The sequence below is a fragment of the Kribbella sp. NBC_01510 genome (genome assembly GCF_045040325.1).
Classification (GTDB): Bacteria; Actinomycetota; Actinomycetes; order Propionibacteriales; family Kribbellaceae; genus Kribbella.
Genome location: NZ_CP109418.1, coordinates 2,096,491 through 2,208,966, shown reverse-complemented (window position 1 = coordinate 2,208,966; position 112,476 = coordinate 2,096,491). Strand labels below are relative to the sequence as shown.

116 protein-coding genes (2 of these 116 cut by a window edge) are annotated in these 112,476 nt (G+C 68.4%); 62 read left to right on the top strand and 54 right to left on the bottom strand.

Features of this window, described 5'->3' with window-relative positions:
- Positions 1-86, bottom strand: partial view of a TetR/AcrR family transcriptional regulator gene (locus OG558_RS11010; protein ID WP_329483106.1) — the 5' portion only. It extends 502 nt beyond the left edge of the window; 86 of the gene's 588 nt are visible here — the first part of the coding sequence; it begins with the start codon at positions 84-86; its stop codon lies beyond the left edge, outside the window.
- Positions 87-142: 56 nt separating this feature from the next.
- Between OG558_RS11010 and OG558_RS11005 the strand changes: the two genes are divergently transcribed.
- The 8 genes from OG558_RS11005 to OG558_RS10970 are packed head-to-tail and all read left to right on the top strand — an operon-like array spanning position 143 to position 6,534.
- Positions 143-1,378: an acyl-CoA dehydrogenase family protein gene (locus OG558_RS11005; protein WP_405070122.1), complete on the top strand. Its 1,236-nt coding sequence runs from the start codon at positions 143-145 to the stop codon at positions 1,376-1,378.
- Positions 1,375-2,160 (top strand): SDR family oxidoreductase, encoded by a 786-nt coding sequence (locus OG558_RS11000; protein WP_405070120.1) that lies wholly within the window; start codon positions 1,375-1,377, stop codon positions 2,158-2,160. Before OG558_RS11005 ends, OG558_RS11000 begins: the two co-directional genes overlap by 4 nt.
- Positions 2,153-3,202: a phosphotransferase family protein gene (locus tag OG558_RS10995; protein ID WP_405070119.1), complete on the top strand. Its 1,050-nt coding sequence runs from the start codon at positions 2,153-2,155 to the stop codon at positions 3,200-3,202. Before OG558_RS11000 ends, OG558_RS10995 begins: the two co-directional genes overlap by 8 nt.
- Positions 3,203-3,237: 35 nt before the next feature.
- Positions 3,238-3,918 (top strand): histidine phosphatase family protein, encoded by a 681-nt coding sequence (locus OG558_RS10990; RefSeq protein WP_405070118.1) that lies wholly within the window; start codon positions 3,238-3,240, stop codon positions 3,916-3,918.
- A 7-nt stretch (positions 3,919-3,925) separates the two neighbouring features.
- On the top strand, positions 3,926-4,672 hold the full coding sequence (locus OG558_RS10985) for an SDR family oxidoreductase (protein ID WP_405070117.1): 747 nt from the start codon (positions 3,926-3,928) through the stop codon (positions 4,670-4,672).
- A 1-nt stretch (position 4,673) separates the two neighbouring features.
- Entirely contained in the window at positions 4,674-5,624 is a 951-nt protein-coding gene (locus OG558_RS10980) for an LLM class F420-dependent oxidoreductase (RefSeq protein WP_405070116.1), read from the top strand.
- 59 nt (positions 5,625-5,683) lie between these two features.
- Positions 5,684-6,094, top strand: coding sequence for a type II toxin-antitoxin system prevent-host-death family antitoxin (locus OG558_RS10975; protein WP_329483098.1), 411 nt, complete (start codon positions 5,684-5,686; stop codon positions 6,092-6,094).
- 8 nt (positions 6,095-6,102) lie between these two features.
- Positions 6,103-6,534 carry a hypothetical protein gene (locus OG558_RS10970; protein WP_405070115.1) on the top strand — a complete coding sequence of 144 codons (432 nt, stop codon included), beginning with the start codon at positions 6,103-6,105 and terminating at the stop codon, positions 6,532-6,534.
- A 45-nt stretch (positions 6,535-6,579) separates the two neighbouring features.
- On the opposite strand, the gene OG558_RS10965 is transcribed toward OG558_RS10970, so the two are convergent.
- From OG558_RS10965 to OG558_RS10955, 3 genes are read right to left on the bottom strand one after another with little or no spacing between them, the layout of a single operon-like run.
- Positions 6,580-7,002 (bottom strand): MmcQ/YjbR family DNA-binding protein, encoded by a 423-nt coding sequence (locus tag OG558_RS10965; protein ID WP_405070114.1) that lies wholly within the window; start codon positions 7,000-7,002, stop codon positions 6,580-6,582.
- 9 nt (positions 7,003-7,011) lie between these two features.
- Positions 7,012-8,865, bottom strand: a complete 1,854-nt coding sequence (locus tag OG558_RS10960) for a sensor histidine kinase (protein ID WP_405070112.1) — start codon at positions 8,863-8,865, stop codon at positions 7,012-7,014.
- Positions 8,855-9,553 (bottom strand): response regulator transcription factor, encoded by a 699-nt coding sequence (locus OG558_RS10955; RefSeq protein WP_405070111.1) that lies wholly within the window; start codon positions 9,551-9,553, stop codon positions 8,855-8,857. Before OG558_RS10955 ends, OG558_RS10960 begins: the two co-directional genes overlap by 11 nt.
- A gap of 113 nt (positions 9,554-9,666) precedes the next feature.
- On the opposite strand from OG558_RS10955, the gene OG558_RS10950 reads away from it, so the two are divergent.
- Genes OG558_RS10950 through OG558_RS10935 form a run of 4 tightly spaced genes read left to right on the top strand, consistent with a single transcriptional unit; the run spans position 9,667 to position 14,055 of the window.
- The gene (locus OG558_RS10950) at positions 9,667-10,722 is read left to right on the top strand and encodes a hypothetical protein (RefSeq protein WP_405070110.1); all 1,056 of its coding nucleotides are present in this window, start codon (positions 9,667-9,669) and stop codon (positions 10,720-10,722) included.
- The gene (locus tag OG558_RS10945; RefSeq protein ID WP_405070109.1) at positions 10,719-12,026 is read left to right on the top strand and encodes a peptidoglycan-binding protein; all 1,308 of its coding nucleotides are present in this window, start codon (positions 10,719-10,721) and stop codon (positions 12,024-12,026) included. Before OG558_RS10950 ends, OG558_RS10945 begins: the two co-directional genes overlap by 4 nt.
- On the top strand, positions 12,023-12,715 hold the full coding sequence (locus tag OG558_RS10940) for an ABC transporter ATP-binding protein (protein WP_405070108.1): 693 nt from the start codon (positions 12,023-12,025) through the stop codon (positions 12,713-12,715). The genes OG558_RS10945 and OG558_RS10940 overlap by 4 nt, the downstream gene beginning before the upstream one ends.
- A complete protein-coding gene (locus OG558_RS10935; RefSeq protein WP_405070107.1) occupies positions 12,709-14,055 on the top strand; it encodes an ABC transporter permease in 1,347 nt (448 codons plus the stop codon). Before OG558_RS10940 ends, OG558_RS10935 begins: the two co-directional genes overlap by 7 nt.
- Here the strand turns inward: OG558_RS10935 and OG558_RS10930 are convergent.
- From OG558_RS10930 to OG558_RS10920, 3 genes are read right to left on the bottom strand one after another with little or no spacing between them, the layout of a single operon-like run.
- On the bottom strand, positions 13,957-15,315 hold the full coding sequence (locus OG558_RS10930) for an MFS transporter (protein ID WP_405070106.1): 1,359 nt from the start codon (positions 15,313-15,315) through the stop codon (positions 13,957-13,959). The genes OG558_RS10935 and OG558_RS10930 overlap by 99 nt on opposite strands.
- A gap of 43 nt (positions 15,316-15,358) precedes the next feature.
- On the bottom strand, positions 15,359-15,835 hold the full coding sequence (locus tag OG558_RS10925) for a DUF4188 domain-containing protein (RefSeq protein ID WP_329483082.1): 477 nt from the start codon (positions 15,833-15,835) through the stop codon (positions 15,359-15,361).
- 50 nt (positions 15,836-15,885) lie between these two features.
- Entirely contained in the window at positions 15,886-16,839 is a 954-nt protein-coding gene (locus OG558_RS10920) for an acyl-ACP desaturase (protein ID WP_329483081.1), read from the bottom strand.
- Positions 16,840-16,944: 105 nt separating this feature from the next.
- On the opposite strand from OG558_RS10920, the gene OG558_RS10915 reads away from it, so the two are divergent.
- Together OG558_RS10915 and OG558_RS10910 are read left to right on the top strand one after the other, a co-directional pair.
- Positions 16,945-17,361 (top strand): thioesterase family protein, encoded by a 417-nt coding sequence (locus tag OG558_RS10915; protein WP_329483080.1) that lies wholly within the window; start codon positions 16,945-16,947, stop codon positions 17,359-17,361.
- A complete protein-coding gene (locus OG558_RS10910; protein ID WP_405070105.1) occupies positions 17,358-18,464 on the top strand; it encodes a zinc-dependent alcohol dehydrogenase family protein in 1,107 nt (368 codons plus the stop codon). Before OG558_RS10915 ends, OG558_RS10910 begins: the two co-directional genes overlap by 4 nt.
- Here the strand turns inward: OG558_RS10910 and OG558_RS10905 are convergent.
- Entirely contained in the window at positions 18,446-18,904 is a 459-nt protein-coding gene (locus OG558_RS10905) for a YciI family protein (protein ID WP_405070103.1), read from the bottom strand. The genes OG558_RS10910 and OG558_RS10905 overlap by 19 nt on opposite strands.
- A gap of 158 nt (positions 18,905-19,062) precedes the next feature.
- Between OG558_RS10905 and OG558_RS10900 the strand changes: the two genes are divergently transcribed.
- Both OG558_RS10900 and OG558_RS10895 read left to right on the top strand, forming a co-directional pair.
- Entirely contained in the window at positions 19,063-20,508 is a 1,446-nt protein-coding gene (locus OG558_RS10900) for a M12 family metallo-peptidase (RefSeq protein ID WP_405070102.1), read from the top strand.
- 102 nt (positions 20,509-20,610) lie between these two features.
- Positions 20,611-22,068: a pre-peptidase C-terminal domain-containing protein gene (locus tag OG558_RS10895; RefSeq protein ID WP_405070101.1), complete on the top strand. Its 1,458-nt coding sequence runs from the start codon at positions 20,611-20,613 to the stop codon at positions 22,066-22,068.
- Between the two features lie 74 nt (positions 22,069-22,142).
- Here the strand turns inward: OG558_RS10895 and OG558_RS10890 are convergent, their stop codons facing one another.
- From OG558_RS10890 to OG558_RS10855, 8 genes are all read right to left on the bottom strand, one after another.
- The gene (locus tag OG558_RS10890) at positions 22,143-23,411 is read right to left on the bottom strand and encodes a M20 family metallopeptidase (RefSeq protein ID WP_405070100.1); all 1,269 of its coding nucleotides are present in this window, start codon (positions 23,409-23,411) and stop codon (positions 22,143-22,145) included.
- Positions 23,412-23,688: 277 nt separating this feature from the next.
- The gene (locus tag OG558_RS10885; RefSeq protein ID WP_405070099.1) at positions 23,689-24,654 is read right to left on the bottom strand and encodes a hypothetical protein; all 966 of its coding nucleotides are present in this window, start codon (positions 24,652-24,654) and stop codon (positions 23,689-23,691) included.
- A gap of 41 nt (positions 24,655-24,695) precedes the next feature.
- Positions 24,696-25,124 carry a hypothetical protein gene (locus OG558_RS10880; protein ID WP_405070098.1) on the bottom strand — a complete coding sequence of 143 codons (429 nt, stop codon included), beginning with the start codon at positions 25,122-25,124 and terminating at the stop codon, positions 24,696-24,698.
- Positions 25,125-25,162: 38 nt separating this feature from the next.
- Positions 25,163-26,317, bottom strand: coding sequence for a hypothetical protein (locus OG558_RS10875; protein WP_405070097.1), 1,155 nt, complete (start codon positions 26,315-26,317; stop codon positions 25,163-25,165).
- Entirely contained in the window at positions 26,314-26,523 is a 210-nt protein-coding gene (locus OG558_RS10870) for a hypothetical protein (protein WP_405070096.1), read from the bottom strand. Before OG558_RS10870 ends, OG558_RS10875 begins: the two co-directional genes overlap by 4 nt.
- Positions 26,524-26,608: 85 nt before the next feature.
- On the bottom strand, positions 26,609-27,439 hold the full coding sequence (locus OG558_RS10865) for a DUF72 domain-containing protein (RefSeq protein WP_405070095.1): 831 nt from the start codon (positions 27,437-27,439) through the stop codon (positions 26,609-26,611).
- Between the two features lie 89 nt (positions 27,440-27,528).
- Positions 27,529-28,608, bottom strand: a complete 1,080-nt coding sequence (locus tag OG558_RS10860; protein WP_328524797.1) for an inositol-3-phosphate synthase — start codon at positions 28,606-28,608, stop codon at positions 27,529-27,531.
- Positions 28,605-29,189 (bottom strand): PadR family transcriptional regulator, encoded by a 585-nt coding sequence (locus OG558_RS10855; protein ID WP_329483069.1) that lies wholly within the window; start codon positions 29,187-29,189, stop codon positions 28,605-28,607. Before OG558_RS10855 ends, OG558_RS10860 begins: the two co-directional genes overlap by 4 nt.
- A gap of 487 nt (positions 29,190-29,676) precedes the next feature.
- Between OG558_RS10855 and OG558_RS10850 the strand changes: the two genes are divergently transcribed.
- From OG558_RS10850 to OG558_RS10835, 4 genes are all read left to right on the top strand, one after another.
- Positions 29,677-31,902: a transglycosylase domain-containing protein gene (locus OG558_RS10850; RefSeq protein WP_405070094.1), complete on the top strand. Its 2,226-nt coding sequence runs from the start codon at positions 29,677-29,679 to the stop codon at positions 31,900-31,902.
- A gap of 81 nt (positions 31,903-31,983) precedes the next feature.
- Positions 31,984-33,177 carry a mannosyltransferase family protein gene (locus tag OG558_RS10845; protein ID WP_405070093.1) on the top strand — a complete coding sequence of 398 codons (1,194 nt, stop codon included), beginning with the start codon at positions 31,984-31,986 and terminating at the stop codon, positions 33,175-33,177.
- A gap of 539 nt (positions 33,178-33,716) precedes the next feature.
- Positions 33,717-34,067, top strand: a complete 351-nt coding sequence (locus OG558_RS10840) for a sigma-70 family RNA polymerase sigma factor (protein ID WP_405070092.1) — start codon at positions 33,717-33,719, stop codon at positions 34,065-34,067.
- Positions 34,064-34,807 (top strand): hypothetical protein, encoded by a 744-nt coding sequence (locus tag OG558_RS10835; RefSeq protein WP_405070091.1) that lies wholly within the window; start codon positions 34,064-34,066, stop codon positions 34,805-34,807. The genes OG558_RS10840 and OG558_RS10835 overlap by 4 nt, the downstream gene beginning before the upstream one ends.
- Before the next feature lie 51 nt (positions 34,808-34,858).
- Here the strand turns inward: OG558_RS10835 and OG558_RS10830 are convergent, their stop codons facing one another.
- Positions 34,859-38,761: a GH92 family glycosyl hydrolase gene (locus OG558_RS10830; RefSeq protein ID WP_405072145.1), complete on the bottom strand. Its 3,903-nt coding sequence runs from the start codon at positions 38,759-38,761 to the stop codon at positions 34,859-34,861.
- A 310-nt stretch (positions 38,762-39,071) separates the two neighbouring features.
- Between OG558_RS10830 and OG558_RS10825 the strand changes: the two genes are divergently transcribed.
- Together OG558_RS10825 and OG558_RS10820 are read left to right on the top strand one after the other, a co-directional pair.
- Positions 39,072-39,971 carry an NAD-dependent epimerase/dehydratase family protein gene (locus OG558_RS10825; protein ID WP_405070089.1) on the top strand — a complete coding sequence of 300 codons (900 nt, stop codon included), beginning with the start codon at positions 39,072-39,074 and terminating at the stop codon, positions 39,969-39,971.
- Positions 39,947-42,181, top strand: a complete 2,235-nt coding sequence (locus OG558_RS10820) for a glycosyltransferase family 2 protein (RefSeq protein WP_405070088.1) — start codon at positions 39,947-39,949, stop codon at positions 42,179-42,181. Before OG558_RS10825 ends, OG558_RS10820 begins: the two co-directional genes overlap by 25 nt.
- Here OG558_RS10820 and OG558_RS10815 read toward each other — a convergent pair.
- Positions 42,087-42,566: a GtrA family protein gene (locus tag OG558_RS10815; protein WP_329483054.1), complete on the bottom strand. Its 480-nt coding sequence runs from the start codon at positions 42,564-42,566 to the stop codon at positions 42,087-42,089. The genes OG558_RS10820 and OG558_RS10815 overlap by 95 nt on opposite strands.
- 159 nt (positions 42,567-42,725) lie before the next feature.
- On the opposite strand from OG558_RS10815, the gene OG558_RS10810 reads away from it, so the two are divergent.
- On the top strand, positions 42,726-43,883 hold the full coding sequence (locus OG558_RS10810) for an NAD-dependent epimerase/dehydratase family protein (RefSeq protein WP_405070087.1): 1,158 nt from the start codon (positions 42,726-42,728) through the stop codon (positions 43,881-43,883).
- Positions 43,884-43,946: 63 nt separating this feature from the next.
- Here the strand turns inward: OG558_RS10810 and OG558_RS10805 are convergent, their stop codons facing one another.
- From OG558_RS10805 to OG558_RS10785, 5 genes are all read right to left on the bottom strand, one after another.
- Positions 43,947-44,315, bottom strand: a complete 369-nt coding sequence (locus OG558_RS10805; RefSeq protein WP_405070085.1) for a VOC family protein — start codon at positions 44,313-44,315, stop codon at positions 43,947-43,949.
- A gap of 10 nt (positions 44,316-44,325) precedes the next feature.
- On the bottom strand, positions 44,326-45,048 hold the full coding sequence (locus OG558_RS10800; protein ID WP_405070084.1) for a methyltransferase domain-containing protein: 723 nt from the start codon (positions 45,046-45,048) through the stop codon (positions 44,326-44,328).
- Positions 45,049-45,090: 42 nt separating this feature from the next.
- Entirely contained in the window at positions 45,091-46,092 is a 1,002-nt protein-coding gene (locus tag OG558_RS10795; RefSeq protein WP_329483050.1) for an alanine racemase, read from the bottom strand.
- Positions 46,093-46,096: 4 nt separating this feature from the next.
- The gene (locus OG558_RS10790) at positions 46,097-47,227 is read right to left on the bottom strand and encodes a lipid II:glycine glycyltransferase FemX (RefSeq protein ID WP_405070083.1); all 1,131 of its coding nucleotides are present in this window, start codon (positions 47,225-47,227) and stop codon (positions 46,097-46,099) included.
- Positions 47,228-47,354: 127 nt separating this feature from the next.
- Positions 47,355-48,275: an SDR family NAD(P)-dependent oxidoreductase gene (locus OG558_RS10785; protein WP_405070082.1), complete on the bottom strand. Its 921-nt coding sequence runs from the start codon at positions 48,273-48,275 to the stop codon at positions 47,355-47,357.
- Positions 48,276-48,397: 122 nt separating this feature from the next.
- Here OG558_RS10785 and OG558_RS10780 point away from each other — a divergent pair, with 122 nt between their 5' ends.
- From OG558_RS10780 to OG558_RS10770, 3 genes are read left to right on the top strand one after another with little or no spacing between them, the layout of a single operon-like run.
- Positions 48,398-48,964, top strand: coding sequence for a TetR/AcrR family transcriptional regulator (locus tag OG558_RS10780; RefSeq protein ID WP_405070081.1), 567 nt, complete (start codon positions 48,398-48,400; stop codon positions 48,962-48,964).
- A 31-nt stretch (positions 48,965-48,995) separates the two neighbouring features.
- On the top strand, positions 48,996-49,712 hold the full coding sequence (locus OG558_RS10775; RefSeq protein WP_405070080.1) for an SDR family NAD(P)-dependent oxidoreductase: 717 nt from the start codon (positions 48,996-48,998) through the stop codon (positions 49,710-49,712).
- A 31-nt stretch (positions 49,713-49,743) separates the two neighbouring features.
- Positions 49,744-50,949, top strand: coding sequence for an MFS transporter (locus OG558_RS10770; RefSeq protein WP_405070079.1), 1,206 nt, complete (start codon positions 49,744-49,746; stop codon positions 50,947-50,949).
- Here the strand turns inward: OG558_RS10770 and OG558_RS10765 are convergent.
- The gene (locus tag OG558_RS10765; RefSeq protein ID WP_405070078.1) at positions 50,918-51,454 is read right to left on the bottom strand and encodes an NUDIX hydrolase; all 537 of its coding nucleotides are present in this window, start codon (positions 51,452-51,454) and stop codon (positions 50,918-50,920) included. The genes OG558_RS10770 and OG558_RS10765 overlap by 32 nt on opposite strands.
- A 35-nt stretch (positions 51,455-51,489) precedes the next feature.
- Between OG558_RS10765 and OG558_RS10760 the strand changes: the two genes are divergently transcribed.
- Positions 51,490-51,903, top strand: coding sequence for a hypothetical protein (locus OG558_RS10760; protein ID WP_405070077.1), 414 nt, complete (start codon positions 51,490-51,492; stop codon positions 51,901-51,903).
- Here OG558_RS10760 and OG558_RS10755 read toward each other — a convergent pair.
- The gene (locus OG558_RS10755; RefSeq protein ID WP_328524777.1) at positions 51,884-52,687 is read right to left on the bottom strand and encodes a deoxyribonuclease IV; all 804 of its coding nucleotides are present in this window, start codon (positions 52,685-52,687) and stop codon (positions 51,884-51,886) included. The two genes, OG558_RS10760 and OG558_RS10755, sit on opposite strands and share 20 nt — an antisense overlap.
- A gap of 30 nt (positions 52,688-52,717) precedes the next feature.
- Complete coding sequence (locus OG558_RS10750) at positions 52,718-53,218, bottom strand: Lrp/AsnC family transcriptional regulator (RefSeq protein ID WP_405070076.1); 501 nt, start codon at positions 53,216-53,218, stop codon at positions 52,718-52,720.
- Positions 53,219-53,312: 94 nt separating this feature from the next.
- On the opposite strand from OG558_RS10750, the gene OG558_RS10745 reads away from it, so the two are divergent.
- The 5 genes from OG558_RS10745 to rplI all read left to right on the top strand — a co-directional run bounded on the left by OG558_RS10745 (position 53,313) and on the right by rplI (position 56,372).
- Positions 53,313-54,446 (top strand): MFS transporter, encoded by a 1,134-nt coding sequence (locus OG558_RS10745; RefSeq protein WP_405070075.1) that lies wholly within the window; start codon positions 53,313-53,315, stop codon positions 54,444-54,446.
- 197 nt (positions 54,447-54,643) lie between these two features.
- On the top strand, positions 54,644-54,934 hold the full coding sequence (rpsF, locus tag OG558_RS10740) for a 30S ribosomal protein S6 (protein ID WP_132211461.1): 291 nt from the start codon (positions 54,644-54,646) through the stop codon (positions 54,932-54,934).
- A gap of 92 nt (positions 54,935-55,026) precedes the next feature.
- A complete protein-coding gene (locus OG558_RS10735; protein ID WP_405070074.1) occupies positions 55,027-55,602 on the top strand; it encodes a single-stranded DNA-binding protein in 576 nt (191 codons plus the stop codon).
- 75 nt (positions 55,603-55,677) lie between these two features.
- Positions 55,678-55,911 carry a 30S ribosomal protein S18 gene (rpsR, locus tag OG558_RS10730; RefSeq protein ID WP_012924539.1) on the top strand — a complete coding sequence of 78 codons (234 nt, stop codon included), beginning with the start codon at positions 55,678-55,680 and terminating at the stop codon, positions 55,909-55,911.
- Between the two features lie 14 nt (positions 55,912-55,925).
- Positions 55,926-56,372 carry a 50S ribosomal protein L9 gene (rplI, locus tag OG558_RS10725; RefSeq protein WP_328524773.1) on the top strand — a complete coding sequence of 149 codons (447 nt, stop codon included), beginning with the start codon at positions 55,926-55,928 and terminating at the stop codon, positions 56,370-56,372.
- Positions 56,373-56,427: 55 nt separating this feature from the next.
- Here rplI and OG558_RS10720 read toward each other — a convergent pair whose 3' ends face one another.
- Together OG558_RS10720 and OG558_RS10715 are read right to left on the bottom strand one after the other, a co-directional pair.
- Positions 56,428-56,613, bottom strand: a complete 186-nt coding sequence (locus OG558_RS10720; protein WP_329483037.1) for a hypothetical protein — start codon at positions 56,611-56,613, stop codon at positions 56,428-56,430.
- Entirely contained in the window at positions 56,610-58,019 is a 1,410-nt protein-coding gene (locus OG558_RS10715) for a hypothetical protein (protein ID WP_405070073.1), read from the bottom strand. Before OG558_RS10715 ends, OG558_RS10720 begins: the two co-directional genes overlap by 4 nt.
- Positions 58,020-58,267: 248 nt before the next feature.
- Between OG558_RS10715 and OG558_RS10710 the strand changes: the two genes are divergently transcribed.
- Genes OG558_RS10710 through OG558_RS10665 form a run of 10 tightly spaced genes read left to right on the top strand, consistent with a single transcriptional unit; the run spans position 58,268 to position 68,256 of the window.
- Positions 58,268-58,894 (top strand): DUF6668 family protein, encoded by a 627-nt coding sequence (locus tag OG558_RS10710; protein WP_405070072.1) that lies wholly within the window; start codon positions 58,268-58,270, stop codon positions 58,892-58,894.
- 30 nt (positions 58,895-58,924) lie between these two features.
- Positions 58,925-59,197, top strand: a complete 273-nt coding sequence (locus tag OG558_RS10705) for a TrbC/VirB2 family protein (RefSeq protein ID WP_329483034.1) — start codon at positions 58,925-58,927, stop codon at positions 59,195-59,197.
- Between the two features lie 41 nt (positions 59,198-59,238).
- Positions 59,239-60,096, top strand: coding sequence for a hypothetical protein (locus OG558_RS10700; protein WP_405070071.1), 858 nt, complete (start codon positions 59,239-59,241; stop codon positions 60,094-60,096).
- Positions 60,093-61,001: a type IV secretion system protein gene (locus OG558_RS10695; protein WP_329483032.1), complete on the top strand. Its 909-nt coding sequence runs from the start codon at positions 60,093-60,095 to the stop codon at positions 60,999-61,001. The genes OG558_RS10700 and OG558_RS10695 overlap by 4 nt, the downstream gene beginning before the upstream one ends.
- 1 nt (position 61,002) lies before the next feature.
- Positions 61,003-62,571, top strand: a complete 1,569-nt coding sequence (locus OG558_RS10690) for a hypothetical protein (RefSeq protein ID WP_405070070.1) — start codon at positions 61,003-61,005, stop codon at positions 62,569-62,571.
- A complete protein-coding gene (locus OG558_RS10685; RefSeq protein ID WP_405072144.1) occupies positions 62,462-64,066 on the top strand; it encodes an SCO6880 family protein in 1,605 nt (534 codons plus the stop codon). The genes OG558_RS10690 and OG558_RS10685 overlap by 110 nt, the downstream gene beginning before the upstream one ends.
- A gap of 34 nt (positions 64,067-64,100) precedes the next feature.
- A complete protein-coding gene (locus tag OG558_RS10680) occupies positions 64,101-65,714 on the top strand; it encodes an ATP/GTP-binding protein (RefSeq protein ID WP_329483029.1) in 1,614 nt (537 codons plus the stop codon).
- A complete protein-coding gene (locus OG558_RS10675) occupies positions 65,714-67,555 on the top strand; it encodes a TraM recognition domain-containing protein (RefSeq protein WP_329483028.1) in 1,842 nt (613 codons plus the stop codon). Before OG558_RS10680 ends, OG558_RS10675 begins: the two co-directional genes overlap by 1 nt.
- Entirely contained in the window at positions 67,545-67,919 is a 375-nt protein-coding gene (locus OG558_RS10670; protein ID WP_329483027.1) for a DUF4913 domain-containing protein, read from the top strand. Before OG558_RS10675 ends, OG558_RS10670 begins: the two co-directional genes overlap by 11 nt.
- Position 67,920: 1 nt before the next feature.
- Positions 67,921-68,256: a YrdB family protein gene (locus tag OG558_RS10665; RefSeq protein WP_328524762.1), complete on the top strand. Its 336-nt coding sequence runs from the start codon at positions 67,921-67,923 to the stop codon at positions 68,254-68,256.
- Here OG558_RS10665 and OG558_RS10660 read toward each other — a convergent pair.
- Both OG558_RS10660 and OG558_RS10655 read right to left on the bottom strand, forming a co-directional pair.
- Entirely contained in the window at positions 68,253-68,948 is a 696-nt protein-coding gene (locus OG558_RS10660) for a hypothetical protein (RefSeq protein ID WP_405070069.1), read from the bottom strand. The genes OG558_RS10665 and OG558_RS10660 overlap by 4 nt on opposite strands.
- Before the next feature lie 41 nt (positions 68,949-68,989).
- Complete coding sequence (locus tag OG558_RS10655) at positions 68,990-70,327, bottom strand: MATE family efflux transporter (protein WP_405070068.1); 1,338 nt, start codon at positions 70,325-70,327, stop codon at positions 68,990-68,992.
- Between the two features lie 529 nt (positions 70,328-70,856).
- Here OG558_RS10655 and OG558_RS10650 point away from each other — a divergent pair.
- Positions 70,857-73,931 carry a replicative DNA helicase gene (locus OG558_RS10650; RefSeq protein WP_405072143.1) on the top strand — a complete coding sequence of 1,025 codons (3,075 nt, stop codon included), beginning with the start codon at positions 70,857-70,859 and terminating at the stop codon, positions 73,929-73,931.
- Between the two features lie 528 nt (positions 73,932-74,459).
- Here OG558_RS10650 and OG558_RS10645 read toward each other — a convergent pair.
- Positions 74,460-75,092: a MerR family transcriptional regulator gene (locus tag OG558_RS10645; RefSeq protein ID WP_329483024.1), complete on the bottom strand. Its 633-nt coding sequence runs from the start codon at positions 75,090-75,092 to the stop codon at positions 74,460-74,462.
- A gap of 84 nt (positions 75,093-75,176) precedes the next feature.
- Between OG558_RS10645 and OG558_RS10640 the strand changes: the two genes are divergently transcribed.
- Both OG558_RS10640 and OG558_RS10635 read left to right on the top strand, forming a co-directional pair.
- Complete coding sequence (locus OG558_RS10640; protein ID WP_405070067.1) at positions 75,177-75,689, top strand: hypothetical protein; 513 nt, start codon at positions 75,177-75,179, stop codon at positions 75,687-75,689.
- Entirely contained in the window at positions 75,686-76,087 is a 402-nt protein-coding gene (locus OG558_RS10635; RefSeq protein WP_405070066.1) for a hypothetical protein, read from the top strand. The genes OG558_RS10640 and OG558_RS10635 overlap by 4 nt, the downstream gene beginning before the upstream one ends.
- 7 nt (positions 76,088-76,094) lie before the next feature.
- Here the strand turns inward: OG558_RS10635 and OG558_RS10630 are convergent, their stop codons facing one another.
- Positions 76,095-77,249, bottom strand: coding sequence for a TetR/AcrR family transcriptional regulator (locus tag OG558_RS10630; protein ID WP_405070065.1), 1,155 nt, complete (start codon positions 77,247-77,249; stop codon positions 76,095-76,097).
- A gap of 67 nt (positions 77,250-77,316) precedes the next feature.
- Between OG558_RS10630 and clpX the strand changes: the two genes are divergently transcribed.
- On the top strand, positions 77,317-78,537 hold the full coding sequence (gene clpX, locus OG558_RS10625) for an ATP-dependent Clp protease ATP-binding subunit ClpX (protein ID WP_405072141.1): 1,221 nt from the start codon (positions 77,317-77,319) through the stop codon (positions 78,535-78,537).
- A 516-nt stretch (positions 78,538-79,053) separates the two neighbouring features.
- On the opposite strand, the gene OG558_RS10620 is transcribed toward clpX, so the two are convergent.
- The 3 genes from OG558_RS10620 to OG558_RS10610 all read right to left on the bottom strand — a co-directional run bounded on the left by OG558_RS10620 (position 79,054) and on the right by OG558_RS10610 (position 81,143).
- Entirely contained in the window at positions 79,054-79,596 is a 543-nt protein-coding gene (locus OG558_RS10620; protein WP_405070064.1) for a GrpB family protein, read from the bottom strand.
- Positions 79,593-79,988, bottom strand: coding sequence for a RidA family protein (locus tag OG558_RS10615; RefSeq protein WP_405070063.1), 396 nt, complete (start codon positions 79,986-79,988; stop codon positions 79,593-79,595). Before OG558_RS10615 ends, OG558_RS10620 begins: the two co-directional genes overlap by 4 nt.
- A 75-nt stretch (positions 79,989-80,063) precedes the next feature.
- Positions 80,064-81,143 (bottom strand): sn-glycerol-3-phosphate ABC transporter ATP-binding protein UgpC, encoded by a 1,080-nt coding sequence (locus tag OG558_RS10610; RefSeq protein WP_329483017.1) that lies wholly within the window; start codon positions 81,141-81,143, stop codon positions 80,064-80,066.
- Between the two features lie 195 nt (positions 81,144-81,338).
- On the opposite strand from OG558_RS10610, the gene OG558_RS10605 reads away from it, so the two are divergent.
- Together OG558_RS10605 and OG558_RS10600 are read left to right on the top strand one after the other, a co-directional pair.
- Complete coding sequence (locus tag OG558_RS10605; RefSeq protein ID WP_328524749.1) at positions 81,339-81,902, top strand: helix-turn-helix domain-containing protein; 564 nt, start codon at positions 81,339-81,341, stop codon at positions 81,900-81,902.
- Positions 81,895-82,728 (top strand): SRPBCC family protein, encoded by an 834-nt coding sequence (locus OG558_RS10600; protein WP_329483016.1) that lies wholly within the window; start codon positions 81,895-81,897, stop codon positions 82,726-82,728. Before OG558_RS10605 ends, OG558_RS10600 begins: the two co-directional genes overlap by 8 nt.
- On the opposite strand, the gene OG558_RS10595 is transcribed toward OG558_RS10600, so the two are convergent.
- Entirely contained in the window at positions 82,725-83,627 is a 903-nt protein-coding gene (locus OG558_RS10595; protein ID WP_405070062.1) for a LysR family transcriptional regulator, read from the bottom strand. The genes OG558_RS10600 and OG558_RS10595 overlap by 4 nt on opposite strands.
- Positions 83,628-83,708: 81 nt before the next feature.
- Here OG558_RS10595 and OG558_RS10590 point away from each other — a divergent pair, with 81 nt between their 5' ends.
- A complete protein-coding gene (locus OG558_RS10590) occupies positions 83,709-84,938 on the top strand; it encodes an MFS transporter (RefSeq protein ID WP_405070061.1) in 1,230 nt (409 codons plus the stop codon).
- A gap of 25 nt (positions 84,939-84,963) precedes the next feature.
- Here OG558_RS10590 and OG558_RS10585 read toward each other — a convergent pair whose 3' ends face one another.
- The 3 genes from OG558_RS10585 to OG558_RS10575 are packed head-to-tail and all read right to left on the bottom strand — an operon-like array spanning position 84,964 to position 88,759.
- Positions 84,964-85,374, bottom strand: coding sequence for a VOC family protein (locus OG558_RS10585; protein ID WP_329483013.1), 411 nt, complete (start codon positions 85,372-85,374; stop codon positions 84,964-84,966).
- A gap of 18 nt (positions 85,375-85,392) precedes the next feature.
- Positions 85,393-87,558, bottom strand: a complete 2,166-nt coding sequence (gene helR, locus OG558_RS10580; protein ID WP_405070060.1) for an RNA polymerase recycling motor ATPase HelR — start codon at positions 87,556-87,558, stop codon at positions 85,393-85,395.
- Position 87,559: 1 nt separating this feature from the next.
- Positions 87,560-88,759 carry a glycosyltransferase gene (locus OG558_RS10575; protein WP_405070059.1) on the bottom strand — a complete coding sequence of 400 codons (1,200 nt, stop codon included), beginning with the start codon at positions 88,757-88,759 and terminating at the stop codon, positions 87,560-87,562.
- A gap of 152 nt (positions 88,760-88,911) precedes the next feature.
- Here OG558_RS10575 and OG558_RS10570 point away from each other — a divergent pair, with 152 nt between their 5' ends.
- Both OG558_RS10570 and OG558_RS10565 read left to right on the top strand, forming a co-directional pair.
- Positions 88,912-89,769, top strand: a complete 858-nt coding sequence (locus OG558_RS10570) for a phosphotransferase enzyme family protein (RefSeq protein WP_405070058.1) — start codon at positions 88,912-88,914, stop codon at positions 89,767-89,769.
- A gap of 20 nt (positions 89,770-89,789) precedes the next feature.
- Positions 89,790-90,479 (top strand): dienelactone hydrolase family protein, encoded by a 690-nt coding sequence (locus OG558_RS10565; protein ID WP_405070057.1) that lies wholly within the window; start codon positions 89,790-89,792, stop codon positions 90,477-90,479.
- 21 nt (positions 90,480-90,500) lie between these two features.
- Here OG558_RS10565 and OG558_RS10560 read toward each other — a convergent pair whose 3' ends face one another.
- A complete protein-coding gene (locus tag OG558_RS10560; protein WP_405070056.1) occupies positions 90,501-91,433 on the bottom strand; it encodes an AraC family transcriptional regulator in 933 nt (310 codons plus the stop codon).
- A 90-nt stretch (positions 91,434-91,523) separates the two neighbouring features.
- Here OG558_RS10560 and OG558_RS10555 point away from each other — a divergent pair, with 90 nt between their 5' ends.
- On the top strand, positions 91,524-92,369 hold the full coding sequence (locus OG558_RS10555; RefSeq protein ID WP_405070054.1) for an NAD(P)H-binding protein: 846 nt from the start codon (positions 91,524-91,526) through the stop codon (positions 92,367-92,369).
- A gap of 689 nt (positions 92,370-93,058) precedes the next feature.
- Here the strand turns inward: OG558_RS10555 and OG558_RS10550 are convergent.
- Positions 93,059-93,871: an ABC transporter permease gene (locus OG558_RS10550; protein WP_405070053.1), complete on the bottom strand. Its 813-nt coding sequence runs from the start codon at positions 93,869-93,871 to the stop codon at positions 93,059-93,061.
- Positions 93,871-94,839, bottom strand: coding sequence for an ATP-binding cassette domain-containing protein (locus OG558_RS10545; RefSeq protein WP_405070052.1), 969 nt, complete (start codon positions 94,837-94,839; stop codon positions 93,871-93,873). Before OG558_RS10545 ends, OG558_RS10550 begins: the two co-directional genes overlap by 1 nt.
- 88 nt (positions 94,840-94,927) lie before the next feature.
- Between OG558_RS10545 and OG558_RS10540 the strand changes: the two genes are divergently transcribed.
- The 4 genes from OG558_RS10540 to OG558_RS10525 all read left to right on the top strand — a co-directional run bounded on the left by OG558_RS10540 (position 94,928) and on the right by OG558_RS10525 (position 97,710).
- Complete coding sequence (locus tag OG558_RS10540) at positions 94,928-95,893, top strand: WYL domain-containing protein (protein ID WP_329483002.1); 966 nt, start codon at positions 94,928-94,930, stop codon at positions 95,891-95,893.
- A complete protein-coding gene (locus OG558_RS10535) occupies positions 95,890-96,474 on the top strand; it encodes a YdeI family protein (protein WP_405070051.1) in 585 nt (194 codons plus the stop codon). Before OG558_RS10540 ends, OG558_RS10535 begins: the two co-directional genes overlap by 4 nt.
- A gap of 106 nt (positions 96,475-96,580) precedes the next feature.
- A complete protein-coding gene (locus tag OG558_RS10530; RefSeq protein WP_405064857.1) occupies positions 96,581-97,039 on the top strand; it encodes a helix-turn-helix domain-containing protein in 459 nt (152 codons plus the stop codon).
- Positions 96,928-97,710: an IS630 family transposase gene (locus tag OG558_RS10525; RefSeq protein WP_405065121.1), complete on the top strand. Its 783-nt coding sequence runs from the start codon at positions 96,928-96,930 to the stop codon at positions 97,708-97,710. The genes OG558_RS10530 and OG558_RS10525 overlap by 112 nt, the downstream gene beginning before the upstream one ends.
- A gap of 51 nt (positions 97,711-97,761) precedes the next feature.
- Here OG558_RS10525 and OG558_RS10520 read toward each other — a convergent pair whose 3' ends face one another.
- The 5 genes from OG558_RS10520 to OG558_RS10500 form a co-directional block, all read right to left on the bottom strand.
- A complete protein-coding gene (locus tag OG558_RS10520) occupies positions 97,762-98,571 on the bottom strand; it encodes a phytanoyl-CoA dioxygenase family protein (protein ID WP_405070050.1) in 810 nt (269 codons plus the stop codon).
- A 76-nt stretch (positions 98,572-98,647) separates the two neighbouring features.
- Entirely contained in the window at positions 98,648-99,601 is a 954-nt protein-coding gene (gene pip / locus OG558_RS10515) for a prolyl aminopeptidase (RefSeq protein ID WP_405070049.1), read from the bottom strand.
- Between the two features lie 52 nt (positions 99,602-99,653).
- Complete coding sequence (locus OG558_RS10510; RefSeq protein WP_405070048.1) at positions 99,654-100,568, bottom strand: UbiA prenyltransferase family protein; 915 nt, start codon at positions 100,566-100,568, stop codon at positions 99,654-99,656.
- A gap of 101 nt (positions 100,569-100,669) precedes the next feature.
- Positions 100,670-101,575, bottom strand: coding sequence for a virginiamycin B lyase (locus tag OG558_RS10505; protein ID WP_405070047.1), 906 nt, complete (start codon positions 101,573-101,575; stop codon positions 100,670-100,672).
- Positions 101,562-101,804 (bottom strand): hypothetical protein, encoded by a 243-nt coding sequence (locus tag OG558_RS10500; protein WP_405070046.1) that lies wholly within the window; start codon positions 101,802-101,804, stop codon positions 101,562-101,564. The genes OG558_RS10505 and OG558_RS10500 overlap by 14 nt, the downstream gene beginning before the upstream one ends.
- A 103-nt stretch (positions 101,805-101,907) precedes the next feature.
- On the opposite strand from OG558_RS10500, the gene OG558_RS10495 reads away from it, so the two are divergent.
- Together OG558_RS10495 and OG558_RS10490 are read left to right on the top strand one after the other, a co-directional pair.
- Positions 101,908-102,510 carry a TetR/AcrR family transcriptional regulator gene (locus OG558_RS10495; protein WP_405070045.1) on the top strand — a complete coding sequence of 201 codons (603 nt, stop codon included), beginning with the start codon at positions 101,908-101,910 and terminating at the stop codon, positions 102,508-102,510.
- Between the two features lie 27 nt (positions 102,511-102,537).
- A complete protein-coding gene (locus tag OG558_RS10490) occupies positions 102,538-103,293 on the top strand; it encodes an SDR family NAD(P)-dependent oxidoreductase (protein WP_405070044.1) in 756 nt (251 codons plus the stop codon).
- A 20-nt stretch (positions 103,294-103,313) separates the two neighbouring features.
- Here OG558_RS10490 and OG558_RS10485 read toward each other — a convergent pair whose 3' ends face one another.
- The 3 genes from OG558_RS10485 to OG558_RS10475 all read right to left on the bottom strand — a co-directional run bounded on the left by OG558_RS10485 (position 103,314) and on the right by OG558_RS10475 (position 106,036).
- Positions 103,314-103,886, bottom strand: a complete 573-nt coding sequence (locus OG558_RS10485) for a PIN domain-containing protein (protein ID WP_405070042.1) — start codon at positions 103,884-103,886, stop codon at positions 103,314-103,316.
- Between the two features lie 11 nt (positions 103,887-103,897).
- Complete coding sequence (locus tag OG558_RS10480; protein WP_405070041.1) at positions 103,898-104,428, bottom strand: helix-turn-helix domain-containing protein; 531 nt, start codon at positions 104,426-104,428, stop codon at positions 103,898-103,900.
- Between the two features lie 84 nt (positions 104,429-104,512).
- Complete coding sequence (locus tag OG558_RS10475) at positions 104,513-106,036, bottom strand: LCP family protein (RefSeq protein WP_405070040.1); 1,524 nt, start codon at positions 106,034-106,036, stop codon at positions 104,513-104,515.
- Positions 106,037-106,138: 102 nt separating this feature from the next.
- On the opposite strand from OG558_RS10475, the gene OG558_RS10470 reads away from it, so the two are divergent.
- Both OG558_RS10470 and OG558_RS10465 read left to right on the top strand, forming a co-directional pair.
- On the top strand, positions 106,139-106,618 hold the full coding sequence (locus OG558_RS10470; RefSeq protein WP_329482990.1) for an N-acetyltransferase: 480 nt from the start codon (positions 106,139-106,141) through the stop codon (positions 106,616-106,618).
- 113 nt (positions 106,619-106,731) lie between these two features.
- Positions 106,732-107,376: a DUF3152 domain-containing protein gene (locus OG558_RS10465; protein WP_405070039.1), complete on the top strand. Its 645-nt coding sequence runs from the start codon at positions 106,732-106,734 to the stop codon at positions 107,374-107,376.
- A gap of 201 nt (positions 107,377-107,577) precedes the next feature.
- On the opposite strand, the gene OG558_RS10460 is transcribed toward OG558_RS10465, so the two are convergent.
- Positions 107,578-107,943: a VOC family protein gene (locus OG558_RS10460; RefSeq protein WP_328524724.1), complete on the bottom strand. Its 366-nt coding sequence runs from the start codon at positions 107,941-107,943 to the stop codon at positions 107,578-107,580.
- Between the two features lie 61 nt (positions 107,944-108,004).
- Positions 108,005-108,559: a MarR family transcriptional regulator gene (locus OG558_RS10455; RefSeq protein ID WP_329482986.1), complete on the bottom strand. Its 555-nt coding sequence runs from the start codon at positions 108,557-108,559 to the stop codon at positions 108,005-108,007.
- Between the two features lie 94 nt (positions 108,560-108,653).
- Here OG558_RS10455 and OG558_RS10450 point away from each other — a divergent pair, with 94 nt between their 5' ends.
- Positions 108,654-109,415: an SDR family NAD(P)-dependent oxidoreductase gene (locus OG558_RS10450; RefSeq protein ID WP_405070038.1), complete on the top strand. Its 762-nt coding sequence runs from the start codon at positions 108,654-108,656 to the stop codon at positions 109,413-109,415.
- A gap of 212 nt (positions 109,416-109,627) precedes the next feature.
- Complete coding sequence (locus tag OG558_RS10445) at positions 109,628-109,858, top strand: hypothetical protein (RefSeq protein ID WP_012924486.1); 231 nt, start codon at positions 109,628-109,630, stop codon at positions 109,856-109,858.
- 227 nt (positions 109,859-110,085) lie between these two features.
- Here the strand turns inward: OG558_RS10445 and OG558_RS10440 are convergent, their stop codons facing one another.
- Positions 110,086-110,451 (bottom strand): VOC family protein, encoded by a 366-nt coding sequence (locus tag OG558_RS10440; protein WP_405070037.1) that lies wholly within the window; start codon positions 110,449-110,451, stop codon positions 110,086-110,088.
- A gap of 76 nt (positions 110,452-110,527) precedes the next feature.
- Positions 110,528-112,476: the 3' portion of a BTAD domain-containing putative transcriptional regulator gene (locus OG558_RS10435; RefSeq protein WP_405070036.1), read on the bottom strand. It continues 712 nt past the right edge of the window; only the last 1,949 of its 2,661 coding nucleotides appear in the window; its start codon lies off the right edge, out of view; it ends in the stop codon at positions 110,528-110,530.

The following is a 112,476-nucleotide window of genomic DNA, read 5'->3' as shown; positions in this document are numbered from 1 at the left end:
TCGTGGATCGGCTGCGTGCGCAGCATCATCAGCCCGATCTTGACCAGTTGCTTCTTCCGGTCCTCCGCTGACAGTCGGTGATCCATGCTATTGAGCATTGCTTAGCGGCTGAGCTACGGTCAAGACGACCTAAGGAGTCTTGATGGGATTCGAACCTTCCGCCCGCGCGACTGAGCTGATCGGCCGGGCAGCGGAGTTCATCCGGACCGAGATCGAGCCGGTCGAGGCCGAGCTGCAGGCCGCGATCCGGGCGGCCGGCGACCCCTGGCAGCCGCAGCCCGTGATGAAGGAACTGCAGGCGAAGGCCCGAAAGGTTGGCCTGTGGAACCTCTTCCTTCCGCCCGCCGAGCCGGGCAACGAGCAGTACGGCGAAGGCCTGTCGAATCTCGACTACGCCCCGATCGCCGAACTCACCGGCCGATCCTTCATCGCGCCGTACGTGTTCAATTGCAACGCGCCGGACACCGGCAACATGGAGGTCCTGCTCCGGTACGGCAGCCCGGACCAGAAGAAGCGCTGGCTGGAGCCGTTGCTCGACGGCACGATCCGGTCCGCGTTCTGCATGACCGAGCCGGATGTCGCGTCGTCCGACGCGACCAACATGGCCGCGACCGCGAGCGTCGACGGTGACGAGGTCGTCATCAACGGCCGCAAGTGGTGGAGCACCGGCGTCGGTCACCCGGACTGCGAGCTGCTCATCTTCATGGGCCTCACCGACCCCGAGGCCCACCGGTACGCGCGGCACACGATGGTGCTCGTCCCCCGCGACACCCCAGGCGTGAAGGTCGAGCGCCTCCTCCCCACGATGAGCCGGTACGACGAGCCGCACGGCCACGGCGAGGTGTCGTTCACCGAGGTCCGGGTGCCGGCGTCGAACATCCTGGTCGGACCGGGCAAGGCGTTCGAGATCGCGCAGGGCCGGCTCGGACCGGGCCGGGTGCACCACTGCATGCGCCTGATCGGGCTGGCCGAGAAGGCGCTCGTGCTGGCGATCGAGCGCGGCACCAGCCGGACCGCATTCGGCAAGCCTCTCGTGAATCTCGGCGGCAACCGGGAGCGCATCGCCGACGCCCGGATCGCGATCAACCAAGCCCGATTGCTCGTGCTGCAGACGGCGTACCTGCTGGACACGAAGGGGCTCGCGGGTGCGTTGAGCGAGGTGAGCCAGATCAAGGTCGCCGTCCCGCGGATGGCGCAGGACGTGATCGACATGGCGATCCAGTTGCACGGCGGTGGTGGACTGTCCGACGACTTCCCGCTCGCGGCCGCGTGGACGAGTGCCCGGTCGCTGCGACTGGCCGACGGGCCGGACGAGGTGCATCGTGGGGTGATCGCCAGAATCGAACTGGCGTCGTACCTGGGGCGGGAGACGAAGTGAGCCGGATCCTCGTCACCGGTGGAGCGAGCGGGCTCGGCGCCGCGCTGGTCGCCCGGTTTGTTGCCGATGGCCACCAAGTGCTCAGCACGGACGTCGCGTCGGACGGCACCGACGACGGGGCGACGTACCGGCAGCTCGACGTCCGCAGTCCGGCAGACTGGGCCGCGGCAGTCGAGTGGTGCGAGCAGAACTGGGGCGGCCTGGACATCCTGGTGAACAACGCCGGGATCGCGACCGGCGGCCGGATCGAGGTCGAGTCCCTCGACGAGTGGGATCGCGTCGTCGACATCAACCTGATGGGTGTGGTGCGCGGCTGCCGCGCGTTCACGCCGCTCTTCAAGCGGCAGCGGTCCGGCCACATCGTCAACACGGCGTCCGCGGCCGGACTGGTCCACCCGCCGATGATGAGCTCGTACAACACGGTCAAGGCCGGAGTGGTCGCGCTCTCGGAGACCCTGTCGCACGAGCTGCATCCGTACGGCGTGACCGTCTCGGTGGTCTGCCCGTCGTTCTTCCGGACCAATCTGGCCGACTCGATCCGCGGCGCGGACACCGCCATGGGCGCGACCGCGCGCCAGTTGATCGAGAAGTCGCCACGGTCGGCGGACGACATCGCGGCCGCGGTGATCGCGGGGATCAAGAAGAGGCAGTTCCTGATCATCCCCGATCGGCCGGCCCTGCTGGCGTGGCGCACCAAGCGCTTCGCCCGTCCGCTGTACGACCGGCAGATGCGCAAGATCGCTGCCCGGGCGCGCGCTCGGGCCGAGGCCGCCGATGGGTGATGGCGCGCGGGCGGTCCGGGACGAGGACGCCTTCGACGTGCCGGCGGCCGATGGTTGGCTCCGGCAACAGACAGAGCTTCCGCCCGGCCTCCCCGAGGTGCAGCAGTTCTCCGGCGGCGCGTCGAACCTGACCTATCTCCTGCGGTACGGCGACCACGAGCTGATCCTGCGCCGCCCGCCGGCCGGGACGAAGGCCAAAGGCGCGCACGACATGGGCCGCGAGTACCGGATCCAGGCCGCGCTGAAGCCGGTGTTCCGCTACGTCCCGACGATGGTTGCCCATTGCAACGACGACGCGGTGATCGGCTCCGAGTTCTACGTGATGGAGCGCGTCGTGGGGACGATCCCGGGCCATCACGAGCTGGGCGTCGACCTGACGCCCGAGCAGACCCGGCAGCTGGGTTTCACCTTGATCGACACGCTCGCCGAGTTGCACGCCGTCGACGCCGAGGCCGCCGGCCTGACCGACCTCGGTCGTGGCGAGGGGTACGTCGGACGCCAGGTCACGGGCTGGTCGGAGCGCTATCGCAAGGCGAAGACGTGGAACGTGCCCAGCTATGAACGCGTGATGGCCTGGCTTGCGGAGAATCAGCCGGCCGACGTCCGGACCTGCGTTATCCACAACGATTTCAGGCTCGACAACGTCGTACTCGCGCCGGACGATCCGTTGCACGTGGTCGGCGTACTCGACTGGGAACTCGCGACACTCGGCGACCCGCTGATGGATCTGGGGGGTGCGCTGGCGTATTGGGTGCAGGCGGACGACGACTGGGCGTTCCGCCGCTTCCGGCTGCAGCCGTCGGACGCGCCCGACATGATCAGCCGCGACGAGATCGTTGCGTACTACACCGAGCGGTCCGGGCTGAAGCCGGAGAACTGGGCGTTCTACGAGGTGTTCGGGCTGTTCCGGCTGGCGGTGATCGCGCAGCAGATCTACTACCGCTATCACCACAAGCAGACGCGCAACCCGCGGTTCAAGAGCTTCTGGCTCCCGGTCAACCTGCTCGAGCGGCGTTGCCGCCGGATCATCCGGCAGGCGTAGCCTGTCCGGGGCGGTGGGGCGGGGAAGGAAATAGCATGGCAGTCATCTATCTGATTCGGCATGCGCAGGCGTCGTTCGGCGCGCGTGACTACGACAAGCTGTCGGCTCAAGGTGAGCAACAGGCAGCGATGCTCGGCAAGGCGCTGGCCGATCGTGGTGCGCGGCCGGATGTGGTGGTCTCGGGGTCGATGCGACGCCACGCACGGACCGCCGAGCTCGCGCTGGCGGCAGCGGGTGTGGACGCTCACGTCGAGGTCGACGAGGGGTTCGACGAGTTCGACCACGACCAGCTGATCGTGGCGCACAAGCCGGCATACCGAGTTCGTGCGGTGTTGCTGGCAGACCTGGCCCGGACCGGGAATCCCCACCGGGCGTTCCAGGAGATGTTCACCGCGGCCACGCAGCGGTGGATCGACGGTGGCGACGGCTACACCGAGTCCTTCGATGCCTTCTGCGAACGGTCGGAGGTCGCGGTGCGGCGTACCGCCGGGCGACTGGGGAAGGGCGAGACCGCGGTGGTGTTCACGTCCGGCGGACCGATCGCGGCTGTGGTGAGCCGGCTGCTGTCCGGCGGCGACGGGCTGTGGGCGAAGCTGAACCCGATCACGATCAACACCGCCATCACCAAGGTGTTGTCTGGACAGCGCGGACTGACGGTGGTCAGCCACAACGAGCACGGGCATCTCGACGGTACCGGGATGATCTCCTACAGATAGGGCTGCGATGCGACGGAACATCCTGATCACCGGCGCCAGCGCCGGACTGGGCGCGGAGATGGCCCGGCAGTTCGCCGCGAAGGGGCACAACCTGGCGCTCACCGCGCGACGCGAAGAGCGGCTCGAGGCGCTGCGGACCGAGCTGACCGAGCGTTATCCACAGGCACAGATCGTCATCCACAGGCTCGATGTGACCGATCACGACCAGGTGTTCGAGGTGTTCCGCAAGGCCGACGCGGAGCTCGGCCAGCTGGACCGGGTGATCGTGAACGCCGGCCTGGGCAAGGGCGCGCCGCTCGGCACCGGCCGGTTCGACGCCAACCGCGAGACCGCGCTGACCAACTTCGTCGGCGCGCTCGCCCAGGCGGAGGCGGCGATGGAGCTGTTCCGAGCCCGGAACGCCGGCCACCTCGTCTTCATCTCGTCCATCTCGGCGTTGCGCGGCCTGCCCAAGACGGTGACGACGTACGCCGCGACCAAGGCCGGGCTGGCGTCGCTTGCCGAGGCGCTCCGGATGGAGTTGCTCGGCAAGCCGATCAAGGTCAGCACGATCTTCCCCGGTTACATCCGGTCCGAGATGAACGAGCACGTCGCGAACACCCCGCTGATCGTCGACACTGTTTCCGGCGTCCGTGCGATCGTCGCCGCGATCGAGGCCGAGAAGGCGAAGGCGTACGTACCGCCGTGGCCGTGGAGCCCGCTCGCCCGGGTGATGCGGTTCGCACCACTGCCATTGCTGAAGAGGATGATCTGAGATGCGCTGGGGTCTGACCGTTCCACTGACCGGGGTACCGCTGCGGGACCACCGGCCGCTGATTGCCGAGCTGTCCTCGCTGGGATACACCGACCTCTGGTCCGCCGAGGTCGCCGGCGCGGACGCGTTCACCCCTCTGGTACTCGCGTCCGAGTGGGACGACCGCCTGCGGTTGGGAACGGCCGTCGTACCCGTGCACACACGCGGACCGGCCGCGCTCGCGATGAGTGCGGCGGCGCTCGCGGACCTCGCGCCCGGGCGGTTCGTGCTCGGGATCGGGGCCTCGTCGGAGACCATCGTGACCGGGTGGAACGGGATCGCGTACGACCCGCCGCTGGCGCGGACCCGCGACGTACTCCGTTTCCTGCGGCAGGCGTTCGCGGGGGAGAAGGTGGATGGCGAGTTCGACAGCTTCACCATCCAGCGGTTCCGGCTGGAGAAGGCGCCGGATGTGCCGCCGTCGATCATGCTCGCGGCGCTGCGGCCGCAGATGCTCAAGCTTGCGGCGCGCGAGGCGGATGGCGCGATCACGAACTGGCTGTCCGCGGACGACGTACGGCAGGTCCGCGCGGAGCTCGGCCCGGACAAGGAGTTGGCGGCGCGGATCTTCGTCTGTGTCACCGAGGACGCGGAGATGGCCCGCAACATCGGCCGCTTCCTGGTCGCCACCTACCTGACCGTCCCCGGCTACGCTGCCTTCCACGACTGGCTCGGCCGTGGCGCGGCAATGAAGGAGATGCGTGAGGCGTGGGCCGCGGGTGACCGCAACGCCGCGATGGCCGCCGTACCCCTCGAGGTCCTCGACGACCTGATCGTCCACGGCACCGCCGAACAGTGCCGCGACCACATCAATCGCTATGTCGGCAACGGCCTCGACACCCCGATCATCGCTACCCTCCCCACCGGCACCGACCTCCTGGAGACCGCCCGCGCGCTCGCGCCGCTCGACTAGACGCCACTTGGCGCCGGCCTCGCTGCCGTGTACGCTGTGTACACAGTGAAGGGATGGTCATGAGCTCCACGGTCGACTACCGCAGTGCCCGCGAGGCGCGTGAGCATTTCAAGGAAATCCTCGATGCCGCCGACGACGGTCGCCCGGCGACGGTGACTCGAGACGCACGCCGGGTCGCAGCCGTGGACGCTGACCGGCTGGTGCACTTCCTGACCCGGGTTCGCCCCTCCGGTGCTCAGGTGGTCGCGGAGAACGACGGTTGGTCACTCTTCATTCCAGGACTCCCCGTTGCGGCAGATGGTGCCACGCTCGACGAGGCCGCGGAGGAGATGATCGACGCGCTCCGCGACTACGCCGAGGAGTGGGCCGACCACCTTCGCCTGGCTCCCAACCATGCCGAGAACTGGGGCATCGTGCAGATCGTCGCCCTGTCGTCGGACGAGCAGCTGCGCGACTGGCTGCTCGCCTGACGCGCGCCGTGAGCGAGCAACGCCGTCCGGTCACTCGGACGGACCACCAGAACTTCTGCCTCATCGAAGGCTGGACCGAACGCAAGCGCGCGACGGGCAAGCGCGGAACCCACCACGTCAACTACGAGTTCGCGCTGCCGGACGGGCTGATCCTCTACACGAGGATCAGTCACCCGGTCGATCGCACTGACTATGGCCCGTCGATCTGGTCGCACATCCTCCGTGACCAACTCGCCGTCACGGCCGAAGAGTTCTGGGCTTGCGTCGAAGACAAGGTCATCCCGGATAGACAAGGCCCGCAGGTTCCCGCCGAGACGATCCCCGCAGGAGTCGTCCGAACACTCGTCACAGAGGCGCACATCCCGGAAGTCGAAGTACTGGCCATGACAAAGGCGGAGGCTGTCGAACGGCTCGCCCTGTTCTACACGACTGGTCAGTGAAGACACCGATCTGTCGTTGCAAGGCCTGCCTGTAGCTCACCACGCTCAGTGTGGCAGTCGGTGTTCCTCGAGCCAGGTTCTGGCCCGGCGGTTGGAGGCTCGGGAGAGCCAGGCGTCCTGGATCACCTCGGTCAGCTCCTGCTTGGTGAGTTCGCCGATGCGGCTGCCGCGGACCAGGACCGAGGGGTGGCCGTCGAAGTGCGGGGTGGTGAAGAACGGGTTGGACTCGTCCGCCACCAGCGCCAGCTTCTCGTCCTGCGACTCGACCCAGAACACGATCACATCGTCGTACCGCTCGCCGGTGTCGGGATCGAACGCGTCCGGCCGCCGGCTCCGGAAGAACACGAACGACTTCCCACCCACCTGATAGACCGGCCGCTCGGTGTCTTCCTTCTGCCACACGGTGACATGCGGCATCCCCAGGGCGATCTCGTGCACATCCGCAACGCGTGCTTTCCGGCCGGCCACAGGCTGAGGTTAACCAGCCGGGATCCAGATCGTGAAGGTCGATCCGGAGCCGAGGCGGCTGGTCACCGTGATCCGGCCGCCGTGCGCCTCGGCGAGGTGCTTGGTGATTGCGAGGCCCAGTCCGCTGCCGCCCGTCGACCGGCTGCGGGACTGCTCGGCACGGTAGAAGCGGTCGAACAGATGTGGCAGGTGTTCGTCGGCGATCCCGGTGCCGTTGTCGGTGACGGTCAGGTTGTAGCCGTCGTCGACCCGTCGTACGCCGACCACGACGTTGCCGCCGGGCGGCGTGAAGCGGATGGCGTTCGAGACCAGGTTGCCGAGCGCCTGCCGGATCCGCGCGCTGTCGACGGAGGCCGTCGCAGCCCCTTGTACGTCGGCGGTCAGCGCTACCCCGGCCGTGTCGGCGGCAGGCTGGTGCGCCAGTACCACCTGTTGCGCCAGCTCGGTCAGATCACGTGGAGCGGGATGCAGCCGGAGCATGCCGGCGTCGGCGAGCGCGAGGTCCTGCAGGTCGGCCACCAGGTGCTCGAGCAGCTCGGTCTCCTCGAGCAACGACGTCACCAGCTCCCCATCCAGCGGTACGACGCCGTCCTCGGACGCGACCAGATAGCCCTTGATGTTGGCCAACGGCGTCCGCAGTTCGTGGGCGACGTCGCTGACCATCGCCTTGCGCTGGAAGTCGTGCCGCTGGATCGCCTCCGCCATCTCGTTGAAGGCATTCCCGAGCCGGGCCACCTCGTCCCTCCCGGTCACCGGGACCCGGGCGGCGTGGTCGCCGTTCCGCATCCGTTGGGCCGCTCCGGTGAGCGCCACGATCGGGCGGACCAGCCGGCGCCCGGCGAAGATCATCACCAGCGCCGCGATCAGCAGGACGCCGAGCGCGGTCGCCGCGGTCCGCAGCATGCCCTCGCCGGAGAACACGTTGAACGCGCTCTTCGCACCCAGATACAGCTTCGCGGGCGGAGCGACGTACGGCGTCAACGCCTCCGAGCGGGCCTGGGTCGTGCAGGTCGCGAACGCCTCGGACACCGCACCCTTGGTCTTGGGCTCGGCCGCCTTCAGCCCGTCGTAGTCGGCGATCGTGTACTTCTCACCGGCGGCGTCGAGGCAGGCGGTCGCACGGCGGAGCTCGTCGTCGTTCACGATCTTCGCCTTGGCGCTGGGCGCGTTCAGGCCGGGCGGCATGCACCTGTCCGACCCCGTGACTCCGGGCTTGGAGACCTGCATCTGGCTGACGCCGTTGGCGAGCTTGCCGGACTCGATCAGCACCTGCGGTGCGGCGTCGCCCCCGTTCGCGATGGATGCCGTAACGCCCTGGGCCCGGAAACAGTCGATCGCTTTCTGCGCGAGCTTCTCGCGCTCGTGCCACTCCTGCTCGGTCAGCCCCCAGACCGGGTACGGCGAACCTATTCCGGCCGATGTGATCACATCGGCCCGGCCCAACACGGTCGTCTTGCGCACAGCGGACAGGCTCAGCGCGCCGGCGAATTTCAAAGTGCCGTCGTTGCGGGCGTCGATGGTTGCCGCCGGCACCGAGGGCAGCTCGGGACCCGCGCCGAGCATCCGGGCCGAGTCGGCGATCACAGTGCCGTCCGGTTCGGTCACGGCGATCCGGCGGCCGAGCTTGCCGGCCAGATCGTGCACCAGCTTGTCCACCCCGGACCAGGTGGGGTGATCCGAGGCGTACTTCGACAGCTCGCCGTAGATCTGCCCGTCGACCTGGAGCTGGCCGGTGTTCGCGTCGATCTCGCCCTGCAGCTTCTCCGAGGTGCTGTAGGTGGCGATCACCGCGGTCGCGATGACCGCACCGAGGGCGACCGCGAGCGCCAGGCCGAGGAACCGAATCAGCACGCTACGACGCATCGACCTGTACCTTTTCCGCGAGCTTGTAACCGACGCCGTACACGGTCTTCAGGTACGCCGGTGCGGCCGGCGACGGCTCGATCTTCTTCCGCAGGTTCATCACGTGGACGTCGATCGTCCGGTCGAACACGTAGTGGTCGAAGCCGAACGCGTGCTCGAGCAACTGCTGCCGGGAGAAGGCCCGCCCGGGGGAGGCGGCCAGGCAGGCCAGGATCTTGAACTCGGCCGGCGTCACGTCGACCAGCCGCCCGGCCAGCCGGATCTCGTGCCGGATCGGGTCGATCTCCAGCTCGCCGACCCGGTACACCTCGCCCTCGGCCCGGCTCCGGGTCCGCCGCAGGACGGTCCGGACCCGGGCGACGAGCTCGCGCGGGTTGTACGGCTTGGTCAGGTAGTCGTCCGCGCCCAGGTCGAGACCGAGCAGCAGGTCGTCCTCGGTCGAGCGGGCGGTCAGCATGATGATCGGCACCTCGTCGTCGGCCCGCAGTACCCGGCAGACGTCCAGGCCGTCGACCTTCGGCATCATCACGTCGAGCACGAGCAGGTCGGGGCTGCGCCGGCGGGCCTCGTCGATCGCGGCCCGTCCGTCGTGCACGACGACGGTCAGGTGCCCCTCCCGCTCGAGATACCGCCGGATCAGCTCCGCCTGCTTCAGATCGTCTTCGGCGACGAGGATCCGCGCTGGCATACCCATCAATGTCCCCGAGTTTGATGAGAATCCGATGAAGATCGACTGAGAGCATCGGGTGCAAATCGGTCCTTCACAGGTTCTTCACCGCCGGCGCCTCAGGCTCGACCGCCATGAAGACCTCTCGAAAAGCACTCGCCCTGGTGGCGGTCCTGGCGCTGGCCGGTTGTGGCAACAACCAGAATCCGGTGGCCTCCGGGGACCAGAACAGTGACAAGAGCCCTCTAGCGGAGTACATGGGCGAAGGCTTCACGTCGTCCGGCGGCGGGATGCGGATCACGGTCCGGGCCGGCGGCGGTCAGCAGCCGTCGGAGGAGGAACTGGCCAAGCAGCGCAAGGTCGAGGACGCCACCACCGCCTGCATGAAGGCGGCCGGGTTCGAGTACGTCGCGGTCCCGCCGGAGTCGAACCCGAAGAGCAAGTTCGCCGACGCGTTCAACCTGCCACCGGACAAGTTCGCCGAGCAGTACGGCTACGGCATCAGCACCATCGACTGGTCGAAGGCCGGCGCCGACGACACCAACCCCAACACCAAGATCCGCAACGCCCGTTCCCCGAACGCGAAGAAGGCCTACGACAAGGCGCTGAACGGCCCGAACGCGGTCGGCAACGGCAACGTCGTGATCGCCCCGAAGGAAGGCGACGGCCCGAGTTCGAGCGGCACGATGGACCTCGGGTGCCGCGGCAAGGCGGTCGAGGAGGTCTACGGCAAGGGCAAGGACCGGACCGCCGACTTCAAGAAGTTCGACAGCCTGTTCAAGGACATCCAGGCGCTGTCGAAGCGGATCGAGGCCGACCAGCGGGTGGTGGACGCGACGAAAGCCTGGTCCGACTGCCTGGCCGACGCCGGTCAGGCCGGCTTCAGCAAGGTGGACGCGCCGCGCGAGAAGGTGCAGCAGAAGCTCGACGCGCTGACCGGCAACCAGGCACCGCCGAAGAACGGCCAGGGCAAGACGCTGCAGGGTCCGCCGTCGTTCGACAAGGTCGACGCGACCAAGCTGGCCGACCTGCGCAAGTTCGAGATCGACCTCGCGGTCGCGGACCAGAAGTGCAAGGCCAAGGTGTACGACGCGTCGTACAAGAAGGTGCAGTACGACCTGGAGAAGGAGTTCGTCAGCCAGCACAAGACCGAGCTCGAGTCGTACCGCGACGAGATGGCGAACCGGTGACGGCTTCGCCCAAGTCCCGGCGCCGGGTCCTGGTCGGGGTCTCCGCGGTGGCCGCCGTCTCGCTCGGCGTGGGCGTGGCCGCGGGCAGCCGGATCACCTCACCGGAGGACGCTGCCGCCAAGACCGCAGCCCCGAAGGCCTCCCAGATCACTGTGCCGGTGGCGAAGAAGGCGCTGTCCAGCAAGGTGATCGGCCGCGGTGACGCCTCGTTCGACGGCGCGGTGAACATCCGGGTCGAGACCAGCGGGCTGACCACGCCGGCCATCGTGACCGGGAAGGTGCCGGCGGTCGGGTCGACGATCACCGAGGGCAAGGCGTTACTGGAGATCACCGGCCGCCCGGTCATCGGCCTGGCCGGCGTACTGCCGATGTACCGGACGTTGAGTCCGGGCAGCAAGGGACCCGACGTACTCCAGCTCGAGCAGACCCTGGACCGGCTCGGCCTCGACCCGGGCACGGTCGACGACGAGTACGACACCGACACCTCGCAAGCGGTCGAGAGGCTCTACGAGAAGGCCGGGTACGACGCTCCCGCGCCGGATGAGCGACTCACGCAGGCCGTCGACCAGGCGAAGAAGCAGGTCGACGCGGCGAAGAACCAGCTCCGCCAGGCGAGGGCTCAGCTCAAGCAGGCCAAAGATGCAGCCAAAGCCGGTGGCAACACTGACACTTCGGTCCAGCAGGGTGCGGTCGACGATGCCGAGAGCAACCTCGCCGACGCCCAGCAAGCCCAGAGCGAGGCCGAGTTCAAGGCCGGTACCCCGCTCCCGGTGTCCGAGATCGTGTACGTGAAGACCCTGCCGCGCCGGGTCGACGACGTGAAGGTCGAACGCGGCGGCACGGTCAACGGCGTGGTGATGTCGGCGAGCGGCGCGTCGCTGGTGGTCACGGTCAAGGTCGACGCCGAGACCGCCCAGCGCCTGAAGGCGGGCATGGCCGCGACCCTCGACCTCGGCGAAGGTACGGCGGTCGCCGCGAAGGTCCGCCGGATCACCAAGAACGGCAACCAGTACGACGTCGTGGTCGCACCCAACGCGCTGACCGCAAGCCAGTTGGCGCTGCTCCGAGACGCGAACGTGCGGGTGACGATCCCGGTGAAGAGCACCGGCGGCAAGGTCCTCGCCGTACCAGTTGCGGCGTTGTCATCCGGCGCGGACGGCGGGTCGCGGATCGAGGTACTGCGGAACGGGAAGACGGAGCTCGTGCCGGTCACGGTCGGACTGTCCGCCGACGGGTACGCGCAGGTCACGCCGGCCGGCGACGCCAGGCTGTCCGAGGGCGATCAGGTGGTGGTGGGACGATGACCGCCACCGCGGTTGCCTTGCCGGCGCCGGTCGTCGAGATGATCGGCGTACGGCGATTCTTCCCCGGACCACCCGAGGTCCAGGCGATCCGCGAGGTCGACCTGACGATCGGGCAAGGGGAGTACCTGTCGATCGTCGGACCGTCCGGGTCCGGGAAGTCGACGTTGCTCCACTTGCTCGGGTTGCTCGACAACCCGACCGGTGGTGTCTATCGGCTGGACGGGGTGGACACGATGAGCTTGCGCGAGCGGCGTCGCGCCGTACTGCGTGGTGAGCGGATCGGGTTCGTGTTCCAGTCGTTCCACCTGCTCGACCACCGGACCGTCCTGGAGAACGTCGCCCTGTCGATGGTGTACGTCGGAGTGCCGCGGCGCGAGCGGATGGCCCGGGCCCGGGTTGCACTGGAGCGGGTCGGGCTCGCGCACCGGATGGAGTTCGCGCCGACGACGCTCTCCGGCGGTGAACGGCAGCGGGTGGCGATCGCGCGGGCGCTGGTCGCCGAACCGAGTCTGCTGCTCGCCGACGAGCCGACCGGCAACCTGGACACAGCCAATGCGGAGGCGATCCTCGCGGTGTTCGACGAACTGCACGCCGAGGGGATGACGCTGGCGGTCATCACCCACGACGACAACGTCAGCCGCCGGGCGCAACGTCAGGTCCGCATCGTCGACGGAACGCTCCAGTGGTAACCCCAGCAGGCCCCCCGGATCCCGCCGGCGGGCCGTCCACCGATCGGCGCGGAGCGCGGCGACTGCGGCCCCGGCTCGCCCTTGCCGGACTGATCCGCCGGGCGGGCTCTCCCCGCCCCGCCTCGCTCCGCCGCCGGTCTCGTCCCGCTGTCCGGGACCTCCTCGACGAGGCGCTGGCGGGCGTTGCCGCCCGACCGACCCGGCTGATCCTGACGACGCTCGGCACTGTGCTCGGGATCGCCGCGCTGGTCGGGACGGTCGGACTCGGGCAGACCGCGTCGGGCCAGATCACCCAGCGGTTCGACCTCGCGGCCGCCACGCGGGTCGTCGTACAGCCGGACGACAAAGGCGGTCAGGAAGGCGAAGCCGCCACGCAGTTGCCGTGGGACGCGCCGGATCGGATCCAGCGGCTCAACGGCGTGGAGGCGGTCGGCACAGTCAGCAACCTCGACGTGGGGGACGACCTCGTCCGCAGCGTGGAAGCGCTCGACGATCAGCGCAACGGTCATGCGCTGCAGGTGATGGCCGGTTCGGCCGGGTTGTGGGATGCAGTCCGGGCGGTGCTCTCGACCGGCCGGTTCTTCGACACCGGACACGATCGGCGCGGTGACAAGGTCGTTGTTCTCGGCAAGCATGCCGCCGAGCGGCTGGGCATCAACCGGGTCGACTCACAACCAGCGATCTTCATCGGCGCCGAGCCCTACACGGTGATCGGCATCCTCGATTCCGTCTCCGGCCGGGCCGAGCTCAACGATGCCGTGATCATGCCGAACGGTGCGGCGAAGGCGGTATACGACCTGGAATCCCCGGACGCGGTCGAGATCCGAACCCAGGTCGGTGCGGCGCAGTTGATCGCCGAACAGGCGCCGATCGCGATCGAGCCGAACAACCCGAGCACGCTGCGCGTCGACGCCCCGCCGAAGCAGGGCGCCGTACGCAAGGGGGTCGAGTCCGACCTGAACGCGCTGTTCCTGCTGCTCGGCGCGGTCGCGCTGCTGGTCGGCGGTCTCGGCATCGCGAACGTCACGCTGCTGTCGGTGCTCGAACGGATCTCCGAGATCGGGCTGCGCCGCGCCCTCGGGGCCGCCCGACGACACATCGCGGTGCAGTTCCTGGTGGAGAGCGTGATCGTCGGCTTCCTCGGCGGACTACTCGGTACGGCGGTCGGCGTACTGCTCACCGTGGGAGTGTCGTGGATCCGGGACTGGACGCCGATCCTGGACAACCGGCTCGCGTTCGGGTCACCCCTGCTGGGTGCGTTCATCGGCCTGGTCGCCGGCACGTACCCCGCGTGGAAGGCCTCCGCCATCCAGCCCATCACCGCCCTGCGCGGTACCTGAGTCATCCCGGCTGAGCCGTGAGTACACCACCGCGGTGGCGGCGAAGCCGAGCACGATGAAGGCGAGCACCGCGTACGACTTCCCGTCGTCGGGCAGGATCCACGCGCCGAGCGCGGCCGCGGAGACCTGCCCGACGTTGTAGATCATGTCGTACAGCGCGAACACCCGGCCGCGGTAGACATCGTCGACACCCGTCTGGACGAGGGTGTCGACGCTGATCTTCACGCCCTGCGCGCAGAAGCCGGTAAGGAAGCCACCGACGATCAGCGCGGGCTGGGTGTAGAGCCCGATCGGCACGGCGGTCACGACCGCGGCGGCGACGAACAGCCAGGTGATCCACTGCCGCAGCGTCATCACCCGGGTGCCCCACGGGGTGACGAGGGCGGCGAGGAACAGACCCGCGCCGACCGCACCGGTTGCGATTGCGAGTGCGCCGAAGGCCTCGTCGAGCTGATCGGGTCCGTAGAAGTAGTTGCGGTACAGCAGGATCATCGAGACGGTCATCAGCCCGAAGAAGAAGCGCAGCGAGCCGATCGCGCCCAGCCCGAGGGCCGCTTGCTTGCGCGTGCTCAGGTACCGGGCGCCGTCGATCAGGCCGGACGCGATGGTGCTGAGCGCTTCGACGATGCCGGGTTCGTCGCCGTTCAGGTCCGGGCCGAGCTGGTCGCGGCGTAGCCGGAGCGCGAGCAGGGCGGCGGCGGTGTAGACGACGACCGTGAGTCCGAGGACGGCGAGATCGGAGTCGCCGATCAGCTTGACCCCGGCGCCGACCCCGCCGCCGATGAGGAAGAACGCCGTACCGGAGGTCGGGGTGACGGCGTTGGCCATCACCAGTTCGTCGCGTTCGACCACGTGCGGGAGGCCGGCGGACAGGCCGGAGAGCAGGAAGCGGTTCACGCCGAGGGTAAGGAGCACGGCCAGGTAGAACGGCACGCCCGCGTTGCCGGTCGCGACGATGGCTCCGACTCCGACCACGAGGACGGCTCGGGTGAGGTTCGCGCCGAAGAGGATCTGCCGTCGCGACCACCGGTCCAGCAGTACGCCGGTGAACGGCCCGAGGACCGAATACGGCAGCAGCGCGACCGCGAACAGCCCCGCGATCGCCGCCGCGTCCGGAGCCCGCTCGGGCGAGAACAGCACGTACGACGCCAACGCGACCTGGAACACGCCGTCCCCGAACTGCGACGTCAACCGCACTGCGAACAACCGGCGGAAATCCCGGCGCTTCAGCAGCGTCCACAGATCCCGGATGAACCGCACGCCTGCACTGTAACCGCTGCGGATGGCCGGACCGGCCGGGCGGCTACTCCTTGGTGTGCAGGCGTTCGGCGGCGGTCTCGCCCTTGGTGCCGACCGGGACGACGCCGGCGACCTTGCCGAGACCGAGCAGCGGCATGTTGCCGTAGATGGTCTCGGTGTTCCCCGCCGGGACGACGTACGTCTCGTGCCAGATGCCGACGGCGCCGCTCTTGTACGACTGCTTGAAGTAGTCGAGCCAGGCCGGCCGGTGGGTCCGGTTGCTGTCGTTCGCGAAGCTCTGCAGCTTCTCGATCGACTCCCAGTACTGGATCAGGGTGGCGCCGCGCCACGTCGGCAGCGTCCGGAACCCGAGCAGGCCGCTGTCCGGATCCTTCGACAGCTCACGCAGCATCGGTCCCATCGCCCTGGCGACCGGCAACCACGCCTTGAACCCCCGCAGCGAGTTGATCCGCAGACCGATCAGGAACACCACGACGTCCCCGTCGTACGCCGCCGTGTGCCGCCCCTCCACCACGCTCATCCGCCCCACCTCTCCTGGTCATCCCTGTCGAGGTACAGCATGAACAACGATCAGGCCGACGGCACCTCTGTTGCTCTGGTGGTGCGGACAGCCTGGCGGGCGCGCAGGCGGTCGCGTTGCTCGACGAACCGGGCGGCCTGGGCGTCCAGGCCGGCCATGAAGTCGGCGAGCTCGTCGCGGGCCTTGGCTCCGTCGCCGGTGAGATCCTCGCGGTCGAAGACCTTCCACTTCCGCAGGATCGGCGCGACCACCTCGTCATGGTGCAGGCGCAGATCGTAGATGCCGGCCTTGGCGATCGTCACCGAGTTGCGGGTGAATCCTTCCATCGTCGCGCCCGGCATGGAGAAGTCCCTCACCTCGTTGGTGACCGCTCGCATGGTCTCGTTCGGTGCCGTCTCGAACGCCGCGGCGACCAGGTTCCGGTAGAAGATCATGTGCAGGTTCTCGTCGGTGGCGATCCGGGCCAGGAGCTGGTCCGCGATCGGGCAGCCGGTGGCCTTACCGGTGTTGCGATGGGAGACGCGGGTGGCCAGCTCCTGGAAGCTCACGTACGCGATCGCCTCGAGCATGTTCTTCTCGACGACGTGACCGGCGGTCATGTGCCTCATCCGGGCGTTCTCCAGCTCGACCGGGTCCACCCCGCGGGTGACCACGAGGTAGTCACGCAGCGCGATGCCGTGCCGCCCCTCCTCGGCGGTCCACCGGCCGACCCAGGTGCCCCACGCGCCGTCGAGGCCGAACTGGGTTGCGATCTCCCGGTGGTACGAGGGCAGATTGTCCTCGGTCAGCAGGTTGGTGACCATCGCGACCTTGGCGACCGGATCGAGCCGGGACTGCTCCGGCGACCAGTCCTCACCACCGAGGAAGGCGAAGTCGCGGCCCTCGCTCCAGGGCACGTAGTCGTGCGGATTCCAGTCCTTGGTCATCGCCAGGTGCCGCTCGAGATTGTCCTCGACGACGGGTTCCAGCTCGTGCAGCAGGTTCGTGACCAGCTTGTCGTTCACCGGGGTCTCCTTCGTCGGCGGTTCCCCCCACCCTACGGCACCGTAAGTTACGGCACCGTAGGTTGTGGGCCGTCGCACAGCCGGGGCCGCCGCTATGGTGGCCCGATGGATCGGAGTTCCTTCCCGCACTTTCTGGCGATCACGTTGCGGTGGAAGGACAACGACGTCTACGGGCACGTGAACAACGTCGAGTACTACAGCTTCTTCGACACCGTGATCAACGACTTCCTGATCCGGTCCGGCGGACTCGACATCCACGGCGGCGACGTGATCGGGCTCTGTGTCGACTCGCAGTGCACGTTCAAGCAGGCACTGGAGTTCCCAGGCGTCGTCGACGCGGGATTGCGGGCCGCACAGCTGGGTAACTCCAGTGTGCGGTACGAGATCGGCCTCTTCCGGGAGGATTCGGACCTGCCGGCCGCGACCGGGCGGTTCGTGCACGTGTTCGTCGATCGTGCGGACCGCCGTCCGGTGCCGGTCCCGGATCGCATCCGGGAGGCACTCGAAGGGATCACGGGATGATCGTGCGCGGCGCCGTACTGCGGGAGATGCGACTGCCTCGCCCGTACGCCGAGTCGCGGCCGCTGAGCGTGGAAGAGGTCGAGCTGGCCCCGCCCGGTCCGGGTGAGCTGCTGGTCCGGATCCGCGCGGCCGGCCTGTGCCACTCAGACCTGTCGGTGATCGACGGCTCCCGCCCGCGAGTGCTGCCGATGCTCCTCGGCCACGAAGCCACCGGCGAGGTGCTCGAGTCGGCGGCGCCCGGGTTCGCGCCGGGTGACGTGGTCGCCTGCGCCTTCGTCCCCGCCTGCGGAAGCTGCGGCCCCTGCGCCGAAGGCCGAGCCGCCCTCTGCGAGCCGGGTGCCGCCGCAAACACCGCCGGCACTCTGCTCGGCGGCACCCGAAGGCTGAACAGCGTCCACCATCACCTGGGCGTGTCCGGATTCGCGGATCACGCGGTGGTGTCCGCGCATTCGGCGGTGAAGATCGATCCGTCGCTCCCGCCCGAGATCGCGGCGCTGTTCGGGTGCGCGGTGATGACGGGCGTGGGAGCTGTCGTCAACACGGCGCAGGTCAGAGCCGGCCGGAGTGCGGTCGTCTTCGGCCTCGGTGGTGTCGGGCTGTCGGCGCTGCTCGGTGCGGTCCTGGTCGGTGCGCATCCGATCGTCGCGGTCGACGTCGTACCGTCGAAGCTCGAGTTGGCTCGGTCACTCGGCGCCACGGTGACTGTGGACGGTCGTGCTGCCGACGCCGTCGAGCAGGTCCTGGCGGCGACCGCGGGCGGAGCCGACTACGGATTCGAGACCGTCGGGAGTGCGAAGGTGCTCGAGCAGGCGTACGCCGCCACCCGCCGGGGCGGAACAACGGTCACGGTGGGGCTGCCGGATCCGTCGCAGTCGTTCAGCGTCCCCGCGGTCAGCCTGGTCGCCGAGGAGCGCACGGTGAAGGGGTCCTACCTGGGCTCGTCGGTGCCGTCGCGGGACATCCCGCGCTATGTCGCGCTGTACCAGGCAGGCCGGCTGCCGGTCGACCGCCTGCTCACCGCGACGGTAGGCCTCGACGAGCTCAACCGGGCCTTCGACGACCTCGCCGCCGGCGCGTCGATCCGTCAGGTATTGCTCTTCTGAAGGTTTTCCGCGGCCTTCAGGAAGGTCCGCTCCTCGCGGGCCCGCGCCTCCGGCGTGAACTCGGCGCCGAAGTCGTCCGGGGTCGCGACCTGCCGGATCTCCAGTCCGGTGCCCCGACCGGTGCCGGCTGGACCCTCGTCGGCGGCCATGCAGCGCCAGCCCCACTCGAGGGCCTCTTCGCGGGAGGCCACCTCGATCAGGCAGAACCCGGCGATCAGCTCCTTGGTCTCGGCGAACGGGCCGTCGACTACCCGGCGCTTGCCGCCGTCCAGCTGGAGCCGGACGCCGTTCGAACTGGGCAGTAGCCCGTCGCCGGCCAGCAGGACGCCCTTCTCGGCCATTTCGGCCATCACCAGACCCATCTCGGTCAGGCTCTTCTCACTCGGCATCGCTCCGGCCTCGGATTCCTCGCTGGCCTTGAACACCATCATGAAGCGCATCGGAACCTCCGCAAGTCGGCGTTAAATCCCGAGACGAATCTATACAGCGCGAGGGCCGGTCGGGCAGGCTACCGAAAGCACATGCCCGCCTACGAGATGTGAAGCAGTGCCCGCCCACCGCCCATGGTCGGTCGGAGTCCCTGAGGAGGACCCCAGCAATGCACACCCGCCCCCGCCGCGTCGGCGCCCTCGTTGGCGCCGCCGCTGTTGTCTTCGGTGCGCTGGCCGTCGTGGCCGGTAACCAGGCCGACGCCCAGCAACCCGCCCCCGCCCCGATCGACCAGCTGCTCGGCCAGGAGCTCCAGGGCAAGGCCGCCCTGGGCAAGGTCCAGTCGCGACTCGCCGAACTGGCGGGCCGCAACGGGATCCCGGCCGCTCAGCTGGAGCAGATCCTGGCCACCGACAAGACCAGTTGGCTGGACCGCGACGGCAAGCTCTTCTACCGCGAACCCGTCGCCGGGACTGCCGCCCGCCGTGCCGCCGCCGCGCCGTCCCCGCGCTGGGCGGCGAAGGCGGTCGCCGCTGCCACCGGTCCGGCCTTCGAGCTGCACAGCAAACCGGGCTCCAACCGGGTCATCTACCTGGACTTCGACGGCCACACCATCACCGGTACGGCGTGGAACACCGGAGGCAAACCGGCCACGGTGAACGTCACGGCGTACGACACCGACGGGAACCCGAACAACTGGAGCACCGCCGAGCAGGACGTCGTCCGTGATGTCTGGGCGCGGGTGTCCGAGGACTACGCGCCATTCGACGTGGACGTGACCACGCAGGAGCCGGCCGCGGCGGCGATCACCCGGTCCGGTGCGTCCGACCAGCAGTACGGCACCCGCGTCCTGATCGACCCGACCACCTGGTACCAGTCCGGCTGCGGATGCGGCGGCGTCGCGTACGTCGGCGTCTACGACAACACCAGCCAGCACTCGTACTACCAACCGGCCCTGGTCTTCACGAAGGGTGTCGGCACCGCTGCGAAGAACATCGCGGAGGCCGCGTCGCACGAGGCGGGTCACAACGTGGGCCTGAGCCACGACGGTACGGCGTCCGTCGGGTACTACGCGGGTCACGGCGCGTGGGCTCCGATCATGGGCGTCGGCTACTCCAAGGCGATCAGCCAGTGGAGCAAGGGCGAGTACTCCGGCGCCAACAACAAGGAAGACGACTTCGCCGTCATCGGCCAGAACGGTCTGGCGCTGCGAGCCGACGACCACGGCAACGGCACCACCGACGCCACCGCGCTCACCCTCGGCACCGGCGTGAAGGGCATCTACGCCAACGACTCCGACGTCGACACCTTCCGGATCGACCTGGCGGCCGGCACCTTCACCTTCGCGGCGAACGCGGCCGCGTCCGGCGCCGACCTGGACATCAAGCTCCAGTTGCTGAACTCGGCCGGCACTGTCGTCGCCACCGCCGACCCGTCCGCCGGGCAGTCCAACTCCGCCACTCCGACCGGCCTGAGCGCGAGCATCAGCCGCCAGGTCACCGCGGGTCGCTACTACTTGCGGGTCGAGAACACCGGCTACGGCAACCCGCTGAACACCGGCTACTCGACGTACGGCAGCCGCGGCGCGTACACGGTCCGGGTCACCGCCGGCTGAAACACCTGAGCTGTCCGGGGCCGTCGTTCCCACCGAGATCGACGGCCCCGGGCCTTTGGGGGATATGCCCGGGGGGATACCGCCCTATCCCTGGAGGACCTTGTGAACAGACTCCGCCGCACCGGTGCACTGACCTGCGCCGGTGCTGTCGTGTTCGGTGCGCTGGCCGTGGTGGCCGGCAACCAGGCCGACGCCCAACAGCCTGCTCCGACCCCGATCGACCGTCCGACCCCGATTGCCCAGCTGCTCGGTGAAGCCAGGCCCGGTGTCGCCGCGCTCGGCGAGGTGCGGTCCCGCCTGTCCGAGGTTGCTGCTGGCAACGGGCTCCCCGTGGCCCAGCTCGAGCGGATCCTGGCCACCGACAAGACCAGCTGGCTGGATGCCGACAGTCGGCTGTTCTTCCGTGAGCCGACTCTCACAGCGACGCAGAAATCGGCTGAAGCGTCACCCCGCTGGGCCGATCAAGCCGTTGCCGCCGCGACCGGTCCGGCCTTCGAACTGCACAGCAAGCCCGGCTCCAACCGCGTGATCTACCTGGATTTCGACGGCCACACCATCACCGGTACCGCGTGGAACGCGTCGAAGGGGATCGATCCGGTGAACGTGTCGCCGTACGACACCGACGGCGATCCAGCGACCTTCGGTACGGCCGAGCAGGACGTCGTACACGAGGTGTGGGCGCGGGTTGCGGAGGACTACGCCACCTTCGACGTGGATGTGACCACGCAGGAACCGCCGCAGTCCGCGATCGACCGGTCCGACGCGTCGGACCAGCAGTACGGGACGCGGGTGCTGATCGACCCGGACACCTGGTACCAGTCCGGTTGTGGATGTGGCGGGGTCGCGTACGTCGGCGTGTACGACAGCACCAGCCAGCACGACTACTACCAGCCGGCGCTGGTGTTCACGAAGGGTGTCGGCACCGGCGCGAAGAATCTGGCCGAGGCCGCTTCCCACGAAGCCGGTCACAACGTCGGCCTGAGCCACGACGGCACGTCCACTGTGGGCTACTACCAGGGGCACGGCGCCTGGGCTCCGATCATGGGCGTCGGCTATTACCGCGGCATCAGCCAGTGGAGCAAGGGTGAGTACGCCGACGCCAACAACACGGAAGACGACTACGCGGTCGTCGGCACCCACGGCTTGGCCTTGCGCGCCGACGAGGCCGGTGACACCAGCGGCGACGCGGCCGCGCTGACCGTCGGCACGCCGGTGTCCGGGGTGATCGCCGCGGAGGCCGACACGGACGTGTACCGCGTCGATGTCGGTGCCGCTGGCAACTACACCGCGACCGCGAGTGCCGCGCCGACCGGCGGTGACCTCGACATCAAGCTGGACCTGCTGGACAGCTCGGGCGCGGTCGTCGCCTCGGCCGACCCGGCCTCGGGTCAGGCCGACGCCGGTACGCCGACCGGCCTCGGCGCGAGTGTTAGCAGCACGCTCCAGGCGGGTACCTACTACCTGCGGATCGACAACGTGGGCTATGGCGACCCGCTGAACACCGGGTACTCCACCTACGGCAGCCGCGGCGCCTACACCCTAGGCATCACGCCCTCCTGAACCCTGTGGCTGGCCGGCCTCTGGCGGGCCGGCCAGCCCCAGGCCAGGTCAAGCGGTCAGGCCACTTCAAACGCTCAGGCGGGGATCAGGTGGTTGACCGCGAGCTGAGCGAGCGCCGCGGCCTGGTCGCCGAGCACGACGTCGTCGAAGCGGACCACGCTGGAGTGATTGGACGGCGCGCCGTCCGCGTCGACATCGTCGGGACGCGCACCGAGCATCACGAACGTGCCCGGCACCTCCTGCAACACCATCGAGAAGTCCTCCGACCCCATCAACGGGTTGTCCAGCGGCTGCACCCGCTCCGCACCGAGCAACTGCTGCAGCACCGCCGACGTCTCCGCCGTACGCTCGGCGTCGTTGACCGTCACCGGATACTGCGGGACGAAGTTGGCGTCGACCGTGCAGCCGTGGGCCGCCGCGATCTTCTCGGCCAAGCTCGGCAACTCGTGCGACAACTGCTGGAACGTCGCATCCGACAACGTCCGCACGGTCGCGCCGAGCCGGGCCGTGTTCGGGATGACGTTGATCGCGACTCCGGCCTCGAGCTGCGTCACCGTGATCACCACCGGGTCGAAGACATTCGTCCGCCGCGTCGCATACGTCTGCAGCGCGAGGACGAGCTCGGCCACCACGGGCACCGGGTCGATCGTCTTGTCCGGAGACGAACCATGCCCACCCTTGCCTCGCACGGTGATGTGCAGCTGGTTCGAGCCGGCCATGATCGTCCCGGGCCGCGTCTGGAAGATCCCGCTGGCCTCCTGCGACCAGACATGAATCGCGTACGCCGCGATCGGTTTGTCGCCGGTCGCCTCCAGCAGCCCTTCGCGGAGCATGTACCCGGCGCCGCCCAAACCTTCCTCACCCGGTTGGAATATGAAGAGCACGTTCCCGTGCAGCTCCTCGCGATGGGTGCTCAGCAGCTGTGCCGAACCCACCAGGCCGGCGGTGTGCAGATCGTGGCCGCAGGCATGCATGTTCCCGTTCCCGGCCGCGTACTCGAGATCTGTCTCCTCGGCCACCGGCAGCGCGTCCATGTCACCCCGCAACAACACCGTCGGCCCCGGCCGCCCACCCCGCAGCACGCCGACCACCGAGGTCAGCTCCTTCCCGGTGCTGACCTCCAACGGCAACCCGGCCACCGCGTCGAGCACCATCGCCTGTGTCTTCGGCAACTGCAGCCCGACCTCAGGAATCCGATGCAACTCCCGCCGCAACTCCACCAGCCCAGGCGCGACTCCCGCACCCTCCGCGACCAGATCCACCACAACTCCCTCCACGAAGCTCAGCACAATCCGCAACAACACATCCGAACTCGCCGCCCGCAGCGCGGCCGTCTCCACCACCGCGCCGAGCGGCGCTACACCGACGGCGGCGGCTCCGTAACAGCTGCCGTCTTCAGCAGCCTTCCGCCGCTTACCGCAGCCGCCACCACCGCTTTCAGCCTCCCGCCGCTTACCGCAGCCGCCACCACCGCTTTCAGCCTCCCGCCGCTTACCGCAGCCACCGCCGCGGCCAGCCGCTTCCGCGGGTTGCCGCAGCCGCCGCCGCGTTCAGCCGCTCGCCGCAACTGCCTGCGGTGTCTGCGCCAACGCCCGCCACCGTACCCGCACCACCGGACCGTCAGTCCCCCAGCACGTGGGGCTTTCGGTCCGGCCTGCCGATGACACCGAGTTCGTTGGCGCGGGTGTCACGGCCGGGAGTGCCGTACTGAGGCTTCCGCAGCGGTGGGCTCGCCCCGAGACCAGCATCCAGACTGCGGCGGAGCTCATGGTCGGCCGACCAGTACCCAGCGATCTCGCGGACCTCCGCGTCCGCGTCGAGGCTCGCCCGAGTGCCGGCCAGCGCGGACATGCGAACATCCAACGGATCCTCGGGATCGAAGTCGCGGATCTTCGCGAACGGTCGCCGCATCGCCGCCTCGATGCGCTCGAGCGCGGCGGCTTTCGCAGCCTCTGGAACCACCTCGGACAGCTTGTGCGCGTCGTACAGCAACTGCGCGGCGACCCGGAACTTGTTCTCGGGGTTCACCACCGCCAGCCGGCGAATCACCTCCCGAGCGGACAGTTCCGCGCTGTCCGCCACGGCTTGACCGAACACCTCGACGGCGGGCACGTACTGCCCGTACGCACGCCCTGTCCGTACGTCGGTGATGCCCGGTGCGATCGCCTCCAGATCGAGTTCGTCGATGTACTCGTCGAGAGCGTCCTGCGTTGCGAGCTCGGTGGTGGCCTCCTCGACAACCTTGTTCGACGGCTCCTGATACGCGTCGACGGCCATCCCGTACGACGTACCCGCCGCGGTGAGCAGGTGGATGTTCTCGTGAAACACGACCCGCAGTGCCTCGCGATACTGTCGCAGCGTCTCCTCGTCATGCCGCTGCCCGGCCCGGTCGAACATGTCCTGCAGTACCGCGACGACATGCTGCGGGTGGTACTCGATCGTGTGGTCCCACCGCACCAGCCCGCGCCGTTTGTCATCCGCGGCGAGCAACTCGTACGACTTGTTCCAGGACGAGTGATGCGCTCCCAGAACCTTCACCGCGGCCTGGGCCTGCACGGCCATCAGTTGCGGAAAGCTACTGACCATCGCTCACCACCCTCGCCGGCCCGCCAGCCACTTCCGCGGGTTCAGCGGTCGGGGGAGGGCGGCGTGGTGAGCCGCAGGGACTCGAGGAGGATGGAGAGCGGCTCGTTCAGATCGAGGATGCGCGGGTGGTCGGCGGGCGACGCCGCGTCGGCGATCCGGCCGATCTCCGCGATGGCGGCGCTGAGGTGCTCGATCCGCTCGGCTGGAGTGCCGTCCGCGGACTGGGCCCGGGACTGCACGCGAATAGCCTCGGCCAACTCGTCGGACAGCGGTGGCGGTTCGTAGCTCAGCGCCCGCTCGAGCGACGTCAGATGCGATCCCGCGAGCCTGCGATCCGCCGCGGGCTCGACCAGAGTCGCCAACCCCCGCAACCGGTCGACCTCGGCAGCCAACGTCGCCTCGTCCAGCGATCTGGTCGTCGCCGCGTCCAGCACCCGCCTGAGCTCCACGTCGAACGCGTCGTAGTCCATTCCCTCAGTATCCCGTCCCGCCTACCTCTCCCGCCGCGTCATCCCACGCCAGGGCGCCGTCCCCGCGAGCCAGGAGACCGTCGCTGAGCCGCGGGTACGCCGGTTGACCTCGGAGGTGCCGTGGATTGCACGGTTGGGGCGTCGGCGGGGATCGGTCGAGGCGGGCAGATGCCGGACAGCGCCGCCTGGAAGGCGTGCGGATCGGAAAGAGCTCCGCCGTGGGCAGGTACGACCGAGGAGGGAGTCGGCAGGGCGAGCCTGGTGGGTGGTGGCGGGGTGGGGGGTGATGGCGAGGTGCGCGCGGGGGTGGTGGAGGGCGGAGGGAGGGTGCAGGCGGTGGGGTGGAAGGTGTAGGCGGATTCGGCGGTCTGGATCTCCTGGTGGAGGTGGTGGAGGAGTTCGCCGGCGGTGGAGTGGGACTTGGCGGCGGCGAAGCCGGGTGGGTGGAGTTCGAAGTTGTCGAGGTGGCCCAGGCCCGTGCGGAGGATGGATTCGAGGTGGTGGCGGGTGTCGGCGCCGGCGAGCTCCAGGTCCGGTAGGCGGGTGGAGTTGTAGACGAGGCTGACGAGGAGGGGGAACTGGCCGGCGGCGGTTTCGCGGTTGAGGACGTCGAGGACCTGGCCGGGGCGGAGGTCGTTGCGGATCTCGAGGTCGGTGGCGAGCCTGCGGACGGCGGGGACGAACGCGGCGTAGTACCCGCCGGCCTGGACATCTTTGATGCCGGGGGCAACCTTGTCGACGCCGAGCCGGGTCAGGTAGTCGTCGAGGTGGTCCTGGGCCCAGGCCTCCGCCACGCCTTCCTCCAGCTGGCGGCCGCCTGGTTGGGTGAACGCATCCCGAGCGGCGTCCTGCGATGCGCCGGCCGGGCCGAGGAAGTGGGCGTGCTCATGTAGCAACGTGGCCAGGGATTCGCGGTAGTGGACGAGCATCGGGATCGGCTGCTCCTCGCCGGCATGCTCGTACATCCGCTGCAGTGGATCGAGGATGCACTCCCGGTCGAGATACAGCGTGCCGTCCCAGTGCGCGAGCCCGAGGATGCTGCCGGTCGTCTCGATCACGCGACCGCTCCACGCGGACTGGTCCGCCCCGGAGAGCTCGAGCGCCACCTGACCGCTCCGGGCCAGGAGTTCGTCCGCGGAACTCGGGGCAGTCAGGATCGGATCACGACGCACCGCACGTGCGGTGGCAATCACGAACGGAACGCGATCGCGAGCCGGACCAGGGAGTCCGCCGTCCGCCGCAGGCCGGCCTGTTCCTGAGGATCGTCGGCCGCGGCGGCGAGCCGGCCGAGCTCGGTGATGAGCCAGTCGGACCGCGCCTGCCGCTCCGCGCGGGTAGAGCGTGGCGAGGCGGCATCGTCCGGTGTGGGCTGCGGTGGGGTGTACTGCGAATGCTCCATGATTCGTCCTCCCGAGGTTGATCTCGGCGGAGAACATATGGAGATCGACCCGCATCCGAGCGGACGACTTCTCAGCTGTGGATAACTAGAACAGCGTGGGTGGCTCGACCAAAACCGGCGACGGCAGCGGCTCGAGGCCGGGGACGAGGGCACGGACGTCCGCGTGGAAACGGCGGGCCAGGTTCAGTGCTTCGGCGTTGTCCGGAGTGTGCAGGAAGATCGTCGGTGAGCGGCCCTCGGCGAGCCAGGTCGTGACCAGCTCGACCAGGTAGTCCCAGCCCTCGACCGTCTCCGAGACGGAGTCGCGGCCGATGTACCGAACGATGGGGTGAGCGGTCAGGGCTCGCGTGCGGCGCGTGACCCGGGGCTTCTTCATCCAGGCGTCACGTTCGGCGTAACTGGTGGGGCGGCGGCCGAAGAGAGTGCCGGTGTCGAAGGGAATCCACTCGGCGCCGACGCGACCAAGGACCTGTTCGAGCAAACCGGCGGACCGGGCATCGTCGAAGAACGCCGGGTGCCGGACCTCAACGGCGTACCGATAGTGGCGCGGCGCGTGGTGCAGGAAGGCGGCCAGGCTGCCGAGGTCGGTGGGAGCGAAGGACGCGGGCAACTGGATCCAGAGCGCGTGGTTGCGGTCGGCCAGCGGCTCGATTGCGGAGAGGAAAGCGCGCAGCTCCACCTCGACACCCGCGAGGCGGCGTTCGTGGCTGATCAGCTGTGGCAGCTTCACTACGAAGCGGAAGTCCGGCGGCGTCTGCCCGGCCCACTTCTCGACGGTCGAGCGGGACGGAGTCGCATAGAAGGTGGTGTTGCTCTCGACCGCGTTGCACCACGAGGCGAACGCGCGGAGTTTCTCCCGGCCGGGTTGCGGCCAGCCCGGGTGGGTCCACTGGGCACATCCCACATGCAACCGCACCGAACAAACCTACAGAACGGCGCGGGAGCCGGCCCACCGGCCGGCTCCCGCGCCTGAGGTGCAGCACCGCTGCGACGGGTGGTGCGAGCTCAGCGCTCGACCTCGCCGCGGATGAACTTCTCCACCAGGTCGCGGCAGACGTCGTCGGCGTACTGCTCCGGCGGCGACTTCATGAAGTACGACGACGCCGACAGGATCGGGCCGCCGATGCCACGGTCCTTGGCGATCTTGGCCGCGCGGATCGCGTCGATGATGATGCCGGCCGAGTTCGGCGAGTCCCACACCTCGAGCTTGTACTCCAGCGACAGCGGGACGTCGCCGAAGTTGCGGCCCTCGAGTCGGATGAACGCCCACTTGCGGTCGTCCAGCCAGGCCACGTAGTCCGACGGGCCGATGTGCACGTTGCGGTCGTCGATCTCGTCGCGCAGCTGCGAGGTGACGGACTGGGTCTTGCTGATCTTCTTGGACTCCAGCCGGTCGCGCTCGAGCATGTTCTTGAAGTCCATGTTGCCGCCGACGTTCAGCTGGTAGGTCCGGTCGACGGTGACGCCGCGGTCCTCGAACAGCTTGGTCAGCACCCGGTGCGTGATGGTCGCGCCGATCTGCGACTTGATGTCGTCACCGACGATCGGCACGCCGGCCGCGGTGAACTTGTCCGCCCACTCCTTGGTGCCGGCGATGAACACCGGCAGTGCGTTGACGAACGCCACACCCGCGTCGATCGCGCACTGGGCGTAGAACTTGGCGGCCTGCTCCGACCCCACCGGCAGGTAGCAGACGAGGACGTCGACGGCCGCCTCACGCAGCGCGGTGACCACGTCGGCCGGCTCGGCGTCGGACTCGGTGATGGTCTCGCGGTAGTACTTGCCGAGGCCGTCGAGCGTGTGGCCACGCTGCACCGTGATGCCGGTCGGCGGCACGTCGGCGATCTTGATGGTGTTGTTCTCGCTGGCGCCGATCGCGTCGGCGAGGTCCAGGCCGACCTTCTTCGCGTCGACGTCGAAGGCGGCGACGAACTGCACGTCGCGGACGTGGTAGTCGCCGAACACGACGTGCATCAGACCGGGGACGCGCTCGTCGGCCTTCGCGTCGCGGTAGTAGTGCACGCCCTGGACGAGCGAGCTGGCGCAGTTGCCGACACCGACGATCGCTACGCGGATCGAGGTCATCTGGAATCTCCTTGGATAGGCGGTTGGTGCAGGTCAGGGGGCCGCTGTTGACGCCGCTCGCCGTCGATCAGTTCGTTCAGCCAGCGGACCTCGCGCTCGGCCGACTCCAGGCCGTGCCGTTGCAGCTCGAGGGTGTAGGCGTCGACCCGCTCCGCGGTCCGGCTCATCGCGGCCCGGAAGTTGGCCAGCCGCTCCTCCATCCGGGCCCTGCGGCCCTCGAGGATGCGCAACCGGGTGGCCGGATCGGTCCGGCCGAAGAACGAGAACCGGACGCCGAACGTGTCGTCCTCCCACGCCGACGGACCAGCATCGTGCATCGCGTGCGCGAAGTAGTCCTTGCCGTCGGCAGTGATCGTGTAGACGATCTTCGGCCGGCGACCCGACTCCGGCGTCCCGGAGTCGGCCGTGATCAGACCGTTGCGGAGCATCGCCTTCAGACACGGGTAGAGCGATCCGAACGACAGCACGCGCCCCCAGCCGAACTGGGCGTTGACGCGCTTGCGGAGCTCGTAACCGTGCATCGGCGCTTCGTGCAGCAGACCGAGTACGGCGAGCTCCAGGACCCCACTGCGGTTTCCCATGACCCACCTCCCTCGGCCTAGTTTGTCATGACCTGATGTATCGGTTCGATACATCGTGCCGCCAGAGTAAGCACAGCCGAGGACTGTGGACAACTCTTGACAAAGCCGGGCTTTGTCAGCTTGATCACGCGGCGCGCCCGGAAATCTGTCACGTCGGGCGCCGACCTCCGTTCATCAGGTGACCACAGAGAGTCGTGATCCAGGAGCGGAGGGTCATAGCAGTACTCAGGCCGCCGGACGACCCGGCCGCGACCAAGGGCTACTGCGTGGGACCGATCGTGGTCTGCTGGCCGTGACTTTGCTCGCACCGCACGTGACCCGGGAACCGCTTGCTGAGGGCGTTGGCAAGATCTGGGTAAGGCGGTGGGCCGCCGAATCGCGGGGTGACCGGGCGGCTTGTTACCATCCGGAGCGGATTCGGGCCCGTTACCACACCCACCGTAGTCTGTGGGGCAATGACTTCAGCGAGATCGTCGAGGATTGCACTGTGAGTGAAGCTCGTAGAAAGGCCGTCAAACCCGCGCGCGCCAAGAAACACTGGGCGCTGCGGGTCCTCGGCTGGCTGACCGCGCTCTTCTTCGTCGGCATCATCGGCGCTGTCGCGACCTTCTTCATCGTCTACCAGTCCACGAAGATCCCGGACCCCAACAAGGAGTTCGCGACCAACACGACCACGGTGACGTACGCGGACCAGAAGAACCCGCTGGGCTCGTTCTACGAGCAGAACCGGCACACGGTTCCGATGTCGCAGATCCCCAAGCACGTCCAGGACTCGGTGATCGCGGCCGAGGACCGCACCTTCTGGACCAATCCGGGCATCTCGCCGTCGGGTATGGTTCGCGCCGCGTGGAACATTTCCCAGGGTGAGCAGTTGCAGGGCGGATCGACGATCACCCAGCAGTACGTGAAGGTCATGTACCTGACCCAGGAGCGGACAGTCTCGCGGAAGCTCCAGGAGCTGTTCATCGCGACGAAGCTCAGCCGCCAGCAGGACAAGAGCAAGACGCTCGAGGGGTACCTCAACACCGTCTACTTCGGTGAGGGCGCCTACGGCATCTCCGCTGCCGGTGACGCCTACTTCTCGCGGCCGGACCCGCGGACGCTGAGCGTGCCCCAGGCCGCTCTCCTGGCGACAGTGCTGAACAACCCGACCCTCTTCGACGTCAACGACCCCGATCCGCGGACGAAGAAGCGGATCATCGAGCGGTACAGGTACGTCCTCGATGGCATGCAGCAGATGGGCACGATCACTCCGGCTCTGGAGGCGAAGTACGCGAACAAGCTGCCCGCCCTCAAACCGAAGCCGAAGGACAGCCGCTACCAGGGCCCGAAGGGCTTCCTGCTCGACACGGCGCGCAAGGAGCTGCTGCGGCTGGGCTTCGACGAGGACCAGATCAGCGGTGGGGGCCTGAAGGTCACGACCACCTTCAACTACGGGCAGCAGAAGAAGATGACCACTGCCGCGCAGAGCGAGTTGCCGGACAAGCGCGACAACCTGCACGTAGGGATGGCCACGGTCCAGCCGGGCACCGGCGCGCTGCTGGCGATGTACGGCGGCCCCGACTACCTGAAGAGTCAGTTGAACTGGGCAACGAGCCCGGCCCGGCCCGGATCGGGTTTCAAGCCGTTCGCGCTGACTGCGGCTCTCGAGGACGGAAAGAGCCTCTACGACATCTTCCAGGGCGACAGCCCGATCAAGGTCCAGGGCCAGAAGCTCAACAACGAGTTCGACCGTGACTACGGCGACGTCACGTTGCTGAAGGCGACCGAGCAGTCGATCAACACCGCCTTCTACGACCTGGTCGACAAGCAGATGGACGACGGTCCGAACAAGGTGGTCGACGCGGCCGAGAGGGCCGGTATCCCGAAGGGCAAGTACCTCGAAGCCGGCCGGCACAACCCGTCCACCGTGCTCGGTCCGGACCCGTACGCGTCGGCGGTCACCATGGCCGAGGCCTATGCGACCTTCGCGGCCAACGGCAAGTTCGCGCCGCTGCACAGCATCAAGGAGGTCAAGGGCCCGGACGGCAAGGTGCTGTGGTCGGAGGCAAGCCTGAAGAAGCAGGAGAAGCAGGTCATTCCCGAGGACGTCGCCGCATTGGTCAACTACGCGCTGCAGGACGTGGTCACGAAGGGGACCGGTACCGGCGCCCAGGACCTGGACCGCCCGGTGGCCGGCAAGACCGGCACGGCAGGTGGCGTTGCGGTCGAGGATCGAGCGGAGAACGCGAAGTGCGGTGGCTGCAAGGACGGCTCGGCGACCCTGACCTCGTGGTGGAACGGCTACACACCTGACCTGTCCACATCCGTCGTGTACCGGGCCGGCAAGACCGGTGAAAGCAACCTCGACGACTACACCGACGAGAAGGCGTTCTTCGGTGGCACCTGGCCGCTGAAGACGTGGCTGGCGTTCATGAAGCCCGCTCTCGATGGTGTGGACAAGACGGACTTCCCCGCGCCGAACGAGGACGACATCAAGGACACCTCGACCCCGACGTTCACGCCACCGCCGAGCACGCCGACGAACACCCCGCCGCCCAGCACGCCGCCACCGAGCACTCCGCCACCGAGCACGCCGACCAACACGCCGCCGAACCCGCCGACCAGCTCTCCGACCAGGACGAAGACGAAGCCGCCAGGTTGGCCGACGCTACCGACCGGCGCACCGACGGCACCGACCAGTACCCCGAAGAATCCCGGCGGCGGTCAGTAGTTTCGGCCGGCCGGCCCGGGATGGGAGACGATAGGCGGGTGACTCGGGCTCGGGTGGGTTTTCGTGTGCGGTGGTGCCGGCGTGTTTGAGCGCACGGCAGCAGACGAGCCCCCACCTGGTCGCGCGCGGCGGGCGCGGGTCGAAGGGGTGGGCTGGCAGCGGTGGATGCCGACGGCGCAGACGCGTGAGGTGCTCGGGTGGTGGTTGGTCACCCGGGCCGCACTGTTCATGTTGTCGATCTCGACGCCGCTGCTGTTCAACCGGGGCACTGACTACCCGAACGTCTGGCGCGCCTGGCTGCAGTGGGATGTCTGGCATCTGAACGCGGTCGCCGAGTTCGGGTACACCCACGGCGAGCCGTCCGGCGCACCGCTGGCGGCGTTCTTCCCAGGGTTCCCGGTGCTGGTGCGGATCGTCAGCTGGACCGGGATCGGTTACGTTGCCGCGGGCATCGTCGTGTCCGCGGTCGCGAGTGCAGTGGCGGGCGTGTACCTCGCGCGACTCGCGCAGTACCAGTTCCCGGAGCTCAAGGGGATCGGGCCGAACGCGGCGATGATCTGGTACTGCGCTCCCGTCGGCGTCTTCCTGGCTGCCGGGTACACGGAGGCGCTGTTCTGCGCGTTCGCGTTCCCCGGCTGGCTGGCGGCGCGGCAGGGCCGATGGGGCCGGGCGGCGATCTTCGTCGCGCTCGCGTCGACCGTGCGGGTGTCCGGGATCTTCCTGGCGTTCGCCTTGGTGGTCGAGTTCATCACCTCGAAGAAGCGGGACTGGCTGTCGCTCCCGTGGCTGGCGCTGCCGGCGGTCCCGGTGCTCGGCTTCATGGCGTACCTGAAGCAGATCCACGGCTCGTGGTTCGCCTGGCAGCAGGCGCAGGAGAAGGGCTGGGCGCGCGAGTTCACCTGGCCGTGGACCTCGCTGATGCACACGTTCGAGGCCGCGAGCAAGGGCCACTTCGCGGCCGAACGCAGCGACTGGACGTGGATGTTCCGGGCCGAGCTGGTCGCCCTCGTCGTCGGCCTGCTGCTCCTCGCCTGGCTGCTCTGGCGCCGCTCCTGGGGCGAGGCGGCCTGGGTCGCGGCCACGGTCGGAGCGTTCTGTACGTCGTTCTGGATCTACTCGCTCACCCGGGCGACCCTGCTCTGGTGGCCGCTGTGGATCGGCCTCGCCGTCATGGCCCGCCGAAAACCGTGGCTCGGCCGCCTCTATCTCGCCCTCGCGATACCGCTGGCCGCGATCTGGGCGGCGGGATTCTTCACCGGCCGCTGGTCCGGCTGAGTAGTTCTGCTCAGGTACGGCGTCCCGTCGCGCACTTAGCGTGATGTCATGGAGGCCACCGCAGCGGTCCTGGCGCTGAACTTCGCGTGGTTCGTGGCCACCGCTGCCAACCTGCCGGTGTCCGGCATGTGGACTCTTTTGCACTGAGGCAACCCCTGGAGACCCTCGAGCGTCGTTAGGGATGAAGGGGTGGCAGTCCGGGCGGGGACCGCCACCCCTCATCAGGTTTCCGGCGGAACCTTTCAGGGGCAGGCTTCGCCGGACAAACGTCCGAGCGGGCGGCGGCAGGATGCCGCCGCCCTTGCCATCTCGCGTGCAACCTGTCCCGGTGCTCACCCAGTACATCCAGGGTGGAGATCACCGACAGGGAGGGCTGGCCGTGAGCGATCGGGACGCGGACTTCCTCGAGTACGTGACGGCGCACCGCGGCCGGATGCTGCGGACGGCCCGCCTGCTCACGTGCGGGGACGCGCACTGGGCCGAGGACCTGGTCCAGGTAGCTGACCAGGCTCTACGTCCACTGGGGCAAAGTACGGCGCGTGGACGGCGCGGCGCGGTGCGCCGACCGGATCCTGGTCAACGCGTTCCTCGACGAACGACGGCGACTCTGGCGCAAACGCGAGGCGACGACGGAGCGTCTCGACGACGCTGCTCCCACGGCCGGCCAGGACCCGGCCGAGCGGCTGACCGTGCTGGACGCGCTCGCGAAACTCCCGCGCCGGCAGCACGCGGTCGTCGTCCTGCGATATTTCCGGGACTTCGACGTCCAGACCACCGCCGAGCTGATGGGTTGTTCGGAGGGAACGGTGAAGTCCCAGACGTCGCGTGCACTCGCCACGATGCGCAACCTCCTGCATGAGCCACTCGACACCCTGGAGAGTCTGCGATGACCGACCTCAAGAACCTGCTCGACGAAGCCGCCGGCGCCGAACCCGGCGTCACTGACGCGGACCTGTCCGCCGACCTCGATCGCGGCCGCCGCGCGCTGCGCCGCCGCCGGACCATCGGCATCGCGAGCGGTGCCGTCGCGACGGCCCTGGTGATCGGCGTCGGTTGGTCCGTCCTCCCCTCCGGCACGGCGACCGACGGGACGCCGGCTCCGGCCGACCGGACCACCGCGACACCGCCCCCGGCCGCGACACCGTCCGCGACACACATCGCCGGTGGACTTCCGAGCGACCACCGCGGGCTGCCGCCGGTCCCGTCCACCCCGGTCCAGTTGGTCACGAACACCAAGCCGTTCCCCGGTGTGATCATCTGCGACCTGATCCCGAAGGGCTGGGCGGTCGAACTCACGGTCACCGCCGCTCAAGGCGGTGGCTGGGAACAGCAGGTGGTCTACGACCCGAAGCTGCGCAACCCGAAGCAGTACCACGACGTGACCTACACCCTGACCGTCCGACAGGTCGACCTGATGGACAACGGCCGGGGACTGACCGCCGACAAGTACACCGAGCCGTGGACGAAGCTGCCGAAGGTGCGCGCCGGAAAGAACGAGGCGGTCATTTCGCTGGGCGGCGACAAGCGCAACGGGCTACGGGAGGTCCACGTCCGCCAGGGGAAGACACCCGGCTCGTCGCGGTCAGCAACCAGGCCTAGAACCTGGCCTGGGACGAGCCGACCCTGCTGAAGTTCGCCGGTTCCTGTCACTACAAGAAGTGACAGGAACCGGCGATCTCGGTCAGCCGTAGTTGCGGTCGATCGACTGCGAAGGAGTCGGGTTCGGCTGGGTCTCCGCGACGCGTTTGTCGGTCGGATGCGTGCCGGCCTCGACGCCCTTCAAGGTGCCGAGCAGTTCGATCTCGGACAGTGTGACGCCTGCCGAACCCGCAGCCGCTGTCAGCACCAGGCGGTACTGCGTGTAGGCCTTGGGCGACACGACACTGAAGGACCGGGTGTACGACGTCCACGACCAGCTCTCACCGGATCGGCGATCCACTGTCGACCACGTCGTACCGTCGTTGGAGCCCTCCAGTACCCACGCGGACGGGGCCGCGCCCGTTGCTCCACTGGTCAGCGTGTACATGCCGACCGGCCGGCCCTGCGGCAGGGCGACCGTGACCGTCGAGGTCGCGCCGGTCAGCGTGACCTGGGTCTTGGAGTCGTTGTCGGTCAGCGCGGTCACATCCAGTCCACCCGCACCGACCACGGCACCGATGTCGGACGTCGAGTCCCGCCACGTCATCGGGTCTTGGCCGGGGGTGGTGATCGACGGCGGCGCGTCGTTCCGGCCGGTGCCCCACTTCGACGGCTGGTCGCCCATCTGGAACTCGATCTTGCCGCCGTTCGCGATCAGATCGTGGGGCAGCGCGGTCGAGGTCCACGTCTTCCCGTTCACGCGAACGCTCTGCACGTAGATGTTGCGCGAACTGTTGCCCGGCGCGCTGACCACCAGCTTCTTGCCACCGGCCAGCCGGACCGTCGCCTTGGTGAACAGCGGCGACCCGATCGCGTACGTCGGCGAGCCGACCTGCAACGGGTAGAACCCGAGCATGCTGAACAGGTACCACGAGGACATCTCGCCGTTGTCCTCGTCGCCCGGGTACCCCTGCCCGATCTCCGAGCCCAGGTACAACCGGGACAGCACCTCGCGCACCTTCTCCTGCGTCTTCCACGGCTGACCCGCGAAGTCGTACATGTAGGTCAGGTGGTGCGACGGCTGGTTGCTGTGCCCGTACTGACCCATCCGTACGTCGCGGGCCTCGAGCATCTCGTGGATCGTGCCGCCGTACCCACCGGGGTGCATTGCGTCCTCGGGGGTGCTGAACATCTCGTCGAGCTTCTTCGCCAGGCCGTCGCGACCGCCGTACAGCGCGGCGATGCCCGCACCGTCCTGCGGCGCCGAGAACGCCATGTTCCACGCGTTCGTCTCGGTGTAGTCGTGACCCCAGTCCTGCGGGTCGAACGTGCTGGGCGAGTTGCCCCAGACGCCGTCCGGGCCCTTGCCCTGGAAGAAGTTGATCGCCGGGTCGAACAGCGTCACGTAGTTGCGGGCGCGGTTGATGAAGTACTTGTAGTTGTCCAGGTACTCCTGCTTGCGCGGGTCGCTTTTCTTCGCGGTGTCGTAGAGCTTCTTCGACATGTTCGCGATGCCGAAGTCGTTGATGTAACCGTCCATCGACCAGCTGAAGCCCTCACCGGTGCTGTTGGCCGTGTAGCCGTTGAAGGTGGACAGGTCCATGCCCTTGCGGCCGACGTTCTGCGACGGTGGCACGACGGACGCGTTCTTGAGTGCCGCGTCGTACGCCGCCTGGACGTCGATGCCCTTGATCCCCTTCAGATACGCGTCCGCGAAGGCGACGTCGGACGACGTACCGACCATCAGGTTCGCGTAGCCGGGGGACGACCAGCGAGAGATCCAGCCGCCGTCCTTGTACTGCTGGACGAACCCGTTCACCAGGCTGGCCGCCTCGTCCTGGGCGAACAGCGAGTACGCCGGCCACACGGTGCGATACGTGTCCCAGAAGCCGTTGTTCACGTACGTCTGGCCGGCCACGATCTTCGACCCGGTCGTGGTCGGGGTGTCGGTGCCCACCTTCGGCGAGGTCGGCGACGCGTAGGTGATCACCGGCTTGTCGTTGGTGCCGGTGTTCTCGGAGCCGTTGTTCGGGTAGAGGAACAGGCGGTAGAGGTTCGAGTACATCGTCGTCAGCTGGTCGGCCGTCGCACCCTCGACCTCGATCGTGCGCAGCTTGGCGTCCCACAGGTCCTGGGCCGCGCCCTTGACCTTGCCGAACTTCGATCCAGCCGGCAGTTCGAGCTCGAGGTTCTTCTTGGCCTGCGCGGTGCCGATCAGCGAGGTCGCGATCCGGAGCTGGACCTGGGTGGCCTTCGGATCGAAGGCGAAGTAGCCGCCGACATTCGCGCCGCCACCGTCGGACAGCTTGCCGGAGGCAACCACCTTCTGGTCCACCACGCCGTACACGAACAGCCGGCCGGCGCCGGTGGACAGTCCACTCTTGATGTCGCTGAACCCGGTCACCACGCCGGTCTCCGGGTCGAGCGTCAGACCGCCGCTGTTGCTGACGTTGTCGAACACGAGTGACGGCTTGCCGGCCGGGAAGCTGAACCGCAGCATCGCCGCGTGGTCGGTCGGCGCGATCTCGGCCGCGTTCCCGTTGTCGAACGTGACGCCGTAGTAGTACGGCCGGGCGATCTCGTTGTCGTGGCTGAACGACCAGGCGCGCGCCTTGCGGTCCGCGATCGGGGTCGTCGCGGTCGACGGCATCACCTGGAAGGTCTGCCGGTCACCCATCCACGGGCTGGGCTCGTGGCTGATCGACAGCGCCTGCATCGTGGGCTTGTTGGCCTCGTTGTTGCCCTTGGCGTAGTCGTACAGCCAGGACGTGGAGCCGGCGTTCGTCACCGGGGTCCAGAAGTTGAAGCCGTGCGGTACGGCGGTCGCCGGGAAGTTGTTGCCCCGCGAGAAGCCGCCGGTCGCGTTCGTACCACGGGTGGTCAGCGCCAGGTCGGACGGGTGCTTGGCCGCGGTCTTCTGGGCCGCCCGGTCCGGGTCGATCGCGGCCGCGATCCGGACGTCGTCGACCCAGCCGCGGAAGTCGGCCGGCCCGGACGGCTTGTCGTAGCCGATCAGGATTCGCTGGATCGTCTTGCCGGCGGCCACCGTGCCGAGATCCGCCTCGACGTTGTTCCACTGGTTCGTCGACAGGCCCTTGGCGTCGCCCTGACCACGGGGGCTGAGCGTGAAGCCGTGGTGGTCCTTCGCGTTCAGGTCGCTCAGGTACGTCCCGTCCGAGAAGGCCAGGTCGAGGGCGGCGTACGTACTCGGGTAGCTCAGATCACCCTCGACGTGCTCGGGGAAGATCTTGTACGACAGCCGAGTGTCCTTGCTGACCTTCAGGTCCACATCGGAGATTTTGTTCCACGTGTAGCCGCGGCCCTCGGCCTCCTGGTGGCCGGCGTACCGGAACGACTTGACGCCGGTGAAGCCGACCCGGGCGCGGGCGTTGTAGGCGCTGGTCGGGCCGGAGTCCAACCGCGACTCCGCGGTCGGGCCGGGCGGCGGCAGCGGCGCGCCGTTGGACAGGTACCAGTCGGCCAGCTGGACGATGTCCTCACCGTGGTTCAGCGTGATGTCCAGCTTGAAGAACTTGTACGCCGTCTCGTTCGTGAAGCTGTACTCCTTGGTCTGGAACCGGTTCTCGAAGCTCTCGCCGGTCCGGGTGTCCAGCGTGGTCCAGGTGGTCCCGTCGTTCGAGCCGGAGACGGTCCAGTTCTGCGGGTCGCGGCCGTCGGCGTCGTTCGCCGAGGTCAGCGCGTACTTGCGGATCACCACCGGGGCCGAGGTCTCGTAGACCAGCCAGCCGGTCGGCTCGAACACCAGCCACTTGGTGAACTTGTCACCGTCGGCCGCGTTGGTGGCGATCTCGCCGCCACCGGTGTTCTCGCCGTTCGCGGTCACCTTGGTGACCTTGTCCATCTCGCTGCCGCCGATCCCGGTCGGCGTCGGGCCGCGGACGCCGTCGGCGCGCGGCTTCCCGTCCGGGCCGGTCTCGACGGCGTCGGTGTAGCCGGGCTGCGGCTGCCCCGGCTCGAACGAGGTGAAGAACGAGGACCCGGTCATCACCGGCTGATCCCCCTGCACTGTGGGTGAGACAGCATGCGCTGGCGCCATGGCAGACGACATTGTCACAACTAGCCCGAGAGACGCGACGAGCCCCAATGGGCGGCGGAGATCCATCTACGCTCCTTGCACGGCCGGACCGGCGCCGCAGCGCGAGGCTGCCCGCCAGTTGGTTACGCGGCCCCGATGACAAGGTTGTCAGCCCGCGCCCGGGGCGATCCTGCCCATCATGATCACCCCGGGTCAAGGGTTCGTCGCGCACCGTTCGCTGGTGTCTTGTAGTTGGTCTGTGAGCGGTAGGTTGAGGGCCATGGACGAACGTGTGCTGGTCACCGGTGCGGCCGGGTTCATCGGGCGGGCCGTGGTGGCGGCCTTGCGGGAGCGTGGGGTCGCGGTGACCGCTGTGGATCGGGAGCCGCCGGACCCGTCGTGGGACGAGGGTGTCCACGTGGTGACCGGTGATCTGGCCGAGCAGGAGGTCTGTATCGCGGCCTTCGAGACGCGGCCGACCGCTGTCGTGCATCTGGCCGCGCTGACCTCGGTGTTGCGGTCGGTCGACGCTCCGATGCAGACGTTCGCGCAGAACGTGACGATCACGCAGGTGCTGCTCGAGCTGTCCCGCGGGAGTGGCGTCAAGAGCTTCGTGCTCGCCTCGACCAACGCTGTGGTTGGTGACGTCGGTACGTCGACCATCACCGCGGACCTGCCGTTGCGACCACTCACGCCGTACGGCGCGACCAAGGCTGCCTGCGAGATGCTGCTGTCGGCGTACTCCGGCAGTTATGGGATGGCCACCGCCGCACTGCGGTTCACCAACGTCTATGGCCCGGGCATGTCACACAAGGACAGCTTCGTGCCGCGGATGATGCGGGCCGCGCTGACCGGGACCGGCGTCCGCGTGTACGGCGACGGGAAGCAGCGGCGGGACCTGGTGTTCATCGACGATGTGGTGAACGGCGTACTGCTCGCACTGGACACCAGGTACGACGGCCGCGCGATCATCGGATCGGGTCGGTCGGTGTCGGTGCTCGAGATGATCGACACCGTGCGTACCGTGACCGGTCACGAGGTTCCGGCCGAGCACATCGAGGCGCCGGCCGGTGAGATGCCGGCGGTCGTCGTCGACATCACCAACGACCTCGGCTACGCGCCGACGGTGTCGCTGGAGGATGGGCTAGACCGCACGTGGCAGTACTTCCGCGCACAGTGAAGAGGCTGCTCAGAACGCATTGGCTGCTCGCCGTCTTCCTGGTGGCGGGCATAGTGCTGCGCGTCCTGGCGACGATCGCCTATCGCCCGGCGATCGTCTACACGGACTCGGTGCAGTACCTCAACAACATGGGCAAGTTAAGCCCCGACCAGCTCAACCCGATCGGCTACGACTTCGTACTGCGTCCCATGGTCTGGATCGGCGGCCTCACCTTCGTCGTGATCGTGCAGCACGTGGTCGGACTGCTGCTGGGCGTGGCGATCTACGCACTGGCCCGCCGGCTCACCGTCTACCGCTGGCTGGCCGCGCTGGCGGCCGCACCGATCCTGCTCGACGCCTACCAGGTGCAGATCGAGCAGAACATCATGGCCGAGACCACCTTCGACGTACTGCTGGTGGCGATCCTCTGGTTGCTCCTCGGCCGCGGTTCGCCCGGCTGGAAGCGTGCAGCGCTGGTCGGCGTCCTGATCGGCGCCGCGTTCACGGTCCGCGCGATCGGCCTGGTTCTGCTCGTCGCCGTCGTGCTCTACCTGATTGTCGTCGGCAACGCCTGGCGTAAGCGCCGCCTCGATCTCGTACGACGTACTGCCGCAGCCATAGCGGGGTTCGCCGTCGTGTTCGGCGCCTATGCGATCTACTACCACGCGGACACGGGCCGGTGGGGTTTCACCGGGGCTGAGAACCAGGTGCTCTACGGACGGACCGCAGTGGTCGCCAACTGCGCCAAGCTGCCGCTCAACGAAGGCACCAGGCTGTTCTGTCCCAAAGAGCCGCTGGGACAGCGCCTCGGCGTGGACAAGTACGCCCACAATCACTATGGCGATCCGAACTGGCCTGGACCGTTGCCACCCGGCACCACCAAGCGGCAACTGGCTACCGAGTTCGCCCGGCTCGTCATCCGGCATCAACCGCTCGACGTCACCTGGGCCGCGTTGAAGGACTTCGCCAAGGGCTTCGCGCCGACGCGGACCACGTCGCCGGACGACGTACCGCTGGACCGCTGGCAGTTCCAGCTCACGTATCCGAACCTGCAGGACCCCAACACCGCCAAAGCTGCGGTGAGGTGGGGCGGGTCGGAGCCGCACGTCGTCCACGTGCCGGCCGAGATCCTGCGCGCGTACCAGCTGCACGGCGGCTACACGTCCGGCAGCCTGCTCGGTCTCTGCGTGCTGATCGCTTTGGCCGCAGTGGCCGGACTGGGCCGCGCGAAGACGTCCGGCCTCCGATCGGCTGCACTGCTACCCGCTGCGGCTGGTGTGATCCTGCTGCTGGGATCGGCGGCGTTCGAGTTCTCCTGGCGCTATCAGTTGCCGGCACTCGTGTTCTTCCCGCTGGCGGGAGCCATCGGGCTGCGGGCGCTGTTGGGCAAGGACCAGGCGCGTCCGCCGATGGCGGACTACCCGGATGCCGTGGATTCCCTTGCTGTGAAGGACTTCGGGAAGCCCGACTTTGCGCCGGTCGTCGTGGTGATCGCGGCGTACAACGAGGCCGGCGGGATCGGCGCGGTGCTCACGAACATGCCGCGCACCTGCGCTGGCCTGCCGGTCGACGTCCTGGTCGTCGTGGACGGGTCCACCGACGACACTGCCGAGATCGCCCGCAAGCACGGGGCTTTCGTGTGTGTTGCCCCGAGCAACCGCGGTCAGGGTGCGGCACTCCGGCTCGGATATCACCTCGCTGCCGAGGGCGGGGCCCGGTACGTCGTGACCACCGATGCGGACGGCCAGTACGACAACGAGGAGCTCGACGTACTCCTCAAGCCGATCCTGGACGACGAGGCCGATTTCGTCACCGGATCGCGGCGGCTCGGAGCGGAAGACGCGGACAGCCGGTTGCGATGGGTCGGCGTCCGGGTGTTCGCCGTACTGGCGTCGATCCTGACCCGGCGGAAGCTCACGGACACGTCGTTCGGGTTCCGCGCGCTGCGGGCGGAGCTGGCGACCGCGGTGACCTTGCGGGAGCCGCAGTACCAGTCGTCGGAGTTGTTGCTCGGAGCACTCGCTCTCGGCGCGCGCGTGGTGGAACTGCCGATGACGATGCGCCGCCGGGGCGACGGGACCAGCAAGAAGGGCCCGGGCCTGGTGTACGGCGCGAACTACGGGCGGGTGATGACCACTACCTGGCTGAGGGAATACGCTCTGGGACGGGGTCGGCGACGGCGGCGGGCTTGGCGAACACGAGCCGATCGAACAGCACGAACTTCAGGATGAACAGCACGCCGTACGTGCCGAAGTAGGAGCCGGTGACCAGTACGGTCTTCCAAGCGTGCGAATCGATCCCCTGGACCAGGTGATCGGTCGCCGTGGTGACCAGTGCGGCGGTGACCGCCGAGCCGATCACGATCATTGCGTACGGCAACAGCTGACCCTGGCGGCCCCAGGCCCAGCGGCGGCTCAGCAGGTAGTTCGGGACCGCGCCGGCCAGCCAGGCGACCAGGGTCGCCACGACGGCCGGGGCCCCGAGCCAGTAACAGAGCGCGAACGCGACCTGGCTGACCACGACGGCGACTACGGAAGACGCCGAGTACCTCGCCCAGAGCAACAATCGGCTCCGGCGCGGGCCGAGTCTGCTCCGGACCTTGGTGAGTGCACGCATTGCGGCCTATTCTGCACCTCCACACCAGCTCTGGGCAGGTCGACCGAGATTCACAGCCAATTGCCAGGTTCTGAGTGGGGCTGGTCACGTTAGGGGAGCGGTTACTCGGGATAGGAAGGAATAGTGACAGCCAACGTCCCATCGGAAGGCGGCCGAGCCGTGCGCGTACTAGTTCTGGGCGGTGACGGTTACTTAGGGTGGCCGACCGCGCTGCATCTGTCCGACCGCGGCCACGAGACGGCCGTTCTCGACAACTTCGCCCGCCGCGGCTACGACCGCGAGCTGGGCGTGCAGAGCCTGGTGCCGATCCAGGACCTCGACGCCCGGGTGGCCGCCTGGGAGGAGGTCTCCGGCCGGCGGATCACGTCGTACGTCGGCGACCTGCTGGACGCGGGCTTCGTCTACCAGGTGCTCGAGGAGTTCCAGCCGGACGCGATCGTGCACTTCGCCGAGCAGCGGGCGGCGCCGTACTCGATGATCGATCGCGAGCACGCCGTCTACACCCAGCACAACAACGTGGTCGGCACGCTGAACCTGATGTACGCCATCGCCGAGACGAACCCGGACATCCACCTGGTCAAGCTCGGCACGATGGGCGAGTACGGCACGCCGAACATCGACATCGAGGAAGGCTGGCTGGAGGTCGAGCACAACGGCCGCAAGGACCGGATGCTCTACCCGAAGAAGCCGGGCTCGTTCTACCACCTGAGCAAGGTGCACGACTCGCACAACCTCGAGTTCGGCTGCCGGGTCTGGGGACTGCGCGTCACCGATCTCAACCAGGGCGTGGTCTACGGGCAGCAGACGGACCAGACCGTGCGGGACGCGCGGCTGGCGACGCGGTTCGACTACGACGCCGTCTTCGGCACCGTGCTCAACCGGTTCGTCATCCAGGCCGTGCTCGGTGAGCCGCTGACCGTCTACGGCGCCGGCGGCCAGACCCGCGGCCTGCTGGACATCCGGGACACCGTCGAGTGCATCCGGCTCGCGGTCGAGAACCCGGCCGACGCCGGCGAGTTCCGGGTCTTCAATCAGATGACCGAGAGCTACTCGGTCGCCCAGATCGCGGAGAAGGTCGCGGAGTGCTTCCCCGGCCCGGTCCAGGTCGAGCACCTGGAGAACCCGCGGGTCGAGCAGGCCGAGCACTACTACAACGTCAAGCACACCGGCCTGGTCGGCCTCGGCCTGCAGCCGCACCTGCTGTCGGACACCCTGATCGACTCGATGTTCGACATCGTCTCGGCGAACAAGGACCGCGTCGACCCGGCCGCCCTCCTCCCGACCGTCCGCTGGAAGGGCCATCTCAAACAGCGGTAGGTGTCTGATGGTCCAGCGCCGGCTGCGCGGCACTCGGCACGGCGCTGGACCATCAGACACGCCCTAGACGAAGAAGCAGAAGATGTGGCCGACCGGGTCGGCGTAGATGCGGACGTTGGGTAGCGGCTGGAAGTCCATCAACCGCGCCCCGGCGTCGATCGCGCGCCGGTGTCCTGACTCGAGGTCGGTGACCTGGAAGTCGAGATGCAGCTGCATCTGCTGCTTCTCCGCGGTACTCGGCCAGGTCGGCGTCTGATAGGCGGGCTCACCCTGGAACGACAACTTGGTGCTGCCGTCGGGGCCGATCACGGTCGCCCAGTCCGCTTCGTCGTCGCCCAGGTCCCAGCCGAGCAGCCGGCAGTAGAACCGCGCCAACTCCCGCGCGTCCGGCGCGTCCAGTACGACGCCTGTCAACGGAATCTTCTCGTTCATGCCCGGAACGTTAACGGCGGCCACCGACAAGCAACGTCGGGATGGCGGCGAGGAACCGGTCCCGCCGTCCCCGGTCAGCTTGCTCGGTGAGCCAGGCCTCGGCATCCTCCTGGGTGATCAGGGCCTTGTCGACCGCGGCCGCCGCCGCGCCCTCGAGCTGAGCAGCCATCAGGCCGTGATCCGTCACGACCTCCGTGCGTACGACGACCTCGACGTCACGGAACCCGGTGTCGAGGAGGACGTCACGCAGGCTGCGCGCCGCACGCGGCGACACCGACCGCGACTCCAGGCCGAGCAGGACGACGTCGGTCAGGTCCTGGTCGGAGCTGTCCACGAGCAGGAAGCCGTAGTCCTGCCCGCCGAGCACGATTCGTCCACCGGGCCGGAGCACCCGCCACGCCTCGGCCACGGTCGGGACCGGGTCCTCGAGCAGGTGGAAGAGCCGGACGGCCCGGTAGCCGTCCATCGACTCGTCCTCCAACGGCAGGTCATCGGACCGTGCCACGTGAAACATTGCCCCAGGCGCCCTGACCTGCGCCGACTCGATCGCTTCGGGGTCGGTATCCACGCCGGTCACCTTCAGCCCTTTGGCCGCCAGTTCGGCGACCGCGTGCCCGGCCCCGCAGGCGACATCCACGCAGGTGCCGCCCCGCTTCAGTCCGAGCAACCGGTACGACTCCGCCCGGAGCTCCGCTGCTCCGGGCCGCTCCTCGATCCGTTCCAGAAAGCCCATGTCACCACGCTGCAACTTCAGGTGCACCTGAAGTCAACACCACTAGTCCATGGACACCTTGTCGAAGCTGGTGGTGGTGAAGCGGACGTCGACGCCGACGGTGTCGCCGACCGCGGGGGGTGCCACCGACGACGGCAGGAACAGCATGCTGGCCTGCATGTGCGGCGGCTCGGCGAACCAGCGCTGTTTGCCCTCGATGGTGAACGGCGACAACGCCATGCCGGCCGCGTCGAGGCTGCCCTTCGCCATGGCGATCGCCCGCTGACGGACAGACGCCGCAGCGGTGGGAGCCTCCAGGCCGACGCCGTGGGCCGTGCCGCCGGACACCACCAGAATGTGACCGTCCCCGCTGACCCGCCGCTGCCGGTAACCGACCCGCTCGCCGCGGCGCACCGAGTGCACGTCGAGCACGGTCGCGCGGACCGTCAGCGCACCACGGTCGCCGAGCCACAGCCCGGTGCCCATCCGCAGCTTCACGCTCTCACCGATGTCGGCCAGCTTCTGCGACGGTACGTGCGACACCCACAGGGTGCCCTTGCGGACGTCGAGCGCCGCCTTCGCCAACTGCTGCGCTTCCCTCAGGTTGGCCGACGTACCGCCGGCACCCATCGGGAAGTGCAGCGACCAGCCCTCGAACTTGATCCGGTCGAGCGCGTTCAGAAGCATCGTGTGCCGCAGTTCGCGCGCGCCGATGCCGTGCCGCCGCATCGAGGTCATCACCTCGATCAGCACCCGGCTGCCGGCCGGGATCGAGACCAGGTCCGCCAGCCGGCTGACCGTGTGGATCACGTTCTTACTCTGCGGGACATCCAGGAACGGCCGCCACGGCGAGAGTACGACGATGTCCTCGCGCGGGTCCGGCGGCACCTCGAAGTACGTCCCGACCGCGACCGTGCGGGCGCCGAGCGCGCGTGACTCGGCCAGCAGCCGCTGGTTGCCGAACCCGTACCCGTTGCCCTTGGCGACCGGAATGATGTCGGGGTTCCACGTGGAACGCAGGTGATCACGCCATCGATCGGAATCGACGTGCAGGACTAGGGGCATGGTGTCAACGCCGTCTCATGTAGAGGTCGAATGCGGTGTAGAGCGCCTTGTTCAACGGCAGATCCCACTCACCGACGTACTCGACGGCCTCGCCGCCGGTGCCGACCTTGAACTGGATCAACCCAACATGTGGGTCGTTCGGGTCCAAGGTGTCGGTGATGCCCCGTAGGTCGTACACGGACGCACCCGCCGCGAGCGCGTCCGTCATCATCCGCCACTGGATCGCGTTCGATCCACGGACGTCACGCTTGTTGGTCGAGCTGGCCCCGTAGGAGTACCAGGAGTGACCGCCCACCCGGACCCAGATGGTCGACGCGACCAGGTCGCCTTCGTGGTAGGCGTTGTAGATCCGGAAGTCACAGCAGTCGGCCGGCTGGTTCGCCATCGCCGTGTGCATCTTCTCGAAGTACGGCAGCGGCCGCGGCGTGAAGTGGTCGCGCTCCGCGGTCTCGACGTACAGCTGGTGGAAGGCCTTCAGGTCCGCGACGCCACCCTGCGTCACCTCGACGCCGGCCTTCTCCGCCTTCTTGATGTTGCGTCGCCACAGCTGGTTCATACCCTTCAGCAGGTCGTCCTGGCCGCGGCCTGCCAGCGGGACCTGGAACACGTACTGCGGCTGCCCGGCGGCGAACCCTTCACCGACCCGCGGCGCCTTCCAGCCGAGCTTGCGCAACTGCGCGGTCACGATCTCACCGGACGGCTCGATCACATCCGGCCGGACGTCGCCGAGCTTCGGCTGCTGACCACCGGCGATCGCGTCCTTGATCGTCTTCGCGCCCCACCGCCGCGTCGGCACCGGCGGCCCCATGCGTACGCCGAATGTCCCGCGCTGCTGCAGATGCGCGGCCAGCGGGCGCAGGTACCGACCGAGGTCGACGGCGTCCCAGTCGATCACCGGGCCCTCGGGCAGATAGGCGAGGTAGCGCTTCACCTTCGGCATCTGCCGGTACAGCACCAGTCCCACGCCGAGCAGTTCGCCCGGGTTGGAAGCGTCGTACCAGCCGAGCGACTCCGCCTTCCATTCGTTCTTCACCGCGGCCCAGCCAGGGGTCTGCAGGAAGCTCGCCGCCGGTTGCGCCGCGATGTACGCAGCGTGCTCGTCGGTCGAGATGGTCCGGATGCTCAAGTCACTCACGGTCGGTCAGGTTACCGGCCCGAAGCCTTTATCCGTAGCCGAGCCGGTGCCTGATCAAACCCACCTCGAGAACCCACCAACCACTTTCCGGGGCGGAGAACGGTTGATCGGTGCTCAAGGTCGGCCGTCAGCCGGCCAGGAGCTTCTCGGAGAGATCCCACAACTGAGTGGCCGACTCCGGATCGAGCGCGTACGGCGCGACGCCGTGCCTGGGATCGTCTTGCGTCGCGGGCACTGCTTCGCTGTTGTCCTCGAAGTACCGGCCGGTAACGCCGTGGACGAGCGGTGACGCGGCCAGCAGAATCGAGGTCGACGCGCCCTGCTCGACGGTCTTCCACTGGAAGCGGTCCCACGCCTTCTGCACGTCGTCAGGAACATGCCGCTGCAGCGCGGTCCGGATCCCGCCGGGCATCAGGGCGTTGGCGATGATGCCGTCACTCGCCCAGCGCTTGGCCGCCTCGACGGCGAACAGCACGTTCGCCGTCTTCGACTGCCCGTACGCCGCCCATGCCTCGTACGGCCGGTGGTCGAAATGGATGTCGTCGAAGTGGATGTCCGAGCGCAGGTGCGCGCTGGAGCTGACCGAGACGATTCGAGCATCACCGGCCGCGGCGAGTGCGTCGTACAAACCGAGCGCCAGGCCGAAGTGGCCGAGGTGGTTGGTGGCGAACTGGTGCTCCCACCCTTCCGGCGTGCGGTTGAGCGGCTCGGCCATCACGCCGGCGTTGTTCACCAGGATGTGCAGTGGGCCGGTCCAGCTCGCGGCGAACGCTCGGACCGACGCACGGTCCGCGAGCTCGATCGGCGCGACGAAGACGTGGTTGTTGCCGGTGCTCTCGATGATGCCGGCCGCGGTGCGCTCACCCATCGCGGTGTTGCGGACGGCGAGGGTGACCTCGGCGCCGGCCGACGCGAGCGCGCGGGCGGTCTCGACGCCGATCCCGGACGCGCCGCCGGTGACGACGGCCCGGCGGCCGGTCAGGTCGACGCCGGCGATCACCTCGGCGGCGGTGGAGTCATGGGTGAAGGGGGTGGTGATCCTGCTCATCAGGCTGTCCTGTTCTGCGAGCTAGGCTGTAAACGGAGGATCCTCCGGTAATTCGAGTTAACTGGAGGCTCCTCCGGTTAACAAGTCCGCTAGGGTCTGAAGACGCGTTTGAGGAGGGGGACATGACGGGCACCACCGAGCGCCCGCTGCGCGCGGACGCCCAGCGCAACCGCGACCAGATCCTGGTCGCCGCGTCGGCCGCGTTCTCGAAATGCGGTCTGGAGGCGACGCTGGAGGGGATCGCCAAGGACGCCGGCGTCGGCATCGGCACGCTGTACCGGCACTTCCCGACCCGGGAGCTGCTGATCGAGGCGGCGTACCGGAACGAACTCGCCGCGGTCTGCGCCGCGGCCCCGGAGCTGCTCGACAAGATGCCGCCGGCCGAGGCGCTGCGGGCCTGGATGGACCGCTTCGTCGACTACATGACCCGCAAGCTCGGCATGGCCGACGCGCTCCGCGCGGTGATGGCGTCGGGGGCGAACCCGTACGCCCAGAGCTTCGAGCTCCTGGTCGGTGCGATCAAACGCCTGCTGGACGCGGGGGTGGCCGCCGGCGAGATTCGTCCCGACGTCTCGGCCGACGACGTCCTGGTCAGCCTCAGCGGCGTCGCGCTCGCGGCCGGCTCCAAACGCGACCAGGCCGACCGTCTGCTCAACCTGTTGCTGGACGGACTCCGCTACCGCGCCTGAGCGGATTCCACCGAGCTTCTAGGGTGGAGCGGTGCGGAGAGTGGCGTTGGTGACGGGGTCGGCTTCTGGGATCGGTGCTGCGACAGCGCGGCGATTGGCCAAGGACGGGATGACCGTAGCGGTGCATTCGCGTTCCAGTCGGGAAGCCGGCGAGGCGTTGGCCGCGGAGCTCGGGGGGTCGTATCACCAGGCCGATCTCTCCGACGACGCGGCGGCGAGTGCCCTGGTCCCGAGTGTGCTGGCCGAGCATGGGCAGCTCGACGTACTCGTGAACAACGCGGGGATCAGTTGGCCGGTGCCGCATGCGCAGCTGGACGGACTGACCGCGGACGACTGGCGGCGACTACTCGACGTCAACCTGATCGCGCCATGGCTGTTGTGTACGGCGGCTCTCCCCGCGCTCACCGAATCGGGCGGATGCATCGTCAACGTCACCAGCCATGCCGGCGTCCGGCCGAAGGGCAGTTCGGTCGCGTACGCCGCCTCGAAAGCCGCACTCAATCACGTGACCAAGCTGCTGGCCGCCGCTCTCGGACCGTCCGTGCGAGTCAACGCGGTGGCGCCCGGCCTGGTCGACACGCCCCTCACCGCATCGTGGACCGAGGCGCAAGAGCTGTGGAAAACCTCGAGCCCGATGCGCCGCGCGGCACAGCCCGCGGATGTCGCGGACCTGATCTCGGCACTCGTCCACAACACCTATCTGACGGGGGAAGTCGTCCTGCTGGACGGCGGTCTGAACCTGCGCTGATTCTGTCGGTGCCGCCTCCTACGATCGCGGGATGTCTTTGGGTCGAGACTTCCACCGGTTGTGGGTTGCGTTCACTGTCAGCGCTTTCGGATCGGCGGTCGGTCTCGGTGCCCTGCCGCTGATCGCCGTACTCGCTCTGGATGTCAGCACCTTCCAGGTGTCCATGCTTTCCGCGTTGTCCGCGGTCGGCGCCGTGCTCGGCCTGCCGCTCGGTGACTTCATCGAGCAGCGGCGCAAGCGGCCCGTGATGATCACCGCGGACCTGGCCAGGTTCGTCGTACTGGGCTCGGTCCCGGTCGCGGCGGTGTTCGACGCCCTGACCTACCTCCAGCTCTGCGTGGTGGGCGCCGTCCAGGCCGCTGCGATGATCGCGTTCCAGGCGGCGAGTGGCGCGCACTTGAAGGCGCTGGTCCCCGTCGAAGGGCGGTCCGAGGCGAACAGCCGGTTCGAGCAGACCAACTGGATCACGCTGAGCGTGGGCCCGGCGATCGGCGGTGCGCTGGTGAGCCTGGTCGGCGCGACTGCGACTCTGGCCGTCGACGCGGTGTCGTTCCTGTTGTCGGCCCTCGGTGTCCGGCGGATCCAGCAGCCCGAGCCGGCGCCGGTCCGGCGGGATGGGAAGGCGGACTTCACCGCCGGGTGGCGATACATCCTGCGTCATCGCGGACTGCGGGCACTGTTCTGGAACTCGCAACTGTTCGGCGGGCCGGTGATGATGACGATGCCTCTGCTGACGGTATTCATGCTGCGCGACCTCGGCCTGGCGCCCTGGAGCTATGGGGTGTTCCTCGGGGCGTCGTGTCTGGGCGGTGTGCTGGGAGCCCAGCTGGCGCCTGGCCTCACCCGTCGGCACGGACTGCATCGGATGCTCATCGTGTTCGGCGTCCTGCGGGCTCCCTGGCTGCTGCTGTTCCCGTTGGCGCCGCACGGTTTCAGTGGGCTGCTGCTGCTCACTGCGGCCGAGACCGGCCTGCTGGTGGCCGCCGGTGCCTTCAACCCGTCGTTCGCGACGTACCGGATGGAGGTGACCGAGGACGGCTTCATGGCCCGGGTGGTCGGCTCGTGGTCGATCAGCTCGCGGTGCGTGCAGCCTGCCTTTATGGCGCTCGGTGGTGTGCTCGCGGCGCTGATCGGTGTGCGGGGCGCGCTGTGGGTCGCGGGTGCGTCCTGCCTGCTGAGTGCCGTCGTGCTGCCGTGGCAGTCGGCTAAGCCAGTCCCATTGCCTGAGCCAGCCTGACCTGACTGCCCATCGCCCCGCCGTCGGCCTTGGCGTCGAGGTAGTCGGCGGCCTCGTCCGGTGGCAGGACGAGAACTTCGGTCACCTGCTCGCCGTCGTCGGGGTTGGTCGGTTGCCCGTCGACCACGACGTCCGCGACGACGGTCGCCCAGTAGGAGATCGGGTGCGGCAGGTGCGGGCGGTACGGCGTGGGCCGTCGATGCTCGGCCCGGTGAGCGCCGAGCCAGGTCAGCGGTCCGGTCAGCCGGGCGCCGGCCTCCTCGATGAGCTCGCGGTGCACGAGCTGCTCGATGGCTTCGTTCGGCTCGCGAGTCCCGCCGGGTAGGAAGCGCCAGCCCAGATCGTTGCTGCAGACAACGATCCCGCCGTCGGCCCGGCCGACCACATGCACGTTGCTGATCAGCTCGTCGGCCGGCTTCTCGATCGAGTACCGGACGTCGACCTCACCCCAGGCCCAGTGGCCCGGCGCGAAGAGCTCGGGAAACCGCTCGGCCCAGGTCTGCATGCGCGCCATTCTCTCCCTGCGCTACCGTCGCCCCCATGGCGCCCTCAGAACCGGACCCCGTGCCTGATCCTGAGCGGGCCCGCCAAACGACGACGCGACTGCTCTGGGCCTGCGCCGTACTCACCCTGCTCGCCGGCGTCTTCCAACTGTCCGGCATCCTCAGCGACGCCGACGGGTACGACGGACTGGCCTGGGTCGGCGTGGTCGTCGGCGTCGTGTGCCTGCTGGGGTTGATCGCTATCTACAGCGCATGCGCTCTCGACCGGCTCACACTGCGCACCCGCGTGCTCCAGCGCTTCGACGTCTTCCAGGTCACGACCGTCTTGCTCGTGCTCGCGATCGTCGCCGGCATCCCCATCCACAGCACGACCGCCTTGGCCCTGCTGCTCCCGTGGGGGCTGGCCTACTGGCTGCACCACCTCAACGCGCCTACTTCAAGTGCGCCCTGAGGTAGTCGATGTCGGCCTTCTGGCCGTGATCGGCGTTCGGGGTCTCGACGACGACCGGGGCGCCGGCAGCCTGCACCACCGCGACGATGTCGGCCGGGTCGATGTGGCCCTCCTCGAAGTTGCTGTGCCGGTCGGCGCCGGAGCCGAACTCGTCGCGTGAGCCGTTGGCGTGCACCAGGTCGATCCGCCCGGTGATCGCCAGCACCTTCTCGACGATTGTGGGCAGCTCCTCCCCGGCCGCGTGGAAGTGGCAGGTGTCGAGGCAGAAGCCGACGTTCTCCAGACGGTCGTTGCCGGAGGCCTGGACCGCGTCCCACAGCCGGGCGATCCGGTCCAGTTGCCGGGCCATCGCGTTCTCGCCCCCGGCCGTGTTCTCGATCAGCAGCGGGACCGGCAGTTCGGCGCGCTCGATGCACTTGCGCCAGTTGTCGAAGCCGGCCTCGGGGTCGTCCTCGTCGCCGACGTGCCCGCCGTGCACGATCACGCCCTTCACGGCGATCTGGGCGGCCTTGTCGAGCGTCTGTTGCAGCAGTTTGCGGCTCGGGATCCGGATCCGGTTGTTCGTGTTCGCCACGTTCAGCCGATACGGCGCGTGCACGTACAGATCGACGCCCGCCGCGGCCGCCCGCTCGCGCAGTGCCTCCTCGCCGTCGGCGTACGCGAGCTTCGGCGCCTTGTAGTCCTGCGGGTTGCCGAGGAAGAACTGCACCAGGTCGGCACCGCGGTCGGCCGCCTCGGCCAGCGGGTCCTGCTGATCGACGTGGGCACCCAGCTTGAAACTCATGAACCCACCCTAGAACCGTCCATGGACAGTTCAGGAACCCCATCCCGCCGAGCGGGTAACCGGCCGTGTCTCCTGCGCAGGCGGTTGGACCGGGCGCCCCTCGAACTCTGTGGACAGGACGACGTGGGTATTCATCTCACCGTGTTCACCGAGGCGTTCGAAGAGGCCCTCGAGGTGGCGCATGGAGGTGACGCGGACTCGGAGCATCGAGCAGGAATTGCCGCTGAGCTTGTGGATCTCGAGGACCTCCGGGAAGTCCTCCGCCCGCGTGGTCTTGAGCAGGCACCGCCCGGTCGTGCAGCGCATCTGGACGAAGGCCGACAGCGGCTGACCGGCGCGAGCCGGATCCACCTGGGCGCGGTAGCCGACGATCACGCCGGCTTCTTCCAGGCGTCGTACCCGGTCCGCGACCGCCGGCGGTGACAGGTTGACCCGCTTGCCCAGCTGGTTGAACGACAGCCGCCCATCGGCTTGCAGCTCGGCGAGGATCTGCCAGTCGGTGGCGTCCAGGTCTCGCTCCTGAAAGGTCATGTCCCCAGAACACCTTCGACATCGGTCCTCCGCAAGGCCGGATGCCTTGTTTCGGGCATTCAGCGCGGGCTGCGGCCTTTCTAGCGTGGTTGGCATGCTGATCCCCGTCGTTCTCGCCGCCGCCCTGATGAACGCCGCGATGGTCGCCGCCAGCGCGGTGAGCACCATCCTGATCGCCGACGATCTCAGCCCAGCGCTGGCCGGTCTGCCCAACACTGCAGGGGTTCTCGGCACCGCAGTCGGCGCCATGGTGGTCGGCTGGTGGACTGGTCGCCTTGGACGTGCCCACGCACTCCGCACCGGGTACGGCGTGGGTGTCTCTGGTGGAGCGCTGACAGTGCTGGCTGCGGTGGGCGCACCAGTGGCGCTGCTGTTCCTGGGCATGTTCCTGCTCGGCGTCGGCAACGCAGCGAGCCTGCTGTCCCGGTACGCCGCCGCAGACGTCGTACCGGCGTCCCGACGCGCGTGGGCCATGAGCACAGTCATCTGGGCCAGTACGGCGGGTGCTGCCGGCGGTCCGTTTCTGATGGCGCCATCCCAGTCGTTTGCCACGTATCTCGGCCTACCTCCGGTCGCCGGACCCTTCCTGCTCGCCGTGGCCGCCGTCTTCGCCGCACTCGTCGCGTCGACCTACATCCGCGCCGGTCAGCCCGCAGCCGAGCCGGAACTCGACCACCACGAGCCCTCCGCGCCGTCTCGTCGTACGTCGGTTGTGCTGGCCGCCGGCGTGATGATCGTCGGGCATCTGGTGATGGTCGCGCTGATGACTGCTGTGCCTGTGCATGCTCATCTGCACGGCGACGGCCTCGGCGTGCTCGGAGTGATGCTGTCGGCTCACACCCTCGGGATGTTCGCCCTGTCTCCACTGACCGGCTGGTTGATCGACCGCTCCGGGCCTCGACCGGTGATGCTCGCCGGACTCGTCCTTCTGCTGGTGTCGGCCCTGCTGATCAGCCAGGCCGGTCTGGCCTTTACTCCGGCGCTGTTCCTGCTCGGCTACGCATGGAACCTCTGCTACCTCGGTGGCAGCGCGCAACTGGCCGGCACCGACCTCGAGAGCAGGGTCGAGTCGTCGATCTGGACCGTCGCCGCGCTGGCCACAGCCGCCTCGCCGTGGCTCTTCACGCTCGGCGGGTTCCCGGTGCTCGCGGTCATCTCGGCGGTTGTCGCCGTACCGTTGCTCGTGCTGGTGGCCCGCCGGACGACACCCGCACGCGTCTGGCGGTGACACAGAGTCACCGAAACAGGCCTGTGGATATGGTCAAGACGGTGTCCGGACGCTGGTATTCTCTTGGATGTGGCCCGGTCCATCGACCGGGCTCGTTGCTTGGCGTCGACGGCAAGTGTCGGCGCGGAGCACCCCGCATCGCCCTCCTGCCACGGAGAGACCGTGGCCGCCAAGTCCGAAGGAGGTGGAGTTCGCGCATGCGTCGTTATGAAGTCATGGTGATCCTCGACCCTGAGCTCGATGAGCGCACCGTGGAGCCTTCCATCGACCAGTACCTGAACATCGTCCGCAAGGAAGGTGGCACGGTCGAGAAGCTCGACATCTGGGGTCGTCGCAAGCTTGCCTATGACGTGAAGAAGAAGGCCGAAGGCATCTATGCCGTCATCGACCTGACCGCCGAGCCGGCGGTGGTGAAGGAGCTCGACCGTCAGCTCACGCTGAACGAGTCGATCCTCCGCACCAAGGTCATCCGGCCGGACCAGCACTGACCCTGGGGTCGTCAGCAGCCATCGGTACTGTCGGCGCCAGCCGCTACTGATAGCTGTAGACACAGTCACACCCGATAGCAGGAGGAACGGCAATGGCAGGCGAAACCGTCGTCACACTGGTCGGCAACCTTGTCGACGATCCTGAGCTCCGGTTCACCCCGTCCGGCGCCGCCGTCGCGAACTTCCGGATCGCGTCGACGCCGCGGACGTACGACCGGCAGACAGGTGAATGGAAGGACGGCGAGTCGCTGTTCCTGAGTTGTTCCGTCTGGCGCCAGGCTGCGGAGAACGTGGCCGAGTCGCTCCAGCGTGGCATGCGCGTGATCGTGCAGGGCCGGCTCAAGTCCCGTTCCTACGACGACCGTGAGGGCAACAAGCGCACGGTCTTCGAGATCGACGTGGACGAGGTCGGTCCGAGCCTGCGCAGCGCCACCGCCAAGGTGACCCGGGCGATGCGCTCGGGCCCCAGCGGCGAAGGTGGCGGCGGTGGCTTCGGTGGTGGCGGTGGCGGTAACCAGGGTGGTGGCTTCGGCGGCGGCCAGGGTGCCGCTCCGCAGAACGACCCCTGGGCGACCCCGCAGGGACAAGGCGGTGGCGGCCAGGCCGCCCCGCAGAACGACCCCTGGGCCAGCCAGGGCGGCGGCTCGATGGAGGAGCCCCCGTTCTGATCCGGTCCGGGTCGTGACCAGGTAAGACAGACCATTCCGGCATGTGCCGGGCTCTGGAAGGAAGAGAGCACCACAATGGCCAAGATCATTCGGAAGCCGAAGAAGAAGGTTTGCGGCTTCTGCAAGGACAAGGCAACGTACGTCGACTACAAGGACACCGCGCTGCTGCGCAAGTTCATCTCGGACCGCGGCAAGATCCGCGCCCGCCGGGTGACCGGGAACTGCGTGCAGCACCAGCGCGACGTGGCCACCGCAATCAAGAACGCTCGTGAGGTGGCCCTGCTGCCGTACACGAGCACGGCTCGCTGAGGGAGGCGCGGACCATGAAGCTCATCCTGGCGCAGGAGGTCGAGAACCTCGGAGCTCCCGGCGACATCGTCGAGGTGAAGGACGGCTACGGCCGCAACTACCTGGTTCCGCGTGGCCTGGCCATCGGCTGGACCCGCGGCGCCGAGAAGCAGATCCAGTCGATCAAGCGGGCGCGCGACGCCCGGGCGATCCAGGGCAAGGAGCACGCGAGCGAGGTCAAGAACCAGCTCGAGCAGCTCACCGTCACGCTGGATGTCAAGGCCGGTGACACCGGTCGCCTGTTCGGTTCGGTCACCCCGGCCGACATCGCCGCGGCGATCAAGTCCGCCGGCGGCCCGCTGGTCGAGAGGCGCGCGATCGCGATCGAGTCGCCGATCAAGACCACCGGCAAGCACCAGGTCTCCGTCCAGCTCCACCCCGAGGTGGCCGCCACGGTCCGCCTCGAGGTCGCGGCCGTCTGACCTCAGCAACACCTCAAGGCCCGTGCCCCCGCGAGGGGACACGGGCCTTGGTGTTTCACTCTGCTGGGAGGACTTTCGGCCAGCTGACCGGAGCCGGGTCCGATTGGTCGCCGGTATCCGGTTGGTCGATCTTGGGCCACGTCACCGGCTCCGGATCGTTGTCCGCCCGCGCCTGCGCCGACGGCACCAGCAGCACCATCACCGCCAGCACCCCGGACACAACCCGCCCGAGCGGCCTCATCGCTTGTCCAGGGCAAAGAGGACGGAGTTCTGTACGACGATGGCGTGGCCCCCGGCGAGCCCCCAAGGGCGCGCGGTGTCGTTGGCCAGCGTGTGCGAGGTGTGACCTGGCGTGGTGGCGACCAGATCGTTGCGAACGGTCCCGTAGATCGTCGTGCCGGTGATCGACACCGGCTTGAAGTCGGCGTAGTGGAACGACTTCCGCGCGGTGAAGTCGATGAGGCACTCACCCCAGGCCGCGACGTTGCCGGCCGTGTCCGGGACCCACTGCCAGTCGCCAACGTTGTCCGCGCTGGTGGGCTGACACGTTGCGACGGCGGAGCCGTTGGCGGTCGAGTGCACGGCGGGGATCACGGTGTCCGCCGTTGCCGTCTTCCACAGCACGAGGGCGCGGCCCGGGCTGGCGGACACCACGTGATCGATGTCCTTGGCACCGGGTGGCGGTTGGAGCTTGACCTCCTGCACGGGCTTGTCCGGCTCGCTCCAGTACAGCGGTCCCTGGTACCGCGACATCAACGCGCGGCTGCCCTCGGCCAGCAGGATGGTGGACGAACGCGGCTGGTTCGGCACCGTCTTCAGCTTGCCGCCGGAGATCACGCCGGCTCCGGCCGTTTCGCCCATCTGCACCAGCGGCGAGCCGCCGAAGAACTGCAGGTCCGCCGAGTCCGGCAGCTCGATCTCGTTCGGTAGGGCGCCGTCGCCGGCCCAGTAGTACAGCGTGTTCTCCGTCGCCACCGCGACGACCCGCTTGGAGTCGATGGTGGTGTAGATCGGGCTCCCGACCTGCGACGGCACCTTGTCCTGCCAGAGCACCTTGCCGTTGCCGTCGAACACGGCGAGCTTCGAGTCCGGCGTCAGTACGGCGACCTCCGTGCCGTCCGGGGACACCGCGGGGGTCGAGTCGGGCGCGATGTCGACCGTCCAGCTCGCGTTGGCCGACCAGCCCAGCGGGACCGGCCGCGCGACGAACTGATCCGGCCCGACGCTCGGCGTGGGCAATGCCGGCAGCTTCGGCGACGCGGTCGGCGTGGCCACGCCGTCGCCCTTGCTGAACACCAGCAGGTAGACCGCCGTACCGGCGATCAGCGCACAGGCGACGACGGCCGCCACGATGATCGGCCAGATCGGCTTGTTGCCGCCGCCCCTGCCGCCACCGTCCGGCTCGACCGCCTCGACCCGGCCGTCCGGGTGGATGATCAGCGGCCAGGAGGCGCCGTCGGACTCGACCGCGGTCGCCTTCACCGGGCGGCCGAGCTGCCCGGCCCGCTCGCTGACCAGCGCGATCGCGGCCTGCCGCGGGTCGTGATGGTTGACCGGATGACTGCGGCCGGCGATCTTCACCTCGGCGTTGTGGTCGTCGTACAGCCGAATCGTGACCTTGGGCCAGGACGGGATCTTCTCAGCCACGACGACCTCTCATTCCCGCCACAGAACTCCCTCGCTCATCCGAAGTCGACGCCCTCGTTCTAGCATGGCCCCCGCACGAGGCATGCCAGGGATTCCGGGCAGGCAGAAACGACGCGAGCCCGGTGGCTCGACTGACCCCGACAAGGGGGTAGAAACATCCTCGCCTGTGGATGGGTCACGAACGTACACCCGGAAAGCGAGACAATACTGTGGGCGACAGCCTGTGACGCACCGCGAGAGGAGGGGCCATGACGCAGAACCCATGGACTCGGCAGCAGCAGCAACAGCCGGGCTCGGGTCCGCAACAGCCGTCACCCACCCCCTCGCCGGACCTCACTCCACGGGGGCCGTCCGCGCCGCAGCACGGTGTTCCGGCGCCCGCGGAGGATCAACGGCTGCCCAAGTTCGCGATCCCGGTCGCGGACACGTTGTGGTGGGTCGGTGTGCACGGCGGCGCCGGCGAGACCACGATGTCGCTCCTCCTCCCGGGCACCCGGGCGGCCGGCCATCGCTGGCCGATCCCGCCGCCACCGGTGCCGACCCCGGTCATCCTGGTCGCCCGGACCCACGGATCCGGCCTGCGGGCTGCTCAACGCGCCGCGATCGAGTGGGCCTCGGGAGTGGTCCAGGGAGTCGCCGTCCTCGGCCTGGTGCTGATCGCGGACGCCCCCGGCCGGCTGCCGCGCGTGCTCGACGACTTCGCCGACATCGTCGGCGGCGGCGTACCGCGGGTGTGGGACATCCCGTGGATCGAGGAGTGGCGCAGAGGGGAGGCTCCCACGCCTGACAACACCCCGGACGAGGTTTTCGAAGTCCTTGAATCCATCTACGCTCTTCGCGCGTCAAACCCAGCGGACTACCCCGCCCCGTACTGAAAGGCACCTATCGCGATGATGTTGGTACACGTGATCTCGGACGCTGTCAGCCAGCTTCCGCTCGTCGATGACCCTGGCGTGGGCTCGAAGCCGCCGGGTGCGGAGAAGCTCAACCTGGTGATCAAGTGGGTCACCTGGATCGCTTTCACCATCTGCATCCTCGGCATCGTGATCGCCGGCGCCATGATGGCCGTCGGCCAGCGGCGCGGCGAGGGTGGCGAGCACGCGGCCCGGCTGGGCTGGGTCCTGGCGGCCTGCATCGTGATCGGCTCGGCGTCGGCCCTGGTCGGCCTGCTGCAGTGACGATCAGCAGCATCGGCCGGCTCGTCGGACGCTGATCGGCCATGGGACTGTTCAGCCGGGATCCCGACTCCGGCCTCGGAGACGGCGACGCCGGAGGTGAGGGCACGCGCTTCTGGCAGGAGCGCGGATTCGTTGCCTCGGCGATCGTCGTCGGTGCGGTGTTCGTCTGTCTGCTGGTGTGGGTCTTCGCCCGCGGCTCGGGTACGCCGACCTCGCAGCAGTCGCCGGCGCCGACCTCCGTCGTACCCACTGAACAGCCCACCGAGGAGCCGTCCGTGCCGCCCGCCACACCCACGGAGGAACCGACCGGCACCACCACGCCGGGTACGCCGCCGCCGATCAACTCGTCGACCGGCGGGTGCAAGAACCCGAAGCCGGACCTGCGCATTCCGTACTCCGCGCCGCCGGCTGTCACGTGGCAGTTCGAGGCCGACATGCTCATCCCGCTCCAGAAGGCCGGCGGCCCGGCGACGACGGCCGACAACGGCGTGCGTTCCTGTTTCGCCCACTCGCCGACCGGAGCCGTGCTCGCGACCCTCGTGCTGCTCGGCCAGATCCGCAACCAGGACCTGGCCGAGTCCGTGCTGGAGACGCGTGTCCTGCCCGGCCCGGGGCGGACACGTGCGCTCGCCGAGGTCCGGAGCCCTTCGACCCCGCAGGCCACCGGGCAGGTCCAGTTCGCCGGTTTCAAGGTGATCGACTACCAGCGCAACCGCGCGATCATCCAGGTCGCGGCCGAGCTGAACAACTCGAGCGTCGCGTCGCTGCCGGTCACGATGGTCTGGTCGGGCGGCGACTGGAAGGCGGCACTCAAGCCCGACGGCAGCTTCAACGGCGAGGTCGCCCCGGACGTGCTGCAAGGGCTCGACGGCTACGTCAGGTTCAGTGGTGCGTCGTGATCGCGCTCGGCTGTTCCTGGTGGCCCGGGGACTGGGACGACTGTGTCGAGGAATACCTCGGCAAGGCGATCAATGCCGTCATGGGTCCCTTCTTCAAGCTGATCTTCGAGGCCATCCAGAGAGTCGTCGTCGAGGCCGTCAACGTCGTGCTGCAGGCCGTCGGTTTCCTCTGGATCTATATCAAGACCCCGGACGTCTCGGACAACGGCACGGTCAGCTTCATCCAGGTCCATACGAACTACATTCTGGGCGCGGCCGCCTTCATCGCCGTGGTCGTGGCCGCGATCCAGATGGCGGTCTCGCACCGTGGTGAGCCGCTGCGCGAGATCCTGCGATCGCTGCTCACCATGGTCGTGGTGTCCGCCGCCGGCACCGGCTTCGCCGCGTTGCTGATCCAGGCCTCGGACGAGTTCTCCTCGTGGATCATCAGCCAGGCGCTCAACGCGGACGACAAGGCCTTCGCGCACGAACTCGCCGCCCGGATGACCGATCCACTCATGGATCCGGGGGAACAACTGCAGTTCGCCCTGATCATCTTCGTCGGCATCCTGATGGTGATCACCGCGATCATCCAGCTGGGCCTGATGATCGTCCGGTACGGGATGCTCGTGCTGCTGGTCGGCGTACTGCCACTGACCGCCGCGGCGACGAACACCGAGATGGGCATGATGTGGTTCAAGCGGGCGATCGGCTGGCTGGGCGGATTCATCATCTACAAACCGGTGGCGGCGTTGATCTACGCCACGGCGATCAAGCTGATGTCCGCACCGGCGGTGCCCGAAGGGGCCAAGGCGCCGGAGGGAACACCGGAGACGCTCAAGGTCGTCATGGGCGTCACCATGATGATCATCGCGGTCGTCGCACTGCCCGCCATCCTGCGCTTCGTGTCGCCGAGGACGTCCTGAGATGATCCCGCTCAGCTGGTACGACATCATGCTCAAGGCCGTCCAACATGTCCTTCAACCGGTCATTGACAAGGTGATCAGCATGATCTTCCAGCCGATTCTCGATGCCATCGCCGCCGCGATCACGCTGGTGATGGGCACGATCGGCACCTTCTGGATCTACGTCAAGACACCGGCTGTCGGCAGCATCACGACGGGCCAGCCGGCCAACGGCTCGGTCGGCTTCATCTGGGAGCACACCCAGTACATCGCGATCTTCGTCGCGGTGATCGGGGTGCTGGTCGGCGCCATCCAGATGGCCTGGAGCCAGCGGGGCGAGGCCGCCCGGGACATCCTCCGGTCACTGATCACGCTGGCCATCGCCTCGACGCTGGCGATCGCGGTCGCGCAGGCGCTGATCGAGTTCGGCGACAAGTTCTCCGACTGCCTGGTCACCACCGCGCTGTGGGACAACGGCGAGGGCTGGCACTGCGGCATGGGCAACACCGGCGGCAGCAAGGGCTTCGGGGACACGATGGCGGCGCTGCTCGGCTTCTCCGCGGCCGCAGGGCCGATCGGCATCGGCCTGATGATCACCATCGGCATCCTGACCATCGTCGCCGGGGTGATCCAGATCGTCCTGATGGTGGTCCGTTCGGCGATGCTGATCCTGTTGCTCGGCGTGCTGCCGATCGCGGCGGCCGCGACGAACACCGAGATGGGCCGGAGCTGGTTCAAGCGGATCATCTCCTGGCTGCTCGCCTTCATCCTCTACAAACCGGTGGCCGCGATCGTCTACGCGACCGCGATCAGACTCACCTCGAACAACGGGCAGGGCCTGAACTTCAACGGCAAATCGCCCGGCGGCCAGGTCATGAACATGGTCACCGGCGTGACCATGCTGGTGCTCGCGCTGTTCGCGCTGCCCGCGCTGATGCGGTTCATCGTCCCGATGGTCGCCGCCACCGCGAGCGGCGCCGGAGCCGGCATGCTCGCGGCCAAGCTCGGCGGACCGGCCGTGGACAAGCTGGCCGACGCGGCCAACAAAGCCGGCGATCAAGGCGGTGGCAGTGGCAGTGGTGGCGGCGACGGCCCGACCGGTGCCCAGAATGTCGGTCGTGCCACCCAGCAGTCGCAACCCCCGAGCGGTGGTGGCGGCGGTGGTGGTGGTGCCGCGGCAGGCGGTGAAGGCGGCGCTGCGGCAGCAGGCGGTGGTGGTGGCGGCGCGGCGGCGGGTGCTGCCGGCGGCGGTGGAGGTGCCGCGGCCGGTGGTGGAGCCGCAGCCGCTGGTGGTGGGGCGGCGGCAGCTGCCGGTCCGGCCGCGGCCGCGGTGGTGGCCGTGAAGATGGGTGTGGACGCCACCAAGGCGGCCGGCCAGATGGCCGCCGGCGAAACCATGGGCAACGACGCCATGGACGAGGGCTCCGGAGGCGGAGGCGGAGGCGGTGGTGGCGGAGGCGGCGGTGGCCCGAGCGGCAGCGGTGGCCCCACTCGCGACCCGGGCCGGCAACAGCAGGCGACCCGACAGCCACCGCAGCAGCACCAGCAACCTCCACCTCGACCTCCGGACGGACCACGTGGCAGCGGCTGACAACGTACGAAGCGCCCCGCGCACCTACGGCAACTGGCGCCAGCCGGCGTCGGCGGGTATCGCCGGCCTGGGCACTTTGGGCACCGCCATCATGATGGGCGGTCTGCTCCTCACGATCGTGACGATGATGGCGGGCGGCCTGCTCGCCGCAGTCATCACGCTGCTGCTCGTCGCGGTCGCTCTGCTGCTGCTGATGACCAAGGACAAGCACGGGCAGTCCGCGTTGCAACGGATCTCGACTCGCATTGGATGGCAACGAGCAAAGATGGCGAAGCACAACATCTACCGTTCCGGTCCGCTCGGGCGGACCGCGTGGGGCAAGTTCCAGATCCCTGGTCTGGCCGCAGCGTCCCAGCTGAGCGAGTACAAGGATTCGTACGGCCGGCCGTTCGCGCTGCTGTTCTACCCGAGCACGCGGCACTTCACCGTGGTCATCAACGCCGAGCCCGACGGTGCGTCGCTGGTCGACGAGGAGCAGGTGGACGTCTGGGTCGCGCACTGGGGTCAGTGGCTGGCCTCGCTCGGCCACGAGCCGGGCATCGTCGCCGCGTCGGTGACGGTGGAGAGCGCGCCCGACACCGGCATCCGGCTGCGCCGCGAGGTCGGCAACAACATGATGGACGGCACGCCGGCCATCGCTCGGGCCATGCTCACCGAGGTGGTGCAGACCTACCCGGAGGGCTCCGCGCTGGTCTCGGCCCGGGTCGCGCTCACCTTCAAGGGCACGGACCGCAACGGCAAGCGCCGCAAGGAAGAGGACATGGGACGCGAGCTCGCGTCCCGGCTGCCCGCACTCACCCAGAGCCTGAACGCCACCGGCGCGGGCGCGGCCCGGCCGGTCACCGCGCAGGAGCTGTGCGAGACGATCCGGATCGCGTACGACCCGGCCTCCGCCGTACTGATCGACGAAGCACGCAGCCAGGGGATGGCGCCGGAACTGCAGTGGACCGACGTCGGCCCGGCCGCCGCCCAAGGGTTCTGGGACAAGTACCGGCATGACTCCGCGTGGTCGGTGACCTGGCAGATGACCCAGGCGCCGCGTGGTGAGGTGTTCTCGTCGGTGCTGTCCCAGCTGGTCGCGCCACACGCCGACATCGACCGCAAGCGGGTCACCCTGCTCTACCGACCGCTGGACGCCGCCACCTCAGCCCGGATGGTGGAGGCGGACAAGCGCAACGCGTCCTTCCGGGCGACCACCTCGAACCGGCCGACCGCGCGGACGATGGCCGAGGCGCGGGCCGCCGACCGGACCGCGCAGGAGGAGGCGCGTGGGGCCGGTCTGGTCAACTTCGGCATGGTCGTGACCGGAACCGTGATGACGGCCGAGCAGATTCCTGACATGGTCGCTGCCATTGACAATCTCGGCGCCACCGCGCGCATCCTGCTCCGGCCGGCGTACGGCTCGCAGGATTCCGCGTTCGTGGCCGCCTTGCCGCTGGGCGTCGTACTCCAGAGCCACCTGGCCGTCCCGGCCGGGCTCCGGGAGGCCCTGTGACCAAGACAAGCACAGTGACATCTGGGGAGTCACAGTGAGCAAGAAGACGAAGAAGCCGGTCGACCCGTCGCGCCGGGGCAAGCGCCCGATGCCGCGGGGCTGGCCGGGTCCGGGCGGTGGCTACTCGACCTACCTGCAGGCTCCGGCCGAGTGGCGCGGTACGACGGTGCAGGTCTGCGGCATGTGGCCGTTCTCGGCCGGCACCGGCAGCCCGATGGTCGGCGTACCGATCGGGCGCAACATCCTGTCCGGTGCGACCATGTGCTGCGATCCGATCAGCTGGTTCATGCGGGCCAAACTGATCTCGAACCCGTCGATGTTCGTGCTCGGCAAGCCGGGTCTGGGCAAGTCGACGATCACCCGCCGGATGGCGCTCGGCATGGCCGGCTACGGCATCCAGCCACTGGTGCTGGGCGACCTCAAGCCCGACTACAAGGACCTGATCGAGGCCCTCGGCGGGCAGGTCATCCAGCTCGGCCGCGGCCGTGGGCACCTGAACGTGCTCGACCCGGGCGAGTCCCGCCAGGCCGCGCTCCGGCTCACCGGCAAGGCCCGCGAGGCGATCCAGGCGGACGCGCACGGCCGCCGGCAGACCATGGTGTCGGCGCTGATCTCGATCATGCGCTCGGCCCCGCCGACGGACCGCGAGGAGACCATCATCGACGAGGCCCTCAAGGTCCTCGACGAGAGATACGCCGGTACGCCGGTGCTGCGTGACCTGCTCCAAGTCGTCCAGGAGGCACCGGACCGGGTCCGCAACGTCGCCCTGGACCGCGGCAGCCTCGACCGGTACCGGCAGATCACCGAGGGCCTCGAGGCGTCGCTGATCGGCCTGGTCGGTGGTGGCCGGCTGGGTGAGATCTTCTCCGAACAGACCGACAACCCGATGCAGCTGGACCGTCCGGTCGTGTTCGACGTGTCCAACATCGACGACTCCGAGACGAACCTGCAGGCCGCCGTACTGCTGGCCTGCTGGTCGTACGGCTTCGGAGCGGTCGCGGTCTCGCAGGCGCTGGCCGATGCCGGCCTCGAGCCGCGGCGGCACTACTTCGTCATCCTCGACGAGCTCTGGCGGGTACTGCGGGCCGGCCGTGGTCTGGTCGACCGCGTCGACGCGCTGACCCGGTTGAACCGGCAGCGTGGTGTCGGCATGGCGATGATCTCGCACACCATGTCCGACCTGCTGGCGCTGGAGCACCCCGAGGACCGGATGAAGGCGAAGGGCTTCGTCGAGCGGTCCGGCATGGTCATCTGCGGCGGTCTGCCACGCGCCGAGATGGAGAACCTGACCGAGGTCGTGCCGATGTCCCAGGAAGAGCAGAACATGCTCATCGGCTGGCAGGACCCGCCCGCGTGGGACCCGGCCACCGGTGAGGAGGCCGCGCCACCCGGCCGCGGTAACTTCCTGGTCAAGGTGGGTGGCCGCCCGGGAATCCCGGTGCACGTCGGCCTCACCTCGGTCGAGCGTGAGATCAACGACACCAACAAGCTGTGGAAGAGCGGCGCCGACGGCCAGCCGCTGAAGGTCGAGGTCGCCCCCGACGGCACGGAGGAGATCGTCGGGCAGTACAGCCTGGACGACCCGGCGATGCTGCCGCCGCCGGATCCCACTACCCGAGTGGTCGCCCGAACGGGAGTTGACGAGTAATGGCCCAGGGCAAGAAGAGCACCGGACCGGGCGGGCTGTCCGCCGAGTCGATCCTGGTCTTCATCGGCATCGGCCTGTTCGCGATCGTCGTGGTCGGCGTGTGGGGCGCGCTCAAGATCGCCGCCGGGATCAACAACACCCGCCCGGTGCCGAACCCGATGCGGGCGCTGGCCGACCTGATCAAGGGCCGGCTGATGTGGTCCGGCGCGGCGACCGGCGTCCTCATCCTCGAAGTCCTGGTGCTGCTCGGGATCGCCGGCGGCGTCTGGTTCTTCGTCCGGAACCAGCGGTCCTCGGTCGGCCGCGTGGACAAGCAGGCGTTCCTGATGTCGAAGCGGTCCGAGATCTACAAGCTCACCCGTGAGGGTGCCCAGGACATCGCCAACCGGCTCGGCGCCGGGCACGCCGGTCCCGGCATTTTGATCGGCCGGACCGTCCGGGACAACCTCGAGGTCTTCGGGTCCTGGGAAGACATGCACGTCGACATCTGGGGTCCCCGGACCGGTAAGACCACGTCCCGCGCCGTACCGGCGATCCTGGACGCGCCGGGCTCGGTGGTCGCCACCTCGAACAAGCGGGACATCGTCGACGCCACCCGCGGGCCGCGGTCCGAGCGCGGGCCGGTCTGGGTGTTCGACCCGCAGGAGGTCTGCGAGGAGCCGCCGAACTGGTGGTGGAACCCGCTCAGCTACATCACCGACGAGACCAAGGCGCGCGAGATGGCGGAGCACTTCGTCGCCTCGCAGCGCAAGGAGACCGCCCAGACCGACGCGTTCTTCGATGCCGCCGGCACCGATCTGCTGGCCGGGCTGCTGCTCGCGGCCGCGGTCGCGAAACGCCCGATCACCCAGGTCTACTCCTGGCTGGCCGACCAGCGGAACGACGAGCCCGAGCGGATCCTGCGCAACACCCCCGGCCTGCAGTTGTCCGCGGACGCGCTGTCCGGGGTCATCAACGCGCCGGACAAGCAGCGTGCCGGTGTCTACGGCACCGCCCAGCAGAGCGCGATGTTCCTGGTCAACCGCAAGGTCACCCGCTGGGTCATCCCGCAGGGCCCGAACGACACACGCCCGCAGTTCAACCCGCACGAGTTCGTCCGCCAGGGCGGCACGCTGTACAGCCTCTCCAAGGAAGGCGCCGGTACGGCGGGTCCGCTGGTCACCGCTCTCACGGTGGCTGTCGTGGAGGCGGCCGAGCAGTACGCGCGCGGCATGCCGATGGGCCGCATGCCGAGCCCGCTGGTCGGCGTACTGGACGAGGCCGCGAACGTCTGCCGCTGGAAGAACCTGCCCGACCTCTACAGCCACTTCGGTTCCCGCGGCATCGTGCTGATGACGATCCTGCAGTCGTGGGCGCAGGGCCAGGAGTGCTGGGGCGACCACGGCATGGAGAAGCTCTGGTCCGCCGCCAACATCCGGGTGTACGGCGGCGGCGCCTCGGACTCGAACTTCCTCGAGCGGCTGAGCAAGCTGATCGGCGACTACGACATCGTCTCCAGTTCGGTGTCGTACAACGAGGGCAAGCGCGGCACCAGCCGGCAGACCCAGCGGCACAACATCCTCGAGGTGTCCGACCTGGCCGCGATGCCGCCCGGGCGCGCGGTCGTGTTCCCGTCCGGTATCCCGGCGACGATGGTGAAGACGGTGCCGTGGTTCACCCGGCCGGACGCCGGTGCGGTGAAGGCGTCGCTGGCCAAGTACGACCCGGGAGCGTCCGGTGCGCCGGCGCCGCAGGCCGGCGGGAACCCGTGGGTCTCGGCCGGCACCCAGCAGGCGCCCGCCCCACGCGGCCCGGAGAGGCCGGTCTGGGAGCAGAACGAGGAGCAGCGCGGTGGATGGTGAACAGGAGCTCTTCTACCCGCATGTCGCGGCGTTCGTCGAGGACCGGCTGATCTACCTGTACACCCGGCGGATCGGGCAGCAGTACATCTGGTGCCCGGAGTGGTACCGGCATGCCGAGGCGTTGAGCCGGCTGGATTCGATCTGGCGCGCCTGGGAACACCTGCGGCTCGACCCGGCGACCGGGATGTCGGTCTGGTGGCGCGACCACGCCGACCCGCACATGATGGCGCTGCTCGACCCGGACGGCCCGTTCGCGGCCTGCCGGGGTGCGCACACCGACTACCCGATCCCGCCGCTGCCGGTGGAGGAACCGCCCGCGGGCCTGTTCTTCGACCAGCGCCAGCCCAACGTCCGCGGCATCTGAGATGTGGAAATGGGGCAACCTGCTGCTGGCCTTCCTGGCCGAGTTGGTTGCCCTAGGCATCTTCGCCTGGTGGGGCTGGGAGGCTGTCTCCAGTACGCCGCTGAAGCTCTTGCTCGCGATCGGCCTGCCGGTCGTCGCCGCGGTGCTGTGGGGACTGTTCGCGGCGCCGACCGCGTCCCGCGGTACTCCGGTGGTGCGGGCGATCGTGAAGGTCGTCGTCTTCGGCCTGGCGGGTGCCGCGCTGTGGAGCCTCGGGCACCCGCTGCTCGCCGTGATCTTCGTCGTGGTGGTCGCAGCGAACCTACTGATCATCCACGTCCAGAAGATCGAGCCTTAGTCACCTAATCCGATGTCGGGCTGGGTACTTCGGTCGTGCACCTTCTGCTTGAGCTGCTTGCGCACGAACTTGCGGGCGCGTGGTGCCTCGGCCGGTGGGTTGCGGACGGCCTCGCTGGCGGGCGGCTGTGCCTCACCGCGTCGCTCCCGGGCCTCTTCGTCGTACCGATCGGCGATGCCGTCGTCGCGGTCCGCGTCCCGGTCCTCGCGGACGGCGGCGCGCTGATAGCGACGGCCGGCCGCGGCGGTGGCGTCCGCGCCGGGCTCGTCGGGTCTGGCGGCCGCCTCGTCGAGCAGATGATTGCCGTGGGCCCAGTAGCTGGTGGCCTGCCGGCGTTCCGTCCCGGCGTCGCGGCGGTAGCGGTCGCGGGCCGACTCGGCGATCTCGGCCAGCCGGATCGCCTCGGTGGTCTCCGCGGTGGCATCGAGAACCTCGCGCCGCTCGCGGACCTCCTCCAGCCCCCGCTCGTCCCGGGCCGCGAGCTCGATCCGCTCGTTGCGGGCCTGGTCGAGCTCCTCCTGGCGGCGGGCCTCTTCCTCCTCCGGCGTCAGCCCGACCACAGCGGCCGGACGCTCGCCGTCCCGCTTCGAGGCGCGGGCGCCGTGCCGCTCACTCGCGGCCCCGGTGTCGTCGTCGCCCTGCGCGTGGTTGGGCTCGAGCGCGATGGTCTGCTCGTCGTCGGTGTCGGCCATGCCGCTCCTTTCCTCCGGCTCCACGATGCCGCACCCCGGGGTCAGCGGGTAGCCCCGGTCACCAGCCAGCCGTCACCGCGCTCGCGGGTGATCAGGGTGAGCAGCCGCAGCAGCATGTAAACACCGAATGCCCACCACAGCGCGACGATGCCACCGCCGAGCCACAGCACGCACAGCGCCAGCGGTACATAGAGCACGAGCGCGATGACGCCGGCCACCGCGAGATACGGTCCGTCGCCCGCGCCGATGAGTACGCCGTCCAGGACGAAGACGACCCCGTTCACCGGTTGCCAGATTGCGGCGACGACCAGTACGGCGGCGAGAGTACTGCGTACCTCTGGATCCGAACTGAACAAGGGAACGTAGAGGTCGCGCAGACCCCACAGAGCGAGGCCGCCGATCAGTCCGGAGAACAGGCCCCACCACATCATCCGGCGGGTGATCGCCCGAGTGCCGGCGACGTCGCCCGCGCCCAGCGATCGACCGGTGAGTGCCTGGGCGGCGATGGCGATCGCGTCGAGCGCGAGGGCCAGGAAGGACCAGAGGGTGAACGCGACCTGGTGTGCCGCGACCGACGTCGTACCCAAGGCCGTGGCGACGAAGGCGAGCAGGATGATTGCCGCGCGCAACGTCAGGGTGCGGACGATCAGCGGCACGCCCATCTGCGCCGACGCGAGGATGCCGGGGCGGTCCGGCCGCAGCTTGGCGCCGTCGCGCCGGGCGCCGCGGACGACCACCACGACGAGTGCTACACCGGCGGCGGTCTGGGCCAGCGCCGTACCGAGTGCCGAGCCGGCGATGTCAAGGTCGAGGCCGTAGACCAGCAGGACGTTCAGCCCGATGTTGGCGAGGTTGGCGCTGATCGCGACGATCATCGGGGTCTTGGTGTCCTGCAAACCGCGCAGTACGCCGGTCGCCGCGAGCAGGAGCAGCATCGACGGGATCCCGAAACAGGAGATCCGCAGATAGGTCACCGCGTGACCGGCCACATCCGCGGATGGGTCGAACGCCGCGATGGCGGTCGGCGCCAGGATGAGCCCGGCGAGCGCCAGTACGACGCCCAACAGCAAAGCCAGCCACAGTCCGTCGATCCCCTGGGCCAGGGCGCCGCGGTGATCACCGGCTCCGATCCGGCGGGCGACGGACGAGGTGGTGCCGTACGCGAGGAACACGCACACGCCGACGAGCGTCTGCAGAATCGTCCCCGCGACACCGAGCGCGGCGAGTTGCGGCGTGCCGAGGTGCCCGACGATCGCCGAGTCCGCGAGCAGCATCAGCGGCTCCGACACCAGGGCGAAGAACGCGGGAACCGCGAGCCGGAGGATCTCCTTGTCCTGGACCCCGATCAGTCGACGCAGTCCGGTCCGGCCCGTCACCATGCCGTCACCGTGCCGCCGGCTGGAGACGGCGGCATGTCATGAGCATGCGGCCTATTGTGCCTGACTTCGGCTGTGCACAAGCGCCGGATCCCGCACTCCGGAAAAAGGACGCGAAGTTTTTCTTCTCCACAGTTGTGAATGAGTGAAAGCGCAGGTCAGAGGGATGTTGTGGACCTTTGTCCCCAGATATCCACAGGGTTGTGCCCAACCTGTGCACACCCGTTCGCGGGGTTTCCCACAGTTCGTCCACACCCCCTGTGGACGACCGGCTACCACCGGGTGACCAGACCGGCGTACGGTCGCGTGACTGACGCCGTCCGCCCGCAGTCCCGGGGGCGAGCCCGCCTGCGGATGGCGCCGGGGGGACCCTCGTTCTGGCGGGGCGGAAAGTGTCGGCGGGCAGGGCTAAGATTCGATCAGGTGTTCGAGCCCGGCATTCGGTGGTCGGGCGGCGAGGAGGTCGGGCGAAGTGAGCGTGGCGGAGTTCCGCGGGGGACAGGGCGGCGGCCAGGAAGAGCGCAACCCGGAGATGGGCTTCGACCGCACGCCGCCGCAGGATCTGGCGGCCGAGCAGTGCGTGCTCGGCGCGATGATGCTGAGCAAGGACGCGATCGCCGACGTGATCGAGACCCTGCGTGGCACGGACTTCTACCGCCCGGCCCACGAGATCGTCTTCGACGCGATCACCGATCTGTACGCGCGGGGCGAGCCGGCCGACGCGATCACCGTCGCCGCCGAGCTGAACCGCCGGGGCGAGATGGCCCGCATCGGCGGCGCGCCGTACGTGCACACTCTGGTCGCCTCCGTCCCGCTCGCGGCGAACGCTGGGTACTACGCGCACATCGTCCGGGAGAAGGCGATCCTGCGCCGCCTGGTCGAGGCCGGCACCAAGATCGTCCAACTCGGGTATGCCGGTGAGGGTGAGGTCGACGACGTCGTCGACGAGGCCCAGGCCGAGATCTACTCCGTCACGGAGAAGCGGACCACCGAGGACTACGCGCCGCTGAAGGACATCATGGAGGGCGCGCTCGACGAGATCGAGGCGATCGACTCCCGTGGCGACGCGATGGTCGGCGTACCGACCGGGTTCACCGATCTCGACGAGCTGACGAACGGGCTGCACCCCGGCCAGATGATCATCGTCGCCGCCCGCCCCGCGATGGGGAAGGCGCTCGCCCTCGACACCGCCCTGCCGACGCCGTCCGGTTGGACCACGATGGGCGAGGTCGCCGTCGGCGATCAGCTCCTCGACGTCAACGGTCAGCCGACCACGGTGGTCGCGGCGACCGAGGTGATGGTGGACCGGCCGTGTTTCCGGCTGTCCTTCTCCGATGGCAGCACGATCGTCGCCGACGCCGAGCACCAGTGGGTGGTCGAGGACGGCGGCCGCCCGGTGGTCTGCACGACCGCTGACCTGCACACGGCGATGTCCGCGAGTCCCGGGCTGACACCGCCGATCCCTGGGTCAGCGCCGCGCCAGATCACCGGGCACGGTTTTCCGGCCGCGCTGTCGGGTGAGGGGGAGCGGCGGATCGAGTGGATCGACGCTGTGGACAGCGTGCCGGTGCGCTGCGTCGAGGTGGACAACCCCGACCACCTGTACCTGGCCGGCAAGACGATGGTCCCGACCCACAACTCCACCCTGGGCCTGGACCTCGCCCGCTCCGCGTCGATCCGGCACGGCCTGACCTCGTGCATCTTCTCGCTCGAGATGAGCCGCAACGAGATCACCATGCGTCTGCTCTCGGCCGAGGCGAAGGTCCCGCTGCACCACATGCGCAACGGCAAGATGACCGACGAGGACTGGGCTCGCCTGGCCCGCAAGATGGGCGAGGTCTCCGAGGCCCCCCTCTTCATCGACGACTCGCCGAACCTCACCATGATGGAGATCCGCGCCAAGGCCCGCCGCCTCAAACAACGCCACGACCTGCGCCTGATCGTCATCGACTACCTCCAGCTGATGACGTCCGGCAAGAAGGTCGAGTCCCGCCAACTCGAAGTCTCCGAGTTCTCCCGCTCCATCAAACTCCTGGCCAAAGAACTGGAACTCCCCGTAGTAGCCATCTGCCAGCTGAACCGAGGCTCCGAACAACGCTCCGACAAACGCCCCATGGCCTCCGACCTCCGCGAATCGGGTTGCCTGACCGCGGACACCCGGCTGTTGCGCGCGGACACCGGTGCGGAGATCTCGCTCGGCGAATTGCTGGCGACGGACGCGCGGGATGTTCCGGTTTGGTCGTTGGATGACCGGTTGAAGCTGGTGCCGCGCACGCTCACACACGCTTTCCCGAGCGGCGTGAAGGAGGTCTTCCGGCTGAAGCTCGCCTCCGGCCGCGAGATCAAGGCCACCGCGAACCACCCGTTCCTCACGTACGACGGCTGGAAGCCGCTGGGCGAGCTGGTCCCGGGTTCCCGGTTGGGATCGCTCCGGCATGTCCCACCACCGCTCGAGCTCAAGCCGTGGGACGAGGACGAGATCACGCTGCTCGCACACCTGCTCGGTGACGGCTCCTTCGTCAAGCGCCAGCCGATCCGCTACGCGAGCATCGACGAGGCCAACCTCACAGCCGTCTCGGAGGCCGCTCACTGGCGCTTCGGCATCACGGCGATCCGCGACGAGTACGCCGCCGCTCGCGTGACCAGTCTCCGCCTGCCCGCGCCGTACCGACTGGCCCCAGGCAAGCGCAACCCGATCGCCGCCTGGCTCGACGACCTGGGGCTGTTCGGCTTACGCAGTCACGAGAAGTTCATCCCGGCCGGCATCTTCGGGCTGCCGAAGGAGCAGGTCGCCCACTTCATCCGCCACCTCTGGGCAACGGATGGGTCCGTCCGGTGGGACGCGAAGACCGGGCAGGCGCGGATCTACTACACCAGCACGAGCCGCCGCCTGGTCGACGACCTCGCCCGCCTCCTCCTCCGCCACAACATCTTCAGCCGGATCAACACCGTGAAGAAGGAGGGCTACCCCGACTCGTACCACCTGCTCATCTACGGCGCCGAGAACCAGTTGCGCTTCTGCGACCAGATCGGCGTACACGGTCTGCGTGGCCTGAAGGTGCTGGAGGTCGCGACAGCCCTGCGCGACGTCAAGGGCAACACCAACCTCGACACGGTGCCGAAGGAAATCTGGTCCCGGGTCCGCGAAGTCCTTGCCGAGCGCAACGTCAGCCATCGCGAGTTCGCGGCGGCGATGGGCACCAAGTTCTCCGGGTCGACGATGTGGAAGCACGCCCCGAGTAGGCAACGCCTGGCCAAGGTCGCCGACATCCTCGACAACGCGGACCTCGAGGTCCTCGCCACCAACGACATCTTCTGGGACACCATCACGTCGATCGAAAGCCTCGGCGACCAGGAGGTGTACGACGCCACCGTCCTAGGCACCCACAACTTCGTAGCCGAAGGCATTGCTGTCCACAATTCCCTGGAGCAGGACGCCGACGTAGTAATCCTCCTCCACCGTGAGGATGCCTACGAGCGCGAGTCCACCCGCCCCGGCGAAGCAGACTTCATCGTCGCCAAACACCGCAACGGCCCGACTGCCGACGTCGTCGTAGCCTTTCAGGGCCACTACTCGCGCTTTGTGGACATGGCCCACGACGGCTGATTGTCGAGGTCCCACAAGCCATCGGGGCTGCGCCATCGCCCAGAAGACCGCCACCGCAATGACCACCGGCCTCAAAGCCTGACCGCCGCAGGGCCTGCTGCAAGGTCGCTCGGTCGCATCGCCATTCACAGAGTTGGTTCGTGAGGTTGGGTAGCCGGCCCGGACCGTCGGCACTCACAAACCTGCCGTTTCCGGCCGAGAACCTGACTGCGCACGCTGAGCTGGAGGCGGTCAGTTGAGGTTGGTGAGTGCCGGAGGCCCGTGGCACACGCGGACTCGACGAACTCGCCGCGACCACGCCGACGCCCGACGCTGTGGCGCGCGCCGGTCGCGACGTGGGGGCCGTGAACACCCAACAGGGACCGCGGACACGAAATAACGTGTTCAAGGTCCCTACCACCTGACCCAGCTCCCCACTCCAGACCGGGGCGCACCCCAGTAACCCTCCGCGCCCGAAGGTACCTTCACGACCGGGATCTGGATCTCCGTGCGCGCCCTCCGTCGTACGCCCCACGTCGCCCAAGCTCTCTAGGTCGACGACCAGCGCTCGGCTGAGATGGATTCTTGGGCTAGGAGGCGGAGGGAGGAGATGAGGGTTTCGCCGAGGATGGTGCCGATGACCACGGATTCGGCCAACTGGTCTCGGGTGGGGTTGGTGGTTACGGCGTCGATCTCGAGTTCGGTGAAGCGTTCGACTGCTTCGGCGTAGGCGTCGAGGAAGGTGACGAGGTTGTCCTGGCCCAGGGTGCGGAGGGCGGCGACGGTTTCGATCAGGGTGGAGAGGGCGGGGGCGTCGGGGTCCACGGACCAGCCGCGGCGGGTGATGAGGTCGGTGACCTGGGCGGTGGCGGCGGCGCGGGCTTCTTCGGAGGCGGCTTGTTTGCGGGTGGGCGTGAGGGCGCGGTGGGCGCGGCCGATCTGTTCGTGCAGGGGTACGGCGTCCGAGTCGAGTGACTCGAGGATCTCCTTGACCTGCGCCACCGGGACCTGAGCCAGCTCGACCAGGGCACGGATCAGCCGGAGCCGGCGGACGTGGGGTTCGCCGTACGACGCCTGGTTCGGGCTGCTGAGTTCGCCCGCGGGCAGCAGGCCCTCGCGCAGGTAGTACTTGATCGTCGGCACCGGGACCTCGGTGACCTTGCTCAGTTCCCCGATTCGCATTCCGCTTGCCTTCCTCTCGCCTGTGATGGATAGTATCAGTATCCATAAACGGATACCTCAACTATCCATAGAAGGAGTTGACCGATGATCCCCCTCGTCCTGGTGCTGACGACGCTGGCGTTCCGGGCGCTGGGTGCGCTTGGGGTCCGGCGGTTCGCGACCTGGCCGGCGAGTGCGGCGCACGGAATGGCGGTGATGCTGCTGTTCACCGCGAGCGCGCACTTCGTCCCAGCCGACGTGACCGCGATGCCGAACCACGCTGACATGGTGCGAATGGTGCCGCCGTTCCTGCCGTTCGCGGACTCGCTCGTGTATCTCACCGGCGTCCTGGAGTTGCTCGGCGCGGCCGGCCTCGTGATCACCGTGACCCGCTGGACCGCCGGCTACGCGCTGGCCGCCCTGTTCGTGGCGTTGCTGCCGGCAAACATCCACGCGGCGGTAGCCGACGTACCGTTCGCGGGCGGCGAGGCGACGCCGCTGTGGCAGCGCATCCCGGAGCAGATCCTCTATCTCGCGGTCGCGGTCTGGGTGGCCCGTACGGCGACCCGCGCCCCGCTCGCCAACCACGCAGAACCGAAGGAGAACGTGTACTCATGACCGACTCGTCGCGGATCATCGCCGGGGTGGTCCTGCTCACCATCGTCACGATCCAGTTCGGCGGCTACTTCATGACCAGGATCGTCCGCGGTCAGGTGCCGATGACGGACTTCCAGAAGTCGTTCGCGCGGGCCGGTCACGGCCATGCCGGCGTCCTGGTCATCCTCAGCCTGGTCGGCCTCTTGTACGTCGACGAGACCAGCCTGACCGGGTTCTGGTTGTGGGTCGCCCGGCTGGCGATTCCGGCCGCGGCGATCCTGATGTCCGGCGGCTTCTTCGCCTCGTCCGCGGGCCAGGACCGCACCCAGCCGAATCAGTTCCTCTGGGTCCTCTGGCTCGGCGCCGCGTCCCTCGCGCTCGGCGTGCTGACGCTCGGCATCGGCCTGATCCTCGCTTGAACGACCGTCACCTCCGAGCGACGGCGTACGCGCCGCCGAAGCCCTCAGCCCGGCTGAGGATCCGGCCGTCGGCGATCGCGGCGGCGTACTCGAGGTCGTCACCAATCACGTCGCAGCCGAGGGCGGACGCGAGTATGCCGTCCTCGTCGTGGACGAGCTGCACCCGAGGGGGTGATTGCTGCAGGCAACTAAGGAGACTGCCTGTGGTGTAGCGGGCGAGTGGGCCGAGCTCGTCGGGATGGCTGGAGACGAGGGCGATGGTGATCATGCCGCGAGCCGACCGTACGACGTCCTCCGCGGCGCTGAGGCGATTCAGGCCGAGTACGGCGACCACGCCGGGGGAGTCGAGGTCCGCCGGGCGGTGCCGGACCTCGTCGATCACGGACGGCGGCGACCACGGCCCTTCCGCCGGCCGGATCGCGGGAGAGGTCGGAGGCGGGATCCACGGGTCGTCGAGGTCGAGACCGGTGAGGTAGGCGCAGGCCCGGGCGACATCGAGGGGCTGGACGAACCCAGGGGCCGAGGTCAGCTGGCTCGCGCCGGTGAGCAAGGTGAGCGCGAGCCGCGAGACGCGGATCATCCGGCCGAGGCCGCCCGGGGCTGACCGGTCGAGGGAGAGGCCGAGGAGTACGGCGTTCAGATCGAGGAGCCCGGAGTACGGCGTGCCGACGTCGGCGAGTTCCGTCAGCACATCCGGACCGGGGTGCTGCTGATCGAGCCAGGCGGCCGCGAAGGCGCTGAGACCGTCGGCGGTCGCAGCGTGACGCGCCACAGCCCGCCCGCCAGCACCGGGACCACCGGCACCGGGACCACCGGCACTAGGTCGGCCGGCACCAGGTCCGCCGTCGGTGCCGGGACCGCCTGCACCAGGTCCGTCGCGGCCACCGGGAGCACCGGCACCGTGTCCGCCGCGGCCACCGGGACCGCCGCCCACGTCGCGAGCGCCGGTCGTTGGAGCACCGGCGTCCACCAGGGTGGAGAAGTACAGCGCGCGCTTGCCGGGGAAGTTGGAGTAGACGGCGCCGCGGGTGAGGTCGGCGCGGGCGGCGATCCGGTCGATGGTGGCGTCGCGGTAGCCGTGTTCGGCGAACTCCGCCCGGGCCGCGGCCAGCACCTTCGCCCGGTTGCGGAGCTGCAGTTCCGCCCTGCTCAACCGGCTCACGACCTCACGATAGCACCCAGATGTTGCTATCATCTGGATGATCATAACATCCGAGAAGGCGGTGCCGATGGCGGCCGAGGTGCTGAAGTGCACGTTCTGCGGCAAGAGTCAGCAGCAGGTCGGCAAGCTGATCGCCGGCCCCAGCCCGCTGTGCATCTGCGACGGCTGCGTCGAGCTGTGCAACGAGCTGATCGTCGACGGGGACCTCGCTGACATCAGCGACGACCTGCCCGCGCGACTGCCGAAGCCGCGCGAGATCCGGGAGTTCCTCGACAGCTACGTGATCGGCCAGGACGAGGCCAAGAAGGCGTTGGCCGTTGCCGTCTACAACCACTACAAACGGCATCGGGCGAAGAGCACGGACGTCGAGTTCGGCAAGTCCAACATCCTGCTGATCGGACCCACTGGCTCCGGCAAGACCCACCTCGCGCAGACGCTGGCCCGGATGCTCGACGTACCGTTCGCCATCGCGGACGCGACCGCGCTGACCGAGGCCGGGTACGTCGGTGAGGACGTCGAGAACATCCTGCTCAAGCTGATCCAGGCCGCCGACTTCGACCTCCGCAAGGCCGAGACCGGCATCATCTACATCGACGAGATCGACAAGATCGCCCGCAAGAGCGAGAACTCGTCGATCACCCGCGACGTCTCCGGCGAGGGTGTCCAGCAGGCGTTGCTGAAGATGCTCGAGGGTACGACGGCCTCCGTCCCGCCGCAGGGTGGTCGCAAGCACCCGCAGCAGGAGTTCCTGCAGATCGATACGACCAGGATCCTGTTCATCGTCAGCGGTGCCTTCGACGGCCTCGAGGAACTGATCGCCCGCCGCACCCGCCCGACGAGCGCAGGTTTCGGCCCGTCGATCGAGCAGTCGTCACCGGCGAAGGTGATGCCGGAGGACTTGGTGAAGTTCGGCCTGATCCCCGAGTTCGTCGGCCGGCTCCCGATCGTCACGACGGTCCCCGCGCTCGACCGCGATGCGCTGGTCCGCATCCTCACCGAGCCGCGCAACGCCCTGGTCAAGCAGTACCGCAAGCTCTTCCGCCTGGATGGCGTCGACCTCGAGTTCACTCCCGACGCGGTCGAGGCGATCGCCGACCTCGCCCTCCTTCGCCGCACCGGCGCCCGCGCACTGCGCGCCATCCTCGAGGAGGTCCTCCTCCCGGTGATGTACGACGTACCGAGCCGCGACGACATCGAGAGAGTCGTGGTGGACCGCGACGCCGTCGACCGCAACACCAATCCGACCCTGATCCCGCGCACCCAACCCCGCCGCAGACGAACGGCCTGAACCGGCGCGGTCATATCCGGGGTTCTCCCCTGATCTGGTCCCTTCCCCCTCGGAATGCGGCGGGAGAAGGGTGCATCTGCGGGGTTCTCCTCTCAAATGGCGCTCGCGGGTCGCGGCGTGGGTGGTCGGCGGTCTGCGTGTGTTGGTCGGAGGATGGACCCAGATCCGGTGACCTGGGGCACCCGGTGGTGTGGGCCGGTGTGGTGCAGCTCGACAGGAAGTGTCGGCCGGGCCCTGCCCGGGCCGGCCGGTTTCACGCCTGAATACCTCCGCCGACCAGTTGCGCTGAACCGACACTTCCTGTCGACCTTGCACCCCAGCCACCCGAACCTCACCAGCTAGGCCGGATCCCGGACCTCCGCCCACATCACCGACACATCCAGCAGCAGAGCCAGTTCTCCCCTGAAGTTGACCCCGCACAAGTCTCCGCGCCGACCGGTTCGTCGATGCCCTGGACGACTCCGGCCGAGCTGCGCGAGGCGTACGAGCCTGACGCTTGGAGCCGGCTGACGGAGCTCAGGACCCGGTACGACGCGGACCGCCGACTGGTAGCGAACCACCAGCTGTAGCGATCAGCTCCTCGACCAGCGCCGACTTCCCATCGACGTAGGCCGGGCGGTCCGTGGTCAGCAGATGTGCGAGCTCGCGCTTGCGGACGGCGTACCGTTCCCGGTCGGCGGCGTTCGTCCGCAGGTGGTCGCGGAGCACGGTGTGGTCCCGGTGCGGTTTGTTGCCTTCGACAACGACGTACAGATGGTAGTAGTGGTCGGCATCAGGTGGGAGCGCGAAGGCCTCCCGTCCAGGAATCCCCCGGTCGCCTTCATGGTGGTAGCCGGCGGCAACGAGTCGTTCGATGGCCGGCGGCACCAGCTCGGCCGCGGGGACCACGACGTCCACGTCGATGATCGGTTTGGCGGCGAGCCCTGGTACGGCGGTGCTGCCGACGTGTTCGACCTGGTGTGGCAGGTCACCCAGGTACGGCGTGAGTCGCGCCCGGATCTCCTCGAACCACAGCGGCCAGCGCGGGTCGTACTCGACGACCTCGGCGGGGACGATCACAAAGCCGCCGTGACGTCGATCTCGACGAGCTGACCCGGGAAGCCCAGCTGGGCGACACCAAGCAGCGTGCTGGCCGAGGTGAAGGCCGGCGCGAGCGGCGATGCGTTGAGCTGCGTCCAGACGGCTGCGAGATCCTCGCGCAGCGGGCTGGCGACATAGATGACGGTCCGTACGACGTCCTCCGGGGAGGCGCCGGCGGACTCGAGCGCAGTCAGGATGTTGCGAATCACCTGCGCGGTCTGGCCCTCGAGCCCGCCCGCGGCCAGGTCACCCGACGGCTGCAGCGGGCACTGCCCGGCCAGGTAGATCAGCGTCTCCGCCTGAACCTTCGTCACATGGTGATACCCAGGCGTCGGGTGCAGTCCGCCCGGATTGGTCCGCTTGATCGTCACCTTCCAGACCTAACGCGACGACGCCTTCCCCGGTCAACAGCTTTTGCCGGGGAAGGCGTCGTACTGGACCGCGGGTCAGGCGGTCAGCCGCTCCTCGGTGGAGGTTGAGAAGAGGTGCAGCTTGTCGGCGTCCGGGGCCAGGTGCACGAGAGTGCCCTTGTCGTTGTGGAGGCGGGTGCCGATCCGGGCGATGATCTGCTGCTTCTCGTCGGTGTGCTCCGCGGTGCCGTACAGGAACGCGTCCGAGCCGAGCTCCTCGATCACGGCGACCTTCACCGGCAGACCCTCGTCGGCCAGGTGGAACGCTTCCGGGCGGATGCCGAGCGTCAGCGTCTTGTCGTCGCCGGCCTTGGCCAGCAGGCTGCGTTCGATCGGTACGACGTAGTCGCCGATCTTGGCGCCGCCGTCGGTGATCTCGGCCTCGATCAGGTTCATCGCGGGGGAGCCGATGAAGCCGGCCACGAACTTGTTCTTCGGCCGGTCGTAGAGGTTCAGCGGGGTGTCGACCTGCTGGAGCAGACCGTCCTTCAGTACGGCGACCCGGTCGCCCATCGTCATGGCCTCGACCTGGTCGTGGGTGACGTAGACGGTGGTGACGCCGAGGCGGTGCTGGAGTTCCGCGATCTGGGTGCGGGTCTGGACGCGGAGTTTGGCGTCGAGGTTGGACAGCGGCTCGTCCATCAGGAAGACCTGCGGGTTACGGACGATGGCGCGGCCCATGGCGACGCGCTGGCGCTGGCCGCCGGACAGGGCCTTCGGCTTGCGGTCGAGGTACTCCTCGAGGCCGAGCAGCTTGGCGGCTTCCTGGACGCGCTTGGCCCGTTCGTCCTTGTGGATGCCCTGCATCTTGAGGGCGAAGCCCATGTTGTCCGCGACGCTCATATGTGGGTACAGCGCGTAGTTCTGGAACACCATCGCGATGTCGCGTTCCTTCGGCGGGCTGTTGGTCACGTCGCGATCGCCGATGTAGATCGAGCCCTCGTTCACCTCTTCGAGCCCGGCCAGCATCCGCAGCGCCGTCGACTTGCCGGAGCCCGACGGTCCGACGAGCACCATGAACTCGCCGTCGGAGATGTCGAGATCGAGCCTGTCCACAGCGGGGGTGTCGGTGCCCGGGTACACCCGGGTGGCTCCCTTGAACGAGACAGTTGCCATGTCGCGCTTCCTTTCCTCCGCCGGCAGGAACGTGCCGGACGATCCGTAGCAAAGGCCCCCAGGGCTGGGCGTCTTGCTTCGGTGATCCATCACCAAAGCACTGGGTTCAACGACCGAACGCCGATTTACATTCCCGGGTGATGGAACTCCGGCGCATTGACAAGTCAGATTTTTACGTACAAACTTTTTTGTGTGATGAGAGACGTGATGCACCTGGAGCAGCTCGAGCAGGCCGAGGCGCTGTTCAAGCCGCAGCGGATCGAGGTGCTGCGGCGGCTCGCGGAGCCGCACACCTGTGGTGAGGTGGCCGAGCAGCTCGGGCAGACTCCGCAGCGCGTCTACTACCACGTGAAGCGCCTCGTCGACGCCGGGCTGGTGACGCTCGTGGAAGAGCGCAAGGTGCGCGGCGTCCACGAGGGCATCTACCAGGCGACCGCCCGCACGTACTGGCTGTCGCCCCGGCTCGTGGGCCGGATCGGTGGCCTCCGCCGGGCCCGCGACGAGCTGAGCCTCGGCTACCTGCTGGACCTGATGGAAGAGGTCCAGACCGACATCGCCGCGCTGGACCGGGCAGCTCCGGAGCTGCCGTCCATCGGGGTCTCCGGTGAGATCCGGGTCCCACCGGACCAACGGCGGGAGTTCTTCCAGGACCTGCGCACCACGCTGCAGGACCTCTTCGAGCGCTACGGCGGCGCCGAGGGCGACGCCTTCAAGCTGGCCGTGGCGTGCTACCCCAAGGGAGACCAAGATCATGACTGAACCGCTCATTCTGCAAGCCCGCGCACAGGCCGGCATCGACGACGTCCGGCAGGCGCTGACCGACCCCAAGGCGCTCAACGTCTGGCTCGGCGAGCACTCGACCGTCGACCTGCCCGGGACCTTCGAGTTCTGGGGCCGCTACATCCCGGACGGCGACGCCCCGCATCAGCGAGTCCTGGCGTACGACGACCGCACGCTGCGGTTGGCGTGGTTGCTCGACGGCGAGGAGACCACGACCGAGATCACGCTGATCCCCGAGGGCGATGACTCCACCGTCGTCCGGCTGTCCCAGAGTCACTTCGACTTTGCGGACGCGATCAGCGGCGCGACCATTCGCGGCGTACTGCAGACCTTCTGGTCGCTCGCCCTCGCCAACCTGGTCGACTACCTGGACGGGCGCGAGCTGACCACCCGGCCCGACTTCACCTCGCCCGTGTTCACCGGCGAGGCACTGATCGACGCGCCGCTGGCGCAGGTGTACGCGTCACTGACCGAGTCCGAGAAGGCGTCCGCCTGGTTCGGTTTCCCGATCGGGATCGAGCCGTACGCCGGTGGCCGGTTCGCGATGGGCGGATTCGACGCCGGCCCGGGCGCGACGGTGGTCGAGGTGGTCGAGGGCCGCACGATGTCCGTCGACTGGGGACCGACCGGGATCAGCACCTGGGAGCTGGCCGAGTCCGACGGCAAGACCCGGCTCACCTTCGTGATGAGCGGGTTCGACGAGTCCAACCCGCCGTACGGCGCCTGGCTCGGCTGGCTCAGCGGGGTCGCGTCACTGCGCCGCTTCAACGAGCAGAAGAACTGGCAGTCAATCTGGGTTTCCTAGAAGTACGCGCCGCCGGGGCGGATCGAGTCGGTGAGGAGATCGAGCAGGGCGGTCACCGCTCTGCTCGATCGCCGACCGCTGGCCGTGACCACGGACAACGTCCAGGTCAGGTCGGTCCCGGCGATGGGGAGTTGGGTGACGCCTGGCGCCCTGGCCGGCTCCAGTTCCGGTACGACGGCGACGCCGAGGCCGACGCGGACGTAGTCGGGGATCGTGGTCAGCTCCGGCACCTCGACCTGGACCCGCCGCGGGATGCCGGCGTTCTCGAAGGTCCGGTCGACCATGCTGCGGTTACCGAACCCGAGCGGCATGTCGACGAACCGCTCACCGGCCAGCTCCTCGAGCCGCACGTCCGGCTCCTTCGCGAGCGGGTGCGACGACGGCAGCAGGACGACGAACGGCACCGTGGCGAGATCGCGAATCTCGAGTCCGTACAGCTCCGGCTTCGCCAGGCCGACCAGGGCCACATCGAGTCGACCATGACGTACGTCGTCCGCCAGGCCACTCGATCCGGTCGGCGACGTCGCCACCTGAACGTTGACCAGCGGGTACTTCTGGTGAAACGCCCCCAGCAGCTCGGCGAGGTTGACCAGGTTCAGTCGCGCCAGCGTGCCGATCCGGATATTGCCCCGGAGGCCGGTCGACGCCTCCTCGACCACTGCCCGCGCCCGGTCCAGCGCCTCCAGCGCAGCCTTTGCCTCCGGCAACAAAGCCTGGCCGGCCGCGGACAGTGTCACGCGCCGGGTCGAGCGGTCGAACAGCGTGGTCTTCAGGTCTGTCTCGAGGGCGCGGACGGCGGCCGACACCGTGGACTGGACCGTGAACATCCGGTGCGCCGCCCGGGTGAAGCTCAGCTCCTCGGCGACGGCGACGAAGTACTCGAGCTGCCGGCTGTCCACGGGGCAATTATCGAACTTCTCGATAAGAGCGTGCAAGAACTTTCGTTGGACTCGATAGATGAGGCGAGCGACGCTGGGAACATGTCCACCTTGACTGGTTCGCGTGCGCTGGTGTCGACTTCCCGCGTGCGGTTCGCTCACGGGCCCGGTTTCTGGGTGATCGCCGCAGCCTTCCTGATCACGATGGCGTTCTCCACGGTCCCGACTCCGCTCTATGCGATCTACCAGCAGCGCGACGGCTTTCCGACGTACATGATCACCGTCATCTTCGCGAGCTACGCGGTCGGCGTGATGGCGTCGCTGTACCTGGCCGGTCACATCAGCGACTGGCTCGGCCGTCGCCGGGTCGCGCTGGTCGCCGTACTCACGGAAGCGTTGGCGGCGGCCGTGTTCCTGCTCTGGCAGGATGTGCCCGGGTTGCTGCTCGCGCGCTTCATCTGCGGGGTCGGTGTCGGTGTGCTGACCGCGACCGCCACCGCGCACCTGTCCGAGCTGCGGCAGATCGCACGCCCCGATGAGGATCCGAGCCGGTCGGCGCTGATCTCGAGCACGGTGAACCTCGGCGGGCTCGCGTTCGGTCCGCTGGTGGGCGGGTTGCTGGCGCAGTACGTCGCGTCTCCGCTCGAGCGCCCGTACGAGATCTTCCTGGTGTTGCTGCTGCTGAGCGCGGTCGGGATCGCGTTGGTGCCGGAGACTGTGGAGCGGTTGGAGGAGCGGCCCCCGTACCGGCCGCAGCGGGTGGCGTTGCCGTCGTCGGCGAAGCCGCTGTTCTTCGCGTCGGCGATCGGGGCGTTTGCGGCCTTTGCGATCTTCGGGCTGTTCACGTCGCTGGCGCCGACGTTCCTGGCCGGGACGTTGCACCACACCTCGCGGGTGCTTGCCGGTGTGGTCACCTTCGCGGTCTTCATCGCAGGCGCCGCCAGTCAGGTCGTGTTCGTCCGCCTCACCCGCCGGCACCAGCTTCGCCTCGGTCTGGCGGCAATGTCGGTGGGCCTGGTCGGCGTCGCTGTCGGTGGTCTGCTCCCCAGCCTGTGGACCTTCATCCTCGGAGGCGTCATCGCCGGCGCCGGCGTAGGCCTCGTCTTCCGCGGCGCCGTAGCCACCGCCGCCTCGCTCGCCGACCCCGCCTCCCGCGGCGAAGTCCTCGCCGCGCTCTTCCTCATCGCGTACGCCGGGTTGGCGATCCCCGTCCTCGCCATCGGCCTGGGCATAGCCCTCCTCCCCGCCGAAGTAGCCCTCCTCCTCTTCACCGCCCTCATCCTCATCCTGGTCAACACCGCAGTACTCCGCATGCTCGCCGCCAACAAGTAATCCCCGGAGAACGCACACTGATCGGTCAGGGCGTCGTGGGTTGGACGTCGGTGACGGTGCCATCGGGCGTGGTGGTGTACACGCCCTTCGACAGGTCTACGAGGATCAGGGTGTTGCCGAAGGGGTCTTGGATGACCGCGGCTCGGCCTACGGGGATGTCCAGGGGGCCGGTGAGGACGGTGCCGCCGTGGGTGGTGATGTGGGTGAGGGCTGTCGGTACGTCGTCGACGAGCCAGTTGGGTTCGTAGGGGCGGGTCGTGGTCAGGACGAGTTCGCTGTCGCCGTCGGGTAGTTGCAGGCCGGCTTGGCCGATGGCGTCGTTTCGCCACAGGAGCCGGTGGCCGAGGGCCTCGCCATAGAAGGCGAGACCCTCGGCCAGGCTGGGGACTGGAACCTGTACTGCGTCTACTCGTCGCAGGAGACCGTCGTTAGGCATACCCCAGCATGCGGGATATCAGGGTGTGGTGAGGATGACTAGTTGTTGGGTGGCTCGGGTCATGGCGACGTAGCGGTCCACTGCGCCTTCGATGCCTTCGCCGAAGGACTCGGGGTTGATGAGGATGACCAGGTCGAACTCGAGGCCCTTGGAGAGTTCCGGGGTCAGGGATCGGACTCGGCCCGTGTCCTGGACGGTGGGGTCGCCGATGACGCAGGCGATGCCTTCGGTGTGGTCGGCGAGCCAGGTGTCGAGGATCGAGGTCAGGTCCGCGGTGGATCCGTGGATGACGGGGGCGTCGCCGGTGCGGATGGAGGTGGGGACGTTGGCGTCGGGGAGGACGGCCCGGATGACCGGCTCGGCTTCGGTCATGATCTGTTCTGGCGTCCGGTAGTTGATGGTCAGGGAGGCCAGGTTGATCCGGTCGAGGCCGATTCGCTCGAGGCGTTCCTGCCAGGATTCCGTGAAGCCGTGCCGGGCCTGGGCGCGGTCGCCGACGATGGTGAAACTGCGGGACGGGCAGCGGAGCAGCAGCATCTGCCATTCGGCGTCGGTGAGTTCCTGGGCCTCGTCCACGACGATGTGCGCGAACGGGCCGGCGAGCAGGTCCGGGTCCGCGGTGGGGAGCGCGGACACGTCGACCAGGGCCTCCTGGATGTCTTGGCCACGCAACATCGGCGCCCACGCGTCGTCCGCGTCGGCGGACTCGAGGATGTGGTCGATGACGTCGGTCATGCGTTCGCGTTCGACTGCGGCGGCGGCCTTCTGCCGGCGCTTTCGCCGGGAGGCCTCGGGGTCGCCGAGTCGCTGCCGCGCCGCGTCCAGGAGCGGCAGGTCAGACGCTGTCCACGCCTGCGAGTCCGCGCGCTGCAGCTTCTTGACCTCTTCAGGGCTGAGCCACGGAGCGCACATGCGCAGGTAGGCCGGCACCGACCACAGGTCTCCGACGAGGTCGGTCGGTTCGATCAGCGGCCACGCTCGGCCGAAGGCATCGACCAGGTCCTCGTTCCGCTCGAGGGATCTGCGCACGAGGTCGATCGAGACATCGTCGTCCTCGTACTCCTTCTCGTGCTTGTCCAGCAGGATCGTGATCAGCTCTTCCCAGACCTGGTCGCGCGCCTCGTTGTGCGGCGTCGCGGGGTCCGCTGCTCCGAAGGCCTCGGCCCAGTCGGCGGGGCTGACCCGGAGATCGGACCAGTGGGTCTCGACCGTCATCGCCTTGGTGGGCACTTCCTCGTAAAGCTTCACGGCCGGTTCGATCGCCCTCACCATGTCCGCGGACGCCTTCAACCGGGCGATGTCCGGGTCGGCCTCGGCCGGTGCGGTGGGCCCCTCGGGCAGGAGGTCTCGCAGCGTGCAGGTCTGCACACCTTCCTCGCCGAGGCTGGGGAGTACGTCGGACACGTACGCCAGGTAAGGCTGGTGCGGACCGACGAACAGTACGCCGCCACGCCGATGGCCGAGGCGTGGATCGGAGTACAGAAGGTACGCCGTACGGTGCAGTGCCACGACTGTCTTACCCGTACCGGGACCACCGTCGACGACGAGCGCGCCGCGAGAACCCGCGCGGATGATCGCGTCCTGATCGGCCTGGATGGTGCCCAGTACGTCGCGCATCCGGGGCGACCGGTTGCTGCCCAGGCTGGCGATGAACGCGGACTGGTCGTCGAGCGCCGCTGCGTGCCCGTCGAACCCGTCCGAGGTGAACACCTCGTCCCAGTAGTCGCTGATCCGGCCGCGGGTCCAGCGGTACCGGCGGCGGCTGGACAGCCCCATCGGGTTGGCGTGCGTCGCTCCGAAGAACGGCTCGGCCGCGGGGGAACGCCAGTCGATCAGCAGCCGGCGACCGGTGCTGTCGGTGAGGCCGAGGCGTCCGACGTACAAGGCCTCGGAGTTGTCCGCGCTGACCATGTGTCCGAGGCACAGGTCCAGGCCGAAGCGGCGCAGGGTGCGCAGGCGAGTGGTCAGTCGGTGGATCTCCAGGTCTCGGTCCAGGGCCTCTTGGCCCTCGCCGCCCGGCGCCTTGCGGGTGGCGTCGAGGCGGTCGGACAGGTCGGCGATCGTCTGCTCGAGCGTCTCCGCGATGGCCGCGAAGTGCTGCTCGTCGGCGCCGATCAGTCTCGGGTCGGACTTGGCGGCGAGAGTGTCGGGAAGGTCGAACGCACTGGTAGTAACGGGGTTCACGTCAGCAGCTCCGATCTAGCAGCAGCTTCGCGGCCACCGCCGCTCCGTCGGTTCGGATGGTGGCGGCCACGGCGGTGGCTCGTGCGCGGGTCTCAGGGGTCAGCGCCGTCTTCAGCGCGACGGACAGGGATTCGGTGGTCGGAGTGGGACCTTCGTGGGCCGCCCCGATGCCCAGGTCGACCACCCGGCCGGCCCAGTACGACTGGTCTCCTGCTTGGGGTACGACGACTTGCGGCGCGCCGGCCAGGGCAGCGGTGGTCGTCGTACCGGCGCCGCCGTGGTGCACGACAGCGGCCACTCGGCCGAACAACTGCTGCTGGTTGACCTCGCCGATGACGAAGCAGTCCTCCTGGTCGTCGACCGCGGCCAGCCCCGCCCAGCCGCGCCCTACGAGTACGCGGCGCCCTTGCCCGCGGATCGCCTCGATGGCCACCCCGGCGATGTCCTCCGACACGTGGCGCATGCTGCCGAAGCCGACGTACACAGGTGGTTCGCCGGAGTCCAGGAAGGCCGTCAGCTCAGCCGGCAGCGGCCGCTCGTCCGGCAGGATCCACGCTCCTGTGTGTACGACGTCCAGCTCCGAGGTCTCCTGCCACGGGCCCAGGATCGGGTCCGTGGCCAGCCACGGCTGCTCGGTGAAGGTGAACGTGCGGACATCGTCCACCAGCGGCAAACCGACCGAGGCCCGGTGTGCATTGAGCGCCTCGCCGTGCATCTCGTTGAACCGCTTGGCGTTCAGCTCCCACAGCACCCGGTTGTCGGTCACCCCCGGTGGGAAGGTCTCGCCCGGCATCAGCAGCGGCGGCGCGTGATGCGGCGACGGCAGCAGGAACGGACAGAAGGTCACATACACGTACGGGATGCCCAGCTTCTCGGCCACCGACCGCGAGGCGAAGTACGCGAACCCGGTCGCCAGGACCAGGTCACACCCCTCGGCGGCCTCGGCGACCGTGTCGAACATCGCGGCGAACTCGGATACCCGCTCCGACGTCCCCGATGCCGTCGACGGCCGCACCATCGAACCCATCCGCGGGCCGACCGGCGTCAGCGGTACGCCGGCCCGCGCCAACAGCTCCGCGAAGACCTCGTCCGGCGGCGCGCACACTCGCACCTCCGCGCCGAGGTCCCGTAACTGCACCGCGAGCGCCACCACCGGTTCGACGTCGCCTCGCGATCCATACGTCGACAACACAACACGCACTGCGCAAACCCCCAAGATGTCGATCAATTCCGCCTACGGCCAGCGATTGTCCGGCACAACTGGGGGCTTGCGGCAAGTCCCCCAGTGCGCTATAAGTTAGACATGGCAAGGAGAGACTTCTCCCTGCCTTTCTTCTTGTCACGATCAAGGGGATGAATCAGGTGGTCCAGCCCGCGGATCTCGCGCGGGACTTCGGGGTGCGGGCCGGCGTACTGCGGCCGCATCCGGGCGGGTACGAGAGTGACTGCTGGGTGGCGGACGACGCCTGGTTCGTCAAGCTCTGGAAGCAGCAGGGCCATCCCCGCGGACTGAGTGTGTTGCAGGAGCTGCAGGATCTCGGTCTACCGGTGCCGGCTCCGATTCCGGCGCTGTCGGGTGCGCTCTACGCCATCCTGGATGGAAGGCCGTACGCCGTTTTCCCTTATATCCAAGGGCGTACGGCGAACCACGACGACTGGCGGGTCACAGCCCGGGCGCTCCGCCACGTCCATGACCTCGGTGATCGTCCGGACCTACCGCACGCCACCCTCGACGAGCCGGAGATTCGCGCGTTAGGTGAGCGGCTCGATCATCCCTGGATCGTCGAGCGGCGAGACGAAGTGGCTGCCGCGATTCATCGACTGGACGACACGATCGAGCGGGTGCGGTCGAGGGTGGTGCGCGAGGTCGTCTGTCATCGGGACTTCGGCGGCCTCAACCTGATCCTGGACGAGGGCAGCAACGTCGCGGCGATGCTCGACTGGGATCAGGCGGTCATCGGCCCGCGCGAGCACGACGTGTGGATCGCCGCCGAAGGACCGCACCTCGAACCGTTCCTCGCCGAGTACGGCGCTCGCGACCTCGACCTCGATCACCTCGAATATGCCCTCCTCGCCCGAGCCCTCCGCGACATGGCTGCCCGCGTTCTGGACGAGGTCGACCGCCCCGGAGTCACCACGTGGGGTTTCGATCGCATCGCCCGGCTGGACAACGACCTCGAGATCTTCCGTGCCCACTGCAGTGCGGGTTAGCGGGCTCATAGGATGCGGGTATGGGCGTGACTGTGGCGGTTGGGGAGCAGACGGCGTACTTGGCTCGAGTCGGGCACGCTGGGGTGTTGCTGTTGCCGATGATCACCGGGATCGGGGAACAGATCCGGGAGTGGGCCGACGAGTTGGCCGGGGAGGGGATCACGGCGCTGGTGTGGGATCCGTTCAAGGGGCGGAGCACCGACAACTCGACGCGGGAAGAGCTCAGTGGGCTGTTGCGGAAGATGGATGACGACACCGCGGTGGCCGAGCAGACCGAGTTGCTGGACTACCTGACCGGTGAGCTCGGGTGCAGCAAGGTCGGCGTGATCGGCTGGTGCCTGGGTGGTAGGTTCGCGTTCCTGCTCGGTGCGCGGGATCAGCGGCTGGCGAGTGTCGTCGCGTTCCACCCGACCGTGCCGTCGAAGCTGGCGCCGCATCACACGTACGACGCGATCGCGGAAGCCGCCGGGATCACCGCGCCGGTGCTTGTGAGCTACCCGAGCGCGGACACCGCCGTACCGAACGCCGACTTCGAGGCTCTCCAGACGATCCTGCAGGCTCGTCAGACCGGCGCGACGTTCACGCAGTACTTCCCCGGTGCGGACCATGGCTTCTCGGACAAGTCGCGGCACGACAAGGTCGTCAACGCGGACGCGTTCCGGCTGGCGTGGCCGCAGGCGCTCGCGTTCATGCGGTCGACAGTCAGCTAACTGCGCACACGCGTTGAGGGTTCATGCCGCCTGGCGGTGAGCGGTCGGCGTCGTACCGCGGACCCGCTTGAAGGCGACGCTCAACGCGAACGCGTTCGCGTACCCGACCCGCCGGGCGATCGTCTCGACGGTGTCCCTCGTGGCCCGTAGTTGGTCGGCGGCCAGCGTGATGCGCCACCCGGTGAGGTAGCTCATCGGCGCCTCACCGACGAGCGCGGTGAATCGGCGCGCCAGCGAGGCCCGTGACGCACCCACCCGGTCGGCGAGCTCGGTGACATTCCACGGGTACGCCGGATCCTCGTGCAGCAACCGCAATGCCGTGCCGGCGATCGGATCGGACTGCGCCTGGTACCACCCCGGCGCCTGTGACTCCGGCCGATCGAACCACGCCCGCAGCGTGGTGATCAACGCCAGGTCGAGCCATCGATCCAGCACGCTCTGCTGTCCGGCCGCGTCCCGCTGGATCTCGCTCGACACCATGTCCATCACCGAACCCGCGACGTCGGCAGCCGGTACGACGAGCACCGGCGGGAGCGCCGTGACGAGCCGGCGGCTGACGTCGCCCGCCACCTGATAGGTGCCGCTGGCAACCATCACGGCTCCCGACGCGCGGCTGCCGTACGTCCGCACCCCGAGCCGGGCGCTGTAGTCGACCGGTGCCCCAGGCAACGGTTCGCACACGCCGCCCGGGTGGATCCGCAACTGTGGCGCCGTCTCGACGCTGTCCCCGACGACGTACGGCGAGGGTCCGGTGAAGATCGCGACGTCACCCTCGGCCATCCGCACCGGCGGGATCCCGTCGCGGGTCACCCAGCCCGATCCGCGGACCAGGGTCGCCAGCGCGAGCGGTGCCTCGTCGCGGATCTCCACCGCCCACGGCGGATCCATGATCGTCAGGTTGAAGACGCCGTCCCGGGCGCGGGTCCCGGCCAGCAGGTCGTCGAGCACGTCCATGGCCCAACCCTACCTTGGCTGAGCGTCTCGAACATTGAATTGCGGCAAACAACCATGGTTCGTCTCACCAGTTGCCGGTGGACTAGACCCATGACAACAACACCGATTCTGATCCTGAGTGGTAAGGGCAAGACCGGCCGCCGCGTCGCCGCACAGCTCGAGGTACGGGGCGTCCCGTTCCGGCTTGCGTCCCGGTCCAGCGAGCAGCGCTTCGACTGGTACGACGAGAGCACCTGGTCCGCGACGATCGCCGGCGCCGACACCGCGTACCTGGCACCTCCGGTCGGCCCGACCGGCCTGGCGCAGGCCGGCCGGTTCATCCAGCAAGCGGCCGCCGAAGGTCTTCGCCGGGTGGTCCTCCTGTCCGGCCGCGGCGTCGGCAGCCCCGGCCGCGACTTCGCCGTGTACGACGGCTCGCTCGATCTGGAGCACGCGGTCCAGGCGAGTGGCGCCGATTGGACCATCGTCCAACCGGCCTGGTTCGCGCAGGGGTTCAGCGAGGACTTCCTGCGGTACCACGTGCTCGCCGGTGAGATCCGGTTGTCCGCCGGCACCGGAGCCGAGGCGTGGATCGACACCAACGACGTGGGAGACGTGATGACGGCGGCGCTGCTCGACGAGGCGTACACCGGCCAGGTCATCGCGATCTCGGGTCCGCGCCCGCTCACGATGGCCGAGGTCGCCGATGCGCTCTCGACCGCAACCGGCCGACCGATCACGTACGCCGAGCTCGAGCCCGAGAAGCATGTCGGCGAGCTGGTCGAGCAAGGTCTCACTCAGGAGGACGCCGAGGCCGTCCGCGACTTGTTCGCCGTCATCCGCAACCACCGCTCCGAGTACGTCTCCGACGGAGTCCAGCAGGTCCTCGGCCGCCCGCCGCGCGACTTCGCGGACTGGGCCCGCGAGACCGCAACGACCGGAGTCTGGGCGGTGTAGCGGACGCCAGGCACTCATCAAATCGGGCACTCACCAAAGTGAGGCTCTTCTGTTGGATGTGTGGGCGAGGTGAGCGGGGTCGGTCGGTGTGCAAGCTCGACAGGATGTGTCGGTCGAGGGGTGCTGGCCAGCGTGGCATCCACGCCTGGCCGCGCCGGATCGGCCGGCGGCAGCGCTAACACGTCCTGTCGACCTTGCACACCCCCAGCCACCGTCCGCACCCCCGGGCTGCCGGGTGTGCTGGTTCGGGATAGGGGGTGATGTCCGGGTGGGCAGGGGTGGGAGGTGCCGGGGTTGGGCCGGGCGGTTCCGGCGGGCTTGCTCCGCGCCACCGGCACCGGTGTGCTGCGCGCCGAGGGATCGGTCCACGTCTGGTGCCCTGGGACAGCCCACCGGTCCGGTCCCAGCGCTCCGTGTCGCCGCGGACATGTCCCCGACCGACCCCGTTTGATGGGTTGGCGTCCGAGATAGTGGGTTGGCGCCCGGGAATCCGGTACGGCAACCCACCACATGGGACGTCAACCCACCAAATGCGCCAGCGGGTCCTGCCAGTTGGGCGAGTTGGCGAACCGCAGGCTCAGGCAGCGGCCCGAGGGCAGTTGATGAGTGCTGGCGGTCCGCCTCCCCGCGCCTACTTGTCCGTGGGAAGGCGGATCAGCCGATCAGCGGTGCAAGGCCGTCGTCGTCGGTCAGGCGGCCGAGCGGAGCATCGACCGGATGCCGACGGTCAGTCCGGCGGCCGCGGTCACGATCGCGGCGACCCAGCCCCACAGCACCGCACTCGACAGCACCTCACCGGAGAACAGCGTCCGCTCAGCGTCGACGAGATAGGACAGCGGGTTGAACTTGGCCGCGATCCGCATCCACTCCGGCCCGGTCTCCAGCGGGAGCAGCATCCCGGACAGGATCATCAGCGGGAACAGGAACGTCTGCTGCACCATCCAGAACATCCAGTCCTGCTTGCGGACCGCGATCGCCAGCGCGTAGCTGAACGAACCCAGCCCGATCCCGAAGACCGCGAGCAGCGCCAGCCCGACCAGCGCGCCACCGACATGCAGGTCGAACGCGAACGGCGTCATCACGGCGATCACGATCACCGCCTGGCCGAACAGCGGGACCATTTCCTTCAGCGCCCGGCCGATCAGCAGCGACGACCGCGCCAGCGGTGTGACCAGCATCCGCTCGTGCGCTCCGGTCTGGAACTCGAACAACAGGTTCGCGCCGGTGGCCGACGTACCGAACAGCGTCGTCATCACGAGGATCGCCGGCACGAACCACTGCCAGACCCCGCCGCCGAGCGAACCACCCATCGACCCGGACAGCAGCGGCCCGAACAGTGCGAGAAACACGAGTGGCTGGATCATGCCGAACAGCAAGGTGAACGGATCCCGGAGGACCGGCTTCAGTTCGCGCGTCATCACGATCCGGATGTCGCGCAGCAGGTTCCGCGACGGATGCTCCGCGGTGACGGTCGGAGTGGTGGAAACAGTGAGGGTGGTCATCAGGCTGCCTTTCCATTCGAGTCTTCCCGCAAACTGCGGCCGGTCAGGTTGAGGAACACGTCGTCGAGGGTCGGGCGATGCACCTGCGCCGCCGCGACCGGTACGCCGGTCTGCTGAGCGGCCGTGATCAGCAAGGGAAGCGTCGCCGGACCGTCCGCGACCCGGACACTGAGCTCGTCGCCGACGGCAACCACCTCACGCGCCCCGGGCAACTTCTCCGCCATCGCGGCGATCTGGGAAAGATTGTCGGGAGCAACAGTCAATGCGAGCCGATCACCGGCCAGCTTGGTCTTCAGGGCATCGGCGGTGTCGTCCGCGATCACCTGACCGTTGTCGACGACAACGACCCGCTCGGCCATCGAGTCGGCCTCGTCCAGGTAGTGGGTGGTCAGCACGATCGTCATCGCGTACTGCTCGCGCATCCGCAGGATGTGGTCCCACAGGTTCGCGCGGTTCTGCGGGTCGAGGCCGGTCGACGGCTCGTCCAGGAACAGTAGCGACGGCGCGTGCACCAGCCCCATCGCGACATCCAGCCGCCGCCGCTGCCCGCCGGACAGCTCCGACACCTTGCGGTTGACGAGCTCGGTCAGCTCGAGCGCCTCCACCAGCTCGGCGGTACGGCGCTTGGCCGCCCGCCGGTCGAGTCCGTAGATCACACCCTGGCCGACGAGCTCGTCGCCGACCCGTTGCGAGTGACCCGCGCCGTTGCCCTGACCGACGTACCCGATCCGGCGGCGGACCTGGCTGGGCTGTGCGGTCACGTCGTACCCGGCGACCGTCGCCGTACCGGACGTGGGGGTGATCAGGGTGGTGAGCATGCGCAGGGTGGTCGTCTTGCCTGCACCGTTCGGGCCGAGGACCGCGACCAGTTCGCCGCGTTCGACGTCCAGGCTGATGCCGCGGACCGCGTGCACGGTCTCGGTACGGCTCACCACGAAGTCCCGGGTGAGCTCTCGCGTGCTGATCACGATGTCTCCTTCAGTCTTGGCTTGATGTCGGCGACATTTCCAGCAGAAGAGGACAGGTTCTGGCCGTTACTCGTGGCAATCTGAAGACATGTCCGAGACCTCAGCCCGACTCCTCTCGCTGCTGTCCTTGCTCCAGGCCCGCCGCGACTGGCCCGGTGCGCTGCTCGCCGAACGTCTCGAGGTCAGCCCGCGCACGGTTCGCCGCGACGTCGACCGGCTGCGCGACCTCGGCTATCCCGTGCGCGCGACCAAGGGACCGGACGGCGGCTACCGCCTCGACGCCGGGGCGGACCTGCCCCCGCTGCTGTTCGACGACGACCAGGCGATCGCCGTCGCGGTCGCCCTGCAGACCGCGACCACCACGGTCACCGGGATCGAGGAGGGTGCGTTGCGCGCGCTCGCCACGGTCCGCCAGGTGATGCCGGCGCGCCTGCGCCAACGGGTTGACGCACTACAGGTGACGACCGTCGATCGGTACGCCGACAGACGCCGTACGACGGTGGACTCGGACCAACTGATCGCGGTCGGGATGGCGGTCCGGGCGCATGAGGTACTGCGGTTCGACTACGCGTCACCGGGTGCCTCGGACGAGTGGATGCCGCCGCGGAAGGTCGAGCCGCATCACCTGGTGACGTGGGGTGGGCGGTGGTACCTGGTCGCGTGGGACCTGGATCGCAAGGACTGGCGGACGTTCCGGGTGGATCGGATGACGCCGAAGTCACCGAGTGGCCCGCGGTTCACTCCGCGGGAATTGCCCGCGCCCGACGTGGCGACGTACATCTCATCGCGCTTCAAGGGGCAGGACCAGACGCCGTACCGTGGCGAGGCAATCCTGCAGGCGAAGGCGTCCGACATCGTCCAATGGGCCGGACGCGACGCGATCGTCGAGGAGATCACCCCGACGAGCTGCCGACTGGTGCTCAGCGCGTGGTCCTGGACCGGACTGGCCGCGACCTTCGGGATGTTCGAGTGCGACCTGGAGTTCGTCGGTCCCCAGGAGCTCAAGGACGCCGCCGCCCAACTGGCCGCCCGCTACCAGGTAGCCGCATCATGACGGCCGAATTGATCGTCGTGGACGCGGACGCGTGGCGGGTCTGGCTCGGAGAGAACCATCAGTCGTCGGACGGCGTCTGGCTGGTGCTCGCGAAGAAGAACGTGACCACGCCGACGAGCCTCACCTACGACCAGGCGCTGGAGGAGGCCTTGTGCCACGGCTGGATCGACGGCCGGCGCCGGAGCCGGGACGAGCAGACCTTCATCCAGCACTACACGCCACGGCGGTCGCGCAGCATGTGGTCGCAGCGGAACGTCGGCCTCGTCGCGCGCATGGAGACCGAACGCCGGATGCTCCCGGCCGGTCGCGCCGAGGTCGACCGGGCCAAGGCGGACGGGCGCTGGGACAAGGCGTACGGCGGCTCGAGCGCGCTGGAGATCCCGCCGGACCTGGCCGAGGCGCTGGCCGCGGTGCCGAGGGCGCAAGCGATGTTCGACATCCTCACCAGCGCCAACCGATTTGGAGTGGTCCACCGCGTAAACACCGCAAAGCGACCGGAGACCAGGTCAAAACGCATCACCCAGTTCGTCGACCAACTGTCCCGCGGCGAGACCATCTACCCACAGAAACGCACGCTCTGATCTAGTAGCGTGTCGCTGCTTAGTTCTGGGGGTGTGGTTGGGAGGTTTGGGTCCGGCAGATCTTCCTTCCCCTCTGCCAGACAGGACTGTTGTCGTGCCTTCGCTGATGAAGCGTCCGGTGGTGTTGACCGAGGCGGATCGTGACTGGCTGGTTCGGGTGACCACGACGGGTGTGCATCCGGCCGCGGTGATCAGGCGGGCGCGGGTGCTGCTCGCGCTGGATACCTCGGTGGGCGAGGTCGATACCCAGGAGGTGCTCGCGGCCCGGGTCGGTGTCTCGGCCGAGATGCTGCGGCTGGTCGCCAAGCGGTTCGCCGAGACCGGCGGGGATGTGGACGCCACGATCTCGCGCAAGCAGCGTGAGCATCCGCCGGTGCCCTCGCCGGTGACCGGCGAGGTCGAGGCGAGGCTGATCGCGCTGGCGTGCTCGCAGCCACCGCAGGGCTATGCCCGGTGGTCGCTGCGGTTGCTGGAAAGGCATGTCGCGCTGGTCGAGGACATTCCGGACCTGGATCACTCCACGATCGGGCGGGTGTTAAAAAAACGAGGCTGCGTCCTCATCTGAAGAAGTGCTGGACCATCCCACCCACGGCGAACGCGCAGTTCGCTGCCGCGATGGAAGACGTTCTCGCGGTCTACGCCCGCCGCTTCGACCCGGCGCGTCCGGTGGTGTGCATGGACGAGAAGCCCTACCAGCTGCTGGGTCACGCCCGCGACCCGATCCCCGCCGCACCGGGACAGGACCTGAAGGAAGACAGCGAGTACGTCCGCCGCGGCACCTGCTCGATCTTCTGCTGGGTCGAGCCGCTGGCCGGCTGGCGGCGCGTCGACGCCCAGCCACAGCGAACCAGGACCGACTGGGCCCACCAGACCGAACGGCTACTCACCCTCGACTACCCCGACGCCGAGAAGGTGGTGCTGGTGATGGACAACCTCAACACCCACACCATCGGATCGCTCTATGAGGCGTTCGATCCGGCCAAGGCGTTCGCGTTGGCGCAGCGCCTCGAGATCCACCACACCCCCAAACACGGCTCGTGGCTCAACATCGCCGAGATCGAACTGTCCGCGCTCACCCGCCAATGCCTGGACCGCCGGCTCGACGACCTCACCCTCCTGAACACCGAACTCGCCGCCTGGCAACAAGCCACCAACACCACCCAGCGTCAGGTCGACTGGCAATTCACCACCCACGACGCACGCACCAAACTCCGCCACCTATACCCAAACAATTAGCTGCGACGATCTACTAGTTGGCCCGCGCCTTCCCGTTGCGTGACCAAGAGGTCAGTAAAGCACCGGGTTGAAGGGGGAGGAGATGGTGTCGCCGGGCTGGTTGCCGGGCATCCAGGCGGCGAGGTCGGCTTCCTGGGAGCGGTTGGTCGGCGGGGCGATCTTCATCGCGGCGTCGACGTAGATGATCGTCATCACCCGGCGCGGTATGTCGGTCTGGTTCGCCGGAGCGTGGTGGAAGGTCCAGCCGAGGTGGTAGCTCACCTCGCCCAGTTCGTACGGCTCGGAGATCTCCGGGAACTCCTGCTCGGCCAGCGTCTGCTGCAGGACCCGCTCGGACTCGTCGCTGATCGGCAGGTTGCGGCCGTGCTCGAACACGTGACTGCCCGCGGCGAACGACAGCGGACCCATCTCCATCGGTGTCTCCTGCAACGGCACCCACACCGTCACGCACCGGTCCGTCGAGAACGGCCAGTAGTACTGATCCGCGTGCCACGGGGTGACGCCACCGCCGGACTCCTTGTAGAGCGCCTGGTCGTGGTACAGCCGGACCGACTGCACTCCGAGCAACTGCGCCGCGATCCGGGCCAGCCGCGGCGAGGAGACGAATTCCAGGACCCGCTCACTGTCCTGCCACAGGTTCGTCACCTGCAGGAACGCCTTCCCGTAGGTATCGCGTTCCTCCAGCGGCAGATCCTGAGTGTTCAGCTCGATCACCTTGCCGGTGATCTCCGGCTCGTACGCCGCGATCGTGTCCGGGCCGAGCACGTTCCTCAGCTTGACGAATCCGTGCTCGGCGAAGTGCGCGATGTCGGGCCGGCTGAGCGTGTAGTCGGTCTCGAGCTCTGGGCGGGTCAGAGTCATGGGACCTAAGCGTTCCGGTGCGCTTTATCGATGTAAAGATCAGTGATCAAATCTTTGCTCGAATCAGTGAACTGATTCAGCGCGGCCCGGCGAACCGGTCCAGTGCCTCGAGGATCAGGTCTCGCGTGCCGAGTCCGCCCGCGCCGTGACCCTCCTGCTCGACCAGGTGCAGCTCGGCATCCGGCCAGGCCTGGGCCATCCGCCAGGCGATGTCCGGCGGGCTGCTGATATCGAGCCGGCCGTGGATCAGCACACCTGGAATGCCGGCCAGCTTGCCGGCCTCGTGCACCAGCACGTCCTCCTCCAGCCAGGCGGCGTGACCCCAGTAGTGAGTGACGAGCCGGGCCATCCGCAGCCGGAAGACGGGATCGTCGTACCGGGAGTCCGGCCGCCAGCCCGGATGAGTGCGGACGTGGGTGTCCTCCCAGTCGCACCAGTCGCGCGCGGCCTTGTCGCGGACCGCGGGATCCGGGTCGTGCAGCAGCCGGCTGTAGGCCAGCGAGAGGTTCCCGTCCCGCTGGTCTTCCGGTACGCCGTCGCGGAAGCGGGCCCACTCTTCGGGAAAGATCCGGCCCATCTCCCGGGTGATCCAGTCGACCTCGCGGCGGGTCGTGTTGGTGACGCTGAACAGCACGATCTCCGACACCGAGTCCGGGTGTTGTTCGGCGTAGGCGAGTCCGAGCGTCGCACCCCAGGACGCGCCGAGCAGCAGCCACTTCTCGATCTCGAGGTGGTGCCGGAGTTGCTCGAGGTCCGCGATCAGGTGGGCGGTGGTGTTGGTGCTGAGGTCCACGTCCGGCTCGGCGGCGTCCGGCGTACTGCGGCCGCAGTTGCGCTGGTCCATCAGGACGACCTTGTACTTGGCGGGATCGAAGTACCGGCGCCACCACGCGCCGGCGCCGGAGCCCGGACCACCGTGGATCACCACCGCGGGCTTGCCGTCCGGATTGCCGCAGACCTCCCAGTAGACGCGATGCCCGTCGCCGACGTCGAGCAGGCCGTGGTCGTACGGCTCGGTCTCCGGATACATGCGGACGCTCCTCGGATCTAACAGTACTGTTAGATTAAATGTAACAGCACTGTCAGATTGAGATGATGCCGGTGTAGGTCAAGGCGAAAGTGCCGCAGGGGAAGAGGAAGAGCGCCGCGAGCACGATGATCCCCCGGAAGGACTGACGCGGGCCGATCAGTTTGCCGTACGCCGCGATCAGGACCAGGACCATCACGACCTCCAGGGCCAGCATGCTGCGCGGGATGATCGTGCCGGTCGCGGCCAGGACGACCGAGAGTGCGGCCGCCGCGATCCACGCGCCGTACCCGATCAGGTACGTCGTCCGCGCGCCGAAGCGAACCGCGATCGTGTGGTAGCCGGCGGCGCGGTCCGCCTCGAGGTCGGCGAGGGTTGTCGGGAGGTAGAGGCCGACCGCGGCGAGGGTGCCCTGCAAGCCCATCAGCCAGGGAAAGCCGCTCAGGTCCGGGTTGATCGCGGCCCAGCCGGCCAGCGGTCCGAAGGCGCCGAGGGCGAGCGCGTTGACGGCGACGTCGAAGCCGGCGCGGGTCTTCAGGCGGACCGGCGGGACGCTGTAGGCGTACCCGAGCAGGACGGCGAGCAGTACGCCGAGTGCGAACACGATCCCGACATGCAGACTCAGTCCGACGGCCGCGACCGCGGCGGCGAAGGCGAGGCGCTTCGCCGCGCGCAACGTGATGCGGCCGTCGAGGAGTGGTGACTTCGCCTTGCGGGGGTTGAGCCGGTCGCTCGGCAGGTCGTACGCGTCATTGACCGCGAGCACCGCCAGCCAGACCAGCGGTCCCATCACGACGGCGCCGACAATCAACCGTGGCCACTCGTCGAGCGGCGGCACCAGCCGATGCGTCGCCAGCAGAATCCCCACGTAATAAGGCACGATCGAAACAACCCAGAAGGCCGGCCGCCCGACCGCCACCACATCCCGAACCCGCGGCCCCGCGCGCCGAACCCCCACCACCGTGGTCACAACCCCACTCTCCTCCCGGCACGGCTCGCCGTCCTCCACCCACCGAGTGAACCCCCTCACTCTCCCGACTGAATGTGGTCAACCCCACGCGCCTGTCGGGGTCAGGTGGTCACGTACGCGAGCGAACCCTTCTCCAGGGCTACCCAGACTGAACCGTCTGTGTCGATTGCTAGGCCGTGGGGTTCGGAGCCTTCGCCTAGGTTGAACTGGGCGATGATGTTGCCGTTGGCATCCAATCGGACCAGGGCGGCTGCGGCCCACAACGTGATCCAGCAGCCGCCGTCGTCCGTCGCGACCACCGCGTGGGGCTTGGAGCCCGCCGGCAGCGGGAACTCCTCGATCTTCCCGTCCGGTGTGATCCGGCCGGCCTGATCCGCGAGGATCTCCACGAACCACACGCCCTGGGGTCCGGAGCTGACGCCGACCGGGCCGGCACCTTCGGTTGGCAGGGGATAGGTGGTGGCCTCGCCACTCGTACTCATCCGGCCGATCGCGTTGGCCTGGTTGAGGGTGAACCACAGCTCGTCATCGGTCGCGGTGATCATCGCCGGGAACGCGCCTGAGGTCCCGATCGCATACGTCGACACCTCGCCGTCGACTGTCACGCGCCCGATCTGGTCGACGTTCATCAGCGTGCACCACAGAGCCCCGTCGGGTCCCACGCAAAGCCCGTACGGCGCTCCCGCGACGGCGACCACGGACACGGCGCCGTCGTACCCGATCCGCCCGAGGTGATCGTCACCATTACGCGTGAACCAGACGGCGTCGTCCGGCCCCGGCACGATCAGACTCGGCCGAGACCCAGGCGCACCAAGCTCGAACCGCGCCTCCCTCGCGGCGGGCATACCGGCGCCCGTGCGGTCATCGTCCGCGGCCGGCTCGCCGCCGCGTTGGAGCCTCGCGATTTGGCCCGTGTGGACGAGGGTTGTCCAGAGCGCGTCGGCGGTGACGGTGACGGCGTACGGACCGTCGGACGGACCGGCGATGGTGTGTTCAGTGATTGGCAAGGGAGGTCTCCTTCAGGGCGAGGGTGGTTCCGTGCCGGCGGGAGATGAAGCGGCGGTCGTGCGTGACCACGACGAGCGCGCCGGCGTACCGGTCGAGGTGGCGACCGGAGGGTGGCGTCCGGGCGCGGCTCGGACCTGTCCCGGCGGGAATGCGCAGGTGACTTGGTCGAGCACCAGACGGGTGGTCATAGGACTTGGTGTCGTCGTGCAGGGGCAGCTGAGTAGACATGGGGATCCTCCTGACTCGCGCGGGTTCGGGTGCTGCGAACGGCGGGTCAGAGGATCACGTGCTGCCTCCATTAATGCGACGATTGTTGCGTTAAGATCATGCCATGACGGATGCCGAACGTGCAAGCAGGCCGGGTGGACGCACCGCGCGGGTGCGCGCCGACGTGCTCGCCGCGGTCGAGGCCGAGCTGGCCGAACAGGGGTACGACGGCCTCACGATCGACGCGGTCGCGGCCCGTTCCGGCGTCCACCGGACCACCGTGTACCGCCGTTGGAAGACCGTCGCCGGCCTCCTCGTCGACCTACTCCAGGCCGGACTCGACGACACCTGGGAGCCCGCCGACACCGGCTCACTCGAGGGAGACCTGATCAGCCTCAACCGCGAGGTGTACGCCGCGCTCGCTGCCCGCCCGTCCGTCACCCAGGCCGTCATCGCGGCCTCCTTCCGCACCCCGGAAGCCGCCGAGGCCCTGACCGCGTTCTGGTCCGATCGCTACACCCGCAGCGAAGCCGTCGTACGCCGAGCGATCGCCCGCGGCGAACTGCCCTCCACAACCAACGCCCATCAACTCCTGATGACCGCAACCGGCCCCCTGTACCACCAGCTTGTCCTCCTCCGTCAACCCATGCCCCGAGCAACCGCCGACCACTACGCGAGAGCCGCCGCCGCGGTCGGTATGTCCGGACTAGGCTCCAGGCACGCCTAGGCTGAGGAGACTGTTTTGACTGGACGGTTGGCGAACGAAATTGTGTTGGTGACGGGGGCCGCGCGGGGGATCGGTCGGGCGGTGGCGGTGAAGGCTGCGGAGGAAGGCGCCGCGGTGGCGTTGGTCGACATACTGGCCGATCAGCTGACCGCGACCACCGCGGAGCTTGCCGAGACCGGTGCAAGGGTGGCGGCGGCGGTCGGTGACATCACCGATGAGGTGTCGGTCCGCCAGGCGGTGGGCAAGTTGACGGACGACCTCGGGAAGCCGGTCACCGTGCTGGTCAACAACGCCGGCAAGAACGCGTACGCCGACGCGACCAAGATGTCCGTGGCCGAGTGGGACAGTGTGTTCGACGTCGACCTGAAGGGCGCCTGGCTGATGGCGCGTCAGGTGTTGCCGCCGATGATCGAGGGCCGGCACGGCTCGATCGTCAACATCGCGTCGATCCACTCCAGCCTGACCACCGCCGGGATGTTCCCGTACGCCGCGGCCAAGTCCGGCCTGGTCGGGATGACCCGGTCGCTGGCCCTGGACGTTGCCCCACACAACGTTCGCGTCAACGCCGTCAGCCCCGGCTACATCGGCACCGATCTCCTGGAGGAGTTCTTCGACACGATCCCCGGCGAACGCGAGAAGGCGCTCGGCGTCCACCCGCTCGGCCGGATCGGCACCCCGGAGAACGTGGCCGAGGTCGTCTGCTTCCTCGCCTCCGAAGCCGCCGCCTTCGTCACCGGCGCCAACTGGTCCGTAGACGGCGGCCTCGGCATCCGCTACGCCTAGCCGACCACCGCTGGTCCGCGTCAGAGCAGCTCTTCAAGCATCGTGACGGCCTCATCCATGCCGTATCGCTCGCGCAACACCAGCAGGAGGTCGTCAACAGACTCTGGCGGATAGCGTCTACGAGCAGGCATCCTGCTCACGGCTCGGAGGGCCCGCTCCGGGGCCACCGACACGGCATCGGCAGCGAACTCTCGCGTCGCCACTACCTGGATCCCGCGGGGTAGGCGCCGTTCGGGGAAGTCCTTCAGGTTCTCGGTGACGATCGCTCCGGCACCGCCGGCCAGGGCGGCCGCGACGACGTGCTCATCCGCGAAATCTGGAAGGCCGAAGGTTCCTTCGTACGGTTCCCAGTGCGGGACCTCTGCGTCGTCGAAGGCGAGGCGCATCTGCTCGATCAAGCGGGCCGATTGCGCCTCGGCCTTCGCCGGTGGAACGGATCGCGCGAGGAGCTTCCGTAGATTCGTGTAGCGCAACTCCTCGAGGATCGCGCTGCTCCACAGGGGCCGATACAGGTTCTCCACCGCGAGTGAGAGCAGGAAGTCGCGTTGGGTGCTGGGCCAGAGGACCGAGGTGTCGAGGACTGCGCTGAACACTCCGGCGGCTCTCAGCTGGTGTGGCCGCGGCGCCGGTCGGCGAGCTCTTGGCGAATGGCTCGGAGCTGTTCCTGTACGGCGACTGGGTCGTCCTCAGCGTCGAGTTCGACACCGGTGGCGGCGATGGCGTCGTACTGACGCTGGCGACGGCGCTCCCGGTAATCGAGCAACTCGCGCAGCAGGACCTTCCGCCTGGTGCCGATTCGCTCCGCCGGCAGGTCACCCTGGTCGATCAGCCTGACCACCGTCGGGCGGCTGACACCGAGAAGGTCGGCCGCCTGCTGTGTGGTCAGCTTCGAACTCTGTGGTGCGACGGTGACCGCGTGGCCGGCCTTCAAAGCCTCGACCACTTGCAGGAGAACCATGTGCAGCGCCTCCGGGACCTCGACCTGATCGCCTTCCTGCGCGCCGGCGAGGAAGTACCGCGGCTCCGGCGACGAGCCCCGTCGGCCCTGGTGTGCCTCGAGAAAGCTGGCGACGGTGGCTAGTTGCTCCGGCTGGTCGGGCAGGTAGGTCTGCTGCTCCAGCGCCTCGGCGGTCATCACCCTCCCGCGAACGAAAAGAAATCATGTTCGTAACGTTCGAATAATAGCCCGTTAGCCGCCCACTGCACAACCAGCGGGCGATCAGCCGGGTGGGCCTGGGTTGTAGGCGCAGGCTGAGGTCAGGTCGGCTGCGTTGGTGGTCGGCTTCGTAGTGGTCGGCTTCGTGGTGGTGGTGTGCCGGGGTGTGGTGGGAGTGCTGCGGGGTTTGGCGGACGGGTTGAGGGCTTGCTGGATGATGGTGCGCATGCTGGCGTAGTTGGGGTTGCGGCCGTTGGGGTAGTTCTTCTTCTTGTCGAGGTCGATGTTGGTGATCTTGGCGGTCTTGACCCGTTGGCCGAGGGTGACGAAGGCGCCGAGCAGGTTCTGTGGGATGTCGGTGCGGATCAGTTGCTCGCCGGCCTTGGCGATGGCCTCGTAGTTGGAGAGGACGTTCTGCGGGGTGGCCCGTTCGACGATCGCCTTGACCGTGCAGCGCTGGCGGGCCTGCCGGGCGAGGTCCGCGGTCGGCACCATGTAACGGCCGCGGGCGAACCACAGCGCGTCGGACCCGTTCAGCTTCCGGTTCGCGCCTGGCTGCAGGTACCGGCTGGCGGGGATCTTCTTGTCGTCGTTGCCGCCGACCGGGACCGGGTAGTTGATGTTCACCGTGATCCCGCCGAGCGCCTCCACCAACTGCGCGAACCCGGCCAGGTTGATCTGCACGTAGTAGTGCAGTTTCAGCCCGAGCGCTTCGCCGACCGAGAGTTTCAGGATGTCGGCGCCCTCGTTGTCCGACGGCCCGATGATGCCGTGGTGCTTGGCCGGGATCATCCGGTACATCGCGTCGAGGTAATAGTCCGGCTGATCCTTGTCACCCTTGGCCGGATCCCAGAAGCCGGTCGGGTAGATCTTGTGCAGCGGCGAGTCGGCCGGGAACGGCATCCGCATCCAGTTCCGGGTCAGCGAGATCAGCGCGGTGTCCCCGGTCTTCGTGTCGATGCTCGCGACCATCACCGTGTCGGTGCGCGTCCCCTGCCGGTCCTCACCGTCGTCCGCACCGAGCAGCAGCACGTTCACCCGCGGCAGTTGCTGCCAGACGTCGTCGCGAGGGATGATCGTCGGCCGGGTCTGACTCTTCGACTCCTTGCCGGAGAACACCTTCTGGACCAGGCTGCGCTGCGCCATCAGCGTGTCCGCGCCCATCGCCGTACTCGCGACCATCCCGAAGCACACCAGCCCGATCACCAGCGAGCCGAGCACCCGTGACCCCGGTCCGACGGTCAGTGGGCGCAACATCTTGTACGACGTGACGAGTACGACGACCCACACGAGGGCGAGCGCGCCCAGTCCCGCGACCATCCACAGCAGCAGCCCGGGATCCAGTGCCCATGTGATCACGTCGTCCCGTCGTCGCAGCCCGACGTACGCCGCTCCGCCGTAGAGCGCGATGCTGAGCGTCGTCAGCAGGGTGCCGAGCCGGATCCGGCGGGCGACCAGGTACGCCGTACCAGGCAGGAGTGCACCGAGGATGGCGACCGCCAGCGCGGCGAGGGCGGACCGTTGCCGAGGCTTCGCCCTCCGGGCGCGTCCGGGTGAGGCACGGCGGGCTCTGCTACTCGACGACATGGTCTCCCTCGACGGCCGACGACAAGACAGTGGACGCGTCCCCGGTGCGCGTCCACTACCTACGATTCACTGACGCGGCAAAAAGTTGGCATGATCGTCCATGTGACCGAAATTCAGGTACGGCGGGCCAAGCCGGACGACGCGGAAGCCCTGGTCCGGCTGCGTGGACTGATGCTCGCTGCGATGGGCAACGATCTCGGCGGACCGGACGCGCCGTGGCGGGAGGCCGCGCGGCAGTGGTTCGTCGAGCAGCTCGCGTCACCGGAGACGTTCGCGGCGTACGTCGTCGACGATCCGGCGGCCGGATTGGTCGCGTGCGCCGCGGGCAATGTCTACGTCCACCCGCCGGGCCCGAACGACCTGACCACGCTTCGCGGTCACCTGTACAACGTCAGCACCGAGCCCGACTTCCGCCGCCGCGGCCTGGCCCGGGCCTGCGTGGTTGCGCTGATGGACTGGTTCCGCGACGAGACCGCCGTCGGCCAGGTCGAATTGCACGCGACCGACCACGGCATCGAGCTCTACCGGGCGCTCGGCTTCACCGAGTCGCGCTATCCGACACTGCGCTTCCGCCGGAGCTGACCCACCGCGCTGGAAACCGCCTGCATCCGTGGGCGGAGAAGGGTTTGTGGGCACAGGGGCAAGTAGTCAGTGAGGACGCGCCCGCCGCGGGTGCGGTGTGAGGAGCTCACCAGATGCGCCGCTGGACTGTTGTCAGGACGATCGGGTGGGCGATCGCCGTCGTGGCCGTGATCGCGGCGCTGTACCAGCTGCCGGCCAGCCCGTTCGCCCGCCACGGCTACCCGGATCGCCGCGCCGCGGAGACCGGCTCGGCCGGCGTCGCGTCGTCTTCGGTTGCTTCGCGACAGACACCCAGCGGCCCGGTCAACCCGTCGTCCTCAGCGCCGGCGGTGAAGCCGCAGCCGGTGATCACCTATCCGATGGCAGGGTCCCGCTCGTACGCCGTTCTGCCCGGCAATGCGGCGGTGATCGGGCGGTCCGGGCAGTTGATGACGTTCCAGATCGCGATCGAGGGTGGGATCACCGGGATCGACCGGGCCGCGTTCGCGCAGTTCGTGCGGACGACGTACGGCGCGCCGCAGGGCTGGGCGTCACACGGGCTGTGGCGGTTCCGGCAGGTCGGGTCGGGGCAGGACCCCGACTTCACGTTGATGCTGGTCACGCCGCAGACACGCGACACGATCTGTGGGGCGGCGCCCGACCGCTACACCAGTTGCCGGATCGGCGATCGCGTCGTCCTCAACGTCGCGCGCTGGGTGCACGGCGTACCGAACTACGGCGCACCGCTGACGGCGTACCGAACTACGGCGCACCGCTGACGGCGTACCGGCATTACATGATCAACCACGAGACCGGGCACCGGCTCGGCCGCGGGCACGAGCTGTGCCCGGGGCCTGGTCAGCCGGGCCGGTCATGCAGCAACAGACGCTGGGTCTGCACGGCTGCACGCCGTACGCCTGGCCGTACCTCGACGGCGCCCGCTACACCGGCCGCCTAGGTCAGTACGACGACCGCGTCCCTCACTCCTGAATGATTGCGATGACATTGCCGGCAGGGTCTTTGAACCAGGCGATCAGGGGGCCGATCCCGCGGTAGATGCCGGAGTCGTCCTGATCGTCGTTGTAGCGCTCGAAGCTGACGCCGCGGCCGGTCAGCTCCCGGACCGTCCCCTCGATGTCCGCGACCGGGAAGTTGAGCATCGTGTATTCGGCCGGGACGTGGTCCGACTTCGGGTAGACCAGGATCGGGTTGCCGCCGGCAACCTTCAGCTGGAGCATCCCGTTCGCCTCCCCGACATCCAGTCCGAGCGTCCCGCCGTAGAACGCCTTCGCCGCCTCCAGGTCGTTCACCGAGAACCCACTGAACGCCTTCGTGTCCTTGAACATCTGATGTCCTCCTCGCTTGCCTGACATCAGGTACGTCGACGCCGTCGGCGTCATTTCGACACTAGTTGTGCAGCGCGACCTGGGGAATGGCCCGGGTGACGGTGGCGGACTCGAGACCGTCCGCGACGGTGTGCAGCAGGCGGACCAGATGTGCCGCGTCGGTCGGGCCGAGGATGCCGGTGACGACGTCGAGGACACGGACGGTCAGTCCGTCGAGCTGGGACAGACGCGCCTGGCCCAGCGAGGTGACGGTCAGCGGCGTGGTCCGGACCATGCCGAGCGCTGCCAGGTCCGCGATCGCCAGCTCGGCCTCGGCCGGGGTGATGCCGACCTGGTCGGCGACCTCGTCCGGGGTGGTCCGGCCGTTCCCGATCGCGTTCAGCACGAGCGCGGCCGGCATCTTGATCCCGACCGCGTCCTGCAGACCGAGGATCAGTGGGTGGGCGTGGCCGCGGACGCGTTCCACCGCGTCCAGCAGCCGGAGTGCGTCGCCGACGTCGCCGATCAGTTGCTCGGTCTGCACGGCCGCGAGGCCGGTCGGAGCCGATTGGGCGACTCCGTTGGCCCCCCGCTGAGGGACCGCAAGAGCCTTCGTTCCAGCGTCTTCGATGGTCACGCCTCCAGCGTACGGAGTGGTTCTGACAGCTCGGCGTGTCGTTCCTGAAGAAACCCTGTGAATCTGAAGGCATTGATCATCTACCCTCGCGACCATGCAGCTGAGCGGGAAACGAGCGCTGGTGATCGGCGGCGGTGGCGGCGGGATCGGCCGGGCGGTGACCGAGGCCTTCGGCAACGAAGGGGCTGCGGTCGTGGTCGCGGACCTCGACCCAGGTCGTGCCGAGGAGGCGGCTGAGGCAGTGCGGCAGCGTGGCGGTACGGCGTACCCGGTGTCGGGTGATGTCCGCTCGCTGGCCGACATCGAGGCATGGGTCGCCGGCGCGGTGGAGAAGCTGGGCGGACTGGACGTGCTGGTCACGGTCGTCGGCGGGCAGGTCGCGTTCGTGCCCGCGGTCAAGCTGCACGAGATGGCCGACGAGGACTGGGACACCATCTACGAGGTCAACCTCCGCTACGTGGCGCGGGCGGTTCGCACGGCGTTGCGCGTCTTCCTTGAGCAAGGTGGCGGCACCATCGTCAGCGTCGGCTCGGTCACCGGATTCATGGCCGCTCCGCAGCAGGCGGCGTACGGCGTGATGAAGGCGGGACTGCTCAGCCTGGCCCGGACTGTGGCCGCCGAGTATGCCGGCGACGGCATCCGGATGAACGTCGCGGCGGCCGGCGCGATCGCGACCGCGGTGGCCAACGCGAATGTCGACGCTGAGGTGGTCGACGAGATCCCGGCCGGCCGCTTCGGCCGCTCCGAGGAGGTCGCCGCCGCGGTCGTCTACCTCGCGTCCGACGCGTCCTCGTATATGACCGGACAGCAGGTCGTCCTCGACGGTGGCGTCTCCGTCCGCGGCCCGTTCGACTGAAAATCACGACAGTCGAAGACCTGCTCGAAGAATGCGGTTCTGGCTGGTCTCGAAAAAGTTTGCCCGGCGGCGGACAAATCGCGATCGGGGCGTGACTTCGCGTCTCGGTCCTCCGTTGGATCTGACGTGACGGTGAACACACGGCGCACCGGCACCGCGCTCGCTCCGCGCTCCCAGGCCGACCACCCCTCGAAGAATTGCCAGGAGGACCAGTGACAACCGCCACCGCCACCCAGACGTCTGAGCGCCGACGCGTCCGAGTCTGGTTCGGTGAGCACGTGATCGCCGACTACAACGCCGAGCCGGCGTTGGCCGAGCGGTACGCACACGCCATGAGCCGTCGTTTCGCCGGTCTTCGGGTCACCAACGACCCGATGCCCGCCGTCGACCGGCTCCCCGACCCCCTGCCCGGCGAGCGCATGTGGGACGTAGCCCCCCGCTGAGAAGACCCCCGGTACCTTTTCGCGTTCCGTTTCTCACCAGACAACCCACCCGGAACACGGCAAGGGTCGAGAACCTCACCTCGATCACCCATAGGGACCGGTCTTGGGCGGCGAGCGAGTGTTGGCGTTCTGCTCCTCGCTTGCCGCCATTTCTTCCCTGCAAATGCGCCTGACAACGCAAGACCGCGTCCGCACCGGAACCCCAAGTCCGGTGCGGACGTTTGTCGTCAGAGCCCGGCGTAGTACTCCGGCTTCATCTGGATGAGCTGGACGTAGTTGCCGTCCGGGTCGATCAGCGTGGCGAACCAGCCGACGCCGCGATCCTCCGGGTGCACCAGCCACTCGACCTCGAGCGTGCGCAGGTGGGCGGCCGTCGCCTCGATGTCCTCGACGGCGAAGTTCACGATGCAGCGGCCGGGCTCGACGGTCTTGGTGGTGACGTCGTCGCGGTGCTCGATGACCAGGCCGAAGCCGCCGAGGTTCAGGTTTCCGTACCCGTCGACCTCGGCGTGGAAGCCGTCGCGGTACCACGCCGTCAACCGGTCCGGGTCGGTACTGCCGAGCAACATGCTGTTCAGAACGGGCCGTGCCACGGTGTCTCCTCTGTCCGTCGAGCTGCCGATCAGCTCACACATCCAGTACGTCGGAGCCGCGCCGGCCGTCTCGACATCAGGGCCGGGTGATGAACTCCGTCACGATCGGTCCGAGCACCTCGGGTTCGACGTCGTGTGGCTGACCAGCCATCGTCAGCCGGCGCCCGCCCGGCAGCACCTCGGCGACGACCTGCGCGGTGTTGCGTCGCCAGTCCCGGCTCTCACCGCCGTCGATCACCAGCGCCGGCACGGTGATCGCGGTCGCCCAGTGGTCCGGGATCGTGAAGTCGCCCATCATCAGGGTGTCGTAGGCCAGGGTCGGCGCCAGCGCCTCGAGGTCCTTCCAGAGTGGAGCGGTCCGCAGCGGGGCGACCACCTCGGCCGGCATCTCCACCGCCGTGATCAGGAACAGTTCGGTGGCGTCGCCGTACCGGCCCTGCGCGACCAGCTCCTGCAACCGGGCGGCGAGATCGAGTGGCACCGATCGCGTGTCGTCGATGATGAACGGCGGTTCGATCAGCAACAGCCCGCTGATCGGCACACCACGCGCTGCCGCCTCCGCCGCGAACACGGCCCCCGTCGAGACACCGAGCGCGTACGCCGATCCACCCACGAGCTCGACGATCGCGGCCAGGTCCTCCAGCTCACGGTCGACCGCCCACGGCAGCACATCCCCGCTGTCACCGCGCCCCCGCCGGTCGTACGTCGCGACCGTGAACCCGTCGGCCAGCCACTTCGCCAGCGGGATGAACGTACGCCGGTCGTTCAGCGCTCCACCGACGAGCACGATCGCTGGACCGCTGTCGCCGTACACCTCGGCGACGATCGGCGTACCGTCGGCCGACCGCACGGTCTCGATCCGCGGGCGCCTTGCCGTAGGCAACGATCTCCGAGGCGGCGCGGCCTCGCCGTAGAGACCGCCCAGGTAGGCGAACAGCTCGCTGTGTCCGTAGAGCCGCGGCTCGGTGTGCTGCGCCAGCCCTTCGAAGTAGCGCTCGTACCGTCGCCGGACCGCCTCGACCTCGCCCGCCTCCTCCAGCCGCTGCAGGCAGAACGCCCGCACGGTCTCCAGCAGCCGATACCGGGACCCCGACGTCCCATCGACGCGGACGACGAGCGACCGATCGACCAGCCTGCTCAGGACTTCCGCGATCTCGGCCATCGGTACGTCGTCACCCGAGCACACGGTCTCGGCCGCGGCCAGCGTGCACCCGCCGGGATGCGGAGCGAGTCGACGCAGCACCGCCCGCTCGCGATCGCCGAGAAGATCCCAGCTCCACTCCACCATTGCCGACAGCGTCTGCTGGCGGTCCGGCAAACCACGCTGCCGGTAGCGATCGTCGAAGCGGTTGACCAGGTCGCGAACGTCCATCGCGCCCACCCGGCTCGCCGCCAGCTCCAGCGTGAGCGGCAGCCCGTCCAGCCGCCGGCACAAGGCCGCAACCGCGTCGATGTTGTCGCGGGTCAGCCTGAAGCGGGGATCGGCGGCCTCCGCGCGGACGACGAAGAGCTGCACCGCCGCGCTGTCAGCCGCGTCGCTCCCGGCGACCGGAAGATCCAGCGGCGGCACCGGATGGCGATGTTCGGCCGCGACCGCGAGCGGTTCCCGGCTAGTGGCGAGGATCCGCACACCGGGTCGCTCACGCAGGAGCCCCATCACCACCTGCGCGGCGGCCTCGATCACATGCTCACAGTTGTCGAGGACGACCAGTACATCGGAGCCAGGCTCAACCTTGGCTTCGACCGACTCCGCCACCTCATGGGCATCGGCTCCCGGTTCAAGCGTGGCGAGATCGACCATCCAGACGCCGTCGGGAGGAGTCACGCGGCGAGCCGCCGCGAGGGCGAGGCTCGTCTTGCCCACGCCACCGGGACCGGTCAGCGTCACCAGCCGCGCCGCCTGGAGCTGCGCCACCACTTCGTCGATCGCGGCATCCCGGCCGATCAACTCCGTCACCGCGGCCGGCAGGTTGGTCTTGCGCTGCGCCGACGCCGATGGTTCCGACGTGAGGATCGTCTGCTGCA

Coding starts and splice junctions, on each gene's coding strand:
- OG558_RS10805 (WP_405070085.1), bottom strand. CDS start 44,315: ATGAACGAGAAGATTCCGTTGACAGGCGTCGTACTGGACGCGCCGGAC.
- OG558_RS10770 (WP_405070079.1), top strand. CDS start 49,744: ATGTCTTTGGGTCGAGACTTCCACCGGTTGTGGGTTGCGTTCACTGTC.
- OG558_RS10830 (WP_405072145.1), bottom strand. CDS start 38,761: ATGACCGGGTCCTCGTTCTTCACCTCGTTCGAGCCGGGGCAGCCGCAG.
- OG558_RS10450 (WP_405070038.1), top strand. CDS start 108,654: ATGCAGCTGAGCGGGAAACGAGCGCTGGTGATCGGCGGCGGTGGCGGC.
- OG558_RS10885 (WP_405070099.1), bottom strand. CDS start 24,654: ATGGTCAGTAGCTTTCCGCAACTGATGGCCGTGCAGGCCCAGGCCGCG.
- rplI (WP_328524773.1), top strand. CDS start 55,926: ATGAAGCTCATCCTGGCGCAGGAGGTCGAGAACCTCGGAGCTCCCGGC.
- OG558_RS10950 (WP_405070110.1), top strand. CDS start 9,667: ATGAAGACCTCTCGAAAAGCACTCGCCCTGGTGGCGGTCCTGGCGCTG.
- OG558_RS10835 (WP_405070091.1), top strand. CDS start 34,064: ATGACCGACCTCAAGAACCTGCTCGACGAAGCCGCCGGCGCCGAACCC.
- OG558_RS10720 (WP_329483037.1), bottom strand. CDS start 56,613: ATGAGGCCGCTCGGGCGGGTTGTGTCCGGGGTGCTGGCGGTGATGGTG.
- OG558_RS10555 (WP_405070054.1), top strand. CDS start 91,524: ATGACAACAACACCGATTCTGATCCTGAGTGGTAAGGGCAAGACCGGC.
- OG558_RS10995 (WP_405070119.1), top strand. CDS start 2,153: ATGGGTGATGGCGCGCGGGCGGTCCGGGACGAGGACGCCTTCGACGTG.
- OG558_RS10700 (WP_405070071.1), top strand. CDS start 59,239: ATGGGACTGTTCAGCCGGGATCCCGACTCCGGCCTCGGAGACGGCGAC.
- OG558_RS10535 (WP_405070051.1), top strand. CDS start 95,890: ATGACGGCCGAATTGATCGTCGTGGACGCGGACGCGTGGCGGGTCTGG.
- OG558_RS10960 (WP_405070112.1), bottom strand. CDS start 8,865: ATGCGTCGTAGCGTGCTGATTCGGTTCCTCGGCCTGGCGCTCGCGGTC.
- OG558_RS10585 (WP_329483013.1), bottom strand. CDS start 85,374: ATGCCTAACGACGGTCTCCTGCGACGAGTAGACGCAGTACAGGTTCCA.
- OG558_RS10765 (WP_405070078.1), bottom strand. CDS start 51,454: ATGCAGACCTGGGCCGAGCGGTTTCCCGAGCTCTTCGCGCCGGGCCAC.
- OG558_RS10750 (WP_405070076.1), bottom strand. CDS start 53,218: ATGACCTTTCAGGAGCGAGACCTGGACGCCACCGACTGGCAGATCCTC.
- OG558_RS10745 (WP_405070075.1), top strand. CDS start 53,313: ATGCTGATCCCCGTCGTTCTCGCCGCCGCCCTGATGAACGCCGCGATG.
- OG558_RS10940 (WP_405070108.1), top strand. CDS start 12,023: ATGACCGCCACCGCGGTTGCCTTGCCGGCGCCGGTCGTCGAGATGATC.
- OG558_RS10910 (WP_405070105.1), top strand. CDS start 17,358: ATGATCGTGCGCGGCGCCGTACTGCGGGAGATGCGACTGCCTCGCCCG.
- OG558_RS10785 (WP_405070082.1), bottom strand. CDS start 48,275: ATGAGCAGGATCACCACCCCCTTCACCCATGACTCCACCGCCGCCGAG.
- OG558_RS10565 (WP_405070057.1), top strand. CDS start 89,790: ATGGGCGTGACTGTGGCGGTTGGGGAGCAGACGGCGTACTTGGCTCGA.
- OG558_RS10550 (WP_405070053.1), bottom strand. CDS start 93,871: ATGACCACCCTCACTGTTTCCACCACTCCGACCGTCACCGCGGAGCAT.
- OG558_RS10990 (WP_405070118.1), top strand. CDS start 3,238: ATGGCAGTCATCTATCTGATTCGGCATGCGCAGGCGTCGTTCGGCGCG.
- OG558_RS10825 (WP_405070089.1), top strand. CDS start 39,072: ATGGACGAACGTGTGCTGGTCACCGGTGCGGCCGGGTTCATCGGGCGG.
- OG558_RS10500 (WP_405070046.1), bottom strand. CDS start 101,804: ATGTCTACTCAGCTGCCCCTGCACGACGACACCAAGTCCTATGACCAC.
- rpsR (WP_012924539.1), top strand. CDS start 55,678: ATGGCCAAGATCATTCGGAAGCCGAAGAAGAAGGTTTGCGGCTTCTGC.
- OG558_RS10675 (WP_329483028.1), top strand. CDS start 65,714: ATGGCCCAGGGCAAGAAGAGCACCGGACCGGGCGGGCTGTCCGCCGAG.
- OG558_RS10570 (WP_405070058.1), top strand. CDS start 88,912: ATGAATCAGGTGGTCCAGCCCGCGGATCTCGCGCGGGACTTCGGGGTG.
- OG558_RS10465 (WP_405070039.1), top strand. CDS start 106,732: ATGCGCCGCTGGACTGTTGTCAGGACGATCGGGTGGGCGATCGCCGTC.
- OG558_RS10795 (WP_329483050.1), bottom strand. CDS start 46,092: ATGCCCCTAGTCCTGCACGTCGATTCCGATCGATGGCGTGATCACCTG.
- OG558_RS10655 (WP_405070068.1), bottom strand. CDS start 70,327: ATGGTGACGGGCCGGACCGGACTGCGTCGACTGATCGGGGTCCAGGAC.
- OG558_RS10590 (WP_405070061.1), top strand. CDS start 83,709: ATGTCCACCTTGACTGGTTCGCGTGCGCTGGTGTCGACTTCCCGCGTG.
- OG558_RS10815 (WP_329483054.1), bottom strand. CDS start 42,566: ATGCGTGCACTCACCAAGGTCCGGAGCAGACTCGGCCCGCGCCGGAGC.
- clpX (WP_405072141.1), top strand. CDS start 77,317: ATGGCGGCCGAGGTGCTGAAGTGCACGTTCTGCGGCAAGAGTCAGCAG.
- OG558_RS10870 (WP_405070096.1), bottom strand. CDS start 26,523: ATGGAGCATTCGCAGTACACCCCACCGCAGCCCACACCGGACGATGCC.
- OG558_RS10710 (WP_405070072.1), top strand. CDS start 58,268: ATGACGCAGAACCCATGGACTCGGCAGCAGCAGCAACAGCCGGGCTCG.
- OG558_RS10900 (WP_405070102.1), top strand. CDS start 19,063: ATGCACACCCGCCCCCGCCGCGTCGGCGCCCTCGTTGGCGCCGCCGCT.
- OG558_RS10980 (WP_405070116.1), top strand. CDS start 4,674: ATGCGCTGGGGTCTGACCGTTCCACTGACCGGGGTACCGCTGCGGGAC.
- OG558_RS10855 (WP_329483069.1), bottom strand. CDS start 29,189: ATGGGAAACCGCAGTGGGGTCCTGGAGCTCGCCGTACTCGGTCTGCTG.
- OG558_RS10635 (WP_405070066.1), top strand. CDS start 75,686: ATGACCGACTCGTCGCGGATCATCGCCGGGGTGGTCCTGCTCACCATC.
- OG558_RS10480 (WP_405070041.1), bottom strand. CDS start 104,428: ATGACCGCCGAGGCGCTGGAGCAGCAGACCTACCTGCCCGACCAGCCG.
- OG558_RS10880 (WP_405070098.1), bottom strand. CDS start 25,124: ATGGACTACGACGCGTTCGACGTGGAGCTCAGGCGGGTGCTGGACGCG.
- OG558_RS10665 (WP_328524762.1), top strand. CDS start 67,921: ATGTGGAAATGGGGCAACCTGCTGCTGGCCTTCCTGGCCGAGTTGGTT.
- OG558_RS10760 (WP_405070077.1), top strand. CDS start 51,490: ATGGCGCCCTCAGAACCGGACCCCGTGCCTGATCCTGAGCGGGCCCGC.
- OG558_RS10640 (WP_405070067.1), top strand. CDS start 75,177: ATGATCCCCCTCGTCCTGGTGCTGACGACGCTGGCGTTCCGGGCGCTG.
- OG558_RS10645 (WP_329483024.1), bottom strand. CDS start 75,092: ATGCGAATCGGGGAACTGAGCAAGGTCACCGAGGTCCCGGTGCCGACG.
- OG558_RS10800 (WP_405070084.1), bottom strand. CDS start 45,048: ATGGGCTTTCTGGAACGGATCGAGGAGCGGCCCGGAGCAGCGGAGCTC.
- OG558_RS10985 (WP_405070117.1), top strand. CDS start 3,926: ATGCGACGGAACATCCTGATCACCGGCGCCAGCGCCGGACTGGGCGCG.
- OG558_RS10475 (WP_405070040.1), bottom strand. CDS start 106,036: ATGTCGTCGAGTAGCAGAGCCCGCCGTGCCTCACCCGGACGCGCCCGG.
- OG558_RS10975 (WP_329483098.1), top strand. CDS start 5,684: ATGAGCTCCACGGTCGACTACCGCAGTGCCCGCGAGGCGCGTGAGCAT.
- OG558_RS10925 (WP_329483082.1), bottom strand. CDS start 15,835: ATGAGCGTGGTGGAGGGGCGGCACACGGCGGCGTACGACGGGGACGTC.
- OG558_RS10495 (WP_405070045.1), top strand. CDS start 101,908: ATGACGGATGCCGAACGTGCAAGCAGGCCGGGTGGACGCACCGCGCGG.
- OG558_RS10460 (WP_328524724.1), bottom strand. CDS start 107,943: ATGTTCAAGGACACGAAGGCGTTCAGTGGGTTCTCGGTGAACGACCTG.
- OG558_RS10610 (WP_329483017.1), bottom strand. CDS start 81,143: ATGGCAACTGTCTCGTTCAAGGGAGCCACCCGGGTGTACCCGGGCACC.
- OG558_RS10605 (WP_328524749.1), top strand. CDS start 81,339: ATGAGAGACGTGATGCACCTGGAGCAGCTCGAGCAGGCCGAGGCGCTG.
- OG558_RS10540 (WP_329483002.1), top strand. CDS start 94,928: ATGTCCGAGACCTCAGCCCGACTCCTCTCGCTGCTGTCCTTGCTCCAG.
- OG558_RS10755 (WP_328524777.1), bottom strand. CDS start 52,687: ATGAGTTTCAAGCTGGGTGCCCACGTCGATCAGCAGGACCCGCTGGCC.
- OG558_RS10560 (WP_405070056.1), bottom strand. CDS start 91,433: ATGGACGTGCTCGACGACCTGCTGGCCGGGACCCGCGCCCGGGACGGC.
- OG558_RS11005 (WP_405070122.1), top strand. CDS start 143: ATGGGATTCGAACCTTCCGCCCGCGCGACTGAGCTGATCGGCCGGGCA.
- OG558_RS10690 (WP_405070070.1), top strand. CDS start 61,003: ATGATCCCGCTCAGCTGGTACGACATCATGCTCAAGGCCGTCCAACAT.
- OG558_RS10660 (WP_405070069.1), bottom strand. CDS start 68,948: ATGGCCGACACCGACGACGAGCAGACCATCGCGCTCGAGCCCAACCAC.
- OG558_RS10860 (WP_328524797.1), bottom strand. CDS start 28,608: ATGACCTCGATCCGCGTAGCGATCGTCGGTGTCGGCAACTGCGCCAGC.
- OG558_RS10530 (WP_405064857.1), top strand. CDS start 96,581: ATGAAGCGTCCGGTGGTGTTGACCGAGGCGGATCGTGACTGGCTGGTT.
- pip (WP_405070049.1), bottom strand. CDS start 99,601: ATGTATCCGGAGACCGAGCCGTACGACCACGGCCTGCTCGACGTCGGC.
- OG558_RS10955 (WP_405070111.1), bottom strand. CDS start 9,553: ATGCCAGCGCGGATCCTCGTCGCCGAAGACGATCTGAAGCAGGCGGAG.
- OG558_RS10915 (WP_329483080.1), top strand. CDS start 16,945: ATGGATCGGAGTTCCTTCCCGCACTTTCTGGCGATCACGTTGCGGTGG.
- OG558_RS10650 (WP_405072143.1), top strand. CDS start 70,857: ATGGGCTTCGACCGCACGCCGCCGCAGGATCTGGCGGCCGAGCAGTGC.
- OG558_RS10780 (WP_405070081.1), top strand. CDS start 48,398: ATGACGGGCACCACCGAGCGCCCGCTGCGCGCGGACGCCCAGCGCAAC.
- OG558_RS10735 (WP_405070074.1), top strand. CDS start 55,027: ATGGCAGGCGAAACCGTCGTCACACTGGTCGGCAACCTTGTCGACGAT.
- OG558_RS10905 (WP_405070103.1), bottom strand. CDS start 18,904: ATGCGCTTCATGATGGTGTTCAAGGCCAGCGAGGAATCCGAGGCCGGA.
- OG558_RS10520 (WP_405070050.1), bottom strand. CDS start 98,571: ATGACTCTGACCCGCCCAGAGCTCGAGACCGACTACACGCTCAGCCGG.
- rpsF (WP_132211461.1), top strand. CDS start 54,644: ATGCGTCGTTATGAAGTCATGGTGATCCTCGACCCTGAGCTCGATGAG.
- OG558_RS10600 (WP_329483016.1), top strand. CDS start 81,895: ATGACTGAACCGCTCATTCTGCAAGCCCGCGCACAGGCCGGCATCGAC.